The 115,343-nt window shown below is 54.4% G+C and carries 98 protein-coding genes, 5 tRNA genes and 1 pseudogene (2 of these 104 cut by a window edge); 47 read left to right on the top strand and 57 right to left on the bottom strand.

Annotated elements, in window-relative coordinates; all coding sequences use genetic code 11:
* Positions 1-360: the 3' end of a glucans biosynthesis protein MdoC gene (gene mdoC / locus AAGR22_RS08970; protein WP_067703068.1), read on the top strand. The gene continues 765 nt to the left of window position 1, outside the view; 360 of the gene's 1,125 nt are visible here — the last part of the coding sequence; the start codon falls outside the window, past its left edge; its stop codon occupies positions 358-360.
* Between the two features lie 23 nt (positions 361-383).
* On the opposite strand, the gene AAGR22_RS08965 is transcribed toward mdoC, so the two are convergent.
* Complete coding sequence (locus AAGR22_RS08965) at positions 384-1,856, bottom strand: phospholipase D family protein (protein WP_067703066.1); 1,473 nt, start codon at positions 1,854-1,856, stop codon at positions 384-386.
* A gap of 162 nt (positions 1,857-2,018) precedes the next feature.
* On the opposite strand from AAGR22_RS08965, the gene AAGR22_RS08960 reads away from it, so the two are divergent.
* Positions 2,019-3,182, top strand: coding sequence for a beta-glucosidase (locus tag AAGR22_RS08960; protein WP_345831315.1), 1,164 nt, complete (start codon positions 2,019-2,021; stop codon positions 3,180-3,182).
* Here the strand turns inward: AAGR22_RS08960 and AAGR22_RS08955 are convergent.
* Positions 3,170-3,337: a hypothetical protein gene (locus AAGR22_RS08955; RefSeq protein ID WP_197473293.1), complete on the bottom strand. Its 168-nt coding sequence runs from the start codon at positions 3,335-3,337 to the stop codon at positions 3,170-3,172. The two genes, AAGR22_RS08960 and AAGR22_RS08955, sit on opposite strands and share 13 nt — an antisense overlap.
* Before the next feature lie 345 nt (positions 3,338-3,682).
* On the opposite strand from AAGR22_RS08955, the gene AAGR22_RS08950 reads away from it, so the two are divergent.
* Positions 3,683-6,628 carry an RHS repeat-associated core domain-containing protein gene (locus AAGR22_RS08950; protein WP_345831314.1) on the top strand — a complete coding sequence of 982 codons (2,946 nt, stop codon included), beginning with the start codon at positions 3,683-3,685 and terminating at the stop codon, positions 6,626-6,628.
* A 263-nt stretch (positions 6,629-6,891) separates the two neighbouring features.
* On the opposite strand, the gene AAGR22_RS08945 is transcribed toward AAGR22_RS08950, so the two are convergent.
* From AAGR22_RS08945 to AAGR22_RS08930, 4 genes are read right to left on the bottom strand one after another with little or no spacing between them, the layout of a single operon-like run.
* Complete coding sequence (locus AAGR22_RS08945) at positions 6,892-8,271, bottom strand: efflux transporter outer membrane subunit (protein ID WP_156484951.1); 1,380 nt, start codon at positions 8,269-8,271, stop codon at positions 6,892-6,894.
* Entirely contained in the window at positions 8,271-9,365 is a 1,095-nt protein-coding gene (locus AAGR22_RS08940) for an HlyD family secretion protein (protein ID WP_345831313.1), read from the bottom strand. Before AAGR22_RS08940 ends, AAGR22_RS08945 begins: the two co-directional genes overlap by 1 nt.
* Positions 9,362-11,062 carry an MFS transporter gene (locus tag AAGR22_RS08935; RefSeq protein ID WP_067703056.1) on the bottom strand — a complete coding sequence of 567 codons (1,701 nt, stop codon included), beginning with the start codon at positions 11,060-11,062 and terminating at the stop codon, positions 9,362-9,364. Before AAGR22_RS08935 ends, AAGR22_RS08940 begins: the two co-directional genes overlap by 4 nt.
* A 1-nt stretch (position 11,063) precedes the next feature.
* Complete coding sequence (locus AAGR22_RS08930; RefSeq protein ID WP_067703054.1) at positions 11,064-11,498, bottom strand: MarR family transcriptional regulator; 435 nt, start codon at positions 11,496-11,498, stop codon at positions 11,064-11,066.
* 1,359 nt (positions 11,499-12,857) lie between these two features.
* On the opposite strand from AAGR22_RS08930, the gene AAGR22_RS08925 reads away from it, so the two are divergent.
* Positions 12,858-14,348, top strand: a complete 1,491-nt coding sequence (locus AAGR22_RS08925; protein WP_345831312.1) for a glycosyltransferase family 39 protein — start codon at positions 12,858-12,860, stop codon at positions 14,346-14,348.
* Positions 14,349-14,421: 73 nt separating this feature from the next.
* Here AAGR22_RS08925 and nhaA read toward each other — a convergent pair whose 3' ends face one another.
* On the bottom strand, positions 14,422-15,570 hold the full coding sequence (gene nhaA, locus AAGR22_RS08920; protein WP_345831567.1) for a Na+/H+ antiporter NhaA: 1,149 nt from the start codon (positions 15,568-15,570) through the stop codon (positions 14,422-14,424).
* A gap of 656 nt (positions 15,571-16,226) precedes the next feature.
* Here nhaA and arnT point away from each other — a divergent pair.
* On the top strand, positions 16,227-17,894 hold the full coding sequence (arnT, locus tag AAGR22_RS08915; RefSeq protein ID WP_345831311.1) for a lipid IV(A) 4-amino-4-deoxy-L-arabinosyltransferase: 1,668 nt from the start codon (positions 16,227-16,229) through the stop codon (positions 17,892-17,894).
* Between the two features lie 106 nt (positions 17,895-18,000).
* Here the strand turns inward: arnT and AAGR22_RS08910 are convergent, their stop codons facing one another.
* A complete protein-coding gene (locus tag AAGR22_RS08910; RefSeq protein ID WP_345831310.1) occupies positions 18,001-18,483 on the bottom strand; it encodes a hypothetical protein in 483 nt (160 codons plus the stop codon).
* A 511-nt stretch (positions 18,484-18,994) separates the two neighbouring features.
* Here AAGR22_RS08910 and AAGR22_RS08905 point away from each other — a divergent pair.
* Positions 18,995-19,609, top strand: a complete 615-nt coding sequence (locus AAGR22_RS08905) for a DsbA family protein (protein WP_345831309.1) — start codon at positions 18,995-18,997, stop codon at positions 19,607-19,609.
* Positions 19,610-19,960: 351 nt separating this feature from the next.
* Here the strand turns inward: AAGR22_RS08905 and AAGR22_RS08900 are convergent, their stop codons facing one another.
* On the bottom strand, positions 19,961-20,992 hold the full coding sequence (locus tag AAGR22_RS08900; protein WP_345831308.1) for an IS630 family transposase: 1,032 nt from the start codon (positions 20,990-20,992) through the stop codon (positions 19,961-19,963).
* Between the two features lie 283 nt (positions 20,993-21,275).
* A complete protein-coding gene (locus AAGR22_RS08895) occupies positions 21,276-21,620 on the bottom strand; it encodes a hypothetical protein (RefSeq protein WP_345831649.1) in 345 nt (114 codons plus the stop codon).
* Between the two features lie 17 nt (positions 21,621-21,637).
* Here AAGR22_RS08895 and AAGR22_RS08890 point away from each other — a divergent pair.
* Positions 21,638-22,237 (top strand): annotated as a pseudogene (locus AAGR22_RS08890) (tyrosine-type recombinase/integrase); the annotation flags it as partial.
* Between the two features lie 114 nt (positions 22,238-22,351).
* Here the strand turns inward: AAGR22_RS08890 and AAGR22_RS08885 are convergent.
* From AAGR22_RS08885 to uvrY, 6 genes are all read right to left on the bottom strand, one after another.
* Positions 22,352-22,437 (bottom strand) — tRNA-Leu (locus tag AAGR22_RS08885).
* 11 nt (positions 22,438-22,448) lie between these two features.
* Positions 22,449-22,522: transfer RNA gene (locus tag AAGR22_RS08880), tRNA-Cys, on the bottom strand.
* Between the two features lie 43 nt (positions 22,523-22,565).
* Positions 22,566-22,641: transfer RNA gene (locus AAGR22_RS08875), tRNA-Gly, on the bottom strand.
* A 158-nt stretch (positions 22,642-22,799) separates the two neighbouring features.
* Positions 22,800-23,348 (bottom strand): CDP-diacylglycerol--glycerol-3-phosphate 3-phosphatidyltransferase, encoded by a 549-nt coding sequence (gene pgsA / locus AAGR22_RS08870; protein ID WP_067703040.1) that lies wholly within the window; start codon positions 23,346-23,348, stop codon positions 22,800-22,802.
* A gap of 71 nt (positions 23,349-23,419) precedes the next feature.
* Entirely contained in the window at positions 23,420-25,252 is a 1,833-nt protein-coding gene (gene uvrC / locus AAGR22_RS08865; RefSeq protein ID WP_345831307.1) for an excinuclease ABC subunit UvrC, read from the bottom strand.
* A complete protein-coding gene (gene uvrY / locus AAGR22_RS08860) occupies positions 25,245-25,904 on the bottom strand; it encodes a UvrY/SirA/GacA family response regulator transcription factor (protein ID WP_345831306.1) in 660 nt (219 codons plus the stop codon). The genes uvrC and uvrY overlap by 8 nt, the downstream gene beginning before the upstream one ends.
* A 239-nt stretch (positions 25,905-26,143) precedes the next feature.
* Here uvrY and AAGR22_RS08855 point away from each other — a divergent pair, with 239 nt between their 5' ends.
* Together AAGR22_RS08855 and AAGR22_RS08850 are read left to right on the top strand one after the other, a co-directional pair.
* Positions 26,144-26,368: a DUF2594 family protein gene (locus AAGR22_RS08855; RefSeq protein WP_067703031.1), complete on the top strand. Its 225-nt coding sequence runs from the start codon at positions 26,144-26,146 to the stop codon at positions 26,366-26,368.
* Positions 26,369-26,450: 82 nt separating this feature from the next.
* Positions 26,451-26,789, top strand: a complete 339-nt coding sequence (locus tag AAGR22_RS08850) for a GlpM family protein (RefSeq protein ID WP_067703029.1) — start codon at positions 26,451-26,453, stop codon at positions 26,787-26,789.
* On the opposite strand, the gene AAGR22_RS08845 is transcribed toward AAGR22_RS08850, so the two are convergent.
* The gene (locus tag AAGR22_RS08845) at positions 26,786-27,406 is read right to left on the bottom strand and encodes an acyl-homoserine-lactone synthase (protein ID WP_067703025.1); all 621 of its coding nucleotides are present in this window, start codon (positions 27,404-27,406) and stop codon (positions 26,786-26,788) included. The genes AAGR22_RS08850 and AAGR22_RS08845 overlap by 4 nt on opposite strands.
* 129 nt (positions 27,407-27,535) lie before the next feature.
* Positions 27,536-28,258, bottom strand: coding sequence for a transcriptional regulator SdiA (gene sdiA / locus AAGR22_RS08840; RefSeq protein ID WP_067703022.1), 723 nt, complete (start codon positions 28,256-28,258; stop codon positions 27,536-27,538).
* 887 nt (positions 28,259-29,145) lie between these two features.
* Here sdiA and cycA point away from each other — a divergent pair.
* Complete coding sequence (gene cycA / locus AAGR22_RS08835) at positions 29,146-30,543, top strand: D-serine/D-alanine/glycine transporter (RefSeq protein WP_345831305.1); 1,398 nt, start codon at positions 29,146-29,148, stop codon at positions 30,541-30,543.
* Positions 30,544-30,573: 30 nt separating this feature from the next.
* On the opposite strand, the gene rutR is transcribed toward cycA, so the two are convergent.
* Positions 30,574-31,221 carry an HTH-type transcriptional regulator RutR gene (rutR, locus tag AAGR22_RS08830; RefSeq protein ID WP_345831304.1) on the bottom strand — a complete coding sequence of 216 codons (648 nt, stop codon included), beginning with the start codon at positions 31,219-31,221 and terminating at the stop codon, positions 30,574-30,576.
* A gap of 302 nt (positions 31,222-31,523) precedes the next feature.
* On the opposite strand from rutR, the gene rutA reads away from it, so the two are divergent.
* From rutA to rutG, 7 genes are read left to right on the top strand one after another with little or no spacing between them, the layout of a single operon-like run.
* Positions 31,524-32,615 (top strand): pyrimidine utilization protein A, encoded by a 1,092-nt coding sequence (rutA, locus tag AAGR22_RS08825; RefSeq protein ID WP_345831303.1) that lies wholly within the window; start codon positions 31,524-31,526, stop codon positions 32,613-32,615.
* Positions 32,615-33,361, top strand: coding sequence for a pyrimidine utilization protein B (gene rutB / locus AAGR22_RS08820; protein WP_345831302.1), 747 nt, complete (start codon positions 32,615-32,617; stop codon positions 33,359-33,361). Before rutA ends, rutB begins: the two co-directional genes overlap by 1 nt.
* Before the next feature lie 26 nt (positions 33,362-33,387).
* Positions 33,388-33,792, top strand: coding sequence for a pyrimidine utilization protein C (gene rutC, locus AAGR22_RS08815; protein WP_345831301.1), 405 nt, complete (start codon positions 33,388-33,390; stop codon positions 33,790-33,792).
* Positions 33,782-34,579: a pyrimidine utilization protein D gene (gene rutD / locus AAGR22_RS08810; RefSeq protein WP_345831300.1), complete on the top strand. Its 798-nt coding sequence runs from the start codon at positions 33,782-33,784 to the stop codon at positions 34,577-34,579. The genes rutC and rutD overlap by 11 nt, the downstream gene beginning before the upstream one ends.
* An 11-nt stretch (positions 34,580-34,590) precedes the next feature.
* Complete coding sequence (locus AAGR22_RS08805; RefSeq protein WP_345831299.1) at positions 34,591-35,181, top strand: malonic semialdehyde reductase; 591 nt, start codon at positions 34,591-34,593, stop codon at positions 35,179-35,181.
* Between the two features lie 45 nt (positions 35,182-35,226).
* The gene (gene rutF, locus AAGR22_RS08800; protein WP_345831298.1) at positions 35,227-35,751 is read left to right on the top strand and encodes an NADH-dependent FMN reductase RutF; all 525 of its coding nucleotides are present in this window, start codon (positions 35,227-35,229) and stop codon (positions 35,749-35,751) included.
* Positions 35,752-35,799: 48 nt separating this feature from the next.
* Positions 35,800-37,128, top strand: a complete 1,329-nt coding sequence (gene rutG / locus AAGR22_RS08795; protein WP_345831297.1) for a pyrimidine utilization transport protein G — start codon at positions 35,800-35,802, stop codon at positions 37,126-37,128.
* Positions 37,129-37,190: 62 nt separating this feature from the next.
* Here the strand turns inward: rutG and AAGR22_RS08790 are convergent, their stop codons facing one another.
* Positions 37,191-37,379 (bottom strand): general stress protein, encoded by a 189-nt coding sequence (locus AAGR22_RS08790; RefSeq protein WP_067703003.1) that lies wholly within the window; start codon positions 37,377-37,379, stop codon positions 37,191-37,193.
* Positions 37,380-37,821: 442 nt separating this feature from the next.
* On the opposite strand from AAGR22_RS08790, the gene wrbA reads away from it, so the two are divergent.
* The 3 genes from wrbA (at position 37,822) to AAGR22_RS08775 (ending at position 40,223) form a co-directional block, all read left to right on the top strand.
* Positions 37,822-38,421 (top strand): NAD(P)H:quinone oxidoreductase, encoded by a 600-nt coding sequence (gene wrbA / locus AAGR22_RS08785; RefSeq protein WP_067703001.1) that lies wholly within the window; start codon positions 37,822-37,824, stop codon positions 38,419-38,421.
* 22 nt (positions 38,422-38,443) lie between these two features.
* Positions 38,444-38,674, top strand: coding sequence for a YccJ family protein (locus tag AAGR22_RS08780; protein ID WP_067702997.1), 231 nt, complete (start codon positions 38,444-38,446; stop codon positions 38,672-38,674).
* Between the two features lie 172 nt (positions 38,675-38,846).
* Positions 38,847-40,223, top strand: a complete 1,377-nt coding sequence (locus tag AAGR22_RS08775) for an NAD-dependent succinate-semialdehyde dehydrogenase (RefSeq protein ID WP_067702994.1) — start codon at positions 38,847-38,849, stop codon at positions 40,221-40,223.
* Between the two features lie 176 nt (positions 40,224-40,399).
* Here the strand turns inward: AAGR22_RS08775 and agp are convergent, their stop codons facing one another.
* The 3 genes from agp to AAGR22_RS08760 all read right to left on the bottom strand — a co-directional run bounded on the left by agp (position 40,400) and on the right by AAGR22_RS08760 (position 42,973).
* Positions 40,400-42,184 carry a bifunctional glucose-1-phosphatase/inositol phosphatase gene (gene agp, locus AAGR22_RS08770; RefSeq protein WP_345831296.1) on the bottom strand — a complete coding sequence of 595 codons (1,785 nt, stop codon included), beginning with the start codon at positions 42,182-42,184 and terminating at the stop codon, positions 40,400-40,402.
* Between the two features lie 322 nt (positions 42,185-42,506).
* Positions 42,507-42,594 (bottom strand) — tRNA-Ser (locus tag AAGR22_RS08765).
* A gap of 291 nt (positions 42,595-42,885) precedes the next feature.
* Positions 42,886-42,973: transfer RNA gene (locus AAGR22_RS08760), tRNA-Ser, on the bottom strand.
* A 332-nt stretch (positions 42,974-43,305) separates the two neighbouring features.
* On the opposite strand from AAGR22_RS08760, the gene AAGR22_RS08755 reads away from it, so the two are divergent.
* Positions 43,306-43,632 (top strand): TusE/DsrC/DsvC family sulfur relay protein, encoded by a 327-nt coding sequence (locus AAGR22_RS08755; protein ID WP_345831295.1) that lies wholly within the window; start codon positions 43,306-43,308, stop codon positions 43,630-43,632.
* Positions 43,633-43,681: 49 nt separating this feature from the next.
* Here the strand turns inward: AAGR22_RS08755 and yccX are convergent, their stop codons facing one another.
* Positions 43,682-43,960, bottom strand: coding sequence for an acylphosphatase (gene yccX, locus AAGR22_RS08750; RefSeq protein ID WP_345831294.1), 279 nt, complete (start codon positions 43,958-43,960; stop codon positions 43,682-43,684).
* 86 nt (positions 43,961-44,046) lie between these two features.
* Here yccX and rlmI point away from each other — a divergent pair, with 86 nt between their 5' ends.
* Complete coding sequence (gene rlmI, locus AAGR22_RS08745; protein WP_345831293.1) at positions 44,047-45,237, top strand: 23S rRNA (cytosine(1962)-C(5))-methyltransferase RlmI; 1,191 nt, start codon at positions 44,047-44,049, stop codon at positions 45,235-45,237.
* 60 nt (positions 45,238-45,297) lie between these two features.
* Entirely contained in the window at positions 45,298-45,615 is a 318-nt protein-coding gene (gene hspQ, locus AAGR22_RS08740; RefSeq protein WP_067702981.1) for a heat shock protein HspQ, read from the top strand.
* 78 nt (positions 45,616-45,693) lie between these two features.
* On the opposite strand, the gene AAGR22_RS08735 is transcribed toward hspQ, so the two are convergent.
* Complete coding sequence (locus AAGR22_RS08735; RefSeq protein WP_067702979.1) at positions 45,694-46,110, bottom strand: CoA-binding protein; 417 nt, start codon at positions 46,108-46,110, stop codon at positions 45,694-45,696.
* Between the two features lie 188 nt (positions 46,111-46,298).
* Here AAGR22_RS08735 and AAGR22_RS08730 point away from each other — a divergent pair, with 188 nt between their 5' ends.
* Both AAGR22_RS08730 and AAGR22_RS08725 read left to right on the top strand, forming a co-directional pair.
* The gene (locus tag AAGR22_RS08730) at positions 46,299-46,943 is read left to right on the top strand and encodes a DUF2057 family protein (RefSeq protein WP_067702976.1); all 645 of its coding nucleotides are present in this window, start codon (positions 46,299-46,301) and stop codon (positions 46,941-46,943) included.
* A 79-nt stretch (positions 46,944-47,022) separates the two neighbouring features.
* Positions 47,023-47,481, top strand: coding sequence for a methylglyoxal synthase (locus AAGR22_RS08725; protein WP_067702973.1), 459 nt, complete (start codon positions 47,023-47,025; stop codon positions 47,479-47,481).
* A gap of 36 nt (positions 47,482-47,517) precedes the next feature.
* On the opposite strand, the gene helD is transcribed toward AAGR22_RS08725, so the two are convergent.
* Complete coding sequence (helD, locus tag AAGR22_RS08720) at positions 47,518-49,572, bottom strand: DNA helicase IV (RefSeq protein ID WP_345831292.1); 2,055 nt, start codon at positions 49,570-49,572, stop codon at positions 47,518-47,520.
* Between the two features lie 133 nt (positions 49,573-49,705).
* Between helD and AAGR22_RS08715 the strand changes: the two genes are divergently transcribed.
* Both AAGR22_RS08715 and yccS read left to right on the top strand, forming a co-directional pair.
* Positions 49,706-50,152 (top strand): YccF domain-containing protein, encoded by a 447-nt coding sequence (locus AAGR22_RS08715; RefSeq protein WP_345831291.1) that lies wholly within the window; start codon positions 49,706-49,708, stop codon positions 50,150-50,152.
* A 2-nt stretch (positions 50,153-50,154) separates the two neighbouring features.
* The gene (gene yccS, locus AAGR22_RS08710; RefSeq protein ID WP_345831290.1) at positions 50,155-52,299 is read left to right on the top strand and encodes a YccS family putative transporter; all 2,145 of its coding nucleotides are present in this window, start codon (positions 50,155-50,157) and stop codon (positions 52,297-52,299) included.
* 18 nt (positions 52,300-52,317) lie between these two features.
* On the opposite strand, the gene AAGR22_RS08705 is transcribed toward yccS, so the two are convergent.
* Complete coding sequence (locus AAGR22_RS08705) at positions 52,318-52,926, bottom strand: TfoX/Sxy family DNA transformation protein (protein ID WP_067702956.1); 609 nt, start codon at positions 52,924-52,926, stop codon at positions 52,318-52,320.
* A gap of 214 nt (positions 52,927-53,140) precedes the next feature.
* On the opposite strand from AAGR22_RS08705, the gene sulA reads away from it, so the two are divergent.
* Positions 53,141-53,656 carry an SOS-induced cell division inhibitor SulA gene (gene sulA / locus AAGR22_RS08700; RefSeq protein ID WP_067702953.1) on the top strand — a complete coding sequence of 172 codons (516 nt, stop codon included), beginning with the start codon at positions 53,141-53,143 and terminating at the stop codon, positions 53,654-53,656.
* A gap of 348 nt (positions 53,657-54,004) precedes the next feature.
* Positions 54,005-55,075, top strand: coding sequence for a porin OmpA (gene ompA / locus AAGR22_RS08695; protein ID WP_067702950.1), 1,071 nt, complete (start codon positions 54,005-54,007; stop codon positions 55,073-55,075).
* Between the two features lie 64 nt (positions 55,076-55,139).
* Here ompA and matP read toward each other — a convergent pair whose 3' ends face one another.
* On the bottom strand, positions 55,140-55,595 hold the full coding sequence (matP, locus tag AAGR22_RS08690) for a macrodomain Ter protein MatP (protein WP_345831289.1): 456 nt from the start codon (positions 55,593-55,595) through the stop codon (positions 55,140-55,142).
* Between the two features lie 184 nt (positions 55,596-55,779).
* On the opposite strand from matP, the gene AAGR22_RS08685 reads away from it, so the two are divergent.
* Both AAGR22_RS08685 and fabA read left to right on the top strand, forming a co-directional pair.
* Entirely contained in the window at positions 55,780-57,537 is a 1,758-nt protein-coding gene (locus tag AAGR22_RS08685; RefSeq protein ID WP_345831288.1) for a Lon protease family protein, read from the top strand.
* Between the two features lie 68 nt (positions 57,538-57,605).
* On the top strand, positions 57,606-58,124 hold the full coding sequence (gene fabA, locus AAGR22_RS08680; protein ID WP_067702941.1) for a bifunctional 3-hydroxydecanoyl-ACP dehydratase/trans-2-decenoyl-ACP isomerase: 519 nt from the start codon (positions 57,606-57,608) through the stop codon (positions 58,122-58,124).
* A gap of 58 nt (positions 58,125-58,182) precedes the next feature.
* Here the strand turns inward: fabA and rmf are convergent, their stop codons facing one another.
* The 6 genes from rmf to rlmKL form a co-directional block, all read right to left on the bottom strand.
* On the bottom strand, positions 58,183-58,350 hold the full coding sequence (gene rmf, locus AAGR22_RS08675) for a ribosome modulation factor (protein WP_073980969.1): 168 nt from the start codon (positions 58,348-58,350) through the stop codon (positions 58,183-58,185).
* Between the two features lie 282 nt (positions 58,351-58,632).
* Positions 58,633-59,199, bottom strand: coding sequence for a membrane integrity-associated transporter subunit PqiC (gene pqiC, locus AAGR22_RS08670; protein ID WP_067702938.1), 567 nt, complete (start codon positions 59,197-59,199; stop codon positions 58,633-58,635).
* On the bottom strand, positions 59,196-60,839 hold the full coding sequence (gene pqiB / locus AAGR22_RS08665) for an intermembrane transport protein PqiB (protein ID WP_345831287.1): 1,644 nt from the start codon (positions 60,837-60,839) through the stop codon (positions 59,196-59,198). Before pqiB ends, pqiC begins: the two co-directional genes overlap by 4 nt.
* Complete coding sequence (gene pqiA / locus AAGR22_RS08660; RefSeq protein WP_345831286.1) at positions 60,826-62,100, bottom strand: membrane integrity-associated transporter subunit PqiA; 1,275 nt, start codon at positions 62,098-62,100, stop codon at positions 60,826-60,828. Before pqiA ends, pqiB begins: the two co-directional genes overlap by 14 nt.
* Before the next feature lie 22 nt (positions 62,101-62,122).
* On the bottom strand, positions 62,123-64,033 hold the full coding sequence (locus AAGR22_RS08655) for an ABC transporter ATP-binding protein (RefSeq protein ID WP_345831285.1): 1,911 nt from the start codon (positions 64,031-64,033) through the stop codon (positions 62,123-62,125).
* Between the two features lie 5 nt (positions 64,034-64,038).
* Positions 64,039-66,156 carry a bifunctional 23S rRNA (guanine(2069)-N(7))-methyltransferase RlmK/23S rRNA (guanine(2445)-N(2))-methyltransferase RlmL gene (gene rlmKL / locus AAGR22_RS08650; protein ID WP_067703705.1) on the bottom strand — a complete coding sequence of 706 codons (2,118 nt, stop codon included), beginning with the start codon at positions 66,154-66,156 and terminating at the stop codon, positions 64,039-64,041.
* A 146-nt stretch (positions 66,157-66,302) separates the two neighbouring features.
* On the opposite strand from rlmKL, the gene AAGR22_RS08645 reads away from it, so the two are divergent.
* Entirely contained in the window at positions 66,303-67,421 is a 1,119-nt protein-coding gene (locus AAGR22_RS08645) for a YcbX family protein (RefSeq protein ID WP_345831284.1), read from the top strand.
* A gap of 19 nt (positions 67,422-67,440) precedes the next feature.
* On the opposite strand, the gene AAGR22_RS08640 is transcribed toward AAGR22_RS08645, so the two are convergent.
* A complete protein-coding gene (locus AAGR22_RS08640; RefSeq protein WP_067702921.1) occupies positions 67,441-67,983 on the bottom strand; it encodes a cell division protein ZapC in 543 nt (180 codons plus the stop codon).
* A gap of 308 nt (positions 67,984-68,291) precedes the next feature.
* Positions 68,292-69,302, bottom strand: a complete 1,011-nt coding sequence (gene pyrD, locus AAGR22_RS08635; protein WP_345831283.1) for a quinone-dependent dihydroorotate dehydrogenase — start codon at positions 69,300-69,302, stop codon at positions 68,292-68,294.
* 283 nt (positions 69,303-69,585) lie between these two features.
* On the opposite strand from pyrD, the gene ssuE reads away from it, so the two are divergent.
* The 5 genes from ssuE to ssuB are packed head-to-tail and all read left to right on the top strand — an operon-like array spanning position 69,586 to position 73,854.
* Positions 69,586-70,137, top strand: a complete 552-nt coding sequence (gene ssuE, locus AAGR22_RS08630) for an NADPH-dependent FMN reductase (RefSeq protein WP_067702916.1) — start codon at positions 69,586-69,588, stop codon at positions 70,135-70,137.
* Between the two features lie 15 nt (positions 70,138-70,152).
* Positions 70,153-71,109 carry a sulfonate ABC transporter substrate-binding protein gene (locus tag AAGR22_RS08625; protein WP_345831282.1) on the top strand — a complete coding sequence of 319 codons (957 nt, stop codon included), beginning with the start codon at positions 70,153-70,155 and terminating at the stop codon, positions 71,107-71,109.
* A gap of 15 nt (positions 71,110-71,124) precedes the next feature.
* The gene (gene ssuD, locus AAGR22_RS08620; protein ID WP_067702913.1) at positions 71,125-72,270 is read left to right on the top strand and encodes an FMNH2-dependent alkanesulfonate monooxygenase; all 1,146 of its coding nucleotides are present in this window, start codon (positions 71,125-71,127) and stop codon (positions 72,268-72,270) included.
* A gap of 7 nt (positions 72,271-72,277) precedes the next feature.
* On the top strand, positions 72,278-73,069 hold the full coding sequence (ssuC, locus tag AAGR22_RS08615) for an aliphatic sulfonate ABC transporter permease SsuC (RefSeq protein WP_067702910.1): 792 nt from the start codon (positions 72,278-72,280) through the stop codon (positions 73,067-73,069).
* Positions 73,066-73,854, top strand: coding sequence for an aliphatic sulfonates ABC transporter ATP-binding protein (ssuB, locus tag AAGR22_RS08610; RefSeq protein WP_067702906.1), 789 nt, complete (start codon positions 73,066-73,068; stop codon positions 73,852-73,854). The genes ssuC and ssuB overlap by 4 nt, the downstream gene beginning before the upstream one ends.
* A 201-nt stretch (positions 73,855-74,055) precedes the next feature.
* Here the strand turns inward: ssuB and pepN are convergent, their stop codons facing one another.
* The gene (gene pepN / locus AAGR22_RS08605; protein WP_067702903.1) at positions 74,056-76,671 is read right to left on the bottom strand and encodes an aminopeptidase N; all 2,616 of its coding nucleotides are present in this window, start codon (positions 76,669-76,671) and stop codon (positions 74,056-74,058) included.
* A gap of 247 nt (positions 76,672-76,918) precedes the next feature.
* On the opposite strand from pepN, the gene pncB reads away from it, so the two are divergent.
* From pncB to AAGR22_RS08585, 4 genes are all read left to right on the top strand, one after another.
* On the top strand, positions 76,919-78,139 hold the full coding sequence (gene pncB / locus AAGR22_RS08600; protein WP_067702900.1) for a nicotinate phosphoribosyltransferase: 1,221 nt from the start codon (positions 76,919-76,921) through the stop codon (positions 78,137-78,139).
* Between the two features lie 175 nt (positions 78,140-78,314).
* On the top strand, positions 78,315-79,715 hold the full coding sequence (asnS, locus tag AAGR22_RS08595; protein ID WP_067702890.1) for an asparagine--tRNA ligase: 1,401 nt from the start codon (positions 78,315-78,317) through the stop codon (positions 79,713-79,715).
* Between the two features lie 299 nt (positions 79,716-80,014).
* Entirely contained in the window at positions 80,015-81,187 is a 1,173-nt protein-coding gene (locus tag AAGR22_RS08590; protein ID WP_067702887.1) for a porin, read from the top strand.
* A 315-nt stretch (positions 81,188-81,502) separates the two neighbouring features.
* Positions 81,503-82,693: an amino acid aminotransferase gene (locus AAGR22_RS08585; protein ID WP_345831281.1), complete on the top strand. Its 1,191-nt coding sequence runs from the start codon at positions 81,503-81,505 to the stop codon at positions 82,691-82,693.
* A 780-nt stretch (positions 82,694-83,473) separates the two neighbouring features.
* Here AAGR22_RS08585 and AAGR22_RS08580 read toward each other — a convergent pair.
* Positions 83,474-83,704: a hypothetical protein gene (locus AAGR22_RS08580; RefSeq protein ID WP_345831280.1), complete on the bottom strand. Its 231-nt coding sequence runs from the start codon at positions 83,702-83,704 to the stop codon at positions 83,474-83,476.
* 409 nt (positions 83,705-84,113) lie between these two features.
* Between AAGR22_RS08580 and AAGR22_RS08575 the strand changes: the two genes are divergently transcribed.
* Both AAGR22_RS08575 and AAGR22_RS08570 read left to right on the top strand, forming a co-directional pair.
* Positions 84,114-84,281: a hypothetical protein gene (locus AAGR22_RS08575; RefSeq protein ID WP_345831279.1), complete on the top strand. Its 168-nt coding sequence runs from the start codon at positions 84,114-84,116 to the stop codon at positions 84,279-84,281.
* 514 nt (positions 84,282-84,795) lie between these two features.
* The gene (locus AAGR22_RS08570; protein WP_345831278.1) at positions 84,796-85,014 is read left to right on the top strand and encodes a hypothetical protein; all 219 of its coding nucleotides are present in this window, start codon (positions 84,796-84,798) and stop codon (positions 85,012-85,014) included.
* Positions 85,015-85,164: 150 nt separating this feature from the next.
* Here the strand turns inward: AAGR22_RS08570 and AAGR22_RS08565 are convergent, their stop codons facing one another.
* The 7 genes from AAGR22_RS08565 to cmoM all read right to left on the bottom strand — a co-directional run bounded on the left by AAGR22_RS08565 (position 85,165) and on the right by cmoM (position 95,830).
* A complete protein-coding gene (locus AAGR22_RS08565) occupies positions 85,165-85,794 on the bottom strand; it encodes an MBL fold metallo-hydrolase (RefSeq protein WP_345831277.1) in 630 nt (209 codons plus the stop codon).
* A 43-nt stretch (positions 85,795-85,837) separates the two neighbouring features.
* Complete coding sequence (locus AAGR22_RS08560; RefSeq protein ID WP_067703703.1) at positions 85,838-86,389, bottom strand: YcbK family protein; 552 nt, start codon at positions 86,387-86,389, stop codon at positions 85,838-85,840.
* Between the two features lie 188 nt (positions 86,390-86,577).
* Complete coding sequence (gene ldtD, locus AAGR22_RS08555) at positions 86,578-88,389, bottom strand: L,D-transpeptidase (protein WP_073980960.1); 1,812 nt, start codon at positions 88,387-88,389, stop codon at positions 86,578-86,580.
* 165 nt (positions 88,390-88,554) lie between these two features.
* Positions 88,555-93,018, bottom strand: coding sequence for a chromosome partition protein MukB (gene mukB, locus AAGR22_RS08550; RefSeq protein WP_345831276.1), 4,464 nt, complete (start codon positions 93,016-93,018; stop codon positions 88,555-88,557).
* The gene (mukE, locus tag AAGR22_RS08545) at positions 93,015-93,743 is read right to left on the bottom strand and encodes a chromosome partition protein MukE (protein WP_067702874.1); all 729 of its coding nucleotides are present in this window, start codon (positions 93,741-93,743) and stop codon (positions 93,015-93,017) included. Before mukE ends, mukB begins: the two co-directional genes overlap by 4 nt.
* Positions 93,724-95,046: a chromosome partition protein MukF gene (gene mukF, locus AAGR22_RS08540; protein ID WP_067702872.1), complete on the bottom strand. Its 1,323-nt coding sequence runs from the start codon at positions 95,044-95,046 to the stop codon at positions 93,724-93,726. Before mukF ends, mukE begins: the two co-directional genes overlap by 20 nt.
* A complete protein-coding gene (gene cmoM, locus AAGR22_RS08535) occupies positions 95,039-95,830 on the bottom strand; it encodes a tRNA uridine 5-oxyacetic acid(34) methyltransferase CmoM (RefSeq protein WP_067702869.1) in 792 nt (263 codons plus the stop codon). The genes mukF and cmoM overlap by 8 nt, the downstream gene beginning before the upstream one ends.
* A 127-nt stretch (positions 95,831-95,957) precedes the next feature.
* On the opposite strand from cmoM, the gene elyC reads away from it, so the two are divergent.
* Positions 95,958-96,749: an envelope biogenesis factor ElyC gene (gene elyC, locus AAGR22_RS08530; protein WP_345831275.1), complete on the top strand. Its 792-nt coding sequence runs from the start codon at positions 95,958-95,960 to the stop codon at positions 96,747-96,749.
* Here the strand turns inward: elyC and AAGR22_RS08525 are convergent.
* From AAGR22_RS08525 to serC, 12 genes are all read right to left on the bottom strand, one after another.
* A complete protein-coding gene (locus tag AAGR22_RS08525; protein WP_067702864.1) occupies positions 96,726-97,616 on the bottom strand; it encodes a YcbJ family phosphotransferase in 891 nt (296 codons plus the stop codon). The genes elyC and AAGR22_RS08525 overlap by 24 nt on opposite strands.
* A gap of 110 nt (positions 97,617-97,726) precedes the next feature.
* Positions 97,727-98,473 (bottom strand): 3-deoxy-manno-octulosonate cytidylyltransferase, encoded by a 747-nt coding sequence (gene kdsB / locus AAGR22_RS08520; protein ID WP_345831274.1) that lies wholly within the window; start codon positions 98,471-98,473, stop codon positions 97,727-97,729.
* Positions 98,470-98,652, bottom strand: coding sequence for a Trm112 family protein (locus tag AAGR22_RS08515; RefSeq protein ID WP_067702858.1), 183 nt, complete (start codon positions 98,650-98,652; stop codon positions 98,470-98,472). Before AAGR22_RS08515 ends, kdsB begins: the two co-directional genes overlap by 4 nt.
* Before the next feature lie 83 nt (positions 98,653-98,735).
* Positions 98,736-99,944, bottom strand: a complete 1,209-nt coding sequence (locus AAGR22_RS08510) for a winged helix-turn-helix domain-containing protein (RefSeq protein ID WP_345831273.1) — start codon at positions 99,942-99,944, stop codon at positions 98,736-98,738.
* Positions 99,945-100,119: 175 nt separating this feature from the next.
* The gene (lpxK, locus tag AAGR22_RS08505) at positions 100,120-101,100 is read right to left on the bottom strand and encodes a tetraacyldisaccharide 4'-kinase (protein ID WP_345831272.1); all 981 of its coding nucleotides are present in this window, start codon (positions 101,098-101,100) and stop codon (positions 100,120-100,122) included.
* The gene (gene msbA / locus AAGR22_RS08500) at positions 101,097-102,845 is read right to left on the bottom strand and encodes a lipid A ABC transporter ATP-binding protein/permease MsbA (RefSeq protein WP_345831271.1); all 1,749 of its coding nucleotides are present in this window, start codon (positions 102,843-102,845) and stop codon (positions 101,097-101,099) included. Before msbA ends, lpxK begins: the two co-directional genes overlap by 4 nt.
* 35 nt (positions 102,846-102,880) lie before the next feature.
* Complete coding sequence (locus tag AAGR22_RS08495; RefSeq protein WP_345831270.1) at positions 102,881-105,145, bottom strand: ComEC family protein; 2,265 nt, start codon at positions 105,143-105,145, stop codon at positions 102,881-102,883.
* Positions 105,146-105,427: 282 nt separating this feature from the next.
* A complete protein-coding gene (gene ihfB, locus AAGR22_RS08490; RefSeq protein ID WP_067702844.1) occupies positions 105,428-105,712 on the bottom strand; it encodes an integration host factor subunit beta in 285 nt (94 codons plus the stop codon).
* Between the two features lie 81 nt (positions 105,713-105,793).
* Positions 105,794-107,467: a 30S ribosomal protein S1 gene (gene rpsA / locus AAGR22_RS08485; protein ID WP_067702841.1), complete on the bottom strand. Its 1,674-nt coding sequence runs from the start codon at positions 107,465-107,467 to the stop codon at positions 105,794-105,796.
* 128 nt (positions 107,468-107,595) lie between these two features.
* Complete coding sequence (gene cmk / locus AAGR22_RS08480) at positions 107,596-108,282, bottom strand: (d)CMP kinase (protein ID WP_067703697.1); 687 nt, start codon at positions 108,280-108,282, stop codon at positions 107,596-107,598.
* A gap of 210 nt (positions 108,283-108,492) precedes the next feature.
* On the bottom strand, positions 108,493-109,776 hold the full coding sequence (gene aroA, locus AAGR22_RS08475) for a 3-phosphoshikimate 1-carboxyvinyltransferase (protein WP_345831269.1): 1,284 nt from the start codon (positions 109,774-109,776) through the stop codon (positions 108,493-108,495).
* A gap of 93 nt (positions 109,777-109,869) precedes the next feature.
* Entirely contained in the window at positions 109,870-110,955 is a 1,086-nt protein-coding gene (gene serC / locus AAGR22_RS08470) for a 3-phosphoserine/phosphohydroxythreonine transaminase (RefSeq protein ID WP_067702835.1), read from the bottom strand.
* A gap of 201 nt (positions 110,956-111,156) precedes the next feature.
* Here serC and ycaO point away from each other — a divergent pair, with 201 nt between their 5' ends.
* The 3 genes from ycaO to pflB form a co-directional block, all read left to right on the top strand.
* Positions 111,157-112,920: a 30S ribosomal protein S12 methylthiotransferase accessory factor YcaO gene (gene ycaO / locus AAGR22_RS08465; RefSeq protein ID WP_345831268.1), complete on the top strand. Its 1,764-nt coding sequence runs from the start codon at positions 111,157-111,159 to the stop codon at positions 112,918-112,920.
* Positions 112,921-113,277: 357 nt separating this feature from the next.
* On the top strand, positions 113,278-114,135 hold the full coding sequence (gene focA / locus AAGR22_RS08460) for a formate transporter FocA (protein ID WP_345831267.1): 858 nt from the start codon (positions 113,278-113,280) through the stop codon (positions 114,133-114,135).
* 76 nt (positions 114,136-114,211) lie between these two features.
* Positions 114,212-115,343 carry the 5' portion of a formate C-acetyltransferase gene (pflB, locus tag AAGR22_RS08455; RefSeq protein WP_067702826.1) on the top strand. It continues 1,151 nt past the right edge of the window, so only the first 1,132 of its 2,283 coding nucleotides appear in the window; the start codon lies at positions 114,212-114,214; its stop codon lies beyond the right edge, outside the window.

Raw genomic sequence — 115,343 nt, 5'->3', positions numbered from 1 at the left:
GCCTACGTGGCTAACCAGACCTACAGCAAGGGCGACGGCTGGCTGTATGAAATTGATGCGGTTGTATCCATGATGATGGGCCTGTGGATGGTTAACGTGGTGTTCTCTCTGGGACACCGCCTGTTAAATTCTCATTCGCCCCGGGTGACCTACCTGGTGAATGCTTCCCTGTTTATTTATCTGGTGCACCATCCGCTGACTATTCTGTACGGCATCTTCTTTGTGCCCGAGATCGGCAACAATACCCTCGGCTTTTTTGCCGGGCTGGTATTTGTATTTGGCATTGCCTTTATCCTGTATGAAATCCATTTACGTATTCCGGTTCTGCGCTTTCTCTTCTCCGGGAAGCCGCAGCGGTAGCGCCCCGCAGGGCGCCGCCTGGCTTACAGCAGCCACTCAATCGGCAGCCGCCAGACCAGGCGCACCAGCAGCCTTTGAATGAAGCGGGTACGGGGTTCGTGCTTATGTACCCGCTCTTTATCCCCTTCTCCGGGATACTCAACCCAGTTAACCCGCCCCCACTTATCCAGCCGCAGCGTCCAGGCGCGATCGCGCATGCTGCTGATAAACCGCTCATGAACACTGGTCGCCAGCGTTTCACTTTCAATAACCAACCCCATTTCGGTATTCAGCATCGCCGAACGCGGATCGAAGTTAAATGAGCCGATAAAGACCTTTTCATTGTCCACGCTGAAAGTTTTGGCATGCAGGCTGGCACCGGAATTACCGGTTAGCCCGCGATCGTGGCTCGGCTCGCGGGCGTCGCTATGGGGCTTGAGTTCATAGAGCGCAATACCGTGTCGCAGCAGCTTTTTACGCCATTTGGCGTAGCCCGCATGGACCACGGAGACGTCGTTTGCCGCCAGGGAGTTGGTGAGAATGGCAATTTTCACCCCCTGACGCACCAGCGACAGAAGTTGAGCGACACCCGCCCGGGTCGGTACAAAATAAGCCGAAATGATATCGAACTGCACCTGCGGTTTGCCAATCACCTCAAGCATGCGCTGGGGAAGCAGCGTGCTGGCTTTCGCACGTCCCAGCCCCTTGCGCGGGTCGTCGCTCAGCAGCCGCGTTTTGGCCCAGGTAAGAGGTAGCGTTCCACTCTCAAGCTGAGTCACAAACGTCGACGCGTTGACCTTATTCAGATAGCGCATCACCTTAGGATCGTTGCGCCACACATCCGGCAGCTGGACGTCTTCTCGCCCGTGCCCCTCTTTACGCTTAACCACGGCATTCAGAGGTTCAACGGCCCTGCTCTGCCAGTAGCGCTCGAAATCCTTCGTGACCTCCTTGACCACCGGCCCGATGGTCAGCACGTCAAGATCGGAGAAGAGCGGCTCATCACCCGTACCAAAGTACTCATCACCGATATTGCGACCGCCAACAATCGTCGCCTGGCGATCGACCGTGAAGCTTTTGTTGTGCATTCTGCGATTCAGACGGGCGAAATCGGTGAGGTAGCCCAGGGCCCTGAGCGTCCGAAAAGAGAAGGGATTAAACAGCCTGACCGCAATGTTAGGATGGCGAGCCAGCTCGCTCAGCGTGTCGTCCAGCCCCATGGTATTATTGTCATCCAGCAGCAGGCGCACTTTAACACCGCGATCCGCCGCGTCCAGTACCGCACTGAACAACAGCCTGCCTGACATATCGTTCTGCCAGATGTAGTACTGAATATCCAGACTGTATTCCGCCATCGTCGTTAACAAATAGCGCGCGGCGAACGCGTCCAGTCCCTCTTCCAGCGGATGAATACCGCTATGGTCAGGGTGCATCTCCACCCGTGGGGAGACGGCGCGAGTCAGTCGCGACGGTATACCCGGGGTTGCATCCTCATCCAGCGTAAAAGCTTCGGCCATGCGTTATCCTCAGATCATCAGCGTAAGCGCTCTATTCTAGCGGTTTTATTAATAGCGCAGCGGCCTAAATGTGATGCGACTGTTCTGATTAAATGCGGTGACCCCGGATAGGCTAGACTTAGCGCAGAGAGTTGCGTCAGGTTAATGGAGTGAGGAACGCGCATGAAAACCGGAATGCTTGATGTATCACGCCAGCCCCACAGCCCAACACTGTTTAAAAGTTTCTTTCAGGGAAGCTTTGCCTGCTCCACCGCCCGTCGTGCCGAAGGCAAACGCTTCGATCTGGTGATCAATAGCGGTCACGATACGCTGATGGAAAAAGACTATGCCCTGCTGGCGGCGGAAAAACTGCTTACCGCCCGCGACGGCGCACGCTGGTATCTGATTGAAGAGACGCCGGGTGAGTATGACTGGTCAACATTTCTGCCCATGCTGCACGCTGCCGAAAATCAGGGGCTGGAAATGATCTGGGAGCTGGCTCATTTCGGCTGGCCATCCCATCTGGATATCTGGCAGCCTGCCTTTGTTGACCGCTTTGCCGCGTTTGCCCGGGCAATGGCTCACGTCATGCAGCAGGAAGGTCATACCCACCCTTTTATTACGCCAATGAATCAGATCTCCTTCTGGTCCTGGGCCGGCGCTGACGCAGCCCTGTTTAACCCCGGCGTGACCGGGCGCGGGCGTGAACTCAAGCAGCAGCTGGTCAGAGCCTCCCTCGCCGCGATGCGGGCCATTCGTGACGTGCTGCCCGGCGCACGCTTCGTATTAACCGACCCGCTGGTGAACGTTGCGCCCGCAGAGGATACCGCAGCTTCCCGCCAGGCAGCCTTACGGCAACACGAAGCACAGTTTGAGGCATGGGATATGCTGAGCGGTCGGGTGCAGCCGGAATTAGGCGGGGAGGCGTCGCTGCTGGATATCGTGGGTTTGAACTATTATCCGGATAATCAGTGGCGGGTGGACGGTACTCCCATCGCGCCGCCGCACCCTGAATATCGCGATTTGTCCAGCCTGCTTCAGGAGGTCTGGCAGCGCTATCAGCGCCCGATGCTGATTGCCGAAACCGGTGCGGAGGGCGATAAATGCGCCCCCTGGTTTACCGGGGTGGTGGAACAGGTCGGGATAGCAATGGAACGCGGCGTACAGATAGAAGGTGTTTCTGTCTATCCGGTGGTGGCTTATCCCGCCTGGGCAGACAGCCGTCGTTCGCCTGACGGATTGTTTGGCCTGCCGGATGCGAACGGCACCCGGCCGATTTTTGAGCCCTATGCACTGGCAGTACGCAGTCAGCAGATCAAATTAAAAAGTGCGAATCAGCCGGAGTGAGGCGGCGTGGCGTAGCAAGACTGGGGCGAAATAGTATCGTCAGAGGGATGACGCACGTCCGACAGCAGGGTCAGGGTGAACAGAACCATAACCGCAATCAGGCAGGCCGACAGTAACCCCACCAGCGCCAGAAGTTTATCCTCTCTGGATCCCATATTATGCATACTCCATGCGGACCGTGGCCGGTTAATTATTACATCATTAGCAGGGTAAGGATCAGGACAAAGATTATAAGGGTAACGGAAGTGACTGCAAGTACCACTATGGCAAAATGAGCATCGTCCAGCCGGAAACGCGGTTCTTTTTCGGGTTCATATTCAGGATGTTCATTCATAAGCGGGTATTATCTGCTGCCCAGCCTGCGCTGTAAAGCGCAGACGCTACGCGATCGCCCTCCCCCGTCAGTGCGCCTTTATTTCTACCAGCACAACTCATGGCCATTTTTGCCTTATAGTTACTGATGCAACTCTGACCGTTTAATCCTCTGATGGAGAGCAAATATGAGTACAACGCTATTTAGTAAAACACCCTCGGTCGTGGTATTTGATAACCGTGCGCTTACCGTTCGCAACATCGTTTATCACCGCCATCCCGACGCACCGACCTTAACGGATGAGCGCATCTCCCGTTATCAGTATCATCCACGCGGCTTTATGACGCAGAGCGCAGACCCGCGCCTGTCTAATGCCAGCCTGGTAAATCTTACCTGTGTGACAGATCTGACCGGCAATGTCCTGCACACGCAGAGCGTTGATGCCGGGATCGCGGTTACCCTGCATGATACCGCCGGGCGCCCTTCCCGGGCAGTAACTAACATCAACGCTGATGAAGAGATCAGGGATGAAAGTCAGACCTTAATCCGCACCTGGCAGTATGAGCGTCCTACGCTGGCGGGACGCCTGCTCAGCACGACAGAACAGGTGGGCCAGGCCGTGCGCATTACGGATCGTTTTATCTGGTCTGGTCACTCAAAAGAAGAGAAAGCCTTTAATCTCACGGGTCAGTGCGTCAGCCATTACGACACCGCCGGCCTGATTCAGATAAACAGTATTGGCCTGAGCGGCGGGTCGCTCTCGGTGACCCGGCGGCTGCTTAAGGAGATGGATAACGAAGAGATCGTCGCCAACTGGGAGGGGGACGCTATTTCTGCCTGGGACGACCGGCTGGACGACAGGTCGTATAACACTCTGACCCGCGCGGATGCGACAGGCTCGACACTCATCGCCACAGACGCCAGCGGCAATCAGCAGCGTGTAGTCTACGACATAGCCGGCCTGCTTTCAGGCAGCTGGCTGACAATCAGGAACGAGCCGGAGCAGGTAATTGTTAAATCTCTGACCTGGTCTGCTGCCGGGCAGAAGCTGCGTGAAGAGCATGGCAATGGCGTTGTGACGCTCTACCGCTACGAGCCGGAAACACAGCGCCTGACAGGTATTAAAACTGAGCGTCCCGCCGGGCATCACTCAGGGCGCAAAGTGTTGCAGGACCTGCGTTATCAATACGATCCGGTGGGCAATGTGCTAAGTATCCGTAACGATGCAGAAGAAACCCGCTTCTGGCGCAATCAGAAAGTGGTGCCGGAGAATACCTGTCGCTATGACAGCCTGTACCAACTGGTCAGCGCCACCGGGCGCGAAATGGCTAATATGCAACAGAACACTGGCTCTTCCACTGCTATCATCCCCCTCCCCACCGACAGTTCAGCCTTTACGCCTTATACCCGGTCATATCACTACGATAATGCCGGAAACCTGACGCAAATACGGCACGCTGCGCCTGCTACCTCAAATACTTATACCACTGACGTTACCATCAGCAATCGTACCAACCGTGGCGTCTTAAGCGCACTGACGACGAACCCGACCGTAGTAGACTCCCTGTTTACGGCGGCTGGCCAGCAAAAACAGTTACAGCCGGGACAAAAACTGGACTGGACACTTCGGGGCGAGCTGCGAAAAGTGATGCCCGTAGTCCGTAACGCTGGGGCAAATGACAGTGAAATGTATCGCTATGACAGTACCAGCCAGCGTCTGCTCAAGGTGACCAGACAGCAAACGGGCAACAGCACGCAAAAACAGCAGGTTATTTACCTGCCTGGGCTGGAGCTGCGTACCCGCTCAACGGGCAGTTCGTTAACGGAAAATCTGCAGGTCATTACTCTGGATGGGTTGGGGCGCGCGCAGCTGCGCATACTGCACTGGGAGAGCGGCAAGCCAGACGGTATCGGCAATAATATGGCGCGATGGAGTTACGACAATCTTTCAGGGAGCAGTGGTCTGGAGGTGGACGATGACGGCAATGTTATTAGCCTTGAGGAGTACTATCCCTTTGGCGGTACAGCCTTATGGACAGCCCGTAGCCAGACAGAATCTCACTATAAAACCATCAGATTTGCGGGTAAAGAGCGCGATGCAACGGGGTTATATTACTATGGCTACCGTTACTATCAGCCCTGGGCGGCGCGCTGGCTGAGTTCGGATCCGGCAGGCACGGTGGATGGCCTCAACCTGTTTCGCATGGTCAGGAATAACCCACTTTCATACAGTGATTCCGACGGCAGAATGCCTTTTTTTTCCGGCAAAAAATCCTCATTGCGACAGAATATCAATAACGAAGTCCAGGCAGAGATTTCCGCGCATGAGTATGCTGACATTCCAAAATCCATTCATATGATCTGGATTGGCTCAAACAAAATATCGGATAAGAATGTCGCGCTTTCGCTTGATACTGCCAGTATGAACCCAGATTATCAAACACAACTTATTTATGACAGCAGCATTGAAAATTACAAACAAGCAAGCGATGATTTAGTTGAAAGATTTCGCGGGAGTAACGTTAATATTACCGACTTAAGAACATTACCTTCATTTTCAGAAATACAGTCTCACCCTGCTTTTAAGTATTATACTAATACCATTCGCGAAGGACGTTATGCACAGGCAAGCGATCTGTTACGCCTGTTAGTATTAAAACACGAAGGTGGGATATATAAGGATGTCGACGATACGCAGCGAGCGCCGTTTGGCGATTTGTCCCTCTATGGCGGGATAGGCTTTAAAAAAGAATATATCGCCAAAGAAGGAGAAAAAGAGCAGGCAGTGCCTAATACCCCTATTGGCGCGGCCCGGGAGAACAGGGTAATTAACCGGACACTGGATATTGCAGTGGAAAGATATCAGCGTGGTGAAACCAACGTATTTAAACTTGCCGGGCCTGATGTATTTACCGAGGCGCTTTACAGCACAATCAAGCTGTCAAATATTCAGGCGGTTATTGACGGGGATAAGAAAGCAGTTGCGACGTTAACAACCTTTATGGATAAAATTTTAAGGCGGAAAATTCAAGGCTTTAGCGATGAACAATACGGCCAGCTTGTCCAACCCAGAGATAATATGCTTAGTCTCGGAAGACAGGTTGATAATGGTTCGGATCACTCATGGAAATAATCATTTATATGACCGATAGTGTTTAAAGTCAGCCTGAATGACAGCACAGGGACGACCATTTCGTCGTCCCTGTGCATACCGAGATTTACCCTCTTTTTGATTTCAAACAGTGCCAGTGAACCACCGATGCGACCAAATCCAGCTTCAAGCCGATTTCATTCTGATTAGGGGGTTAAACCGAAGGATGGCGGCAGCATTAGCCCGGAGAGGGTCCTCACTCAAGGCAATTAATGGCTCGTGAGTGAGGAAAATGACGGTGGCGTTTACGCCTCCTTCCAGCCGCCCCCCAGCGCCCGGTAGAGATCAATCTGCGCCTGGAGGAGGTTATTTTTTACCTGTACAAGGTTAAGCTGGGTGCTGTAAAGCGTTCGCTGGGCATCCAGTTCATCCAGATAGGATGCATAGCCATTCTGATAGCGATTGCTGGCAATACGCAGCGCTTCACTCACCACCTGCGCCTGCTTTTGCAGCTCCACCAGCTGCTGCTGGTAGCGTTCAATCGCGTCGAGATCGTTGTTAACTTCACTGAAGGCATTACGCACGACTTTTTCGTAGCTGTACAACGCCTGATTGCGGCTGGCCATGGACACATCTACCTGCGCCGTTAGCGCCTCGCGGTTGAGTATCGGGGCCAGCACGCTGCCGCCAATGCTCCATAGCCTGAAGGGGTTATCCAGCAGCTGGTGGAGTGCAGAACTCTGCATCGTACCGGACGCGGTCAGGTTCAGCGAAGGCAGCAGCCGCGCGCGGGATGCCGCAAGGGAGCTATCCGCCGCCAGCAGCAGCCTCTCAGCCTGGACGATATCCGGGCGACGCTGTAACAGCTCGGATGGGAGCAACGAAGGCAGCGTCTGCGGGGCAACCTGCTCGAACTCACGTCGCCGGGCAATTTCGCGGGGGTTCATGCCCACCAGAATACTCAGCGCATTCTCCTGCTGGGCGATTTGATGCTGTAGCACCGGGATCTGTGCTTTCGCCGTCTGATACTCCGACGCGGACTGCACCCACTCCAGCTTTGAGGTATAGCCTGTCTCATATTGCCGCTGGGCGAGCTTAAGCGAGTTAGCGCGTGAAGCCAGCGTGGATTCTGTCACCCGGAGCTGCTCGTCCAGTGCGACCAGCGTCATATAGCCTGAGGCCACTGAACTGGCAACCGTCAGCTCGGCGGCCGAGGCGGCGGCCTGCTGAGCGGCAAGTGAGGCGGTGGCAGCATCAATACTGCTGCTGCGCGCGCCCCAAATATCAACATCATAGCTGGCCTGCAGCAGTCCCTGAAAAACGGCATACTCATAAGGCTGTCCGCTTACCGAGGAGAGCGCGCGAGCATGGGTGGCACTGACGCCAGCGTTGAGCGTGGGAAGATTATCGCCCTCTGCCCCGCGCAGCTGGGCACGATATTGCTCGACGCGGGATCGCGCCGTCAGGATATCCAGGTTGTTGCGCAGCGCCTGGCTAACCAGTCGGTTGAGATTGTCATCGTTAAAGTTGCGCCACCAGCCCGCTTCCACCGGCGAAGAGGGCCCCACCTGGTTACGCCACTGCTGAGGGATGGGGAGCGCGCCGGGCGCCTTTTCGACCTGCGTTGCGCATCCGGTCAGGGCTGTAACCACCAGCATCAGCGGCAGCGATATCTTCCAGCGCATCATTTCTTCTCCTGAGAGGACGACGACGCAGAGGTGTCAATGCTCACTTCGACGGACATGCCTGGACGTAAATGCCCGGCGTTATCACTGGTGATATTGATACGCACCGGAATGCGCTGGGCAATTTTGACAAAGTTCCCCGTGGCATTGTCGGGAGAAATGGCGCTAAATTCTGAGCCTGCCGCCGGGGAGATATATTCCACTTTACCCTGGAATTTCTCGCCATCGAGCGCATCAACGGTAAAGGTGACCGGCAGGCCGGGCTGGATACGGGCCATCTGGGTTTCCTTCATGTTCGCCACTATCCACATCTGCTCCGGAACCAGCGATGTCAGACGCGTGCCGGCGGTAACGTAGGCACCCTGACGGACGGCAATCTGGCCCAGTTGCCCGTCGCGGGGGGCAATAATGCGCGTGTTATCCAGATCGATCTGCGCCAGCTCCAGTGCAGCCTCCGCGCTGGCCACATCGGCCTCCAGTGACGCGCGATTAACAATGGCGGTTTGCAGGTCCTGACGGGAGACATCCAGCGTGGCCTGCGTCTGCTGCACGTCGGCCAGTGTCTGACTGTTGCTGGCGCGGGACGCATCCCGTTCACGGATCGACAGCGAACCGTCCGACACCAGATTCTCCACGCGCTTCAAGTCCAGCGCGCTTTTCACCGCCTGTGCCCTGGCGTTGGCCAGCATGGCTTTATTGCGCTCAATCACCGCTTCAGCGCTGCGACGCTGTTGGATATTGTTTGCCAGAGCGGCTTTTTTCATCGCCACCTGCGCCTGCGCCTGGTGAACCCGCTGTTTATAGATACGATCGTCAATGGTCATAATCACATCGCCCCGGTGCACCGGCTGATAGTCCAGCACATTCACGGCGGTAATATAGCCATTTACCTGAGGGCTGATAAACGTCACCTGTCCACGAACGTAGGCGTTTTCCGTCGACTGGATCTGACTGGTGAAGGGAGGAAGCTGCCACGCATAGAGGATAACCAGTACGCCAACAATCGCAATCCCAGCGCCGAAGGCGATGGATAATATACGCAGCTTATTATTTCTTTCTCGTTCCGAAAGCGGGTTCTGTTCCTGCTGACTCATTCTTTCCCCGGACTGATTGAAGTGGTAGGTGGTAGCATTGCCCTACGCTCAGCTTCCGCCTCACGTTTTGCCTGTTGCCAGTTAAGGTAACGCTGACGGGACAGTCGCCAAAGCACCCAAATCAGGGTGACGAAAGCCATACCAGCGGTAAGCAGATAAGTATCGTTATAGGCCAGGACGTTGGCCTGCACGGTGGCAACGCTCTGAAGCTGCGTGGTGCTCTGCGCGGCCAGCAGTGCGCTATCGCTAATCTGGCTGCTGAACAAGCCGGTATACTGGCTCAGCCGTTCAGTGACGTTCGGATCGAGCGTCGACAGCTGGTCACCCAGCAGGCTGGAGTGAAACTTCTCACGCCAGGTCTGAAACGTCCCAAGGATCGCAGAGCCCATCAATCCGCCGAGGTTCTGACTCATGCCGAAGAGGACCACCAGACTCACCAGGTTTTTAGGCTGCGTGACCACGCTGCCGATATTCATCAGTAGCGCAGGTGCAATGAAGAAGGTGCTGCTGAATCCCAGCAAAAACTGGCTGAAATACATATTGTTCGCGCGCGTCAGCGGGCTGGACTGCGCATCCATCAGCGATGCCACAATAATCAGCAACAGAGAGACGACAATAGGCCAGCTCAGGTGCTTAACATTAATCGTCAGTGCGCTGATTACGATGCCAGCGACTACACCAGCCAGAATCGCCAGCGCCAGTCCATGCATCTGATCGTTGAGCAGCCCCATCTGTTGCAGATAGCCAATCGCGCCCGTGTTCTGCTCCGCCAGCGTGACGCGCAGCATTATCATCACAATACCCAGTCGTATTATTGATCCGGTGCGCAGCCAGCGGGTATTGATCAACGGATTGCTGCGGTTATGTTCCAGCACAATGGCGGCTATGACCAGTACCAGCCCGAGAGCCAGACAGATCCCCAGCCAGGGCGTACTGGTCCACCACTCTACCCGGCCGAGTGACAGCACCGCGCAAAACAGCGCCATTCCCGGTGCCATCAGCAGGAAGGTCAGGAAATCCTTTTTCTCGAAAACCTTCATCCGTTCGCCGGGCGGCAGCTTAAGTATCAGTACCGCTCCCAGACAGATCATTGCCAGGCCGAGTTCAAACAGGTAAAGCCCCCGCCACTCCTCCAGCTGTAGCAGCTCGTCTGAAAAGAGCCTGGCAAGCGGAATGGCCAGCTGTGACGCGCCGATGCCGATGGTCATCGCCTTAAGCCGATGCTTAGCGGGCCAGGCCTGAATCTGATAATAGATACCCAGGGAACTGAGGGCGGCACCCACCATTCCATGCGCGGTGCGCACCACGATGGCGGAACTTAAATCGTTTACCAGCAAATGGAAAAAAGAGACCAGCACGTACAGCACCAGGAATGCCTCAGTAAAGGCACGCAGTCCAAACTGCTGGCGAAACTTTACCAACAGCAGGTTGATGGAGATATTTCCCATCACATATACCGCCGGAAGCCAGGCGATTTCATTACTGTACGCGCCGAACACGCCCTGCAGATTGGTTAAATTGGCGGTCACCAGCGCATTGCTCAGCGCGCCGGTGACCGAGATCAGCAGGCCGATAATCCCGAAGGCGATGCGCCTGTGAGTGGGATGCAGCGGCGTGGAGGGCGATCCCGGCAGGGTCGGTTTTTCGCCGGGTGCCCACTCCCGTGGGGCGAAGGGGTCATGGGAAGTGCCACGCATACTATTTGGCCTCGGTTGCGATTAGCAGGCGCTGTAGCACGCGCTCGGCAACCGCCAGATCCTGCGGATTGATATCCGTCAGCAGCTCACTGCGCAGATTATCCGCCTCAATCTTCAACTTTTCGTACAGCTTTCCGCCCTTAAACGTTAAGTGCAGCAGCCGCTTACGGCGATCCTCTTCAGGCTGGATGCGCTCAACCAGCTGCTGCCTGACCAGCCTGTCGATCAGCGGTACGACGCTGGCATCTTCCAGCCCCAGCCGATGCGCCAGCTCTTTCTGGCTCATCGGTGCCTCTTCAGCCGCGATTGCCACGACCGCCAGCCAGCTACTCATGCTGAGCCCACTGTCCTTCATACGGCGATCGATAGCCTGCCGCCACGCATGGGCAGTCATATGCAGCAACCGGGAGAAGTTAAGTTCTGAGACATTCGACATGTAGACGCCTGATGATTAGGGTTCTAACTATACAGTTGCGGTAATTATAATCATGGATGGCAGAAGATGGGAAGAGGATTGCAAACCTGCAGGCAAAGTTTGTGCCGCCATACAATCAGGACGATGGGTAACCCCGGTCGCATAAGGGAGACCAGCATTAGCCCACAGGCGGGTTAGCACTCTCTAATGGTACTGCTCAGTCGTACCTTTCACGTACTGATTTAACAAATGCAAAGTAGCAGTCGTCGCAAAGTTCATCATCGATTGCGAACAGGCGTGCTGTCAGGCGGCGTTTGATTCCGCAATCCGTGCAATATTTCATGGCTAAAATTTTCATCAGGTTATCACTACGCCCAGTTCCGGGAACCCGTTCACCCTATTTCCTGGCCCCTTCATAGTCCAATCACTTAAAACGATCGGTTTAGCGGTATTGATCGTCACCAACGATCAATGCCCTGGAGTCAGTGGGGTGTTAACCCTGTGCGTCCAGCTCAGGGCTGAATGCAGGTGTGAACTTTTTTCTGGCCATAAAACAGAAAACCCTGGAGTGCCACCGCGACAGCTGGAGAAAATGCTGCAGAAAGCGGCAATGCAGGCTGAATAGTTATATTTATCCACGCGGTTATTTTAAATGCATATGATAGACCTGCACTACTTTAATACTTTTTATTTTTCATCGTTGCTGAGAAACTTAATAGGTTATAAAAATGGAAAAAATAAAGTAACATAATGTGAGGATGGCATTTAGGTTAAGCCCAAAGAATAATTAAGATCATTGAATCATTAATGGCTATTAAACGGTGATAAAATCATCTTTTTCAGCCTCCGGGGTAACAATTATTTACTTTTATCGAGGGACAACAATAATCTAAAAAACATATCGCACTAATAGTAAACCGCGCAAAAAATTCATTTAAATCTTACACGGCAAGATTACCCATGATATTTTTCGCATATGGTTTGGAGAATGTTCATTTTATAGGTGGTGAATTTTTTTTATTCAGAAAACCGCAGTATGCGTAGACACCTCATATATACCCTTTCCCCACCTGAGTCCGGCGCTGTAAAAAGCCCGATGCTCATTTCATTTCGTCGTATCGGATACGACGGATCTGTGTATTTTCGACGTTCTAAGCCTAAACCCCACATTTTCCCGTTACCACAACCCCCTGTTAGCAGTCCGCGCCCCAGAACAATAATCTCACTGGCCCGGAGGGAGGGAACGGATATCCTTATGTGCTCCCCCTTCATCTTTAGCACGGTGACATTGATTGAATCACTTTCGGTTTAACTGAAAATTAGAATTGGTTTTATAAAATAAGGTTTTTCACTCTTTATATATTTTCTCCAAGGAAATTGATGAGTATCGTGATTTTAATGGTGTGGGTGGGCGTCTACGCTCTCTTGTGGAGTATGGCAACTATCTTTCTGGACCCCACGGTTCCTTACGATGCCGTTGAAGCACTGAATTGGGCGCAAAATACAGAATGGGGCTCACCGAAAAATCCATGGCTGGTTAGCATGGTATGGCGTCCGGCGCTGTGGTTTGCGGGTACCCCACTGAGCGTTTACTGGTATATCACGCATTTTTTTGCGGTTGCTGTCGGGATGGTCGGCTGCTGGTTTCTTGCGAAATACCTGAGCGGTAGCGAACGTATGGCCTGGCTTGCATTATTCACTCTCAACCTGTCAGGAATCATTAACTTCGACATTATTAGCTATAACGACAACTATCTACTGGTTATGCTGTGGCCGTGGATGCTGTTATTCTTTTTCCTGGCATTCGCACGCCATCCAGCGTGGTGGATGGCATTTGCAGTAACAGCCGGTCTGGGGTCGATGGCTAAGTATTCGACACTGGCATTTGTCGGCGCGGTGTTAATTGCCACGCTGGTCATGCCAAAGATTCGGGCATGTTATCGCCAGCCTATATTTTATCTGGCGCTACTTACTGGCCTTGCCATTATTGCTCCAAACCTGTTCTGGCTGTGGGAGCATAACTTCGCTGCCTTCAACTGGGTGGATTCGCAGATAAAGCGTCAGTTTAACCCTGGAGTATTCATAAAGTTACTCAGTATCAATTACCCGCTGCTGTTCTTATGGTGGATATTGCATCTAAGCAAAATTCGGCTCCGATGGCCTGCTGACATCAATAAATGCGTTGTCCTGTTAGTCGCCTTATTACCGCTGGCATTGATTTGTTTGTGGTTTCTGTTTCATCATGGAGGAAGACTGACGGAGTGGCTACAGCCATTTTTTATTCTGGCGCCAGCGCTGGTTGTCGCCTGCGTCGTCACTCCCAATGTGCAGCCAGTGAGAAGATCTACTCTCTTGCTAATGGGTTCAGCGGGTCTGGTTCTGCTTGGGTATGCTACCGTCATGATAACGAATGTAGGTAATGCGGGGCAAAAAATGAGCGGTATTATCCCGTTCAGCCAAAAAGCGGAACGGCTATGGCAAGAACGTTATGGAACGCCATTGCGTCTGGTAGGGGGAGAGCACCTGGCCGAATGGCTCACTTTTTATGCAGCGTCGGGTCCCAAAATTATTACCCCCTGGAATAACAGCACTAAACCTAATATCTATAACGCAGATATCAAACTTGCCGATATCCTGCACTCAGGGGCGTTACTGATTGGTCGGTCTGATAAAAACTGTACCCACGCTTCGTTTACCAGGGCGCTGACGCAATGGCCGCAGCTGCCGCTTGATGCTATCAGCCAGATAACTTTCCAGGAGGATAACGAGCATATCAGTAAGCCTGTATGTATCGGATTTGTAAAACCGAACGCTGGCACGCTCTTGTTGCATGAAGGCCCGTCGGAGAAATATACGAATAACGAGCTGTAAATCTGTGAAAATTGGGCTGCACCCTTTGGGAGGGCAGCCCACATATCACGAGGATTTTACAGACTCGAATGCGTTACCGGAAAGGATGCGAAGGAGACAAACGCAGTATCAGCATACCGGCCAGTGCCGCCAGTACGGAGCCGACCAGCACTCCCACCTTAACCTCGTCGATTAACAGAGGGCTTCCTGCAAAAGCCAGGTTGCCGATAAACAGGCTCATGGTAAACCCGATTCCGCACATGACCGACACGCCGTAAACCTGCAGCCAGGAGCTTTTTTCAGGCCGTTTTGCCAGGCCCAGTCTGACGGCCAACAGCGACAGGAAGAAAATGCCCACCTGCTTGCCAAAAAACAGGCCCAGCGCCACGCCGACCGACACCGACGATATGAGGTCATCCGCCGTCATGCCGGACAATGTGACCCCCGCATTGGCAAAGCCAAACAACGGCAGTATCAAAAACGTGACCCACGGATGAATGCCGTGCTCCAACTGATCCAGAGGGGGGGCTTTATCCGGGTCGGCTGGCCGCAGCGGGATAAAGAAGGCCAGCAGGATACCCGCGACAGTGGCGTGTACCCCAGACTGAAGCATGAAAAACCACAGCACGCCGCCCGCCAGGAGATAGGGAAGCAGCCGGGTTACCCCGGAACGATTCATGATAAACAGCAGGGCTACCGTGACCGCCGCGCCAGCCAGCATCAGAAACGAAATATTACTGGTATAGAAGAGCGCAATAATAGCCACTGCGCCCATGTCGTCCAGAATAGCCAGCGCCGACAGGAAAATTTTCAGCGAGGCAGGTACGCGACTCCCCAGCAGTGCCAGTACACCGAGCGCAAATGCAATGTCTGTGGCGGCAGGAATGGCCCAGCCCGCGAGGGTTTCATTGCTGCCCGCATTAAACCATACGTAAATTACGGCAGGCACGGCCATCCCACCCAGCGCGGCAAATCCCGGCAGCGCGCGCTGACTCCACGTGGAAAGCTGGCCGATGAGAAGCTCGCGTTTGATTTCCAGGCCGACCATCATGAAGAACACGGCCATCAGGCCGTCGTTTATCCAGTGCTCAACGGAGAGGCCGGCGGCGTTGTATTTCAAACATGCCTCATATCCCTCCCTGAGCGGAGAGTTGGCCACGATAATAGCGGCTGCTGAGGCAATGATGAGCACGATGCCACCGGCTGCCGGCGAGCTGAAAAATGCAGAAGGTACTTCTGACATGCTATTTGTATTACTGTCACGGGGCTCTGACACTCTCCCTCCCTTTATTTGTTAAAAACAGCTCTCTCCTGATGTACAGCCGCTGGTCATCAGAACGTAAACCGCCTAATACATGCAAGGGAGACGAAGAAGTATTATCACTAATTACAGATGAATTAATAAATTAGTGTGACTGTTATTTTACCATAACCTGTACCCCACTCCTCAGGCGGAAGAGGTAAAGACCTGTAAAGCTGCCGCAGCCAGGGTCATATTAGCCGTCGTCAGCCATGCGCTTAAAGCAGTCATGTGGGGTATGTCCACTGCTCAAACACCAGGATTACTGGCGTACCGTCGTTGCCATTAAGACCGTTTAGAATAGCGCACTCTTATCCTTTTACTATTAGTGAAAGTCAGACAGAAAAAATCAAACCGACGTTTACAGTAGGGGAAGCCTTAATAGGCCATTTTCTTTCTATTGGACTTCAACCCCTCTAAACCAACTGTCAACAAAGAAGATCCTGCGCCTAAAGGAATGGGCGCGTTGTGCTGGCGAATAGAAATTGGGCCTTACAATAAACTACTCAATGATAGATCTTAATATTTAGGTCGCCTGCTTTTAATTTGCTCGCTAAGCATTGTCGTTACTCTGATAACGCCTTGAAAAGGATGTACCAATGTTCGTATTTTTGAAGCGTAGTTATGTGGCCCTATTATCTGTGTTATTTGCACTTCTCTATTTAATCCCCCTTAATGGCCGCTTGCTATGGCAACCTGATGAAACACGTTATGCAGAAATCAGCCGGGAAATGCTTCAGCGCGGGGATTGGGTCGTTCCCCACCTGTTAGGACTGCGTTATTTCGAAAAACCGGTCGCAGGGTATTGGATAAATAATTTTAGCCAGTGGCTGTTCGGTGACAGTAACTTTGCCGTGCGCTTTGGCTCAGTATTCAGTACCGCATGCAGCGCCGCCCTCATTTTTTGGCTGGCGTTAATGCTGTGGCAAAGCCACAAAACAGCGCTACTGGCAGCTCTTATTTACCTTACATCAATACTGGTACTCAGCGTAGGTACCTACAGTGTACTCGACCCGATGATATCCTTGTGGCTAACGGCAGGCATGGTTGCCTCATATATGTCACTACAGGCCACCACATTTTGGAAAAAGTGTGGGTGGTATGCCTTACTCGGGGTGGCCTGCGGCGCAGGCTTTATGACTAAGGGTTTTTTGGCACTCGCAGTCCCTGTTATTGCTACGCTGCCAATAGTCTGGCAGCAACGCAAGCTCAAAGAGGTGCTCTGTTTTGGCCCTTTAGCCGTCGTCGTCGCCGTGTTAGTGAGTTTGCCCTGGGCTATCGCAATTGCCTTACGTGAGCCTGATTTTTGGAACTATTTTTTCTGGGTAGAACATATCCAACGCTTCGCATCTGAAAAAGCACAGCATAAATCCCCATTCTGGTTTTATTTACCCATCCTGTTGCTGGGGACATTACCCTGGATGGCATTACTCCCTTCATCTTTGCTTAAAGGATGGCGTGAAAGAACGACACGGCCTGACTTATTCTTTTTACTAAGCTGGGTCATTATGCCTCTGTTTTTCTTTAGCCTTGCCAAAGGAAAATTACTTACCTATATCCTGCCATGCATGGCACCCATTGCTCTTCTAATCGCCGCTTACGCTAAAGATTGTGTGACGAATAGGTCACTGCGAGTGTTCAGGGTGAATGGGATTATCAACCTGGTATTTGGGTTGATTTGTGCTCTGACTATTTTTGTTTTAGGACTGGGCCTGTTCCCACACTATGTTGTCTATGGACCACAGGAATATTCAAAAGTTGCCTTAGGTGTTTTTGCGTTTTTGATGTGGGCAGCGGTTGGATATATTACGTTACGAAATCATGCAAGTTTCTGGCCTTACGCCGCAGCATGTCCGTTGATGTTCGCGCTCTGCGCCGGTTATTTGATTCCTCAACAAATCGTCGATACCAACCAGCCGCAACATTTTATCGCTGACAATGTGAAAACGCTGACAGAGAGCGCTACTGTACTGACGAATAATGTTGGCATTGCTACAGGGCTGGCCTGGGAATTAAAACGTAGTGATATCATCATGTATGACGTACGGGGTGAGGTGCAATACGGCCTTTCCTACCCGGATGGGGGTGCGCAATATGTGAGTGAAGAAGATTTTCCTTCATGGCTCATGCAGAAAAGAAAATGGGGTAATACCTCGCTCATCCTACAACTGCCTGCCAATAATCAGCTTCAGGACAGGTTGCCGACGCCTGAAAAAACGGTGAAGATGGGGAGACTGGTACTGCTTTGGTATCAAAAAGCGCATTAGGCACAATCGAGATGCGACAGAACCTAAAAGGTTCTGTCTGCAATCTTTTTATTTCCGGGCGCGCAGCATTCATTTCTCATGGTGCTGTTTTAGGCGCATCAGGCCTTTATTGGTGGTGATCTGTCGTCTTCAGCAGTGATTTCGCAATACAGTTTGGTTTACTGAATGTGTGCACATCAAAAGAATAACCGAGCGTGTATTTAAAGCATAAATCAGAGGTCACCGGTAAGGGGATGATGTATCGCGACACACCGGCCGTTCTACTTGCGGAGGTCAGAAGCCTAAGCGCATCGGCCTCTGAAGCAGTTGGGGTACTGATGCGGCTTGTAATACGCGGGAAATCTTCGTCCCTGCCATTAATGTTTGCAATCAGACCGACATGCTGTTGCGCACAGGTGCCACCGGCGCAGGGGAGCATGCTGGTGTCTCTTTGCGGGTCAGAAACCATGTGACTCCAGTCAACCGTGACGCTGATTTTCCCCGGCATATACGGCATTACTGACACCAGTAAAGGGGCGGCCACAGAGGTTAAAGAAGCCGACAGTCCAGCCAGTAATAAGAGCACATAAGTTCTTAAAGTTTTTTTCACTTGAAATGACTCCATTCAGGGTTTTATTCAGGACGAAGATTCATATGCTCACAAATCGTACTGTGTTTGAGTAAAGTATTCAATGTATTGATCATGTTGTAAAGTGGGCGAGCCGGAAAATACGTCAATACCACCACTGTCGCTTTTTCATTTCATACGCATATCGCTGAACTTAGCGGTAATCGCTCAGTGTATCTGCTGATATCTGGCTTATTCACTCAGCTTACGCAATCTTGAAGAAAAATCCCACCTGAACTCCAAATAAAGATGAGAAAATAACCTGCACCGCTTTCAACAACCCCGAATTGACAGAGAAGCTCTGCGAAGAAAAAAAAGAGTTTGCGAAATTAACCGCCCATAAATGAACGGCATATAAAGTGCATGTCCGTTACCGATCCGGTTATTATTGTCAGTGCTGCGTATCAGATCCGTCGTCAGAAAGTGGATGTATATTATGATCTGTCATTCCCGAAAGCCAGGCACTCCCTTAATTCGGAAAAAAGGATAAAAAATGACAAAATTCTGTCTGTTTGCGGCGATTCTGGCCGCATCTGTATTATGCACCAGCGCATCAGCAAAGCCGTACAGTACGCTTTCACCTCCCGTGCCTGATGCACCCGACGTGGTGGAGTTTTTCTCTTTTTATTGTGGCCCCTGCTATTTATTTACTGACCAGTACCCCGTAGTCGCAGGAATTAACCGGATACTTCCGGCAGGAAACAGCGTGACCAGGTATCACGTCAGTGCTATGGGAAAACTCGGTCATGAACTGAGCGAGGCCTGGGCAGTCGCCACGGTTACGGGTGTGACAGACCTCGTGGAGCACCGGCTGTTTATAGCGGTTCAGCGCGACAGGTCAATAAATAAGCTGGACGATATCTATGCGATATTCAGTGAGGCGGGCATCAGTCCGGAAGCGTATAACAGCGCGCGGCACAGCATGATGACCAGAGCATTTATCGCCCGGCAGGAGGCTATGGTCAGCGCCTTCAGGGTTAGCGGCACCCCCTCTTTTTACGTAAAGGGCCGCTACCTTATTGACAATAGCGGCGTGAAAGCAAAGACTCCGGAGGGCTATGTTGCTGCGTATGCTGGTCTCGTTTCAGAGCTACTTAAAAATAAGTGATGCTGGCACGCCTGAGCGAATGGGTCAGGGATGCACAGACCTGCAACGGTACCGGCGAACGACAGGTCTGCTTTGCGTATTCCGGCGGTGATGAACAGTTGTGCCGGAGGAACGTGAACACGTTATTTCCTGACGAGTCCTCACTTCGTTTCATTGCGCTTAAGCCCGGTGAGCCAACGTTTTCTAAAAGCGTTCATCATTGCCATAAAACGCGGTACCGTTGCTGAGCAGGTCTTGGTCAACGCACTGGCGAAACCTATAGTGAGTGACAGGCTGGCCACAGGGTAAAACATCACGAGCATAAAGCGTTACAACGTCAACGAACGCCCTAAATAGCTGCGCCGAATACCGCTACACTTTTGCCAGGCCATGTTTCCCGCCGGGGAATGGACTGACGGTTTCCATAAAGCGATGAACCTTTCTCAGCAACTGCCACATTGAACGGCACTGGTGGTTGCGGGTTACCGTGTCGTGAAGCGCCTGCCATAATCGCTCAACATGGTTCACCCACGGTGAGTAAACCGGCTGATAAATCACGCTGAACTTCGGGTTCGCTTTCAGCCAGCGCTGGATTTCACGGCTTTTGTGGATGATGTAGTTATCGACAATCAGCCTGATCGTTTTTGCACGGCGGTAACCCGCCTTCAGGTGCTTAAGCAGGCTGATAAACAACACCGAACTTTTACTACTGCCGACAACGTAGCTGACTTTGCCCGTTCCGCTGTGCAGCGCGCCCGCCAGGTAATATTTTTCATTTTGACCCGGTGTTACCACGCGTCTTTGCTGCCCGCGCAGTTGCCAGTCTGCACCGATTTTGGGATTGAGATGGATATCCACTTCATCTTCATAAAATACCGGATGCTCTGCGCTGCATTTGTCCAGCGCCTGACAGATCACCGCCATCTTTTCATCTTTGTGCGGGTCACGGATCCGCAGCGTCGGTGCCGCCCTGCGCCAGACAAGCCCGGCTGACGGCAGCCAGCGACTAAGGGTTCCGGCGTGTAACCGGTGCCCGGTTATCTCTCTGATTTTTATAGCCAGCAGCTCCGTACTCCAGCGTGAACGTTGATAACCAAAATCAGCGGGCGAGTGCTTTATCAGTTCACGTAACAATGTACAGATATGCTCAAATGGCCATCGGCGGGAGCGCCCTGCGGGTAACGATTTGAGTCCTTCAACACCGAACAACGTAAACCAGTTTATCCAACGCCCGACGGATGAACGGGCGCAGCAGAGCGCTTTGGCGACGTGGGAGACACGGTCACCCCGATGCAGCATCAGCATGGCCGTCAGTCTGCGGGCATGGTTTTTGTCACGCGTTTTATGGATAGCTTTTCGCATCAGGCGTCGTTCTTCAGGGGAAATGGGTGCTATGATCGGCATTGCTCAGTCCGGTTGGTGATTTGTATTAGTTTGGCGATTGATCAGATCGCACAATCCGGGCTGAGTTCCCTCAAAGTGATCTACTATTCCGCGCAGCTATTTAGATGAATGCTGACCCGGTGCCGTACCTGGTATCTTCTTCTCGTAGACGAAATAGCCCGCGCAAATTTGCTTTGTGAAGAATTGCGGTATCTCCGCTTTTTCCAGTAAACTGTTCATGTGCTTGTGTCTCCGCTAAAAGTGACTTGAGCGCCTATGCTCGGGGGCCGCAATCCCCTGGGCATCAACCCCTTCTCCCTGCCATTAAATCCACTGCATCAGCCTGCATACCATGCAGCGCCGCCCAGTATAGAAAACTCTGCTTTGTGTGCCTGACCGACTTCAGAACGTTTCTGGCAACAGTTTTAAGCTCGTGCTGTTCAAGGATCCCGTCCTCTTCTGCAGCCAGTTTTGCCTGAGCAATCATTCCCTTTGCCGCGTCTACCCTCATTTGGATTGTGAAAAGTTCGACGTTATCAATTCGTTCAGGCCTGGGATTCTCGACCACCAGCATGCCGAACTGTGCTGCAAAGTCATCTGCAAGAAACGGATGCCCTACTACGTGCTGCAGGATCTCCAGCTGGTCCATATCGAATAAGCGGGTGTGAATGAGGCATGGTGAAGGGCAATCCAACTAAAGGGGTTAAGAAGTTCAAGGAAGAGTCACGTGACCGTTACGTTACGGATGCTGAGTATCAAGCTGTGTATTCGTGTGCGCCGGATATTGTGAAAATAGCTATGGAGCTGGCTTACCTGTGCTGCGCCCGACAAGCTGATGTGCTTTCCATGAAAAAAAGTCAGATAATGGAGGAAGGCATTTTAATTAAGCAAAGCAAAACTGGTGTTGCCCAAATAAAGGGCTGGTCCCCTCGCTTTATGTCAGCAATCAACTTGGCGGGGCAGTTACCGCTAAAGCCGGGGATGAGTAGTATCTTCATTATCCACCAGCCAAACGGCTCGGGATATACACGTGACGGGTTTAATAGTCGCTGGAGTGCGGCACGGGAAGAGGCCAGGAAAAAATTCCCTGAGTTGCTATTCGATTTCACCTTCCATGACCTGAAGGCAAAAGGCGTATCTGATCTTGAAGGTGACCTCTATGAAAAGAGAGCCATCACTGGGCATAAGAACATCGAGCAAACTGCTACCTACGACCGTAAAATCGTGGTTGTTCCGGTGGTTGGTGGTCAGAAAAAGAACGCATGATATTAGGAAGTGATATTAGGAAATAAATGGCAGACACAAAAAAACCGCCCTTGGGCGGTTACGACATCACTGCTTATTGCTTTGATTTTATTCGTTTAATCGGTAGTAAAAGTATGGTGCCCGGGGCGGGACTTGAACCCGCACAGCCATAAGCCGAGGGATTTTAAATCCCTTGTGTCTACCGATTTCACCACCCGGGCAGGGTGTAAAGTGGAGGCGCGTCCCGGAGTCGAACCGAGGTTCACGGATTTGCAATCCGCTGCATGGCCACTCTGCCAACGCGCCTTAATCTTGCTTAGCCACCAGGCTCTACCTGACAGGCTGAATTTGGAGCGGGAAACGAGACTCGAACTCGCGACCCCGACCTTGGCAAGGTCGTGCTCTACCAACTGAGCTATTCCCGCCTTCATCATTTCTGCCAGCTTCACAGAACATGCTGATTTATTTTATCTTCTGGCAGCCTGACTGCCTTTCGATGCGTTGCATTCTACTGACCTGGAGAAATGAGTCAATAAAATTATCCTCATATTTTATCCGTTTGCTGCTTTTTAAATCGTATCGATCACCGTTCGAACAAATCACCGCGCGCAGCGTTGAGATACTGGAACATCGACCAAAAAGTCAGCACCGCAGCGATATACAGCGCGACCACGCCAATGCCAATAACGGTGCTGTCATAGCGCCAGAGCAGCGCAAAGAGAGAGAGCATCTGGGCGGTGGTTTTGACTTTACCGATCCATGAAACGGCCACGCTACTGCGCTTGCCTATTTCTGCCATCCATTCGCGCAGGGCAGAGATGATAATTTCACGTGCGATCATCGTTGCTGCGGGCAGCGTAACCCACCAGGCGTGGAAGTGTTCGGCCACCAGCACCAGGGCAATTGCCACCATCACTTTATCCGCCACGGGATCGAGGAACGCGCCAAAGCGGGTGGTCTGTTTCAGGCGTCGGGCAAGGTAGCCATCGAACCAGTCAGTGATGGCCGCCACGATAAAAATAAGCGCGCAAGCCAGCGGAGCCCATTGAAATGGCAGGTAGAATGCCAACACAAAGAACGGAATCAAAACGACACGAAACAGAGTAAGTAAGGTCGGAATGTTAAAATGCATAGGTACGCTAACTGTCTGGGCAGGGTAGAATTTGTCCCTATGTTCCTACATTGCCCGGACCGTTGCAATGCTTAGTGTTTCAGCGAATAAAAGATTTTCTCCGCCAGTAACTGCGAAATCCCCGGCACCCTGGCGATTTCGTCCACCGACGCATTCATCAGGGGCTGGAGGCCGCCCATGTATTTCAGCAACTGCTGGCGGCGTTTCGGACCAATGCCCTCAATCGTTTCCAGTGCGCTGGTATTTTTGACCTTAGCACGCTTGTTACGATGCCCGGTGATGGCATGATTGTGAGAATCGTCACGGATATGCTGAAGCACGTGCAGCGCCGGAGAGTCAGGGGGCAGAGAGAACCCCTCGCCTTCTGGCTCGAAGAACAGCGTTTCCAGCCCGGCCTTACGATCGGTTCCCTTGGCAATCCCCAGCAGAATTGGCTTTCTCTTGTCCCACTCCACATCCAGCTCCGCAAAAACCGTTTTGGCCTGTCCTAACTGACCCTTGCCGCCGTCGATAAGAATCACGTCCGGAATTTTATTCTCTTCAATGGCTTTACCGTATCGCCGACGCAGCACCTGATTCATTGCCGCGTAATCATCGCCCGGTGTGATGCCCGTAATATTGTAACGGCGGTACTCCGCACGCAGCGGACCATTACTGTCAAAAACCACGCAGGAGGCAATGGTCTGTTCGCCCATGGTATGGCTGATATCAAAGCACTCCATGCGGTTAATTTCCGGCAGCTTAAGCACCGTCGCCAGCGCGTGAAGCCGCTGGTGAATCGTCGACTGCTGCGAGAGACGGCTGACCAATGCGGTGCTGGCGTTAGTGCGCGCCAGCTTAAGGTAGCGGGCACGATCGCCTCGCGGACGGCTTTGGATGGTCACCCGCCGTCCGGCAAGGGTGGTCAGCGACTCGGCCAGCAGATCCTTTTCAGGCAGGGTGAAGTCCAGCAGAATATCGGAAGGAAGCGTGCGGGCCTGGCTACCCTGCAAATAAAACTGTCCAACAAATGTCTGCACCACTTCGGCCATCTCGGTGCCGCCGGGTATTTTCGGGAAATAGCTGCGGCTGCCCAGAACCTTTCCCTGGCGGATAAAGAGGACGTGCAGGCAGGCCATACCCGAGTCAAAAGCCACGCCGATAACATCCAGATCGTCGCCATTATTGGAGACGAACTGCTTTTCAGTGACGCGTCGCACCGCCTGGATCTGGTCGCGTAGCCGCCCCGCTTCCTCAAATTTGAGATCGCGGCTGGCCTGCTCCATCCGTGCGACCAGCTGATTAAGGACCTGATCGTCCTTACCGGATAAAAAGAGCCGCACCCAGGAAATTTGCTGCGCGTATTCCTCTTCCGACACCAGGCCTGCCACGCACGGTCCCAGGCAGCGTCCGATTTGATATTGCAGGCAGGGACGGGAGCGATTGCGGTAGACGTTATTTTCACACTGCCTGACCGGGAATATTTTCTGTAGCAGCGAGAGGGTTTCACGCACCGCGTAACCATTTGGGAAAGGGCCGAAGTATTCACCTTTCGCATGTTTTGCACCGCGATGACTGGCCAGGCGTGGATGGGCATCCGCACTAAGGAAAATATAGGGGTAAGACTTATCATCCCGCAGCAGCACGTTGTAGCGAGGCTGATACAGCTTGATGTAGTTATGTTCGAGGAGTAACGCTTCGGTTTCTGTGTGCGTTACCGTGACATCAATCTGACGAATGCTGTCAACCAGCGCTTCCGTTTTACGGCTCCCGAGGTTGCCGCGAAAGTAGCTTGAGAGACGCTTTTTAAGATCTTTGGCTTTTCCGACATAGATAACCGTTTCGCCTGCATCATACATACGGTAGACGCCGGGCTGGCTGGTCACAGACTTCAGGAAGGTTTTAGCATCAAATACATCATTCACTACTGATCAACGACTCCGGATTAAACAGGCCATGGCGAATGGCCAGATGCGTTAACTCTACGTCACCGCTGATGTTGAGCTTACTGAACATCCGGTAGCGGTAGCTGTTAACTGTTTTGGGGCTCAGGCTCAGCTGCTCTGAAATATCTGCCACTTTTTGACCCCGTGTGATCATCAGCATAATCTGTAATTCACGTTCCGACAAACTATCGAAGGGGGAATCCGTTTTCTGAGGTTCAATCTGGCTTAACGCCATCTGCTGGGCGATATCAGAGGCGATATAGCGCTGCCCGGCATTGACGGAACGAATAGCATTGACCACTTCCTGAGGGGCCGCACCTTTACTCAGATAGCCCGCTGCCCCGGCCTGCATGACTCGCGCAGGCAGAGGGTTTTCGGTATGTATAGTGAGCATGATAATTTTGATATCGGGATTGTAGCGCACGATTTTACGTGTAGCTTCAAGACCGCCGATGCCAGGCATATTCATGTCCATTAGCACGATATCTGCGCTGTTTACACGGCACCATTTCACCGCATCTTCGCCACAGTTGGATTCACCCACCACCTGAAAACCTTTGATGTCTTCCAGTATGCGGCGGATGCCCGCGCGGACAAGTTCATGGTCATCTACAAGCAGAACGCTTATCAAGGGTTCTCTCCAAAAGGGGATATCAGCTACGGTATTTAGGGATTTTCCGATGGACGATCTTACCTCTTTTAACCCCCGATAGAACAGAAAAAATTGACATATCCCGCGGATGAAATTTACGGCGGTCCGCTCCCCGAGGCGATCGCGGGCGTTTCTTATGTGGTATACTTGTTACCAGTTTACAGTACCAGCGGCAGCTGTCGGGCCGGTGAAGTTGAGATGACTTATAAGGAAAAATCATGAGCAATACAGACTTTTCAACCAGCGAAGAAACTGAAACTCTGGCCAAAGAAGTGGCATGTATGAAAGCACTGGTGACATTTATGTTAAAGGGTATGGGCCAGGCTGATGCCGGTAAAGTCATTATCAATATGGAAAGGTACATTAATCAGTTAACCGATGAAGAGCAGGCTGAAGTGTTCAGCGGCACCATCAAGCAGATCAAGCAGGCTTATCGCCAGTAACGGATAATCCTATTCTCAGCCCATTGATTTTCGCCCACGAATGTTAGATTGTGGGTTTTTTTCATAGAGAATACAGGAAACAATGGGCTTACTCTTTAAGGCGTTATTGGGCGCGCTGGTTGTGGTGCTGATCGGCATCCTGTCTAAAACGCGCAGCTATTATATTGCAGGGCTCCTGCCTCTTTTCCCTACCTTTGCGCTGATTGCACATTATATCGTGGGCAGTGAACGTGGTGTTCAGGCATTGCGCACTACCCTGATATTTGGCATGTGGGCGATTATTCCCTACTTTATCTATCTGCTTTCCCTTTGGTACTTTACGGGATTCATGCGGCTGCCTGTGGCGTTAGGCAGCGGCGTGTTGTGCTGGTGCGTAGCTGCCGGCGTGCTGATTTCGCTGTGGGCAAAATTCCAGGGCTAGCGCCCCCTGGAACCCCAGCTAACGGAAACGCCCAGCGTGGGCAGTACTTCCTCCGGGCTGAAGCGCCGCGCGCCGCGAAACTTCTCCGCAAGGTGGGGCTGCTGAACGGGAATGCGTACGGCGAAAAGGTTGTCTTCAGACTGGATGACGCCCGCCGTCAGTGGCTCATAGACCACCTGATTTTTCTCGAACATATGCTCCAGCATAGGCGTTGCCGCACTATAGAGAAAGCGGATCCCTGACTGTTCTGCCAGCTGGACGCAGTGCCACAAAATACTCAGCGGTAGCTCCGAATCGATTTCAAGTCGGGCTGAAAACCGCGACATTTCCCAGGCCGGCAGCGGGTTTTTACTGCTTCTACTCTCCGAGGCCAGGCTGGCCTCTGGCTCATGCCACTCCATCAGTCGGGCGCAGCCACAGATGCCATGCTGAGCCGTCCAGGCAATCAGCCATGTCACGTCTGAGCGGTCAAAGCGATCGTACTCCTGACCAGGCGTGCTGAGTCGTGATGGAATTGACCACCCTTCCCCCCTGGCAAAAACGCTGTAGCGGTAGCTTCCCAATTCGACCAGTAAGGAGGAAGGCATGTCCTTAAGTTTTGTTTGTATAATTTTCATCATTATTCCCCTGACGCATTCCCTCGTGGATGCCGCTCCTGACGGCCCGCTCAGGGTTGTTACCCTGAGCGCAGGGTAGACAACCTATTAGCAATTCGAAACTACCAAATTTAGTAGTTGTATTACCCCTCAGATTAATCCCATCGCAGCCGCGTAGGAGGCCACCTGGGTTCGGTTAGGCGCATTAAACCTTTTTTGCATATTTTTTTGATGGAAGTTAACGGTATTTTCCGAAATACAGAGTATGAGGGATATTTCCGCTGAAGTTTTACCCTCTGCCGTCCATTTTAGAATCTCCAACTCGCGCTGGCTTAATTCCATGTTCATAACCGACATCGAAATATCTTTTACACGCTGTAACGCTTCAAGCACCAGGACCACTAAATGCTGGAGCTTTAGCTGATCTTCCTGCACTAATCTTATTTTTTCAACAGGTTCGTGCGATGCCATAGATAATATCCCTGTGGCTCGGTTGAGGGCCATGGTGGAACAGGAAAAACCTGAGCAAATCCCGTACTCCTGTGCGGTCATCAGTACCCTGCTATCTCCGCAGCTAACGGGGTCACTCCATAAAAATATTTTCCCCGGCACCTTGCAGTAATTGATAACGGGGTCTATGGCCGCAAAGTCCTCATTCTGATAAAGCCTGACCCATTTTCTGGGATAATTACTATAAACAAAGGTCTTTGGCCGCGTAAAAGGAATCGGATGTCGGATATATAACGCGTAAAACTTAAGTCCCAGCTTAATCGTCTGCTGCTCAATGACGCACATTATTTCGGCGGCATCGCTCACATCATCCAAAGCAGCCCGCATTTCGTTACGCCAGCTGAAATAGTTACTGCCAATCATTAATGCCTCATCGGAGGGTTGTCGCTGTCCCCTCCTGTTCCGGTTATTTACAGTAATATGGGGTAAAAAAATGAATAAAAAAGAGCAAGACCGCATTGCAATCCCATAAAAACTACAACTGTGATAATAACCCCGAAATGAACATTTTTATGCGGCGCCCTTTGCTGGATTATTGACCGGCAAAGACCTTGCAGCATTTCACTCTACCCAGGCTGTTCAGCTGACCAACCTGTTCTCAAAAACCGGCCATCCCGCCTAGAATAGGATTTTTCCTATAAACATTCAATAATTCTGACCCTGTCAGAATCCAAAAATTAATATAAATTTTTATAATTTTACTCATGTTTAACGCGGGTGAAAGCATAATAACAGGAAAAAACGTGTTTTTAATTGACTGATATATGTAGATAAAATACCAGAAAAAGGCTAATTTGGCTTTTATTTCAATGGTAATATAATATTAATTTTACTTAATTATAGCTATACATTTACCGCTCTCACATGCGCGTCACCCTGCCTTAATGATATCGAAGGTTAATTTATAGTGAAATTTTGTCACCTTCCTTCCAGCCTGTCATGCACAGAAGCAGCTGCACAGTAAGCTGCGACATGGGATTAGCGATGTCGTCTCGTTTTTGCGCAGTTGGGAGGGGCTTTACTGAACTTTCCCTGTATCCGGGTCGCTTTTACGTTAAGCTTTGCGCCCCAAAACGCAGGTCAGGCCGGAATTCTGCTTCCCTGAATCCAGTACGTGGTTGACCGCGATGAAAAAATATTAGCGACCTGAAGCTGAGTTACCTTAAGGTAGTGCTGAATTCGCTTTTTTAAACGACCCACTAAGAGCCCACAGAGCTCAGACAACATCACTAAAGGACAATAACTTCGTTATGGTTGACCAATCTAAAGACGCGCCCCAGGCATCAGAGGCGCCGGGCGAGCTCCGGCGTAACCTCAACAACAGACATATCCAGCTCATTGCCATCGGCGGTGCCATCGGCACAGGCCTGTTTATGGGCTCCGGTAAAACCATCAGTTTGGCGGGTCCGTCGATCATTTTCGTGTATATGATCATCGGCTTTATGCTGTTTTTCGTGATGCGCGCCATGGGCGAACTGCTGCTCTCTAATTTAGAGTACAAATCCTTTAGCGACTTCGCAGCAGATCTGCTCGGGCCCTGGGCGGGCTTTTTTACCGGATGGACGTACTGGTTCTGCTGGGTGGTAACCGGAATTGCGGATGTGGTTGCGATCAGCGCCTATTTTCAGCTCTGGTTCCCGGACTTTTCAATCTGGATGAGCGCCCTGCTCTGTATCTTCGTTTTCCTGTCGCTCAATATCGCGACGGTCAAACTGTTTGGTGAAATGGAGTTCTGGTTCGCGATTATCAAAATCGTCGCCATTGTTGCATTGATCGTTACCGGCATCGTACTCATTGCCATGCACTACCCTTCCCCCGGCGGCGGAACGGCCTCGTTGACACACCTCTGGGATCGCGGCGGGATGTTTCCTAAAGGCCTGAGCGGCTTTTTTGCTGGCTTTCAGATAGCGATTTTCGCCTTTGTCGGCATTGAACTGGTGGGTACCGCAGCGGCAGAAACGCAGGACCCTGAACGGGTGCTGCCAAGGGCCATCAACGCCATTCCACTGCGCATTATTATGTTTTATGTGCTTTCGCTGGTGGTCATTATGGCGGTCACGCCGTGGGATAAGGTCGTCGCCGATCGCAGTCCGTTTGTGGAAATGTTCATGCTTATCGGTCTGCCCGCGGCGGCCAGTATCGTTAATTTCGTTGTGCTGACCTCGGCGGCCTCCTCGGCTAACAGCGGTATTTTCTCCACCAGCCGTATGCTTTACGGCCTGGCACAACAGGGAGCCGCGCATCGCAGTTTCGGCAGACTGTCACGCCGTGCGGTGCCTACTGCCGGTCTGTTCTTTTCATGCTTCTGTCTGCTGGGCGGCGTGGCGCTGATTTACCTGATCCCCAACGTGATGAAAGTCTTTACGCTGGTCACCACCGTGTCGGCCATTCTGTTTATGTTTGTCTGGAGCATTATTCTCTGCTCGTACCTGGTTTACCGCAAAAATCGACCGCAGCTGCACGCAGAGTCCATCTATAAGATGCCCCTTGGCAAGGTAATGTGCTGGGTTTGCCTGGCCTTTTTTGCGTTTGTTCTCGTCCTGCTTACGCTTCAGGAGGATACACGGCAAGCGCTTATGGTGACCCCGGTGTGGTTTATTTTGCTGGCTATTGGCTGGTGGCTTCGCCAGCGCCGCAGGCCCAGCTGATGTTAGCGGCGGGCCAACCAGGCCCGCCGCTTAGCGTACCCGAATGCCTTCAATCACCATCCGCTGCACGTTTTCCAGCGTCTGCCTGAAAAAACTCTCATCATTTAAGGTCCTGCCGGTGACGGCCTCTACCTGAGTGGCGAAATCCGCGTAGTGCTGCGTGACCGCCCATAGCATAAAGATCAGGTGATCCGGCTGAACGGGTACCAGTCTGCCCTGTCTGATCCACTCATCAATCACCGATGACTTCTCCTCCACCAGCGCCCGGAGTGAGCTTTCAAGCTCGCCTTTTAACAATGGCGCCCCCTGCAGCATCTCCATACAGAACAGCCTCGATGCCTGGGGATGATCGCGGGAAACCTCGAGCTTGAGACGAATATAATCGCGAATCGCTTCCAGTGGTTGCTGTTCATTGTTGAGGGCACGAAGGGGTGCCAGCCAGACGTCGAGAATATCCTTCAGCACGGCAATATAAAGCGCCTCTTTTGAGGGGTAATAGTAAAGCAGATTAGTTTTCGACACGTCCGCCCCCTCCGCCACTTTATCCAGCGTTGTTCCGTGTAGCCCAAACTGAGAAAAGAGCGCCAGTGCCGCATTTACAATCGCCGTGCGCTTCGCGGCTACCGCTTTGGAACGACGCGTCGCCGTTTTAAGCGGTAATTTATCTGTTGAATTCACCGTGACTCCATCATCTGTTTCGCAGGCCAGCCTGGACCGCCCTCATCGGAAAAAAACAGGTGACCTGCACCGACATGGAACAGACCTGCCTGTTTTCTGTGCACATTCTTTTTACCAAATGGTCCATTTCGGACCAAGCGCTCTACTTTACTTTAACAAAATTTCTCAACCTGCTGAATATATAGCGTATTGCTAACCTGGCACAGCCTTTGCTACTTCATCAGTATGCGCCGCCGAAACGGGAACTGCAGGATGCACCGCAGCGCGAACAACATCCTTTATGCAAAATACGAGGTATCTTTATGAAAGTTGGCGTATTTATCCCTATCGGCAATAACGGCTGGCTGATTTCCACCCATGCCCCCCAGTACAAACCCACCTTTGAGCTGAACAAAGAGATTGTGCTTAAGGCGGAGCATTATCATTTTGACTTCGCGCTGTCGATGATTAAGCTGCGCGGCTTTGGCGGTAAAACCGAGTTTTGGGACCATAACCTTGAGTCATTTACCCTGATGGCTGGCCTGGCGGCCGTGACCTCGCGCATCGAAATTTACGCTACTGCGGCCACGCTAACCCTGCCGCCCGCTATCGTGGCACGCATGGCTTCAACAATCGACTCCATTTCCAATGGCCGCTTTGGCGTCAATCTGGTAACCGGCTGGCAAAAACCGGAATACGATCAGATGGGACTCTGGCCCGGCGATGAATACTTCTCAAAACGCTATGACTATCTGACCGAGTATGTGTCGGTACTGCGCGATCTCTGGGGGAACGGTAAATCCGACCTTAAGGGGGAGTTTTTCACCATGAACGATTGTCGACTCAGCCCACAGCCGCAAAAACCCATGAAGGTGATCTGCGCCGGTCAGAGCGATGCCGGAATGGCTTTTTCGGCAAAGCATGCAGATTATAATTTCTGCTTTGGTAAAGGCGTCAATACGCCCGCAGCCTTTGCCCCCACCGCAGCACGCATGAAATCTGCTGCGGATAAAGAAGGCCGGGATGTCGGTTCTTATGTCCTGTTTATGATCATTGCCGATGAAACCGACGAGGCCGCGCGCGCGAAATGGGAGCACTATAAAGCCGGTGCCGATGAGGACGCGCTCGCCTGGTTAACGACGCAAAGTCAGCAGGACAAACGTTCCGGCAGCGATACCAACGTACGCCAAATGGCCGACCCCACCTCGGCAGTCAACATCAATATGGGCACGCTGGTCGGTTCTTATGCCCATGTGGCCCGTATGCTGGATGAAGTGGCGGCGGTTGAAGGCACACAGGGCGTGCTGCTGACCTTTGATGACTTCCTTCAGGGAATTGAAAACTTTGGTCAGCGTATCCAGCCGCTCATGGCCTGTCGTCACGCCCTGCTTAACGCTACGCAGGAGGTGGCATAATGAACAGTTCAGAAACGGTCGTCTGCGCGACCGCCTCAAACCTCGATAACATCACCCTTAAGGCACGCCCGGAGTCCATCGCCTTCCCTCCCAGCCAGACTGCGCTGATTGTGGTGGATATGCAAAATGCCTATGCCACCGAAGGTGGCTATCTGGACCTCGCTGGCTTTGACGTCTCCGGCACGCGCCCGGTAATAGAAAACATCAATATCGCCGTGAAAGCCGCCCGTGACGCAGGTATCCAGATTATCTGGTTCCAAAACGGCTGGGATGACCGCTACGTGGAGGCCGGTGGCCCCGGCTCGCCAAACTGGCACAAGTCTAACGCGCTTAAAACGATGCGTTCGCGTCCCGAACTGGAAGGTAAGCTGCTCGCCAAAGGCGGCTGGGATTATGCACTGGTCGATCAGCTCCAGCCCCAGCCGGATGACATTGTGCTGCCTAAGTCCCGCTACAGCGGCTTTTTCAATACGTCGCTCGACAGCATGTTACGCAGCCGCGGTATCCGCCATCTGGTCTTTACCGGGATAGCGACCAATGTCTGCGTTGAAGCCACGCTGCGCGACGGCTTCTTTCTGGAGTATTTCGGCATTGTGCTGGCGGACGCCACTCACCAGGCCGGGCCTGCCTTTGCCCAGCAGGCAGCGCTCTTCAATATAGAAACTTTTTTTGGCTGGGTATCAGATGTCAACGCTTTCTGCTCCGCGCTTCAGCCTGAAACGCTTTCATTAGAACCGTCGGCGTAAATTCACCCGATAAAGGAGCACCTTACATGCCAAAAACCATTATCACCCTGCCGGGTAGCGGCAATCCGATCGCCCCTTTTGTGCCAGGTACGCTGGCCGACGGCATAGTCTATGTCTCCGGCACATTGCCGTTTGATAAAGATAACAACGTGGTGCACGTCGGCGATGCCGCTGCCCAGACGCGTCACGTTCTGGAGAGCATAAAAAGCGTGATTGAAACCGCCGGAGGGACGCTGGATGACGTCACCTTCAACTCCATCTTTATTACCGACTGGAGCAACTATGCGGCAGTCAATCAGGTTTATGCCGACTACTTTCCCGGCGAGAAACCGGCACGGTTCTGCATCCAGTGTGGGCTGGTGAAGCCTGATGCGCTGATTGAAATTTCCAGCGTAGCGCATATCGGAGGCGGAGACAGGCATGCATATTGAGCTGACCGGGCCGGCGCATGCCGGGGTCAGGACGCTGGTTCTCTCTGCCGGACTCGGCGGATTAGGGAGCTTCTGGCGCCCGCAAATGGCTGCGTTATCCCGTGACTATCAGGTTGCTGTGTATGACCAGCGTGGCACGGGACGCAGTGCCGATACGCTACCAGAAGGCTACAGCATAAAGGATATGGCGGCAGAACTTGCGCAGGCCCTGGCTGAAAAAGGCGTTGAACGCTATGAGGTTATCGGCCATGCGCTTGGCGGCGCAATCGGTATGCAGATGGCGCTCGACTTTCCCGATCGGGTGCAGGGACTGGTCATTGTTAACGGCTGGCTTCGGCTGGATGCCCATACCCGCCGCTGCTTTGACGTCCGTCAGACTCTGCTGCTCAGGGCGGGTGTGGAGAGCTTTGTCCAGGCCCAGCCGCTGTTCCTCTATCCTGCCGACTGGCTGTCGGAGAACCAGACGCGCATTGAGGCGGAGGATGCGCTGCACGTGGCGCATTTTCAGGGCCGCGATAATCTTCTGCGCCGCCTGCACGCCCTGATGGCCTGTGATTTCACGATGCAGGCGCAGTCTGTTACCCCACCCGTGCTGCTTATCTGTTCACAGGACGATCTGCTGGTGCCCTGGACCTGTTCGCAAAAGCTGGAGCAGGCGCTCCCCCACGCAAGCGTCGTCAAAATGCCCTGGGGAGGTCATGCCATGAGCGTTACCGCCAGCGATGAATTCAACCTGCTGCTGCTGAACTGGCTGCAGGAAAGACCGATTCACGATGTAAACGCATAACCGGAGCCACGATGGCAGAGAAACTGAATACGACCGCATTAGAAACGCTGTTCACCGCCGCCCGCACCTGTAACGGCTGGCAGGATCGCCCCGTCAGCGATGAGCAGATCCGGGTGATTTACGACCTGGTTAAGATGGGGCCAACCTCGGCTAACTGTGGCCCAGCGAGATTTTCTTTTATTCGCAGCGAGGCCGGTAAAGCACGCCTTAAACCTGCGCTGTCCAGCGGCAACCTCGAAAAAACCATGACCGCACCGGTCACGGCCATTGTTGCCTGGGATCCGCTTTTCTATAACCGGCTGCCGGAACTCTTTCCTTATGCGGATGCGCGCGCCTGGTTTACCAGCAGCCCTGAACTTGCCATGGAGACCGCCTTTCGCAACAGCTCAATGCAGGCAGCCTATTTGATCGCGGCATGCAGAGCGAGCGGCCTGGATACCGGTCCGATGTCCGGCTTTGACCGCGAGGCGGTGGATGCGGCCTTCTTCGCGGAGAGCGGCTGGAAAAGTAACCTGCTGATCAACATCGGCTACGGCGACCCGGGCAGTGTTTATCCCCGTCTGCCGCGGCTGGATTTCGCTACCGCCTGTATCCTGGAGTGATGGCAGAACATCACCATCGCTCTCCCTGTGAATAAAGGAAACAATATGACTCTGGCTACGCCCGTAACAGCCGCTATCAGCGGGGTTGAAAAACAGGATTTCCGCAATGCCATGTCCCGCCTTGGGGCTGCGGTGAATATTATCACCACCGATGGTCCGGCTGGCCGGGCGGGCTTTACCGCCTCGGCGGTCTGCAGCGTGACCGATACGCCTCCAACGCTGTTGGTCTGCCTGAACCGTTCCGCCTCGGTCTATGAGATTTTTAGAAAAAATCAGCAGCTCTGCATCAATACGCTGGCCTCCGATCATGAAGATCTCTCTACCCTGTTTGGTGGCAAAACGCCGATGGAGGAGCGCTTTATCGCCGCCGACTGGACCACGTTGATAACGGGTTCGCCGATCCTCACCGGTGCCGTCGCCTCTTTCGACTGTCGCGTCTCTCAGGTAATGAATGTCAGCACCCATGACATTTTGATCTGCGAGGTTCAGGCGCTGATTTCAAATGACGATACGCACGGTCTGATCTACTTCGATCGGCGTTATCACCCTTTACGGCGACAGCTCGTCTGATCCCTGCACCCGGCGGTCACGGCACTATTTACTCTACTGGAGAAAACGATGGCAGCTTCCTGGTTTCCAAAATGGCAGAAACATTCCGCGTCGGCGCAGGGGGTTGTAGCCCCGGATGAAACGCTCCCGCTGGGTCAGACGATAATCATGGGACTTCAACACGCGGTCGCCATGTTTGGTGCGACGGTACTGATGCCGCTATTAATGGGGCTTGACCCCAATCTCTGCGTGCTGATGTCGGGCGTGGGGACGCTACTGTTCTTCCTGGTCACCGGAGGCCGCGTTCCCAGCTACCTGGGTTCCAGCGCGGCTTTTGTCGGGGTGGTCATTACCGTCACCGGGTTTACGGGACAGGGGATTAACCCCCACCTTAGCGTGGCGCTGGGGGGCGTTATGGCCTGCGGCCTGATTTATACCGTGATTGGCCTGGTGGTGATGAAAACGGGTACGCGCTGGATCGAGAAGATGATGCCGCCGGTGGTCACCGGCGCGGTAGTGATGGCCATCGGGTTGAATCTGGCGCCCATTGCGATTCGCAGCGTGTCTGCCTCCCAGTTTGATAGCTGGATGGCGGTGATCACGCTGGTTTGTATTGGCGCTGTCGCCGTTTTCACCCGGGGTATGGTGCAGCGGCTGCTGATTCTGGTCGGTCTGATTGCTGCCTTTGCGATTTATATGCTGTTAACCAACGGACTCGGGCTTGGGCAACCGGTGAACTTCTCCCTGATCGATAATGCCCCCTGGTTTGGTTTGCCTACCACAACCGCCCCCTCCTTCGACAGCCATGCCATATTTTTGATAGCACCGGTGGCGGTGATTCTGGTGGCTGAAAATCTTGGGCATATTAAAGCGGTGGCGGGGATGACGGGTAAAAACATGGATCCCTGGATGGGGCGAGCCTTTGTGGGTGACGGTCTGGCAACCCTGATTTCAGGGGCATCCGGCGGCAGCGGAGTCACGACTTATGCCGAGAATATCGGCGTGATGGCTGTTACCCGGGTCTATTCGACGCTGGTCTTTGTTGCTGCCGCAGTGATTGCCATTTTGCTCGGGTTTTCACCCAAGTTTGGCGCACTCATCCACACTATCCCAGGCCCGGTGATTGGAGGAGCGTCAATCGTGGTCTTCGGACTTATTGCGGTCGCAGGCGCAAGAATTTGGGTACAAAATGGCGTCGATCTCGGTCAGAACGGTAACCTGATTATGGCTGCCGTCACGCTGGTGGCCGGTGCGGGGGACTTCTCACTGCGGATTGGAAGCTTTACCCTCGGCGGTATCGGTACCGCGACCTTTGGCGCTATTTTACTTAATGCCATATTAAATCATCAACGTAAGGCGGCACTGCCTGACAGCCCGGCGGTTGAACCGGAGCACTAAAGGTTATCGCCGCCGGGTAAACCCGGCGGCCTGACGGGGTCTGCTCGCTGGATCATTGCCGATTACGACGCGTCATCAGCTTTTGCCCGATTACCGTGACTGTTGCGGCCTCCCTTCTCGCCCGCTTCAGAGGCACGTTTAGGGTCATTCTTAAAGTTACCCCCGCTGGCTTTCCCCCCTTTCCGGCCTGCTTCTGATGCGCGTTTACGGTCTTCAGCGAAATTTCCCGATCCACCACGATGCTCTGCCATCTCTTACCTCCGCTATAGTTAAGCCATCATACTGCGTTGATTATTTCACCCGGCTGAAAGCTGCCCAGGGACGACGACGTTTATTTGCTGCCGCCACGTTATTAAGCATAGATTACCGGGTAAAGTTGGCGAATATTTATACTCAGCGGTGAGATTTAAGACAAATTGATTACGACGTAATCATTAATCAGCGCCAGCAAATAGTATAAAACAATCTAATGTATTAGTTCCGCGTCATGACACAAACCTCTTCGCCGGGTGCCTGAAACAGGCAAATCCCAGCAAAACTGTGATCCTCTTCTATACTTATTCCCTGACAATTCACTGAAGATAAGAAAGGAAGTTTGTTGTGAGTACGCTGACAAGCTTTCCGGTCCTTTAACAGGCTGGCCCGGCTTAAGCCGCCCGGCAAATGCCTTTAATTTTATCAAGGAGGGAGTCAATGGCCAAAATACTGGTGCTTTACTACTCGATGTATGGACACATTGAGACCATGGCAAATGCGGTTGCCGAAGGGGCAAAACGCGTCAGCGGTGCCGAAGTAACGATACGTCGCGTACCTGAAACGATGGATGACGAACACTTTGCTCAGGCTGGCGGCAAAACGCAGCAGTCTGCTGCTATTGCCACCCCCGATGAGCTTGTAAATTACGATGCCATTCTTTTCGGTACGCCGACGCGCTTCGGTAACATGACGGGACAGATGCGCACCTTTCTTGACAGAACGGGTGGCCTTTGGGCGTCGGGTGCTCTGCACGGCAAATTAGGCAGCGTCTTTGCGTCCACAGGTACCGGTGGTGGACAGGAACACACTATTTCCTCAACCTGGACCACCCTCGCTCATCACGGCATGGTTATCGTGCCAATTGGGTATGCGGCGAAGGAACTCTTTGATATTTCCCAGGTGCGTGGTGGTACCCCCTACGGCGCAACCACCCTTGCGGGCGGAGACGGCTCCCGCCAGCCCAGCGAGACCGAGCTGAATATAGCGCGTTTTCAGGGCGAATATGTCGCCGGACTGGCCGTTAAGCTGAACGGATAACACACTTCACAGGAGAGTAAACATGGCAACGCAACAATCTAAAGAACATCACGTTGGAGAATGGGCAAGCCTGCGCGCAACCTCTCCGGAGATTGCTGAAGCCATATTCGAAGTGGCTAACTACGACGAAAAGCTGGCCGAGGAGATTTGGGAGCAACAGGGAAGCGATGATGTTTTACTTCGCGCCTTTGAAAAAACCGATAAAGACGTCCTCACCTGGGACAACAAAACCGTCGAAAGAAAAAACGTATAACGTCATTAAATCATCCCGGGGCGGGCTTTTCCGCCCTTTTTGCTGCATTAAAGCGGAATATTCCGACTTTTTTTGTCAACTGATAACGTTGTGAAATTAGTGTTCTTTCGACTACGCTTAATCCACATTTCAGGCCTGAGAGCCAGGCAGCTTATTCGTAAAGGAGCGCAATATGTCGTCTTATCAGACAATTAATCCCACCAGTAACGAACTTATTAAAACCTGGCCCGCCCACAGTGCCGATCAGGTCGAGCAGGCATTATCTACCGCCGACGATCTCTACCATTCCAGCTGGTCGAAAGGCCCGATCCAGCCGCGTCTTCAGGTGCTGAAGAAGCTTGCAGAGCTGATTGAAGGCCGCGTCGAAGAGCTGGCCAAAGCGGCAAGCGTTGAGATGGGCAAACTCATTGGTCAGAGCCGCAGCGAAGTGCAGCTGTGCGCACAGATTGCCCGCTATTACGCTGAAAATGCTGAACGCTTTCTTGCGCCGGTGCGTTATCCCAGTGAATTGGGCGAAGCCTGGGTTGAAAATCACCCGATTGGCGTGCTGGTGGCCGTTGAACCGTGGAACTTCCCGTTTTATCAGCTGATGCGCGTGCTGGCCCCTAACCTGGCCGCAGGTAACCCCGTACTGCTTAAGCATGCTTCAAATGTGCCTCACTGTGCTTCTCTGTTTGAACAGCTGGTTAACGAAGCCGGCGCGCCTAAAGGCGTCTGGACAAATCTGTTTATCAGCAGCGATCAGGTTGCAGAGCTGATTGCCGATGACCGCGTGCAGGGTGCTGCGCTAACCGGTTCAGAACGTGCGGGCAGTGCCGTTGCCGAACAGGCAGGTAAATACCTGAAGAAAACCACCCTTGAGCTGGGCGGTAATGATGTCTTTGTGGTGCTTGATGACTGCGATCTTGATAAAGCAATTAAGGCGGGTGTCGGTGCGCGTCTGAATAACTGTGGTCAGGTATGTACTGCTGCGAAACGCTTTATCGTTCAGGAGAAGGTGGCTGACGCTTTCTTTGAAAAATTCACTCAGGCATTCCGTGACGTTAAAATCGGCGATCCGCTGGACGAAAGCACCACGCTTGGCCCTCTGTCTTCTTCTTCTGCGCGCGACACCCTGGTGAAACAGGTGAATGAAGCGGTAGCAAAAGGGGCCAAACTGCACGTGGGCGGTAAGGCAGTAGATGGCAAAGGCTGTTTCTTCGAGCCAACTATTCTCTCTGGCATTACGCGTGACAATCCTGCCTGGTTCGAAGAGTTCTTTGGCCCGGTGGCGCAGGTTTATGTCGTAAAAAATGATGAGGAAGTGGTGAAGCTGGCGAACGACTCACACTATGGCCTGGGCGGTGCAGTATTTACCCGTGATATCGAACGCGGTAAGAAACTGGCCTCGCAGATTGAAACCGGCATGGTGTATATCAACTCCGCTACTGATACCTCTGCTGAGCTTCCCTTTGGCGGCGTGAAGCGTTCTGGCTTTGGGCGTGAACTGTCCGATCTGGGCATCAAAGAGTTTGTGAATCAGAAGCTGGTTGTCGTCAGCGCTGACTGACCGTTAATGTCAGCGAGTCGAACAGGCATCCCGCCCCGCTGACAGACGACGGACAGACAGACAGACAGACAGACAGACAGACAGACAGACAGACAGACAGACAGACAGACAGACAGACAGACAGACAGAGAAAAGGCCGACATCGTCGGCCTTTTTTTTACGCCATTACCTGTGAATCAGGACGCTTTATCAGTCTGTGGCACTGGCTGCGCTGGCGTAACGGCATCTGATGGTGCCGCGTTATTTTTATCATCCGCCTTAGCTTTGTCATCAGTTTTGGCTTTCTGATCGGCACTGGCTTTATCATCAGCCTTGGCTTTCTGATCGGCACTGGCTTTGTCGTCAGCCTTGGCTTTCTGATCGGCACTGGCTTTCTCGTCAGCCTTGGCTTTCTGATCGGCACTGGCTTTCTCGTCAGCCTTGGCTTTCTGATCGGCACTGGCTTTGTCGTCAGCCTTAACCTTCTGATCGGCTTTTGCTTTCTCGTTGGCCTTCGCCTTATCAATCTTATCTACGGCGCGCTTATCCTCAGCCGCTTTATCGGCGGCGGCGCGGTCAGACGTCACGTTGTCCTTACCAGCCTTGTCACCTGCTGCACCCTCTTTAGCTGCTTTTTCGCCAGCCGCTTTATCTGCTGCGGCCTTATCCGCTTCTGCTTTGTCTGCTGGGGTGGCGGGAGTGGCGGCCGACTGGGCGGCGCTGGCTGCCATTGGCGTTCCCTGAATGGCTTTATTCAGGACCTGAGTAAACTGATCCCATGGACAGAAGCCGTTAGCATCCGTCGTACAGCCGTTCATCTGCAACGTCACGCGCTGGGGTGGCGTATCCAGCGAGAGCGGGGTTGCATTACGCAACTGATCGCTGGTCTGGTAAACGTATTCCACCTTCACCAGTTCCTGATTGTTTTTCTTATCATGCCAGCGCTGGAACTGAATCATCCCACCAATCGGCGTGCGCTCATTTTGACCGGGCAGCGTATAGGGTTTGAAATCCAGGGCGGTCAGCAAAGACGCGATGTTGGAGTCATGTCCCACCAGCAGCGTGACCTTAGGCGCACTCGCCTTATCTTCATCCACCAGCATGCTGCGAATATAGTCCACCAGCGGAGCGGCTACGTCACGAGCGACTTCAGGTGATGTAAAGAGCGTATCCTGATAGGCATTCTTGATGGCTGACAGCTCTTTCCACTGCTCAGGCGTTTTGATCTGACCCCAGGCAATTTGATCCAGCGGCAGACCTTCGTAATATTGCAGGGTGAAAGCGTCGACCAGCGAGTTTCCGACTTTCAGCGGCCCGGAGACGCCCGGCTCTTTACCATTTTCTGCGGTAAATTTGTTCTGGTTGTCGCTTGCGAGGTCACACTGCTTTTTATCACGACAGGCTGGCGAATTTTTATAATCAATGATCTTTTCCAGACGCTGGAAGGCGGGCTTAAGCGCCAGCTTATCGCCTGCGCTATTCATCGCGGTCAGCGCCTGCTTATTAAAGGTATCACTGCCGTCGGTAATGATCGGGTTGAATACCGGATCCATTTCACCCATCGCATCCTGGTGAGTGACAGGAATATCGCAGCCAGGGAAGGCGCCAATAGTGAAAAATTGTGCCGTCGCGACGGTACGCTGAAGGCTGTTGGCATAGGCGTAGATATCATCATTTGCCGGGCATTCGCCATCCTTCACCAGGCCCTGCTGCGCCAGCCATTCACGGGTGTAGCGCCCCATATACACTTCCAGCACGCCGCCCTTGGTGGTGAGCTGACCACCAGCAACGTCCCACTTTGGCCAGGCTTTTTTGGTTGCCTGTGCCAGTACGCTGCCGTTATCTGCCAGCGGCGCGCGAAGATTATGGCGGCTCATCATCAGGACTTGTTCAAGCTGGTAGTCACCGTCAGCTGCAAAGGCTGACACCCCGGTAAGTGCCGAGCAAACTGCTAACGCGCAGAGACTAAATTTTTTAATCATGTTTTTTCCATCAATTCAAGGGTGTTTAGCCCAGCCGTTTAAGGCGATGCGGTTGAAAACGCCAACAGCGCAGACGCCACTCGCAGTGGCACCCACCAGAACACAGGCAGGCATGGGCATTCGTTAACCGTGTTGAGTTTATAGCAGACTATCGCTTTTACGCTTAAGACGCATCAGGAGATTGAAAAGATACAAGATGTTTTAGGAATGCTCTAATCATTTCGGGAGGATAATGTACTGCAGAACGAAATGTGGGCTTCACCGGATGGCGCAGGGAGATAAAAGCAAAACGGGCCAGCTTACGCTGACCCGTCGAATTTGATGGCGGAGGAGGAGAGATTCGAACTCTCGAACGGTTTCCCGTCGCCGGTTTTCAAGACCGGTGCCTTCAGCCACTCGGCCACCCCTCCGCACTTTATCCTTTACTCATTCGGTTTTAGAAAACGTCCTGAGCAACTGATGGGGCGCAGTATAGGGATTGTTACCGAGCTTGCCAAGCTTTTTTTTCGTATTTTGTTGAAATTATGCGCTTTTATGCAATTAATTTTAAAGTGAGGGGGAAAAGGGGTGCTGGAGTCTGGAGTCTGGAGTCTGGAATCTGGAGTCTGGAGTCTGGAGTCTGGAGTCTGGAGTCTGGCATGAATAAGGTATGCGGTTATAAATGCAAAACGGGCCAGCTTTCGCTGACCCGTTAAATTTGATGGCGGAGGAGGAGAGATTCGAACTCTCGAACGGTTTCCCGTCGCCGGTTTTCAAGACCGGTGCCTTCAGCCACTCGGCCACCCCTCCGCAATGAGGCGCACTATAAACATCCGCCCTGTCGATGTAAAGCAGGTTTTAATTCAGTTGCTTTAAAAACAGTCATTCGCTTTTCATTTGCCGCTAAAATCGCCAGGAAGCGCACTAAATCAGCAATTAATCGTGCCGGCGGCTCGCTTGCGCCCCTGTGACCCCTTCCTTATATCTGACGGCCAGAGTGCAGATCTCTTTCCAGACATCATGTGGCGGGCAGCGGGCAGCGGTCAGCGAAGCTAAACACCTTTACATCGCGCCCCGGGCTTTATTTTTTACCCGGAAAATTTGCTACACTGGCCGCCGATCAACCAGAGAGAGGTTACAGGGTGTTTTTTGAAGGTAAAGAAATTGAGCGCGATGCGCAGGGGTATCTGAAATCGACGAGTGACTGGCATGAAGCGTTAGCGCCCCTGCTTGCCGCTGAAGAGGCGATTGTACTCACTGAGGCCCACTGGGAGGTTATTCGGCTGGTGCGCAGCTTCTATCTGGAGTTCAACACCTCCCCTGCCGTCCGTATGTTGGTGAAAGCGATGGCGAAAGAGTACGGTGAAGAAAAGGGCAACAGCCGTTATCTCTTCCGCCTTTTCCCTCAGGGTCCGGCAAAACAGGCCACTAAAATAGCGGGCCTGCCAAAACCCGCCAGATGCCTCTGATATCTACAGGCGTGAAATATTCACACCCTCGTCCGCAGGCGCGTAATGACTAATTTGTCGTAAAGCCGCCCGGTTCGTCGCCCGGCGGGCAGGGTTCAGCGAGCACCTTATCCACGCGTGCGCTGCGAGGGCCCCCTGCTCTTAACCAGGTCAACAACGCCTCAACCCGTTCCTCTTCTCCCCACGCAACCACCTCAACGCTGCCGTCATCCAGATTCTTTGCATATCCTTTCAGGCCAAGCGCCTTCGCTTCACGCTGGGTGCTGTATCGGAACCCTACCCCCTGTACCAGGCCATGAACCCAGGCTCGTGTACACACTATCGCCATATTCCCTCCCGTAAAGACGCAGATTGCATTTTCCCGGCTGGCACCGGACAATAAACGCTGTTTTTCTGACTGTAAGCATAGCAAATATGAGTGTTCGTTTAATTCTTGCCAAAGGGCGTGAAAAGTCACTGCTCCGTCGTCACCCCTGGGTTTTTTCCGGCGCGATAGCCAAAATGGAAGGAAAAGCCCAGTCGGGCGAAACCATCGATGTCTGTGACAGCCAGGGGAAATGGCTGGCCCGCGCGGCCTGGTCACCCTCGTCACAAATCCGCGCCCGCGTATGGACCTGGCAGCAGGACGAAGTCATTGATGTCGACTTTTTTGTCCGTCGCCTTAACGCCGCTCAGCAGCTGCGTGACTGGCTTGCTGCACGCGATAATCTGGACAGCTACCGTCTGATTGCGGGCGAGTCCGATGGTTTACCGGGTGTCACCATCGATCGTTTTGGCCACTTCCTGGTGCTTCAGCTGCTTTCAGCCGGGGCTGAATACCAGCGTGCTGCCCTGATTTCCGCGTTACAAATCTGCTACCCCAGCTGTGCTATCTACGATCGCTCCGACGTTAGCGTGCGTAAAAAAGAGGGCCTGCCTCTGACGCAGGGTACGGTGCTGGGCGACACGCCTCCCGACCTGCTGCCGATCACTGAACACGGTATGAAGCTGCTGGTTGATATCCAGACCGGCCATAAAACGGGCTACTACCTCGATCAGCGCGACAGCCGCCTCGCAACGCGTAGCTACGCAAAGGATCGCCGCGTGCTCAACTGCTTCTCCTACACCGGAGGTTTCGCGGTTTCAGCGCTGCTGGGAGGCTGTAAGCAGGTCATTAGCGTTGATACCTCACAGGGTGCGCTGGACGTGGCCCGTCAGAATATCGAACTCAACGGCCTTGACGTGTCAAAAGCCGAATTCCTGCGTGATGACGTTTTCAAGCTGCTCAGGCGCTATCGCGACGAGGGAGAGAAATTTGATCTTATCGTAATGGATCCCCCGAAATTTGTTGAAAACAAAAATCAGCTTGCGGGCGCCTGTCGGGGGTATAAGGATATCAATATGCTGGCCATGCAGCTGTTGAACCCCGGCGGCATGTTGCTCACCTTCTCCTGCTCGGGACTGATGCCGACTGATTTATTTCAGAAAATTATCGCCGATGCCGCGCTTGATGCGCAGCGTGACGTTCAGTTTATCGAACAGTTCCGTCAGGCCGCCGACCATCCGGTGATCGCCAGCTACCCGGAAGGAATGTATCTTAAGGGTTTTGCCTGCCACGTGCTGTGACTTGAAAACATCGCCCCTGCCCCCATGTTATTGACAGGGCATGTTTCTCAGGAGATTACGATGATTGCCAGCAAATTTGGACTCGGTCAGCAGGTGCGGCATCAGCTGCATGGATTCTTAGGCGTGGTAGTTGATGTCGACCCCGAATACTCTCTGGAGGATCAGGAGGTCGATGATACCACCACCAGCGGCTCGCTTCGGCATGCGCCCTGGTACCATGTCGTCATGGAAAATGAAGAGGGGGAAACGGTACACACCTATCTCGCTGAGGCGCAGCTCTCATGGGCGCTGCCCGGCGATCACCCCGAACAGCCCTCCATGGACGAGCTGGCCGCCTCTATACGCCAGCAGCTCCAGGCACCGCGCCTGAGAAATTAACTGTCGTGCAGGGAGAGTCACTCCCCTCAAAAGCCCGCGCTGCGGGCTTTTATTTTTTCCAGCCGGACGCGGCTCCTGTTACGCTTTTTCCAGGCCGAGGCGCGGTATTTCAATTTTGGGGCAGCGATCCATCACCACCTTCAGGCCAGCACTCTCTGCCAGCACCGCAGCCTGCTCGTTGATCACCCCGAGCTGGAGCCAGAGCGATTTCGCCCCAATGGCAATCGCCTCCTGGGCCACACCGTAAGCGGCTTCCGAATTGCGAAAAACATCTACCATGTCTACCGGTTCGGGAATATCTTCAAGCGATGCATAAGCCTTTTGGCCCAGCAGAACCTTCCCCTCAAGCTTCGGACTGACCGGGGTCACTTTATAGCCCTGAGATAACAGATAGGACATGACTCCATAGCTGGCTCGCGCGGGTTTATCACTCGCACCCACCAGCGCAATATGCTGCGTACCGCCTAAAATCTCCGCAATCATTTTATCCTGCATAGCATCCTCCTCATTATTCAATCCTCTTATTTTATGCCCTTCTGAGTACTTCGTTAATGACTGGGCCGGTTTATTGCGTACTGGCTGGACTAAACCGCACTAAGAGTATGTAAAAATGTTAATGCTGTGCCATAATGAAAGACTTTGATACATTCACTGTACTCGCATTCCCGCCGGCTGGAGAAAGAATGAAGCTGCGTCTGTCCCTGACAGGGCTACTGGCGATGCTGGTTGCGATAAGCACGCAGGCCACCACCCTGAAGCTTTCGCCTGATATCGATCTGTTGGTTCTTGATGGTCATAAAATATCGGGTTCGTTATTAAAAGGTGCCGAGGGCCTTGAACTGGAACGCGGTCAGCACCAGTTTTTGTTTCGAGTCGAAAAAAATCTGCAAAAAGGGCCACAGCAAAATGAGATGTGGCTCTCGGCCCCGATGATCGTCACCTTCAACACGGTGCATGCCCGTTCGGTCACTATCAAACTCCCCCTTCTGACCAGCCATCCTTTAAGGAAGGCTTTTGACAAAAATGCAGATTTTCAGCTGGTCGATGAAAAGGGGGTACTGATTGAGAGTCAGCGCGACCGCTTGAACACGGCGGGCAGTATGGATTTTGAACAGGCGATGGTTATCTACAATTTGAAAGGGAACGTCGCGTCGGTCGCGCGTTTTGCCCGTCAGCCAAAGCCGGGCGCAGCGGCCAGCGAAAGTCCGGACGATCTCGCCAGCAGTCAACATCCCGGTGGACGGCTGCTCTATCTCTGGTATCAGCAGGTTGACTCTGCTACGCGTCAGCGATTTATGGTCCTCATGCAGGCACTGCGTACCAGTTGATGTATGCTGCCCTGCCGCTTAAAATCGGCAGGTACAGGGTTATCTCCCTCACCTATTGTTGTGAAACCAGGAAACCGGCATGGAACAAACCACTCGCACTATTCAGGAAAAAAAACATATTGCGCTGGTCGCGCATGACCACTGTAAAACGTCGCTGATGGAGTGGGTCGGTATCCATAAAGAGATACTCAGCGCACACACGCTGTACGCTACCGGCACTACGGGTAACCTGGTGCAGCGCGCGACCGGACTTCCGGTAACGGCGATGCTTAGCGGGCCAATGGGCGGCGATCAACAGGTTGGCGCACTGATTGCAGAACTTAAAATCGACGTGCTTTTTTTCTTCTGGGATCCGTTAAACGCCGTCCCCCACGATCCGGATGTAAAAGCACTACTGCGCCTGGCGACCGTATGGAATATTCCGGTAGCGACGAATCGCGCGACGGCTGATTTCATTATCCATTCGCCACTTTTTACCCGGCCGGTCGAGATTATCATCCCTGACTACCAGCGCTATCTGCAGGAACGCCTGAACTGATTGTGTTGCAGCGGCCCACAGTGGCCGCTGCAACCGTTATGGCTTACGCAATACCGGCACGCCCAGCTCTCTGAACTCCTCCACAAAGACCGACGGATTTTCTTTTTCATACAGCAGCCAGACCTGCTGCCTCGCGCGGGTAAGGGCAACATAGGCCAGTCGCCGCTCTTCGGCATCCGGAAATGCCTCTGGCTGCGGTAGCAGCGCCTGTTCAATCACCGATTCTCTTGCCTCGGCGGGAAAGCCCTCTTTATCCGCCCGCAGGCCCAGCAAAATTACATAGTCTGCCTGCTGGCCTTTACTGGCATGGATGCTGGTGAAATCTATCTTCAGCTTCGGCCAGCGGGTTTTCGCCTTATCCAGCAGCTGTGGACGCAGGTAGTGATAGCGGGCAAGGATCAAAATCCGCTCATCCGGCGCTGCATAGCCGCTCATTTTGTCCAGCAACGCCTCCAGCTGTCCTTCTGGCAGCAGTGAAACGGCGCGTTTGCCCCCCTTGCTCAGGCTGTTCAACGGTTTTTTAAGCTGATGGGGATTATGCTGAATAAAGCGGTTTGCAACATCACCGATGCGATCGTTAAAGCGGTAGGTGGTATCAAGGAAGCAGCGATCGCCTTCACCAAAATGGTGATGGAACGCGGTGGTCAGCGTCATTTCTGCCCCACTGAACCGATATATCGCCTGCCAGTCATCGCCAACGGCAAAGAGCGAGGTTTGTTTGTTTTGCCTTCTCAGTGCGGCCAGCAGCGCAGCACGCTGCGGCGAGATATCCTGAAACTCATCAACCAGAATATGCTTCCAGGGGCTGATAAAACGGCCTTTATCCAGAATATTCACTGCCAGATGGATCAGGCCAGAGAAGTCTATTGCGCCCTCCTCTTTCAGCGCGCTTTTCCAGGCCTTAACCAGGGGGGCCATCAGTTTTACACGCTTAGAGAAAACGTCACGTATCGCCTCCGGTGCGGATGCAATCATCTCCGCCTGCGCCCCGCCGTGCATACGTATTAACCCCAGCCAACGTTCCAGCCGGCCCGCCAGCTTTTTAGCCAGGCGGTCATCCTGCCAGAATTCCCCTTCGCCAGGCGACCACGCCAGTTCATCCTGTAGCCACTGTCTCCAGCCGTTCGCGTGCGCTTTTTTCTCGCTGCACTGCTGACGCCAAACCGCAATCAGCAGCTTATGCCGCTCGGCACTGTCGGTCTCAAGCCTGCTTATCGTCGGAGATTTGTTACTTCCCTGGCTGATGATATTCAGTGCCAGGGAGTGAAAGGTACGGGCTTCTATGCCTTCCGCATCCAACCGTTTTCGGATGCGATCGTTCATCTCACCAGCGGCCTGATGACCAAAGGCCAGTAGCAGGATTTGCTCTGGCGCGGCCTGTCGCCGCATTAACAGCCATCCTGCTCGCGCAACCAATACCGAGGTTTTGCCGCTGCCTGCTCCCGCCAGTACCAGCAGTGAATCCTCACCGTTGACCACCGCCCTCGCCTGAGAAGCATTAAGCGGAGAGGTTTCAACCCTGTTAAAAAAGTCAGCATACTGCTCCAGCATTTTTTCTGTCCAGCTGGCATTGCGCTGCTGGCGCTGTGCATCGCCGCTTTCCAGCCAGCGCAAACAAAACAGGGCCGCATCCCGACAGTTATCAAACTCTTCTAATCGCGCAACGGGTAGCGGTAAAGAGGAAAAGGCTTCTGTAATCACGCTGCGCCAGTCTGCCACATCACTGCGCTTCAGCCATTTTTCCTGCTGTTCAAAGGTGTGAAGTTTTTCGACCAGGCTCTCCAGTACGTCAGCAGCGACCAGGCTCATCTCGTCGCTCCAGAGCTGCCATGCGTGGCTGAGATGATGGTAAAAGCGCTGGGTTTCCTGCCATTCGGTGCCATGCAGCCGCACCACTTTGTCATCCGGCAGCGAGAACTCAAGCTCACCCCAGACCAGACCTCGCTTGCATTTGATGGCTAACAGTTGATTAAACGGAATAAGGTATTCATGCTTTTCGCCACTGACCTCGACGCCGGCGCGTAGCAGCCGCACCCGATTGTAGGGATGTTGCGCCAGATGTTTACCCAGCGACGTTGCTTTCAGTTCCATGACGAGACCCTGGCTACTGTTGAATTCTCCAGGCGGTAGTTTACCCGGCGGGAGTGTACCGCTCCAGAGTTAAAAAACGGTATAATCAGTCCATTAAGCTATGCGACTCGTATTTACCCTAAGGATTGTCCCCATGCGTACTGTTTTAAACATTATTAACTTTGTTTTAGGTGGCTTTCTCACCACGCTCAGCTGGCTGCTGGCCACGGTATTGAGCGTGGTTTTTATCGTCACTCTGCCGTTAACCCGCTCCTGCTGGGAAATCACCCGACTTTCCCTTGTGCCTTTTGGCAATGAAGCGGTGCACGTTGACGAGCTGTATCCTGACCGGAAGAGCGCGGTGCTGAACTCGGGCGGAACACTGCTAAATGTGCTGTGGTTTATTCTTTTCGGCTGGTGGCTATGCGTGATGCATGTTCTGACCGGCATTGCTCAGTGCATCACCCTGATTGGCATTCCTCTGGGCATAGCCAACTTTAAGATTGCTGCTATCGCGCTCTGGCCAGTGGGCCGCCGTGTGGTTCCGGTTGAAGTGGCTCAGGCTGCCCGTGAAGCCAATGCCCGCCGCCGATTTAACTGACTATGCAAATCACGCTTACGCGCGGCCTTCGGCGCTATGCCTACAATAGCGCCCTGCTTTACAACCTGCGGATATTTATCGCCCTCGCGGGGACCACCGGCTTACCCTGGTGGTTAAATCAAATAACCTGGACCATTCCGCTAACCCTTGGCGTGGTTGCCGCTGCGCTGGCCGATCTGGACGATCGCCTGAGCGGCAGATTGCGAAACCTGCTTATCACCCTGGTCTGTTTTTGCGTAGCGTCGGTTTCCGTCGAACTCCTTTCCCCCCAGCCCTGGCTGTTTACCGCTGGCCTGGCGGTGTCAACCTGGGGATTTATTTTGCTGGGAGCGCTTGGCCAGCGCTACGCCACCATTGCGTTTGGTGCCTTGCTCATTGCTATCTATACCCTGTTAGGGATAGGTCTGTTCCCCCAGTGGTATCTCCAGCCCGTGCTTTTGCTGGTGGGCGCGGCCTGGTACAACCTGTTAACGCTTACCGGCCACGTCATTTTCCCTATTCGTCCACTCCAGGAGAATATGGCCCGATGCTATGAGGGGCTGGCACTTTATCTTGATGCCAAGGCAGGCCTGTTCGATCCTGATGCCGAAGAGGGCGACAGCGACACCCTGATAGAGGTTGCAATGGCAAACAGTCAGCTGGTTGCCACGCTGAATCAGTCAAAAATATCAATCCAGTCCCGCCTGCGGGGAGACCGGGGGCAGCGTGGTACGCGTCGGACGCTGCACTACTATTTTGTGGCTCAGGATATCCATGAACGCGCCAGTTCCTCGCACGTCCAGTATCACGCGCTGCGTCAGGAGTATCGCTACAGCGATATTCTTTTCCGCTTTCAGCGCCTGCTATCCATGCAGGCCGGTGCCTGCCGTCAGTTGGCCAACTGTATTTTGATGCGGGAAACTTACCAGCACGATGGCCGGTTTGAGCGGGTGTTTGTTCATCTTCAGGCCGCGCTGGACAGGCTAAAGAACACACAGCCCGCCAGTGGTGAAGTAAAAGCCATGCACTATTTGCTGAACAATTTGCGGGCCGTCGACGCACAGCTGGCCACAATCGAATCCGAACAGCTTCAGGCTGCTGGCACGCAAAGCCACGACAGCACGCTTTCCAGTGAAGGACTCACGGGCTGGGCCGATATCAGGCTGCGGCTGAGTCGACACCTTTCCCCTGAATCGCCTTTATTCAGACACGCCGTTCGCATGTCACTTCTGCTCTGCGCAGGTTATACCTTTATTCAGGTAACCGGACTTCAACATGGCTACTGGATACTGCTAACCAGTCTGTTTGTTTGCCAGCCTAATTACAATGCCACCAAAAGACGGCTGGCTCTGCGTATCGCGGGCACAGTTATCGGTATCATCATCGGCCTGCCGCTGCTGTGGCTGGTGCCTTCGGTTGAGGGGCAACTGATCCTTATCGTGGTGACCGGCGTACTGTTTTTCGCCTTCCGCCAGTCTCAGTATGCCCATGCAACCATGTTTATTACCTTACTGGTACTGTTTTGCTTCAATCTACTGGGCGAGGGATTTGAAGTCGCTCTGCCGAGAATTATTGATACGCTGCTCGGATGCGCGCTCGCCTGGCTGGCCGTTGCCTTTATCTGGCCCGACTGGCGCTTCAGGCGGCTCTCCGCCGTCGCTGAGCAGGCGGTAAGCGCCAACTGTCGCTATCTTGATGCCATCCTGGTGCAATACCATCAGGGTAAAGATAATCGCCTTGCTTATCGCATTGCGCGCCGTGATGCGCATAACAGCGACGCTGAGCTGGCATCCGTCGTGTCGGCGATTTCTGCCGAGAAAAATGCGGATGCCCCCCTGCGGGAAGCGGCCTTTCGCCTGATGTGTCTGAATCACTCCTTTCTCAGCTATATCTCGGCGCTGGGCGCTCACCGGGAAAAAATTCAGCATGAACTGATGCTGAAAGTACTGGAGGATGCTGTCTGCTATGTTGACGACGTGCTACAGGTTAAAAGCGTTGATGAGGTAAAAGCCACAGACGCACTGGCATGCCTTTCTGAGCGAATTGAAACCATGGAAGCCGACCCGGAGACGAAAGAGCCTCTCATTCTGCAACAGGTCGGCTTACTTATTGCGCTCCTACCCGAACTAGCGCAGCTGAGAAAGCAGGTCCTCATTAATAAGATTTAGGGGTATCCGTACCTTCATTCATTGCGGGCACCGGAGCGTCATCCGGTGCCACTCCCGAAGTTCTTCTTTAATATCATCAGGCAGCGCCTGATGATGACGCCCCAGTATCGCCCCCTGAAGCGCAAACAGGACGCTGATACTGAGGTTCTTATTACAGGCCCGGAGCTTCAGCCAGCTCTCCTTCGCCCCCTGTTCCCTCAGCATTTGTACGCTGCTGATCCCTACCCTTCTCAGTTCGAGTTCAAGACGTAAGCTCAGGTTGGGCAGATCCTTCAGTCTCCGGTTCTGTAAAACCCCTTCACGATGCTTACGCGCCCCCTGCAGGCAAAGTTTGGACAAAGCGATCAGTTGCTCCTGCTGGGACCAGAGCGCCGGATCAACACGATAATAATCCAGCGTCACCGGTATTCCTCTTTTGTTGAAACAGAGAGGTTCCATCTGGCGCTCAACCAGATAGGGCTTAGCCTGTTCACAGGCACGCAGATAAAGTTCCCCCTCCGCGATGAGCGCAAAAACCACTTTCCCCACTGACAGGCTGTAACCGCCAAACTGGCTGCGACTGTCGATATCGCCCAATGCGGCAAGGTCACGCTTAGCCTGCTCAATTTTTACTTTTGAATCATGCATTTCTCTCTCCTTGTGCCAAAGCCGTCCTTACGTAAAACTTTTTCTTTGCTGCGCTGTAGAAAGTATGCAATCGACGTTAAGGGTTCAATGAATAATTGCCTGGAAGGACATTTACGTTTCTTTTTTGCGAGGCATTTTCAAAAAAATAAGGTTGATCTTTATCCACCTGGCCTATACTGTATATTCATACAGTAACCCTGGGGGCGAAGCCATTATGTATACTCATTCTCTGAAGCCACGTGTTCGCACCGCTGCTTTTAATTCAACTCCAGCCTGTGCCGGTGACACATCTCAGACTGAGGGCGCAACGGGCCTGATCAGCGAAATGATCTACAGTGAAAACCAGCCAGGCATGACGCAAATGCTGTTACTGCCTCTGCTTCAGCAGCTTGGTACGCAATCGCGCTGGCAGCTATGGCTAACGCCTCAGCAAAAATTGAGCCGCAGCTGGCTAATGCAATCGGGTTTACCGTTGGATAAAGTCATGCAGGTGAGTCAGTCAGGCGCTATCACTACCGTTGAAGCGATGATTAAAGCGCTGCAAACCGGCAATTACAGTGTGGTTTTAGGCTGGTTGCCCGGTGAAATTACGCTGGAAGATCGCCTCAGACTTCAGCATGCGGCCTCCGCAGGAAATGCTCTGGGATTGATCATGCGGCCCGATCGGGCAAAAATCGTTACCTCCAGACCGTGCAACGGGATAAAAATTCACTCTACTTTGTATCATTAAGTAAAAATAAGAATTTTCTCATGATTATTTTCCACCAGGCCCGCGAATATCGGCTGATAATGGGCTGGCGCGGCACAACAATGGTTTAGCAGCTCTCAAAATCTCTTCTTTTAGGATGAAACCTGTCCACAAATGTGAAAATTTGTGTGTGGAAGGAACTTTTTTTGCTGTTGTCGCTCACATCATACTTGTAACTTTGCTGGTACGTTGTAGACTTTACGTCGCCAGGGTGCTCAATAACCACCATTTTTTGGATGAGTCACAATCGAGCTTCATAACCCGGCGAAGGATTTAATCAAAGAGCTAATGAAAGCTCATTGCCTATTTGGATGATAACGAGGCGCAAAAATGAAAAAGACAGCTATCGCAATTGCAGTGGCACTGGCTGGCTTCGCTACCGTAGCGCAGGCCGCCCCGAAAGATAACACCTGGTACACCGGTGCTAAACTGGGCTGGTCTCAGTACCACGACACTGGTTACTACGGTAACGGTTATTCCAACAATGATGGCCCAACTCACGAGAGCCAGCTTGGCGCTGGTGCATTCGGTGGTTATCAGGCTAATCAGTACCTGGGCTTCGAACTGGGTTATGACTGGCTGGGTCGTATGCCTCACAAAGGCAACAACGTAAACGGCGCATTCAAAGCACAGGGCATTCAGCTGGCTGCTAAACTGAGCTACCCAATTGCTGACGATCTGGACGTTTATACACGTCTGGGTGGTATGGTATGGCGTGCAGACTCTACTCAGCAGAACACCCTGACTGGCAACCGTATCAGCGACCACGACACCGGCGTTTCTCCGCTGGCAGCTGTTGGTGTTGAATACGCACTGACCAAAAACTGGGCAACCCGTCTGGACTACCAGTGGGTTAACAACATCGGTGATGCAGGTACCGTTGGTACGCGTCCTGATAACGCCATGCTGAGCGTTGGTGTTTCTTACCGTTTCGGTCAGGATGATGCTGCTCCAGCTCCGGCTCCAGCACCTGCTCCGGCTCCAGTTGTTGAAACCAAGCGTTTCACCATGAAGTCTGACGTTCTGTTCACCTTCAACAAGGCTACTCTGAAGCCAGAAGGTCAGCAGGCTCTGGATCAGCTGTACACCCAGCTGAGCTCACTGGATCCTAAAGACGGTTCAGTCGTCGTTCTGGGCTTCACAGACCGCATCGGTTCTGAGCAGTACAACCAGAAGCTGTCTGAGAAACGTGCTCAGTCCGTCGTTGACTACCTCGTTTCTAAAGGCATCCCATCTAACAAGATCTCTGCACGCGGTATGGGCGAATCTAACCCAGTTACCGGCAACACCTGTGACAGCGTGAAAGGCCGTAAGGCTCTGATCGACTGCCTGTCTCCGGACCGTCGCGTAGAAATCGAAGTTAAAGGTATCAAAGACGTTGTAACTCAGCCACAGAGCTAAGTTCTTTCTTTGATAAAAAAACCCCGCTCCGGCGGGGTTTTCTTTTTATAACTCTTGCTGGAATTTAGTCTGGCTTACCTAATATGGCCTTAAGATCCTGCCTGAGAGATGACATCTGGTTCGCGTACTGCTCTTTTCTTTCCGCATCCTCAATCAACTGCACGATGGTTTCTGAAAGCGTGCTGCTTCTCCGCTGGGCCAGCCCCGCCAGTCGCTGCCAGACCAGATATTCCAGATCGATCGACTTTTTACGGGTGTGCTGGTGCTCAGCGTTGAAATGCCGTTTGCGACGAGCGCGAATGGTCTGCTTCATTCTGTTTTCAAGCGCAGGATTAATATGCTTACTTATCCAGATAAGCACATCAACCGGTCGGTTTTCCATAGCCAGAAGTTCGTCGACAGCAACCTGTGCCGCGCTGTTTTCCAGATAGCGCGTAATCGCCTCACCCTCCCGGTGTTTTTTTACCAGGTATTTCCATTTCCAACCGCTTTCAAGATTTTCCAGTTGCTGATATTTCATCGGAATCTCATGCTGACTTCATAACGGGTTAAGAATAACAGTTTTTAACGCGCAGCCGCACACAAAACAAGGATGTTATCTCTATTGCGATCTGAACATGATGTGAAACACATGTCCCCGGTGCTTAACAGGCTGAAATCTTGTATAATGCCGCTTTTACTCATTTTAGAAAAATACGATAACTTTGACCAATAACAGATTAGAATGGCGTGCTTTACAGCCCGATATCGAAAGCGTCCAGCCCCTTTTTTCGCAGGCTTTTGAAGCCGACGGCAGCTGTTTTGCTCTGGTGCAAGCGCGCCTGTTTAACGGTCTGAGCCTGCTTCTGCAAACGCCAGCGGCATTTCCGCTGATGTTAATCAAGACGCCAGAAAATATTGAATATCAAAAACTTCTGCAGGACGAGCTCACCCGCCTCGCTGAGGAGGATGACGATTCGCTCTATGGCGGTCACTATCAGGTAGAGGGGATGTCAGTTAGCTGGCAGCCTGCCGTCACTCCTGAAGATAATTTCGCCAGCACGGGCGGTATTCATCGTGCAGACTGGATTGAAGCTGAAGAGCTATTTGGCTGCATTCGTCTGCAGCAGACAACTCTTATTCCCGAACCCGGCCTGGTTCACAAGGCTAACGGCGGCACGCTGATTCTCTCGCTGCGCGCACTACTGGCTCAGCCCCTGCTCTGGCTCCGACTGAAAAAGATCATGGCCACCGGTCAGTTCGACTGGCATTCTCCTGATGAAACCCGCCCGTTACCCGCGGCTATACCTTCAATGCCGATGCAGTTCCGTCTGGTCCTCACCGGCGATCGCGATGTACTGGCGGATTTCCAGGAAATGGAGCCCGAACTCGCCGCTCTCTCACTTTATGGCGAATTCGAAGATAATATTCAAATCGTCGATGCCGAAGAGTTCACCCTCTGGCTGAGATGGTTTAGTGACATCGCCGTTAGTCATGATTATGGGCCGATCAAAGAAGATTTTTGGCCGGTAATGATCCGTGAAGCCGTGCGTTACACCGGCGATCAGGACACGTTACCGCTCTGTCCCGCCTGGATCTCACGCCAGCTCCATGAAGCAGCGATGTACAGCGCGGATAGCAGCCTGAGCGGGGAAAATATTCTTAATGCCCTGGAAATGCGCGAGTGGCGCGAGGGTTTTCTGGCCGAGCGCGTGCGGGATGAAATTCTTCTCGATCAGATAGTCGTAGAGACGGAAGGCGAAATGATTGGGCAGATCAATGCCCTGTCAGTGATTGAGTTCCCAGGCCATCCCCGCGCCTTCGGCGAACCGTCGCGCATCAGCTGCGTGGTTCACGTTGGCGACGGCGAGTTTACCGACGTGGAGCGCAAAGCCGAACTGGGTGGCAATATCCATGCGAAGGGCATGATGATCATGCAGGCGTGGTTGATTGCGGAGTTAGAACTGGAACAGCAGCTGCCCTTCTCGGCATCAGTGGTATTTGAACAGTCCTACTCGGAAGTTGACGGCGATAGCGCCTCCCTGGCTGAACTCTGCGCGTTAATCAGCGCACTCTCCAGCCAGCCGCTGACTCAACAAATTGCCGTTACCGGTTCGGTCGATCAGTTTGGTCGCGTGCAGGCGGTCGGCGGACTGAATGAAAAGATTGAAGGCTTCTTCCATATCTGTAATCAGCGTGACCTTAACGGTAAGCAGGGGGTTATTATCCCCGCCGCTAACGTGCGTCATCTCTCCCTACAGCAGGACGTAGTGGATGCAGTACGGGAAGAAAAATTTCATATCTGGGCAGTGGACAGCGTGGATGAAGCCCTGCCTTTACTGACCGGCGCAGAATGGGACAAAGAAGAAGGCCCCTGCCTGTTACGGACCATACAGGAGCGCATTGCGCAAATTAATCAGCAGGAGCTGCGCCATCATCGCCCGTGGCCCCTGCGCTGGCTGAACTGGTTTAACCAGAGCTGATTGGGCTTGTTCAGCGTACACCTGTTCGCTAAACTTCGTGCTTCACTAAAATAAGGCTTATTGACAACATGGTAGATAAACGCGAATCCTATACAAAAGAAGACCTCATTGCCTCTGGTCGCGGAGAATTATTTGGGGCTGAAGGCCCACCGTTACCCGCGGGCAACATGTTGATGATGGACCGCGTGGTCAAAATGACCGAAGACGGCGGCAACTACGGTAAAGGCTTTGTTGAAGCCGAACTGGATATCAGCCCTGACCTCTGGTTCTTCGGCTGTCACTTTATCAACGATCCGGTTATGCCTGGCTGTCTGGGCCTGGATGCCATGTGGCAGCTGGTAGGATTTTATTTGGGCTGGCTGGGTGCCGAAGGTAAAGGCCGTGCGCTGGGCGTTGGCGAAGTGAAATTCTCTGGTCAGATACTGCCCACGGCTAAGAAAGTTTCCTACCGTATCCATTTCAAGCGGGTGATTAATCGCAAGCTGGTCATGGGCGTAGCGGATGGTGAAGTGCTGGTAGACGGCCACGTTATCTATACCGCCAGCGATCTGAAAGTGGGGCTGTTTAAGGACACCAACGCTTTCTAAGATGCAGAAACGGAAACCTCCGCCCGGGCGGAGGTTATTCGTGGGTCAAACAGGATGATTATACCGAAACCGTCCTGTCCTCCATGGCTTGTCGCCACCCTCCCAACCAGTGAGACCTCGGTTCTATCGTTTGATAGGGACATATCTCTTTGGACCGTCCGGTAATACCGGCCTGATAACCGCGTGAATGTGCCCGTTCGAGTCGATCTCGTTTCTGTCTCTTCATCATGCCTGTTGTCCCCTCTTCAGGTCAGGTGGATTCTGGTGGAAAGAAATCAGCGGTTACTTACTGCGCAACCACCCTTAAGTTCTATCGCCATCAGAGACAAAAATCAATGCGCAATTTTCACGCCAGCGTCATCAAAATGACACGTCAGTCGGGAATGAGAACACCTTAAAATTGGCACTTTAAGGCTTTAAACCGCTGTTTAAACATTAAAAAAGCCTTCGACCCTGGCAAACATCCGCTTGCAAAGATCAAAGGCTTAAGGGCAAAGATTAAATTATTTTAATTATTGCTGATAATCGAATTAGCAATAACCCGTGCTTCCTGCTGCCATCCTGCCGCCAGGGTTTTCACCAGCGCATCATAGCCATCTTTGTTTTGCGGCAGCGTCAGAGAAAAACTGCGCTTGATGATTTGCCCCTGATGCTCAAGGATCCAGTCCCCGCTAATCACCGCATGACCGTCATAGCGACCGTGGAAGCCGGTAACGTTGACGTTAAGCTTGTCCTGCGACTGTCCCAGCGGTGAAGCAGATACCAGCCAGCCGGGCAGTGCTTCACCCAGATTGGCTACCAGCGTCTGCTGGAGCTGCTGGTCCAGCGGGCTGGCCCAGAGGTTATTACTGGCGATAACATACTGCACATCGCTGCGCTGAAACACCACGCCGTTGCCCGCAAGGTAGTCCGGCACGGCGACGTGCTCAACCCAAACCGCCGGGCGGCTGGCATCTTCACGGCTGCTCACCACGGTAGTTTTATCGGCCGACGGCAGCTGGTAGTAGTTCGTTTCCGGCGTACTGCTGCATCCGGCCAGCGTCAGCGCCAGCGCAATGGGGATCCATTTCATCATTGTTTCGCCCTCTTCGGCTGTGGGTCCTGCCCTGGTTTAGCCTGAAATACCAGCGCGTTACTTTTCGAGTTCAGCGTCTTCAGGACCGGCTGAAGTTCGCGCATCACCTGATCGAGCCTCTGCATATCGCCAACCATTTTGGTGTAGGCCGGTGAGCCAGGCTGGAAGCCCTTCATGCTGCGGTTGAGCTCGCGAAGGGTTTTCTGCATATCGGCTGGCAGATCCTTCATCGACTGACTGCTGGTGATTTGATTAACGTTATCCAGCGTTTTTTGCAGTTCACGCATCGTCCGCTGGCTCTCCTTCAGCGTGCCGGTTGCCTGATTAATCATCGGATTCAGCGGCAGATTATTGATCTTATCCAGTGCATCCATGAGCTTTTGCTGGATTTGCGCCAGGCCGCCGCTGGTGGTTGGAATGAGTTCATAACCCGCAAAGGTGTCCGGACCGGTGAAAGGTTTGGCGTTACTGTAAAAATCAAGGTCGATATAGAGCGAGCCGGTGATCAGGTTCGCCGATTTGAGCGATGCGCGCAGGCCGCTTTTGATGCCGTCTTTAAGATGACGCTCAATATCAAAGTCTTTGCCCAGCATGCTCTGGAAGCGGTCCGGTTCGATACGGATCAGCACCGGAATGCGATAGTCATTATTCAGTCGCTGAGCGATCTCCTTCGACTGGAACGGCACCTGAGCCACGGTTCCAAGACGTATGCCGCGGAATTCAACCGGGGCGCCCGCCTGCAGGCCGCGAATCGAATCGCTGAAGAACATCACGAAATCTTTGTGCACCGTATAAAGCGAATCCTGGATACTCCGCTGATCGTCAAACAGGGTAAATTCGCTTTTGTTCTCGGCGACCTTGCCCAGCTCCCACCCGTCTGGCACATCAAAGCTTACGCCACCGCTAAACAGCGTAGTCAGCGACCCCATTTCCACGCGCATCCCCGACGCTGACATATCAACCGCAATGCCGCTGTCTTTCCAGAAGCGCACGTTAGTGGTAATCAGACGATCGTAAGGCGCTGCGACAAAAAGCTGGTAGGTCATCATGCGCTTATCGGCATCAAAGTGGCTGGTTTCAACCGAACCTACGCGATAGCCCCGGAACAGTACCGGATCGCCCGGATTAAGCTGGCCCGCTTTCATGCTATCAAGCGTAATATGGATCCCTTTCGCATCGGGTGGCGCCAGCGGGGGGGCATCAAGCAGCTGATACTCCTCCTTCTTTTCACCTTTATTACCGGGCTGTAATTCGATATAGGCCCCGGAAAGTAGCGTACCCAGGCCAGTCACGCCTTCACGACCGATGGTCGGCTTGACCACCCAGAAGGCGCTGTCGTCTTTAAGCAGTTTTTCCATTCCGGAATTGAGGCGGGCGGTGATCTCAACGTGGTGCAGATCGTCCGTCAGTACCGCGCTCTGCACAACACCGACGTCAACGCTGCGGCTCTTGATGGTGGTTTTCCCCCCTTCAATCCCCTCAGCATTGGTGGTTATCAGCGTCACCAGCGGTCCCTGATGACTGAAGTGATAAAATAGGATCCACGCACCAATCAGTACGGTGACGATGGGGATTATCCAGACGGGTGACCAGCGCTTGATTTGATCAACCGTCGCCACGTCGTGATTATTTTCCTTCAATTGCAGGCTCCTCAAGACTCTTTTCTCGTACACGATCCCAGGTCAAACGGGGGTCAAAGGTCATGGCGGCAAACATCGTCAGGATAACCACCATGGCAAACAGCAGCGCACCGGGCGCGGGATAGATGTTCATTAATCTCCCCATACGGACCAGCGCGGAAAGGACGGCAATAACGAAGACGTCGATCATTGACCAGCGACCCACGAACTCCACCACCTCATAAATCTTGTGCATTTTTTCACTGTCGTGACGTCCCGGCCCCTGCCGGTGAGCGTCCCAGCAGAGCCAGCAAATCGCCATCATCTTCAGCGAGGGAACCATAATACTGGCAATGAAGATCACCATCGCGACCGGATAGGACCCTTCGCCCCACAGCAGGGCAACGCCCGCCATAATGGTTGAGGTGATCTTACTGCCCAGCGCTTCGGTGATCATAATCGGCATCAGGTTGGCAGGGATATAAAGCAGCACCGAGGTGACCAGTAACGCCATGGTCCACTGCAGGCTGTGCCGCCGCCTTGCATGCCCCACCGTGCCGCAGCGCGGACAGACCGAACGATCGGCGGCCAGCACGGCCGTGCAGCAGGGGCAGGAGCGCATGCCCTGACGCAGCCCGCTGATACCGGCCTCCGGCGCGGCAGGTAGCGCAGGAACCGGCGCAATTTCCCCCCACAGCCAGCGGCGATCGACGCACTGAAACGCCCGCAGCTGCATAATGCAAAACAGGCACCAGGGGATAAAGCTGGTGCCCACGCCAATACTGCCGTAGGCCATCAGCTTCACAAAACTGACTAACACCCCGGCAAGGAAAATTTCAGCCATTCCCCAGCTTTTCATCTGGAACAGCATGCGTGCCATATTTCGCCTGAGCGTTTCCGGCAGGCGAACAGAGTTGACCAGCAGCAGAATGATGATCATGCACAGGGCGGGCACCGCCTGCACAAACAGAATAAACAGCGTCGCCAGACTGCTGTAATCTTCGGACACCATCACCTCGGGAATGCGCAGCAGGCTTATTTCACTGCTAAGACCCGAGACATTCATATTGATGAAGGGAAAAAGGTTGGCCAGTACCAGCATAAACAGGGCAGCCAGCGCATAGCCAGTGGGCCGCTTTCGCGGCTCCACCCAGCGCGAGACCAGCGTGGTCTCGCAGCGTGGGCAGCTGGCCTTGCTGCCTGGCTTAAGTTCCGGTAACTGCGTCATCAGATCACACTGCGGGCAAAGCATCCATCGTTCAGCGTGGTGATTCGAACACATTGTTGACCTCTGAGTGACTTAATTAATCATTTTTCAACGATTCAAGATATTCCCAGCGCTCGAAGGCCACTTCCAGCGCCTGCTCCGCCTGCGACAGCGCATCCAGAACTGGCTGCGTCACCTCATGGGGCTGGCTGAAAAAGCTGGAATCGGCCACCTGAGCCTGCAGGGATTCAAGCTGCTGCTCCAGATCTTCCATCTTTTGCGGTAGCTGTTCCAGTTCTCGCTGGACGTTATAGCTTAGCTTACTGGCTCCGCGCTTTGCCGGCTCGCTTTTTACACTTTCCTGACGCTGAGTCGTTGCCACGGCCTTCGCCGCCGCGCGATTCTGCTTCCAGGCCGCGCGCTGACGCTGCGCATCGTGATATCCGCCCACGAAGGTACCAATGTCCCCCTGCCCGTCGAAAATCCAGCATTCGGTTACGGTGTTGTCCACAAACTGACGATCGTGGCTGACCAGCAGTACCGTTCCCTGATAGCCGTCAATCAGCTCTTCAAGCAGTTCCAGCGTTTCAACATCCAGGTCGTTGGTCGGTTCATCGAGGATCAGCAGGTTGCTGGGCTTAAGGAACAGGCGCGCCAGCAGCAGACGGTTACGTTCACCGCCCGAAAGTGCGCGAACCGGCGTCATGGCGCGTTTGGGGTGGAACAGGAACTCCTGCAGGTAGCCCAGTACGTGGCGCGGCTTACCGTTAACCATCACCTCCTGCTTACCTTCGGCCAGGTTATCCATTACCGTCCGATCGGGATCGAGTTCGGCACGATGCTGATCGAAGTAGGCCACTTCCAGCTTGGTGCCGATATGCACGCGTCCGCTGTCGGCTTTAAGCTGTTCCAGCATCAGCTTCAGCAGCGTGGTTTTCCCGCAGCCGTTAGGGCCAATCAGGGCAATCTTATCGCCGCGCTGAACCTGGACGCTGAAGTCGCGCACCAGCTGTTTCTCACCCATGCGGTAGCTGACGTTCTCCAGCTCAAAGACGATTTTACCGGAGCGGCTCGCCTCTTCGACCTGCATGTTGGCTTTGCCCATCACTTCACGGCGCTCGGAGCGCTCGTTGCGCAGCGCCTTAAGCGCGCGTACGCGGCCCTCGTTGCGCGTACGGCGGGCCTTGATGCCCTGACGGATCCACACCTCTTCCTGGGCCAGCTTGCGGTCGAATTCGGCATTCTGCATCTCTTCAACGCGCAGCGCTTCCTCTTTACCCAGCAGGTACTCATCATAATTTCCCGGCCATGAGACCAGCTTACCGCGATCGAGATCGACAATGCGCGTCGCCATATTGCGGATAAATGAGCGGTCATGGGAAATAAATATAATGCTGCCCTGGAAGGTTTTCAGGAAGGTTTCCAGCCAGTCAATGGTTTCAATATCCAGGTGGTTAGTTGGCTCGTCCAGCATCAGTACGCGAGGGTTACTGACCAGCGCGCGTCCCAGTGCCGCTTTGCGCAGCCAGCCGCCTGAGAGCGATGAAAGTGGCGCATCGGCGTCAAGTCCAATCTGCTTAAGCACATCGTGAATACGGGTTTCCAGCTGCCACAGATTCTGATGATCCAGAATGCTTTGCAGGCGCCCCATTTCATTCAGGTTTTTATCGCTCGGATCGGTCATCACCAGATGTGAGATGGCATGATAAGCCTTCAGGTACTCGGCCTGCTCATTAACGCCTTCCGCCACAAAGTCATACACCGACCCCTTTACGTTACGCGGCGGATCCTGCTGCAGGCGGGCCACAACCAGATCCTGCTCATAGATGATGCGGCCATCGTCGAGCGGCTGCTCGCGGTTGATGATCTTCATCAGCGTGGATTTGCCCGCGCCGTTACGGCCGACCAGACAGACCCGCTCGTTTTCTTCAATGTGAAGCTCGGTGTTGTCCAACAGCGGTGCATCGCTGAATGACAGGTAGGCACCATGGATACTGATCAGAGACATAAAACTTATTCCTTACCGGCGTGGGTTATCAGCCAGCAGTTGTGAATTTGACGGTTACGGGCAAAGTCCTGAGACTGCGTTTTGCCGGTGATTTCCTGCGCGGTCAGGTTCAACCCTGCCAGCCCATCGTGGTCCATTTTGAACCCACGCTTATTATTAGAAAACATAATGGTACCGCCCTTCCGCAGCAGCCGTTTCAAATCGGTCATTAGCGACAAATGGTCGCGCTGCACGTCAAAACTCTCTTCCATTCGCTTGGAGTTGGAGAAGGTTGGCGGATCGATAAAGATCAGATCGAACTGTTCATCTGACGTTTGCAGCCAGTTCAGACAGTCGGCCTGCATCAGCCGGTGCTGTCTGCCGGTTAGCCCGTTCAGACGCAGGTTACGCTCTGCCCACTCCAGATAGGTACGTGACATATCCACCGTGGTGGTGCTTCGTGCACCGCCCAGGCCCGCATGGACGCTGGCGCTGCCGGTATAGGCAAACAGGTTGAGAAAGTCCTTGCCCTTGCTCATCTGACCGAGCATTTTTCGTGCCACGCGATGGTCGAGGAACAGTCCGGTATCCAGATAGTCGGTCAGGTTCACCCACAGCCTGGCGTTATATTCGGTAACCTCAAAAAAGTCGCCCTTCTCGCCCAGCTTCTGATACTGGCTTTTACCCTTCTGCCGCTCGCGCGTTTTCATAACCAGCCGGTTAGGCGGCAGATCTAATACGCTGAGGGTGGCAGAAATAACGTCAAACAGACGCTGACGCGCCTTCGCCGGTTCAATGGTTTTTGGCGGCGCGTACTCCTGCACGACCACCCAGTCGCCGTAGCGATCGACCGCGACGTTGTAGTCTGGCAGATCCGCGTCGTAAATGCGGTAGCATTCAATGCCTTCCTGGCGCGCCCACTTCTCCAGTTTCTTAAGGTTCTTACGCAGGCGGTTAGCGTAATCCTCGGCAATCTGCCCCACCGCGTTTGGCGAGGTGTTGACCGCCAGCGCGTAGTTTTTTTGCACGCAGTCCAGCGGGCCGTTTTTCGCCTTAAACTGGCGATCGGCACGCAGTTGCAGGCAGCTCAGCAGCTCGGGTGAGGCACTGAACAGGGAGAGATTCCAGCCGCCAAACTGGTTTTTCATAATGCGGCCCAGCTGGCTGTGCAGCGCAATCAGGGCCGGTTCGCTTTCCAGGCGCTCGCCGTAGGGCGGGTTGCTCAGCACGGTGCCGGTTGGGCCATCCGGCAGAGGATTCTGCAGCTTAAGCGCATCCTGCACGGTATAGCTGATGATATCGGCCAGTCCGGCGCGGCGGGTATTCGCCCGCGCCCGTTCGATAACGCGGGAATCGTTGTCGTAGCCGTAAAAGCGGGAGGACGTCTCCTGCAGGCCGCGCCGCGCGCGGACCTGGGCTTCGCTACTGACTTCACGCCAGAGCGCTTCATCAAATTTAGCCCAGCCGGTGAATCCCCAGTGGGTACGGTGCAGACCCGGCGCACGATCGGTGGCGATCATCGCTGCTTCAATCAGCAGCGTCCCTGAACCACACAGCGGATCGACCAGCGGTGTGCCCGCCTGCCAGCCGGAACGCATAACAATGGCGGCCGCCAGATTTTCCTTAAGGGGAGCCTGTCCGGTTTGCTGACGGTAGCCACGCTGATGCAGCCCTTCACCGCTCAGGTCGAGCGCAATGCTGGCGGTATCCTTATTGAGCCAGACATTGACACGAATGTCCGGCTGTTCGCGGTCCACATCCGGCCGCGCAAGGTTTTTACGGGTGAAGCTGTCAACGATGGCGTCTTTCACCTTAAGCGCGCCGTACTGACTGTTGCGGATAACCTCATTCAGGCCGCTAAAGTGAACGGCAAAGGTCTTATCGCTGCCGAACATCGCAGGCCAGTCGATAGCCTGCACGCCCAGATACAGGTCCAGATCGCTGTAGACACCACATTCGGTAAGCGGCAGCAGGATGCGCGATGCCAGGCGGCTCCACATCAGGCTCTGGTACATCAGACGATCGTCACCCTGGAAATGTACGCCGCCCTGGACAATCTGGCAGCCTTCGGCCCCCAGGGTTTCCAGTTCACTTTTTAATAGCTCTTCGAGCCCACGCGCCGTACTGGCAAACAGAGAATTCATAGTGTCACTTGTCGTCTTCATAAAATTGCTGCGCATTATAGCTAATCACAGGCCCATGTCATAAAGTTAGCTTCTTTTCGTTTACGCCAGGTGAATTGCCCGGCTATCTGACGCCTTTATTTAACCGTTTATGCCTGGAGTACATTATGTTGAGCCTGTCCCGCCTGTTTATCCATCCGGTAAAATCAATGCGTGGAACGCAGGTTTCCCTGGCCCAGGCGCGGGACAGCGGTCTGGTATTTGATCGTAGCTTTATGATAACCGAACCGGACGGAACCTTTATCACCGCACGTCAGTATCCGGAAATGGTGCTGTTCACACCTGCACTGACGCCGGATGGGCTATTTCTTTCTGCGCCGGACGGCAGCAGCGCCAGTATCCGCCTGGCGGATTTTCAGCCGACGCCGGCAACGACGATGGTTTGGGGCAATACCTTCACCTCGCAGATTGCCCCCGAGGCTATTAACCAGTGGCTGAGCGGCTTTTTCCCCCGCCCGGTACAGCTGCGCTGGGTAGGGCCTGAGATGAGCCGGCGGGTAAAAAACTTTGCGCAGGTGCCGCTGAGCTTTGCCGATGGCTTTCCCTTTTTACTGATTAATGAGGCTTCGCTACAGGATTTGCGTCAGCGCTGCCCCGCAGGTGTCAGGCTTGAGCAGTTTCGCCCTAACCTGGTGGTGACCGGTGCCGCCGCCTGGGCGGAAGACAGCTGGTCAACGCTGCGCATTGGCGAAATCATTTTTGAGGTGCCAAAGCCCTGTAGCCGCTGCGTACTCACGACCGTTAGCCCGGAGCGAGGTCGTAAACACCCGAGCGGAGAGCCTCTGGCCACGCTGCAAACGTTCCGCAGCGCCACCGACGGCAGCGGCGATATTGATTTTGGTCTTAATTTACTGGCCAGAAATAGCGGCATCCTTCGCGTCGGAGACGAGCTGGAAGTGCTGTCGAGCAAACCTGCCCGCCGCTATGGGCCCGGCGAAGTGATTGAGACGCTTGATGTCGCCGCGGTTGCGGAAGGTAGCCTGTCGATAAGCTGGGAGGATGAGCCTTTTACCGGCAATAACCAGCAGGTTTTGCTGGAACAGCTGGAGATGAAGGGCTATCGGATACCCTACTCCTGCAGAGCGGGCATTTGCGGCAGCTGCAAAGTCAGGCTGGTCGCCGGAGAGGTCACGCCGCTGAAAAAAGGCGCGGTGCGCAACGATGGCACGATACTCAGCTGCAGCTGCATTCCCGCAGGCGACCTGGTACTGGGATCGGCCGGATGATAGCGCCTAATCTCAGGCGTTAGACGGCTCTGGCGAAGCTGTGGGCGGACTCTTTCGCCAGCGGAATAAGGCGATCGTGCATCACTTTAATTGCATCACCCAGCGCCATGCTGCGACCGGCCACCGTTAGCTCAGGCTGCGCAAGCAGGCAAAGTGCAGCCTTTTCGCCCGCTTCCGCCACCAGCAGCGTCGCCCACTCGCCGGTTTCACAGAGTTTCACACTCACCAGCTCGCCCTCTGCCGGATGGCAGTGGCCTGGATGCGTTTCGAAATGCCAGCTTTTGGGCATCAGGGGCTTAAGGAAGCGGCAGGCCACCAGCGCGTTCAGCACCAGCTGCGTGCGTTGTTCGCTATCCAGGTTGCAGCGCCGACAGCTCTCTTCAAAGCTGAAAAACATTGCGGCATCGTCAACGCAGAAGCCTGCGGCGCTAAAGGCATCCGGCGTCAATACCTTGCGCGTAAAGCGCGATCGGAACATCGAGCCGTCCGCAAAATCCAGCATCATGCAATCCTGCTCTGCATCGAAATACCAGCGCCAGCTGTCGTCAGGTTTATTTCTCATGATGTATTCCATTGTAATACTTATTTACATTACGGACGCAAAATTAGCATAAGAACGTCGGACGAAACCGCAATAAATAGCGTCCATCGCGTCCAGAGAGTAAGCATTGCGGTTAAACAGGATAAAATATAAACGAGCCAGCGGGGAAAATAAAGCCCCAGGCAGATAACCTGGGACCCGGAGCAATATTTTCGAGATAATTCCGGCAGGATATCGCACACAAAAGCGGCAGTGCGACGGGTGAAATGTTGGAGAGGGTAGGATTTACCCTCTCCAATAAAATAGCGCTGTCGGGACGGCATTCACCCTCAGAGGTGGTTCACAATTTCTTTTATCAGCGGCGGGCCTTTATAAATAAACCCGGAATACACCTGAATGAGCGAAGCGCCAGCCGCTAATTTTTCCCGCGCTGAGACCAGTGAATCAATGCCCCCCACGCCGATAATCGGCAGCCGTCCCTGGAGTTCCTGGGACAGGCGACGAATTATTTCCGTACTGCGTGACTGAACGGGACGACCGCTTAGCCCTCCCGCTTCGTCGGCATGTTTTAATCCGGCGACCAGAGAACGATCGAGCGTCGTATTGGTAGCAATAACACCCTCAATATTATGGCGCACCAGACTGTCGGCAATTTGGCTTAGCTCCTCTTCGGAAAGATCCGGAGCGATCTTTACCGCCAGAGGAACATATTTATGATGGCGCGCGGCAAGATCTTTCTGCTTCTCTTTAATCGCTTTTAGCAAATCATCCAGCGCTTCGCCATATTGCAGCGTACGCAGGCCAGGGGTATTGGGAGAAGATATATTGATGGCGATGTAGCCTGCATAAGGATAAATTTTCTCCATGCAGATTAAATAGTCTTCCTTACCCTGCTCAACCGGCGTGTCTTTATTTTTACCGATATTGATCCCCAGCACGCCGTCAAAATGCGACTTTTTAACGTTTTCCACCAGCTGGTCGACACCGAGATTATTGAATCCCATACGATTAATGATGCCTTCAGCCTCCAGCACGCGGAACATTCTTGGCTTATCGTTTCCCGCCTGCGGACGCGGGGTCACCGTACCCACTTCTATAAAGCCAAAGCCCAGTGCGCCCAGTGCATCTATACATTCACCATTTTTATCCAGTCCTGCGGCCAGACCCAGCGGATTTTTGAACGTCAGCCCCATGCAGTTAACGGGCTTGAAAGGCAGCGACTGGCGGATCAAAGGCAGCAGGGGCGTCCCGGTAATGCGGTGCAATTGCCGGAGCGTCAACTCATGCGCGCGCTCAGCATCAAGCTGGAAAAGCGCCTTACGGACCAGAGGGTAATACATAAAGGCTCCTGAATGACCCCAGCAGTGGGGCTGATTAAAAAGGTATACGCCGAACTGCATGCCAGTGGCGTGACGCTGTGCGCGGGGCAAAATGGTAAAGTCCTTTTGACTCAATGTAAAACGATTGCGCGCATCCCGCCCTAAATCTACGGGCGACTCTTATTCGGAAAGTAACTTATAAATGCCGGATAAATCATTTAAGCCTGTTTCCTCACTCTGTCAGGATAAGCCTGTTCGTTATCTAATATGTTTAATCAATAACTTTTAGTTATAAGGAGAGGCGATGCGCGTTATTACTCTGGCGGGAAGTCCTCGCTATCCCTCACGCTCCACGGCGTTATTGACCCTTTGTCAGCATGCGCTTGAGGAACGCGGCGTGGACGTTATTCCGTGGAATCTGCACAATTTCCCTCCGGAAGATCTGCTTAATGCCCGCTTTGATTCCCCTGCGCTGCTGGCCTTTAAGGAAGACCTTGCGGGTGCCGATGGCGTGATCGTTGCCACCCCGGTCTATAAAGCCTCTTTTTCCGGTGCCCTGAAAACCGTTCTCGATCTTCTACCCGAGCGGGCGCTTGAGCATAAAGTGGTTCTGCCGCTGGCAACGGGCGGCACTGTGGCACATATGCTCGCGGTGGATTACGCCCTTAAGCCCGTACTGAGCGCGCTTAAGGCGCAGGAAGTCCTGCACGGCGTGTTCGCCGATGATACGCAGGTGACCCATTACGATCGCCAGCCGGAGCTGTCTCCGGTGCTAGAGGCGCGTATTGCCGAGTCCATTGAAACTTTCTGGCAGGCGCTGTCTCGTCGCCATCAGCCGCTGGCCGTCGCCGTCTGATTAAGGAACCCGATCGTGAAGCTGTTTGCAAAAGTAACGGGTACCTTGATGCTCGTCGGCATAATGTTGCATAGCGCGCTGGCGGCCGACTCCCCTGCCCCTGAAACCTTCCGGATTGGTTATCAGAAAGGGTCGGTCAGTATGGTGCTGACAAAATCGCACCAGCTGCTGGAAAAGCGCTTCCCTGGCACGCACTTCAAATGGGTCGAATTCCCTGCGGGGCCACAAATGCTGGAAGCGCTTAACGTTAACAGTATCGATCTCGGCAGTACCGGCGATATTCCCCCTATTTTTGCCCAGGCTGCCGGGGCCGACCTGCTCTACGTCGGTCAGGAACCCCCTAAGCCCAGGGCTGAAGTGATTCTGGTGGCGAAAAACAGCCCTTATAAAACTGTTGCCGATCTGAAAGGCCATAAAGTGGCGCTACAGAAAGGCTCCAGCTCGCACAATCTGCTGCTCAGGGCGCTGGGGAAAGCCGGCCTGAAATTCAGCGACATTAAACCCGTCTGGCTAACGCCCGCCGATGCACGCGCGGCTTTCCAGCAGGGCGATGTCGATGCATGGGCCATCTGGGATCCCTACTACTCCGCCGCGCTGTTGCAGGGCGGCGTGCGTGTGCTTACCGACGGCAGCCAGCTTAATCAAACCGGTTCGTTCTATCTGGCTACGCGTTCATTTACCGAGGCCCACGGCGCGTTTATCAGCCAGGTGCTGGAGACGTTCAGCCAGGCAGATGCGTTGACCCAAAGCGACCGCGATAACAGTATCGCCCTGCTGTCCAGCACCATGGGCCTGCCGAAAGCGGTCATCGCCAGCTATCTGGATCACCGTCCGCCAACGACGATTACCCCCGTCAGCGACAAAACGGAAAAAACGCAGCAGCAGACCGCCGATTTATTCTATGCCAACCATTTAATGCCGGTGAAGGTGGATATTTCCAGCCGCATCTGGCACGCCCCCACCGTGAACTGATTAAGGAGTTACGCGATGAGTCTTTCCGTTTTCTGGTTTCTTCCTACCCACGGTGATGGTCACTATCTGGGCACCGCCGAAGGGGCACGCCCGGTCGATCACGGCTATCTGCAACAGGTAGCGCAGGCTGCGGACAGGCTGGGTTTTGGTGGGGTATTGATCCCTACCGGACGCTCCTGTGAAGATGCCTGGCTGGTCGCGGCATCACTGATCCCGGTCACCCAGCGGCTGCGCTTTCTGGTGGCGCTGCGCCCCGGCGTGATTTCACCCACCCAGGCCGCCCGTCAGGCCGCCACGCTTGACCGTTTATCGAATGGTCGCGCGCTGTTCAACCTGGTCACCGGCGGCGATGCCGACGAGCTGGCCGGTGACGGCGTGTTCCTCGATCATCGTGAGCGCTATGAAGAATCGGCGGAATTTACCCGCATCTGGCGTCGCGTGCTGGAGGGCGAGACGGTGGACTATGAAGGTAAACACGTCAGGGTGCGCGGTGCGCGCCTGATGTTTAAGCCAGTACAGCAGCCGCGTCCTCCACTCTGGTTTGGCGGTTCCTCAGAGCCAGCCCAGGATCTGGCCGCCGAACAGGTCGATGTCTATCTGACCTGGGGCGAGCCCCCCGCGCAGGTCAAAGAGAAGATTGAGCAGGTCCGCGCCAAAGCGGCGGCGCAGGGCCGTAGCGTTAAATTTGGCATTCGCCTGCATGTGATCGTTCGCGAGACGAATGAAGAAGCCTGGCGCGCCGCCGACCGCCTGATCTCCCATCTGGATGATGCCACCATCGCCAGAGCGCAGGCCGCGCTGGCGCGAACGGACTCCGTCGGCCAGCAGCGTATGGCGGCCCTGCACGGAGGGCGCAGGGACAAGCTGGAAATCAGTCCCAACCTCTGGGCCGGCGTTGGACTGGTGCGCGGCGGTGCCGGAACGGCACTGGTGGGGGATGGCGAAACGGTAGCCGCCCGGATGCAGGAGTATGCCGACCTGGGCATTGAAACCTTCATTCTCTCCGGCTATCCGCACCTTGAGGAAGCTTACCGCGTGGGTGAACTGCTGTTCCCCCACCTGGATCTTGAGGTGCCAGAAATTCCCCAGCCCCGGGCAGTCGTCGCTCACGGCGAAGCGGTAGCCCATGATTTTGCCCCACAAAAAGTCTCCCAGAGCTGAGGTAACCATGAACAAGCAGCTTAAGCGTATCAACAATCAGCTTATTCCCTGGGCGCTGCCGATCGCGCTGGTGGTGGTGTGGCAGATTGCCTCACAAACCGGTTGGCTCTCTAACCGAATTTTGCCTTCGCCGGAGGCGATCGTGGTGACCTTCTGGCACCTGACGGTCAGCGGTGAGCTGTGGCAGCACCTGGCCATCAGCAGCTGGCGAGCGGCCGTTGGTTTCGGCATCGGCGGGTCCATCGGGCTGATTCTTGGCCTGATAACCGGCATGTCCCGCCTTGGGGAGCGTCTGCTGGACACCTCAATTCAGATGCTGCGTAACGTTCCGCATCTGGCGCTGATCCCGCTGGTTATCCTCTGGTTCGGCATCGACGAATCGGCCAAAATTTTCCTGGTGGCCCTCGGCACCATGTTCCCCATTTATCTCAACACCTATCACGGCATCCGCAATATTGACCGGGGGCTGGTGGAGATGGCACGCAGCTATGGGCTTTCTGGCTGGAGTCTGTTTATTCAGGTGGTGCTGCCGGGCGCGCTGCCGTCAATTATGGTTGGCGTACGCTTCGCGCTGGGTTTGATGTGGCTGACGCTAATCGTGGCTGAAACCATCTCAGCGAACTCCGGGATTGGCTATCTGGCCATGAACGCCCGTGAGTTTTTACAAACCGATGTGGTGGTGGTCGCCATTATTTTATACGCCCTGCTGGGCAAGCTGGCCGACGTCAGCGCGCTGCTGCTTGAACGCTGGTGGCTGCGCTGGCATCCCGCTTATCAACTGAAGGAGGATTTCGCATGAGTGACGTTAACACCTCTCCCGCGCGTCTTAATGCCGGAACGCCTCTGGCGATTAACGGCGTAAGCAAGCAGTACAATGGTCGTACGGTGCTGAATGACATTAATCTGCATATCCCCTCCGGCCAGTTTGTGGCGGTAGTCGGACGCAGCGGCTGCGGTAAAAGCACCCTGCTGCGCCTGCTGGCCGGACTGGAAAAGACCTCGACCGGCGCACTTTTAGCCGGCAGTGCGCCGCTTAGCCAGGCGAAAGACGACACCCGGCTGATGTTTCAGGATGCGCGCCTGCTGCCGTGGAAAAGCGTAATTGATAACGTCGGGCTGGGCCTTAAAGGGCGCGCCTGGAAAGAGGCGGCGCGGCAGGCGCTGGAGGCTGTGGGCCTCGCAGAGCGCGCAGCAGAGTGGCCTGCGGCACTGTCGGGCGGCCAGAAGCAGCGTGTGGCGCTGGCGCGTGCGCTGATCCACCGTCCCGGTCTGCTACTGCTGGATGAGCCGCTGGGGGCGCTGGATGCCCTGACGCGCATTGAAATGCAGGACCTGATCGAATCCCTGTGGCAGAAGCACCATTTTACCGTGCTGCTGGTCACCCACGACGTCAGCGAAGCGGTGGCAATGGCAGACCGTGTGCTGCTGATCGAAGAGGGAGAGATTGGGCTGGATTTAACCATCGATCTGCCCCGCCCTCGCCGTAAAGGTTCCGTCAGGCTGGCAGAGCTGGAAGCGAAGGTGCTGGACCGGGTGATGAAGCGCTCGCCTGCCGAAGCAGAAAAGCATTACGCACAGCGATAAAGCGTGCGCATCTTTGATGCCACGCCCGGGCAGCAGGACGACAGTCGTGAGGATTAGGATCTTATCCGGTCGCGGGCGGGTCTCACACGGCACCAATCCCTCCTTAAATAAAAAAACCGCCGCTTACCCGGTCAGTCATGCTGACAGGGAAGCGGCGGTTTGGCGCTTTTAGTGAATTCCGCCGTCGGCTAGCGCCGACCTTTAGGCATTGAGCGCTTTGGTTATCTTCTCGAAAAGATCGCCTGAGAGCTTCTCCAGCCCCTGTAGCTGTTCCAGCGCCTGGCGCATCAGCGTTTGACGCGACGCATCGTAGCGTTTAAGACGGATCAGCGGCTCAATCATTCTGGAGGCCACCTGCGGATTACGGGTGTTCAGATCGGTTAAAATCTCAACCAGGAACTGATAGCCGCTGCCGTCGGCCGCATGGAACGCCGCCGGATTGCCGGAAGCAAATGCGCCGATCAGCGATCGAATACGGTTTGGATTACTCAGGGTAAAGGATCGATGTCCGAGCAGCGCCTTAACCTGACTTAAGACGTCCGGCGCGGGGCTGGTCGCCTGCAGGGCAAACCACTTATCCATCACCAGGCCATCTTTATGCCAGCGGTTGTCAAAGGCTTCCAGTAGCGCATCCCGGCAGGGCAGCCCGGCTGCCACCGCCGCCGACATAGCAGCCAGCGAGTCAGTCATATTATTCGCCTGCTCAAACTGCGCGGTAACCACTTTTTCCGCCAGCGCCTCGTCGCCAAAGGCCAGATAGCCCAGACAGACGTTTTTCAGCGCGCGCTTCGCCATGTCAGCATGTTCAACCCGATACGTCAGAGTATGGTGCGCGTTATAAATCGCCAGCCATTCGTCAGCCAGTTCGGTTGCCAGCAGGCGCACCAGCGCGGCGCGCACGTCAGAAATTGCCTGTGGATCGATTATCTCGAACAGCTCGGCAATTTCATTCTCGCCCGGCAGCGAGAGGATCAGCGCCATCAGCGCCGGATCGCTGTTCTCTTCCAGCAGCACGGCGCGGAAAGCATCGGCAACGTGGAGCGGCAAAGAGAGCGGCTGGCCCTGCTGATAGCGTGCAACGTTGAGACGAATATAGATTGCCAGCAGGCTCTGTGCCGCATCCCAGCGGGCAAAGTCATTACGTGCGTGACGCATCAGGAAGGTGAGCTGCGCATCGCTCCAGTTATACTCCAGCTTCACCGGCGCAGAGAATTCGCGCAGCAGAGAGGGTACCGGCTGGAAGTAGACTTTATCGAAAACGAACGACTGGAACTCTTCCGTCACGTTCAGTACGTGATGCACCGGATGCCCATTGTGCTGAAGCGGGATCACCCTGCCCTCGGCATCGTACAGTTCGATATCGAGCGGAATATGCAGCGGCAGCTTCTCTTTCTGATCGGCCGTCGGCGGCGTCACCTGGGTGACGTGCAGCGTATACTGCTCCAGTTCAGGGTTGTAGTCATCGCGCACGGTCAGCACCGGCGTGCCGGACTGGCTGTACCAGCGACGGAACTGGGAGAGATCGACGTTGGACGCGTCCTCCAGCGCCTGCACAAATTCATCGCAGGTGGCTGCGCTGCCGTCGTGGCGCTCGAAGTAGAGCTGAATGCCCTTCTGGAAGTTCTCTTCACCCAACAGGGTGTGCAGCATGCGGATCACTTCTGAACCTTTCTCATACACCGTCAGGGTGTAGAAGTTGTTCATTTCGATCACCTGCTCAGGACGGATCGGATGCGCCATCGGACTGGCATCTTCAGCAAACTGGGCGCCACGCATAATGCGCACGTTGTCGATGCGGTTGACCGCACGCGACCCCAGATCGGAACTGAACTCCTGATCGCGGAACACCGTCAGCCCCTCTTTCAGGCTGAGCTGGAACCAGTCGCGGCAGGTGACGCGGTTGCCGGTCCAGTTATGGAAATATTCGTGACCGATCACCGCTTCAATGCCGAGATAGTCTTTATCGGTTGCCGTTTCCGCCTTCGCCAGCACGTATTTGGAGTTAAAGACGTTGAGGCCCTTATTTTCCATCGCACCCATATTAAAGAAATCGACGGCGACGATCATAAAGATATCCAGGTCGTACTCCAGACCGAAACGCTCCTCGTCCCATTTCATGCTGTTTTTGAGCGAGGTCATCGCCCAGTCGGCGCGATCGAGATTACCGCGATCGACAAAGATCTCCAGCGCGACGTCGCGGCCAGAGCGCGTTCTGAAGCTGTCGCGCAGCACATCGAAATCGCCCGCAACCAGCGCAAACAGATAGCAGGGTTTAGGGAAAGGATCTTCCCACTTCATCCAGTGACGCCCGTCTTCCATCTGGCCGCCATCTACGCGGTTACCGTTAGAGAGCAGGAAGGGATAGCGTGTTTGTTCAGCAATGATGGTGGTGGTAAAACGCGCCAGCACGTCCGGCCGGTCAAGGTACCAGGTGATATTGCGAAAGCCTTCGGCCTCGCACTGGGTGCAGAGCGCATCGCCGGATTTGTACAGGCCATCCAGCGCGGTATTTTGATCCGGATGAATGTCGTTGACGATTTTCAGAGTGAACGCGTCGGGAAGCTGGCTGATATACAGCGCATCCGGCTCCTGGCGATAGTGCGGCCAGGGGGTGTCGTCGATCGTCAGCGAAATGAGCGTCAGATTCTCGCCATCAAGACGTAATTCACCTGCCGCCGGATTCAGCCGTTTGATCTGGCTGATGGCGGTGACCTGCGTTGTGCTGGCATCCAGGATAAACGTCAGGTCAATATCGGTGATGGTATAATCGGGTGCACGGTAATCATGGCGATTTTTGGCTTGCGGCAGTTGCGTCATAGGGCGTTCTCACGTCGACAATTAGTTAATCATTTCAAGTCTATTCCTGTTAGCGACATGTTGCCACGTACAATCCTGTCCCGACAGAAATAAAGCGCCCTAAATACACATTTCATTAACAAGCGCACAGATTGCCCTCGACCTGAACCGATGATTTATGCTGTGATTGAGTTCAATAAATGAGGATTCACGTTATACTCCTGCGTCTTTACTATTTTGAACCAGGGATAACGCTCTTCGCCAGAGGATGCTGAAACGCACCATGACACGACATGATTCCCCGATATTGACGACGTTGCTTGATACGGATGCCTACAAGCTGCACATGCAACAGGCAGTGTTCCATCGTTACCAGAACGTCCCCGTAGTGGCGGAATTCCGCTGCCGGGGTGACGATTTGCTGGGTATTTATGCCGATGAAATTAGAGAACAAATCGACATGATGCGCACGCTGGCGTTGACCGGCGACGAAGCAAACTATCTGGCAGAGCTGCCTTTTTTCAAAATGGATTATCTCACCTGGCTAAAGCAGTTTCGTTACGATCCCAGCCAGGTACGCGTTCGCAACCATCACGGCAAGCTGGATATCCGCATCAGCGGAAGCTGGCTTGAGGTCATCATGTGGGAAGTCCCCCTGCTGGCGCTGATAAGCGAAGTGGTCCATCGCCACCGATCCCCAGGGGTGCAGACCGCCATGGCGGTTGACCGTCTGAACAGCAAGCTGGCTGATTTCAGCAGGCTGACCGATTCGATGGATATGTCGCGCTTTAAGCTGATGGATTTTGGCACGCGCCGCCGCTTCTCGGGCGACGTGCAGCGCGCGATTGTCAGCACGCTTAAGCAGCACGTCCCCTGGCTGGTCGGCTCCAGCAACTATGATGTTGCGCGCAGTCTGGCGCTACCGCCGGTGGGAACCCAGGCGCATGAATGGTTTCAGGCCCATCAGCAGATTAGCCCGGTGCTGGCAAACAGCCAGCGCGCGGCTCTCCAGGCGTGGCTTGATGAGTACCCTGATAATCTGGGTATCGCACTGACCGACTGCATTACTATGGATGCCTTTTTGCGCGACTTTGGCCAGACGTTTGCTAACCGTTATCAGGGTCTGCGCCATGACTCCGGCGACCCGGTGGAATGGGGTGAAAAAGCGATCGCCCATTATGAAACGCTGGGCATCGATCCGAAAACCAAAACGCTGGTGTTCTCGGATAACCTCGATCTGGCAAAAGCGGTCGATCTCTATGCGCATTTTGGGCAACGGGCAGACGTCATCTTTGGCATCGGCACCCGCCTGACCTGCGACATCCCTCAGGTTAAGCCGCTGAATATTGTTATTAAGCTGGTGGAGTGCAACGGCAAACCGGTCGCTAAGCTCTCCGACAGCCCGGGCAAAACAATTTGTCAGGATAAAGCCTTCGTTCGCGCCCTGCGCAAGGCGTTTGATCTGCCGCTGGTCAAGAAAGCCAGTTAACCCTTGCGTCATTAAGAGAAGAGGTCTCCCCTCTTCTCTTATCCTTCTCTCTTTCGTTAAGAAATCTCCCACCCGATAACGAATTCTTCTTGTGTCTCGCCAGTCGGCAAGTAACATAGCATCACCCCAATTTAGGGTAATAACTTCCCCTTCTGAATAATAGTGAGAGACTTTTATGAGCGTTGTGCCTGTAGCGGATGTACTGCATGGCCGGGTCGCGGTTGACAGTGAAGTCACCGTACGCGGCTGGGTGCGTACAAGAAGAGATTCAAAAGCCGGTATTTCCTTCATTGCCGTGTATGACGGCTCCTGCTTTAATCCCGTCCAGGCTGTCGTCAATAATGCGTTGAATAATTATCAGGATGAAGTCCTGCGCCTGACTACCGGCTGTTCGGTGGCGATCACCGGAAAAGTTGTTGAGTCACCGGGTGAAGGTCAAAGCTTTGAAATCCAGGCCACTGCCGTTGAGGTCGTCGGATGGGTTGACGATCCTGATACCTATCCCATGGCGGCAAAACGTCACAGTATTGAGTATCTGCGCGAAGTCGCCCACCTGCGCCCACGCACCAACCTGATTGGTGCCGTAGCCCGCGTTCGCCATACCCTGGCCCAGGCGCTGCATCGCTTCTTTGATGAGCAGGGCTTTTTCTGGGTTTCCACCCCGTTGATTACCGCGTCTGACACCGAAGGTGCCGGTGAAATGTTCCGCGTATCGACGCTGGACTTTGAAAACCTGCCGCGTACGCCAGAAGGTAAAGTCAATTTCGACGAAGACTTTTTCGGCAAAGAAGCCTTTCTGACCGTCTCCGGTCAGCTTAATGGCGAAACCTACGCCAGTGCGATTTCCAAAATCTATACCTTTGGCCCAACTTTCCGCGCGGAGAACTCCAACACCAGCCGCCACCTGGCCGAGTTTTGGATGCTGGAGCCGGAAGTGGCGTTTGCCGATCTGGAAGATAACGCAGCGCTGGCTGAGGCGATGCTGAAATACGTGTTTAAAGCGGTCCTGAACGAGCGTGCCGATGATATGGCTTTCTTCGCAGAGCGCGTAGACAAAGAAGCCATTTCTCGCCTGGAACAATTTGTAACGACGGATTTTGCTCAGGTCGATTACACCGACGCCATAGAGATTCTGATTGCCTGTGGCGAGAAGTTTGAGAATGCCGTTTCATGGGGCATTGACCTCTCCTCCGAACATGAACGCTACCTGGCTGAGAAACACTTCAAAGCCCCGGTAGTCGTCAAAAACTATCCTAAAGACATTAAGGCCTTCTACATGCGCCTGAATGATGATGGACGGACCGTTGCGGCTATGGACGTTCTTGCTCCGGGCATTGGTGAAATCATCGGGGGTTCACAGCGTGAAGAGCGGCTGGACGTTCTGGATGCGCGCCTGGCCGAAATGGGACTCAATAAAGAAGATTATTCCTGGTATCGCGATCTGCGTCGCTACGGCACCGTACCGCATTCAGGTTTCGGATTAGGTTTCGAACGTTTAATCGCTTATGTCACTGGCGTACAAAATGTAAGAGATGTTATCGCGTTCCCACGTACGCCGCGCAACGCCAGCTTCTGATTTCAGCATTAAATATAAGAAATTCATATATATAAATAAGGTCAGCCTCGCTGGCCTTTTTTTATTTTTGTAAATCATGAGATGCTTCACAAAGTTCAGTGATTTTTACATCTTGTAATACATATTTTCTAATTGTAACCAGAATACGAGATTAGTAGCATTTTCGGGCTAGATTAACCGCGCTGCGAATGGAAAGATGCGTGCAGACACAGGAAGACACCAAACTCTCTTCGGGGTTCTGTAAAGAATTGTTGACGGCAGTGGCAGGTGTCCAAATAACTCCAATGAGGGTAATAAAAATGATGAAGCGCAACATTCTGGCACTGGTTATCCCGGCACTTTTAGCAGCAGGCGCAGCCAATGCAGCAGAAATTTATAATAAAGACGGCAACAAGCTGGACCTGTACGGTAAAGCGGTTGGTCTGCACTATTTTTCTGATAACGACAGCAATGATGGCGATCAGTCATACGTTCGTTTTGGTTTTAAAGGCGAAACGCAGATCAACGATATGTTGACCGGTTACGGCCAGTGGGAATACAACTTTAACGCCAACAATTCTGAAGGTTCTGATGCGCAGAGCGGTAACAAGACGCGTCTGGGCTTCGCCGGTCTGAAATTCGCTCAGTACGGCTCAATCGATTATGGCCGTAACTACAGCCTGCTGTACGATCCAATGGGCTGGACGGATATGCTGCCAGAATTCGGCGGTGACTCAGCTTATACCGACGAAGGTATCCTGGGTGGCCGTACCACTGGTGTCCTGACCTATCGTAATACTAACTTCTTTGGCCTGGTTGATGGATGGGACTTCGCTCTCCAGTATCAGGGTAAAAACGACCGTGACGATACCCGTCGTTCAAACGGTGATGGCTACGCCATCTCTACCAGCTACACCTCACCAGTGGGTCTGGGCGTGTCCGGTGCCTATGGTTCCTATGACCGTACCAACGCTCAGGCCTCTGGCGTTCGTACTCTGAATGACAGCAGCGGCAATGCGGTACTTGACGCAAATGGCAACGACGTCACCATTAACAATGGTGCAGGCAAGCGCGCTGAAGCATGGGCAACGGCCATCAAGTATGACGCTAACAGCGTTTACCTGGCTGCAATGTACGGTGAAACGCGTAACGCTACGCCGTTTACCAGCTCTCAGGTAACGTTCAGCAACAATCAGACCGGCAGCATCAGTTCTTTTGCTAACAAAGCACAGAACATTGAGCTGGTTGCACAGTACCAGTTCGATTTCGGCCTGCGTCCTTCACTGGGCTACGTTCAGTCTAAAGGCAAAGACATCGGCAACGGTATTGGCGATGCTGACCTGATCAAATACGCTGACGTTGGTGCGACTTACTACTTCAACAAAAACATGTCTACCTACGTTGACTACCAGATCAACCTGCTGAAAGACAACAACCCTCTGGGTCTGAACACCGATGACACCGTAGCAGTAGGCCTGGTTTACCAGTTCTAATTGCTCTGTGGGATGGCCTGCTCATCTCCACGCTGTCATTAAATGGGGCTTCGGCCCCATTTTTATTTGTTCCGCAAGACAGAAGAATTGACGCTCGCGCTCCACATCATTCCGCTTCAATTAAATACAACACGTCCCGCCCATTGCCCGATATCTGTCAGCCTAACGTGAAAAGCGAGCAATTTATTATCCACTGGTGCTGACATGAATAAATTTACTTCCCCTGTTTTCCCCCGCAAACGGTTGGCATTTTGTGCCCTCAGGCGGTAATCTGGATGCACACTTCGTTTCAGATGACGCTAACGGAATTTGACTATGTTTGAACGCATTGCAGCAGCACCCGCCGACCCCATCCTTGGTTTAGCCGATCTTTTTCGCGCCGACGATCGTCCAAATAAGATCAATCTCGGCATTGGCGTCTATAAAGACGAAACCGGTAATACACCCGTGCTGACCAGCGTAAAAAAAGCTGAGCAGCACCTGCTGGAAAACGAAAAGACTAAAAACTATCTGAGCATTGATGGACTGGCCGATTTTGCCCGCTGCACCCAGGCGCTACTCTTCGGCGAAGAAAGTACGGTTATCAGCAGCCAGCGCGCGCGTACCGCGCAGACACCCGGTGGCACCGGTGCGCTTCGCGTAGCAGCCGATTTTATTTCGACCCAGACTGGCGCAAAGCGTATCTGGATCAGCAATCCAAGCTGGCCGAATCATAAAAATGTTTTCGAGGCTGCTGGTCTGGAGGTCTGCGAATATCAGTATTACGATGCGGCCACACATTCGCTCGATTTCGACGGTATGCTAAGCACTCTGCGTGGCGCAAAAGCGGGTGATATCGTACTTTTCCACGGCTGCTGTCATAACCCTACCGGCGTTGATCCTTCCGCCGAACAGTGGGCAACACTGGCTGAAGTTTCCCAGGCCAGCGGCTGGCTGCCCCTGTTTGACTTCGCCTATCAGGGCTTTGCCCGTGGTCTTGAGGAAGATGCTGAAGGCCTGCGTATTTTCGCTGCCAGCCATCAGGAGCTGTTGGTCGCCAGCTCATACTCGAAGAATTTTGGCCTGTATAATGAGCGCGTCGGGGCGCTGACCCTTGTCGCCAGCGACGCCGCCGTTGCCACTACCGCTTTTAGCCAGGTTAAATACACTATCCGGGCTAACTACTCTAACCCGCCAGCACACGGCGCAGCGGTGGTAGCCACCATTCTGAGCAATAAGGCGCTGCGTGCCATCTGGGAGCAGGAGCTGACCGATATGCGCCAGCGTATCCACCGTATGCGCCAGCTGTTTGTGAATACGCTGCAGGAGAAAGGCGCGAAAGGCGATTTCCGCTTTATCATCAGCCAGAACGGTATGTTTTCATTCAGCGGCCTGAGTAAAGATCAGGTGATTCGCCTGCGCGAGGAGTTTGGCGTTTATGCGGTTAATTCCGGCCGCGTTAACGTTGCGGGGATGACGCCGGATAATATGTCACCGCTTTGCGAAGCCATCGTGGCGGTTCTTTAAGGGCATTACGGTACGCGGCAAAGGCTGGGGGTGTCGCCTGCGGGGGGGCCCGGTGCGGCAAAGGCTGGGGTGTCGCCAACGGGTGGGGGTGTCGCCAACGGGTGGGGATGTCGCCAACGGGTGGGGATGTCGCCAACGGGTGGGGATGTCGCCAACGGGTGGGGATGTCGCCAACGGGTGGGGCCCGGTGCCTGGCGGTCCTCACGCCGCGCGTGGCGCGGTTCCTTCGTTCCGCTCGTCGACCTTTCGGACCGGGCATGACGGGACATCCCTGTCCCGGCATGCCCTTGTGCCAGCATCCCTGCTGGCCCATCCGGGTCTTACTCTCTTCACTCAGCGCTGCGGATTGCCTGTCACCGGGCCCCACCCGCCTGCTCCTTTTGCCTAAACTGGCTGCGGGTAACGGCAGTTTCAGGTGTTACAGGAGATCATTCGCCTGTGGTTCAAACAAACATAACTATACAAGTAAGACAACTTCCGTGCTAAAGGCTTAGAGCCGTCGCCTGCGGACGGTGTCCGGTGCGACAAAGATTGGGGCACCACTCACCTGCTCCTTCGCATTGTACTGGTTGAGAGCAACAGCGGTTTAGGGTGTTACAGGGAACCCTTCAGCAGGTTAGAAAAAGAATAGGACCAGGCAAACAAGAAAGCCGGTTTGCTTAAAATCGGCTCAAAAGCCTACGCGTTAGTACGGCCTAACTGGAAGTGGTTAAGATATCTGTAGACATTTGAACGTGTACACCAAAAGCGACTCAGTAGCCTGCGGAAAGTCATACGGTTTCAAACAAAGCGGCTCAGAAGCCTGAGAGGTGGATAATCCCTGCGGGTGACGGGCAATCCGCAGCGCTGCGGCGAAGACGGAGGGCCAGGCGAGGGCAGCAGGGATGCTGCACTCAGGAAGCGGCGGGCAGGACGCCCGCTCGCGACCGGGCCGTCCGGCCTGGCGTCGGAGCCAAAGGCACCACGCAACGCGTGGCGTGAGGACGCCCGGCAAACGCTGGGATTATCCACCGGAACCGCAGATATCACAGCCTGCAAAACTAACCCACAAACCATGGAATTATCCACCGGAACAGCAGGTATCACCGCCTGCAAAACTAACCCACAAACCATAGGATTATCATCCGGCACAGCAGATATCGTAGCCTGTATAACCAACCGACAACCACCAGGATTGTCCTCCGGCACAGCAGGTATCGCAGCCGATACAACTGATCAGCGGGCGCTGGGATTGCCCGCGAAATAACGGATATTGCGGCTCGCCAGCCTCATTACAGTGCGCTAACGGGTGGCACAAAAAACCGACGTTGTTAACTTAAAGCGGCTCAAAAGCCTGCGCACGAACAGCGCTTAACTGGAAATCGATCAGATAGCTGGCCAGATAAACGGGTTTACTCAAAGCGGCTCAGAAGCCTGAGAGGTGGATAATCCCAGCGGGTTACGGGCATTCCGCAGCGCTGCGGCGAAGACGGAGGGCCAGGCGAGGGCAGCAGGGATGCTGCACTCAAAGAGCGGCAGCACGCCCGCTCGCGACCGGGCCGTCCGGCCTGGCGTCGGAGCCAAAGGCACCACGCAACGCGTGGCGTGAGGACGCCCGTCACACGCTGGGATTATCCACCGGAACAGCAGATATCACAGCCTACAAAGCTAACCCACAAACCATGGAATTATCCACCGGAGCAGCAGGTATCACCGCCTGCAAAACTAACCCACAAACCATAGGATTATCATCCGGCACAGCAGATATCGTAGCCTGTATAACCAACCGACAACCACCAGGATTGTCCTCCGGCACAGCAGGTATCGCAGCCGATACAACTGATCAGCGGGCGCTGGGATTGCGCGCGAAATAACGGATATTGCGGCTCGCCAGCCTCATTACAGTGCGCTAACGGGTGGCACAAAAAACCGACGTTGTTAACTTAAAGCGGCTCAAAAGCCTGCGCACGAACAGCGCTTAACTGGAAATCGATCAGATAGCTGGCCAGATAAACGGGTTTACTCAAAGCGGCTCGGAAGCCTGAGAGGTGGATAATCCCAGCGGGTGACGGGCATTCCGCAGCGCTGCGGCGAAGACGGAAGGCCAGGCGAGGGCAGCAGGGATGCTGCACTCAGGGAGCGGCGGGCAGGGATGCCCGCTCGCGACCGGGCCGTCCGGCCTGGCGTCGGAGCCAAAGGCACCACGCAACGCGTGGCGTGAGGACGCCCGTCACCCGCAGGGATTATCCACCGGAACAGCAGATATCACCGCCTGCAAAACTAACCCACAAACCATGGAATTATCCACCGGAAAAGCAGGTATCACCTGCCTGCAAAACTAACCCACAAACCATGGGATTATCATCCGGCATAGCAGATATCGCAGCCTGTATAACCAAACGCCAATCACCAGGATTGCCCTCCGGAACAGCAAATATCACCGCCTAAACATCTGGCCGACAACCGCTGGAATTGACCACCCGCCGGAAATACTACTGAAGAAAAGGGTTTGAAATACGCTCGCGTCCCAAAGTGGACTTAGGTCCGTGCCCGGGTAGAAAGGTTACGTCATCACCTAACGGCAAAAGCTTAGTTTTAATGGCTTTGATTAAATCGCTGTGGCTGCCCTGCGGGAAATCGGTACGTCCCACGCCACCATTGAAAATCACATCGCCCGAAATCAACAGGCGTGAAGTGCGATCGAAAAAGACAATATGGCCGGGGGTATGGCCAGGACAAAGCAGGATCTCAAGTAACAGATTGCCCACCTGCACGGTCTCGCCCTCTTCCAGCCAGCGGTCAGGCGTCAGCGGAGCGCAGTGGGGAAAACCAAACATCTGAGACTGTGTGGGCAACCCCTCAAGCCAGAAGGCATCCGCCTTATGCGGGCCAACTACCGGTACGCCGTATACCTTAGCCAGCTCTGCAGCGGCTCCCACGTGATCGAGATGACCGTGCGTCAGCAGGATCTGGCTGACGGTAACGCCCTGCTCCGCCACCTGCGCCTCTATTTTCCCGGCATCACCACCAGGATCGACAATCGCCGCCGTATGAGTCTCGGGGCACCAGATTAATGAACAGTTCTGCTCAAACGACGTCACCGGAATAGTTTGATAATTCATAACGCTCCATTACCGGCTCATCGGAGGACTTACCGGGATTTCATTACGACCAGCTCCGTACCGGGCCGGTATCAATATGCACAAAATTACTTCTCGGATAGTATCCTACACCACCCGCGCGCATGGAAAGCGCTGCCTTGCGAACATTGCTTAATGAAATACCTTCAATGTGGAAATCCATTGCCTGTCCGAGCGTGTGAAAACTGTGCTTCGCCACCCCTTTACTGTGAGTGCGCATGGCATTGTTAGTCGCCAGGGAACGATAACCCGAGATGAGCTGTACAGGTTTGCGGGTATCGAGCATCGCCTGGAGACGATAAAGGTGATCGAAGAGGCGGGGATCGATACTCTTAATTTGATTTGCCCGGTAGTCGCGGAAAAAATGATTTAGCCGCGTAAGCTCATCTTTATCATAGCTTTTGCCATTGAAAAACTCAGTCTTGAGCGTTTCACCCGTGTTGAGATTATTGAGTGTCAAAATGCGAGGACGGGAGGTGGAAAGCGAGGCGAAAGCCTGTCCGGGAAGCAGTGCACAACCGAGGGCTGCACCGCCCAGCGTCAGCCATCTGCGGCGTTGAGAGTCGAATTTATCCATCATTCAGTATTACCCAGCATAAATGGTTAGATAGAGTGCGAAATAGTTAATGTTCGCAACCATAACCGCGGCCATGAGGGGAGTCAACCCGAGGAATGTGAGCGACGCAGCAAGAGTGAAAACTCCTGCTGCGTAAAGGGGCGTATCGCTTCACTGCGAAAAAACCTTTACTCCTGTTTAATCAGTCATTAGAGCAATAACTGACCAGCGGCCGCCAGTGCCTGCGCACCGGAACGGACGGTATTATCATAATTGTAAATATCTGTACGATACTGCGGCTCACCGTCGTCAGCTATCCACGCGGTCAGATAATAGAGGTTGACCGGAATACGATGCCTGATAGGAACATAGCGGGTATCGCCCTCCTTCAGGGTGCTGGAGATGCGCACATTATTCCAGCCAGCATCCTGCAGCAGCAGATTAGCGAGATCGGAAGCCTTGTTCACCCTGACGCAGCCAGAGCTGAGCGCGCGAATATCCTTCTGGAACAGATTATGGTTCGGCGTATCGTGCAGATAAATAGCATCCGAGCTGGGCATATTGAATTTGTAACGGCCAAGTGAGTTGGTTGCGCCCGGAGCCTGACGGATGCGATAAGGGAAAGAGGCCGCGGAAATCATATTCCAGTCAATAGTCGTGGGATCGATAACCTGCGCTTCGCTATCCCATCCCGAAAGCAGCTGGTAGTTATGCTTATAAAGATAGGAGGGATCAACTTTGACTTTAGGCACGATATCCTTGCGCACCAGGGTGGTCGGCACATTCCACGGCGGATTCAGCACCACGTTATTCAGGGCGCTGCGCATCAGCGGAGTTTTGCGATCCGGGCGTCCAACTATCACCCTTGAAGCCAGAATCTGATTCCCGTTGAGATAGTAGATCAGCGAATAGTTGGGAATATTGACCATAATGCCATTGTGCATGTCATCAGGCAGCAACCGCAGGCGCTGAATGTTTAGCGCCAGCAGCGCCGCACGCCGCTGCGGCGAAACATTCAGCCACTCGCGGGTACGCAGACCGATGGCGCCGTCGGCTTCCAGCCCCTGCCAGCGCTGGAAGCGTTTCACCGCGGCAACTAAATCCTCGCTATAGACCAGAGTCGGGTTAGCGGGCGGCGTCGCGCCCTGAAGATCGCCGACCGCATTGGGCGTATCGGCTTTCACACTCTCAGGCTGCGGCGTTGCGGACGGGCTTACCGCCACGTTGACGTCGCTGACGCTGACTGGCACGTTCGAGGTTGGCACGGCATCCTCATCTGGCCTCGGTGCCTGCGTATCGGCAGAAAGCATACCGGTGCGCTGCAAAATTTCACGCAGCGCTGGGACGCTATCACTCATCTGGCCCGGACGCAGGGTTTCCCGACCCGCCAGCTGAGGCCAGGGGTGGGTATCAGCCAGCAGCGTTTTAAGCGCCTGATGCATACGCGGATACTGAGGGTGCTGCGGCGCCAGCGAGACGATAAAGGCCTCATCGCGACTTGCCGCTACGGCTCTTTGCCACTGGTTAATCACCGACTGGCCAGGTGCCTCCATCTTGTAAGGCACATTGCTGTAGAGCCAGGTCTCACCTTTAAGCGGTACATTCGAGACGAATTGCAGATAGCCCAGCATGGCATCCGACAGAACAACATCCCGCGCCTGACCGGTAACGGCGGGCTCGGTCAGCAGTTTTATCCATTGTGTAAACTGCGGCTGAACACCCGAAATGGCGACTTCGGCCAGCTGCTGTTGAAACTGCCGGACGGCCTGACGATCCTGCCACATCGGGCGCATACCATGACTGGCATAGAGCGACGCCAGCTGGCTCAGATAAAAAGGGCGATAGCCCGCTGGTAGGTGGGCCAATATCTGTGACTGTGCCTGAGAGTGACTCACTGATACGTTAACCGGCGCGGAAACAGGAGGAATACCTGCCACGGCGGAGTGACTCCCCCCCAGGGAGAGCGCCAGACAACAACCCAACAGGGATAACCTTGCAGTAAACGATTTTGCCAGCAACATCCCTTGCCTCCTGAGCAATGTCTGAACGGACGGGCCATCACTTCGTGGTGATTATTATAAGTGTAGAAAAGAAAACGGCATCAGCGTGAACCGCTAATGCCGTAGGTAGAGTAATCTGCCGCCAGCTTTTTATCTATATCTGACGGCGGAAAATTTCACCTGTTATCAGGACGAGGCCTGGTGCTCAGGCGTCTCGTCTGGCGTGTTCGCGGCAGTCGGTTCCGCAGCAAAACCGCGCAGCCCCACTACGTGAACGTGTTCAACATTATTAACCACTTTACGCACCAGTTTATAGGTGGTCCCCTTCTCCGGACTGATGTTTTCCGGCGCAGCGATGATCAGCTGCATTCCCAGGCGGTCGCACAGTTCAAACAGCGTTGCGATGGATTTCGCATCAAGGCGCGCGGCTTCATCAAGGAACAGCAGTCGACAAGGAGAAATATCCTTGCCGCGCAGGCGTCGTGACTCCTCTTCCCAGCTCTGCACAACCATGACCAGAATAGACATCCCGGTACCGATCGCCTCACCGGTTGACAGCGCCCCACTCTCCGCACGTAGCCAGCCATCAGAACCGCGGTTAACCTCAACTTCCATTTCAAGGTAGTTACGGTAATCCAGCAGCTCTTCACCAATGGTTTGCGGCGTGCGCTGTCCCATATCAATCTGCGGATTCAGGCGCTGGTAGAGTTTAGCCAGCGCCTCTGAGAAGGTCAGGCGATTGCTGTTAAACAGATCCTGATGCTGCTCATGCTCTTCCGACAGCACGTCCAGCAGCGTCGCATGAGTTTCCCGCACGTTAACGTTGAGCCGGACGCTTTTCACCTGGCCAAAGCTGACGCTTTGCAGCCCCTGGTTGAGCTGGCGAATACGGTTCTGCTCGCGCTGAATGGTTTTGCGGATAATGTTCGCCGCGCTGCGCGAGCTGATTGCCAGCATCTTCTCGCGCGCCGTCAGCTCTTCGGTCAGACGGCCCAGCTCAATTTCCATCTGCTCAATCGCTTCGACCGGATCGTCGGTGCGGATAATATCCTGCCGGATACGCTCACGCAGGTGCTGATAAACGGCGATAAAGAACTGAATTTTGCGCTCGGGACGTTTAGGATCCTCCGACAGGCGCAGGATGTCCCGCAGGTGTTCATTGTCTGCCACCGCCAGACGCAGCGCACCCAGCGCCTTATCCGACATGGATCGCAACTCATCTCCGCCCAGATAGGCCAGCTCGCGGCGATGCAGCCTGCGCTCAACGCCGTTATCTTTCACCAGGCGCAATACTGCCACCCAGCCAGACTTGGCGCTCACCACCTGCTCACGGCTCTGGTGGTAGTCACGTTCGACGCGACGCAGTTTTTTCTGAAGCGCATCCATTTCTGCTTCACAGAAGGTGAGCTGTTTTTCCAGCTGATTGCGCCGTACGCGGTTGTTGCTCAGGGCCGTATAGAGTTCATCCCGGCGCAGGCGCGCGCGCTCCTCGGCACTGGCATCGGCCTGAACGCCGATATCCTGCATCTCCTGCTGAAGCTCTTTCAACATATCGCGCTTGGCGTCGTAAGAACTTTTTAGCGACGCCAGCACCTGAGAATACTGGGTAAACTGCGCCTGATGACCACGCAGCTTTTCACGCGCCCGCGCCCGCTCAGCCTCGGCGTGTTCAAGACGCTGACGCAGCTTCTCATTCAGATCGCTATTGCCATCCAGCATACCCGCCGAATCCACATAGCCAAAATGCGCCCGACGCTGGACGACTTCGGTCAGGGCAAACGCCTGCTGACGTGCATCGCGCTGCACCTGACTGGCCTGGGCATAGTCAAGCTTGAGCTGCTCGTGCTGCTCGGGGTCGCTTTGCAGCACCGAAAGCAGCGGCTCAAGCTTCGCCAGGGCGCTTCCCTGCTGTTGCAGGAAGCGCGCCGCTTCCTGCGCTTCGTCCAGCCGCTCCAGCAGCTCATCGTAGCGATCCTGGAGCGTTTCATCCATCAGCAGGCTGACGCGAGGCATCAGACGGTTCAGCTGAGAAATGCCCTCCTTCGCCTGTTCAAACTGCTGACGCTGCTGCTGATTTTCCTCTTCATGCGCACTTATTGCGCGCTCCAGCTCCGCGCGACGCGCATTGTGCTGGCGCAGAGCGGCTTCCGGATCCGGGTCAAAGGCCACGCCGAGATGGGTGCCGATAAAGCGGCTGAACGACTGATGCAGTCGCTGCGTTTTCTGCACGTCAAAGGAGAGCGTGGCATAGCGTTCGGCCAGCGTCTCACGCTCCGCATGCAGGAGTTCAAGCTGATTTTCACGGGCTGCGCGGCCAAACAGCGGCACTTTTGGAAAGCGGGAGTAGCGCCACTGGCGCTCACCCGACTTCACCACCACCGCTTTATTCAGCTCCTCGACGTTAAATACGCTGTCGTCAAACGACTGCGGATCCCCTTCGATGAGATAGAGATCTTCGGGACACTCTTCCAGCCCGTCCAGCTGTTCACGGATCCGTGACAGATCGGGAACGACGATGGCGTGGCGGGCAGGACCGTAAAGCGCAGAGAAGTACGGGGCATCGTCGATCGTTACATCGTCGTAAATCTCGGACAGCAGCACGCCGCCAAAGCGCTCGGCCAGCGTATTCAGGCGGGCGTCTTCGGCCCCTCCCGGCTGGCTGAGACGTTCGATCTTGTTCTCCACCCTGCGTTTGCGGCTGGAAACCTCGTCACGCTCAACGGTCAGTTCACGCTCGCGCTCCAGCAGCATCTGCATAAACTCAGTCACCTGCTGGCTGTTTTCCAGCGCCTGCCCGGACTGTTCGCTCAGCTGGCTGAGAATATCCTGCGCGGCCAGCCACTGCGGTGCCTGACGCGTCAGGCGGGCGATGCGTTCACGCACCTGTTCCAGCTCCTGACGCATCTCCATACGGCGTTCACCGGCATCCGCAACGCTTTCGCCCAGCGCCTCGATTTGCGCCTCCAGGCCGTGCTGCAGTCCTTCAAGCTCCTGCGGATCGACCTGCTGACCCTGGCGCTTGCAGAAATCATTCAGCAGCCGCTCCGCATCCTGCTGTTCGCGCAGCCGCTGTTCCATTTCGGCCAGGCGCCCGCGAAGGGACTGAAGCTGGTCGGCGTGGTAGCGCTGATTACTGGCGTCGCGCAGCAGCTCGCGCCCGGTCTGATACGCTTCGCTTCGGCTGACGGGCCCGGCAATGCGGGTCACCAGTTCAAATGCCTGTTCAAACTGGCTGTGCGCCGCCCCGGCCACGCTCATTTTTTGTTCCAGCATCAGCAGGCGTTCGGTCGCCTCCTGCTCTTTTGCCTGGAACGTCTCCTGCCACTCCTCAGCGTTGTCCACGCTCAGAGCGGGGATCTGGCAGAGTTGCTGCGCGCGTTGCAGCGCCTGTAGCGCCTGCTGATACTGAATCGCGCGCGTTTGCTGCACATCCAGCGCCTGCTGATAGTCAGCAAGCTGGCTTTTCAGTTCATCAACCTCCAGCTCCGCTGCCTCTGCGCGCGCCTCGTTGTCCTCATGGACTTCACGCGCTTCGGCCACTACCTCGCTCTGCTCCTCCAGCCGGAAGGTCAGCTCGTCGATATCACCTTCATAGCGTTCGATTTTCTCCTGCTGACGCATCGCGGTCTGCACCAGGCTGAGATGATCGCTGGCGCTCTGGTAGTCAGTTTCAAGATCGCTTTCCGCTGCGCTGTGCTCAGCCAGTTCGCGCGACATATCAACGTGTCGGTACTGCTCGGCGGCAAGCTGTTTGCGGCTGCTCAGCAGTTCGCTACGCTGCAATAGCGCGCCATCAAGGTGGATACGACGCTCGTTGGCGTGGCGCATATAGTCCGCGGCAACGTAGCTGGTCGCCTCAGAAATCAGATGCTTAAACAGATCGCGGTCAGACTGCGTAACGCGGATAGCCTCAAGCGTCATGCGGTTTTCGCGCAGGGCGGCTTCCATATCCTGAAATGCCTTACGCACACCGCTGTTTTCCGGCAGCAGGTAATCGCGCAGCGAGCGGGTAATGGCGCTGGAAATACCGCCGTATAGCGAGGCTTCAATCAGGCGATAGTATTTGCTGCGATCCGCCGCTGAGCGCAGGCGTCGGGCCACGATCCCCATATCAAACATCATGGAGTGGTAGTCGGTGATGGAGTTGTACTGCTTAAACTGGACGCTCTCCATCGCTTCGAACTTCTCTTTCAGCTCACTGAGCGGCAGCACGCGCGCCTGACGCGCATTAACGGTTTCGGTAAGGATTTCCGTCGGGTTAATGGAGGTCGGCAGTCCGTGAATGCTAAAAGGTTTGATATCGACCTTACGATCGCGTCCGGCAACCTGTTGCAGGCGTACGCCAACGATCACCCGCTGGTGCACCGAGTTGACCACATCCAGTGCTGCATAGCAGACGCCGGGACGCAGCTTACCGTGCAGACCCTTGTCGCGGGACCCGGAGGTTGCCCCCGCCTCGGTGGTATTACGGAAGTGCAGCAGCGTCAGATCGGGGATCAGCGCGGTGATAAAGGCGGCCATGGTAGTGGACTTACCGGCGCCGTTGCCGCCGGAAAGCGTGGTGACCAGCTCATCGAGGTCGAAGGTTCGGGCAAAAAAACCGTTCCAGTTGACCAGCGTCAGCGAGCGAAATTTTCCGCGTTCAATCATTCCTGTTCATCCTCTGCGTTGTCGGATGGGCGACTCTGCGCCTCTCCTTCCCCATCGCTTTCATCATTCAGCATCAGGCCGCCATCAATCGCCATCGCCTCACCGTCCCTGATCATTCTCAGCTGGGCTGCGCGCGCATCGTCTCCGCTGCGCACGTCGGCACCAAAGCGAAATACCGATTCAATAATGCGAAACTTGCTGCTGTCATTGGCCATAAACCACACCATGCCGAGGCGGCGCAGGCGATTGAGCGACGCGCGCATTTTTTCCTGTAGCTTCTGGCGGTCGAGATCGGAACCGGTCGAGCGCTGGTTAACCAGCTTCAGCAGCTTGCTTTCATCTGCCAGCGTTACCAGCTCGTCATACAGCTCCTGCTGGGTGAAAATTCCCTCATTGGCTAATCGCTCCGGGCTGAGATAGAGGTAGCAGAGGATCTTGCCTACCATCATATCCAGTTCGGAGAGCACCGAGCGCGGGATCAGCGTGGTTGAACGCGGACGCAGATAGAAAAAACCTTCGGGGGCGCGGATAAGCTCAACGTGATAGCGCGCGTAGAACTCTTCCAGATACTCCTGGTAATCCATCAGAAAAGCGTGGTTGTCCAGCTCCTCAATCCCGACGTGTCGACCTGCTCGCAGCTGGCTGTCCAGCGCCGGGAAAAGTGGGTTAGCCAGCGCCTGCGCCAGCTTAACCGGCATTACTTGTTCAATATTTATCGATGACATGCGCCTGCACCCTGGCTCCGTAATCATTAATGACCTGCCACTCAGCGGGCAGGCCGGAGAAATCTGCTTCAGCCACGCCTAAGCGCACGGCCTGATCGACAACGATTCGCGCCACGTCAAAATGGCGCGCGCGCGGATACTGCTCCAGATAATCACGCATTACCGCACCGAGATTAAGCGGTTTTTGCTGCGCCTTGTAGATGGCCAGCGCCTCGGCAATCATGGCGGCCAGCTGCTCGCGGATCTCGCTGAACTCTTCGTATTCCAGCTCGGAAGGCAGCTCGCCGGTTACCTCTTCATTGCGCAGCGTCAGCTCTTCGTCACGCACGTCGTACAGACGATCGGCATTGGCGTAGGTTAATGCCCACGGCTGGTCGAAATAGTTCTGTACCGACTGGCGTAATCGTTGCGCAAATACGCGGTTTTTATCCATATCAATGGCGGTACGAATAAATTTATGGACGTGTCGGTCGTAGCCGATCCACAGGTCAATGGCCTGCTGGCCCCAGCTGATAATGCGGTCAAGTTTGTTTTGCAGGTCAAACACCAGCTTGTCGACGAAGCCCAGATCGGGGCTGTTCATCGTCGCATCCTGAATGCGCAGCAGATTAGCCTGTAGTTTGTCGCCTGCGGCTTCCAGCGTGTCCTGTAGCTCACGCAGCGTACCCGAGGTTTCATTAAGCAGCAGCTCGCAGCTGGAGATGGCCGCGCGCCAGTCCTTATTCAGCAGCTGCGCGATATCGTCTTTCACCGCCTGCTGTTGCTCATCCATGATGCGCTGGGTGATGTCGATACTGTCAAAAATCTCCGCCACGGAGTATTTCAACGGGGCGAAGACGTTACGATGCCAGTGAAATTCATCGCCGTTTTCCGCCGCCGCGTCCGCCGCGCGCTTGAGTTCGCCGGCGACGATAGAGAGCTGCATTGACAGCCTGAGCGTGGAAAACTCACGCTGGCGAATGTAGTAGTCGGTAATACCGATGGCCAGCGGGGTCAGCCGGTAGATAGCGTTGCCTTCGGAGAACTCACTGGTAAAGCGGTTAAGCAGGCGCTGACGTACCATGTCGTTGATAGCGTTATTAGCACGACTGGTCAGCGTTTCGCTGGTTTGTTCAAATCCTTCACTGACGTGACGGAAAGCATCAATCAGTTCACCTTCGCTCATTTCACCATCCATACGCTCCCCGTTGAGGGTGGCAATGGCCAGCAAAAACGCCAGCCTTTCGGTAGGCAGTGAGACGGAAAAGTCATTTTTTCGCGCCCAGGCGACCAGCTCCGGTACGGTCTGGGAAAGTTCACTCATGGTTCGTCCTGTTTGTGGGTTTCCGCGCGGTAACGTGGATGTAACGGCCCAAACTTAAAAAGGGTTCCTGACGGCAAAAACGTTTCTCCAGCGCCAGAACCTCGTCAAATCGCTCAGTCTGCTTATTTTTATCGCGCATATAGTCATGAAACACGCGTACGCCAGCTTTGTTTTCTATGCTGAACCCGGCATTCTCCAGCCAGCCATAAACCTGCTGTGGGTCGCGGGGAAAATCGGGAGAGAGCGTTTTTCGCTTACGCTTGCGCAAATCCGCCTGCATATAACCAAAATTCCCCAGCACCAGGGTTTGCATCGTCAGGCCGTTGAGATTGTAAAACATCAGCGACAGTACGCCGCCTGGGGCCAGCGTGTCATAGAGTGCCGCAAGAACGGCTTCGGGATCCGCCACCCATTCCAGCACCGCGTGAAACAATACCAGATCGGCTGGCTTATCCAAATGTTGAGCGACCTGTTGTGCGCTAATTTGTTTAAATTGCATGTTGTCGCTCACACCTTTCTCTTCGGCATGACAGCGCGCGCGCGTTAACATCTCGCCGGAGAGATCGCAAAGCAGCACGTTATGGCCTCTGGCAGCCAGGCCGCAGGCGGTTTGCCCTTCGCCGCCGCCCGCGTCAAGAACCTGTAGCGGTCCCGGCGGCAGCGACGCAAGAATATCCTCCAGCTCCTGCCAGACGATGGCCTGCCGGATGCGGCCTTTAGTGGTACCGTAAATATTCTTAGAAAATTTTTCAGCGATATCATCAAAGTTGCGATCCTGCTGCATGTTCTGGCTCCGGCGGCTCAGTAGGTGATTCAGGGCGCTATTTTGACATACACTGGCGGAGAATGAACCTTTCAGTCGCCGCTTCGCTTTTGGGTGGCGTTTTTTCGGACAAATGGAGCTTTTTTCCATGCTTTTTGCGTTAAAAAAAGCGACTGGCGGGCTGTTGCTGCCCCTGCCCGTGCTGCTGATTCTCATGGCAATAGGAATTTTATTACTCTGGTTCAGCCGCTGGCAGAAAACGGGCAAAATTACCCTCTCCGTTGCCTGGCTGCTGCTGTTAGCGCTGAGCCTGCAGCCGGTGGCGGATTCACTGCTGGCACCGATTGAAAACCAGTATCCCACCTGGAGGAACCAGCAGAAGGTTGACTACGTCGTGGTCCTGGGCGGCGGCTACACCTGGAATGCCGCGTGGGCGCCCAGCGCTAATATGCTGAATAACAGTTTGCCCCGGCTGGCTGAGGGGATCCGGCTGTGGCGGGAGAATCCGGGTTCGAAGATGATCTTTACCGGCGCGGCTGCACAGACCAATCCGGTCAGCTCCGCTGAGGTCACCGCCCGCGTTGCACAGTCGCTGGGGGTGCCGGACGCGGATATCATTCGGCTGGATAAGCCGCGGGATACCCGCCAGGAGGCTCGGGAAGTGGCAAAAGTGGTCGGCGACCGCCCTTTCCTGCTGGTGACCTCAGCGTCACACCTGCCGAGGGCAATGATTTTCTTTCATCAGCAGGGGCTGCATCCTCTGCCTGCGCCAGCGAACCAGCTGGCTATCCACTCTCCGCTGAATATCTGGGAGAAAGTGCTGCCCTCTCCGCAGTGGCTGGGGCACAGCGATCGGGCGCTGTACGAAACGATGGGTCGACTCTGGCAGCGGATCACGGCGGGCAGTGATCCGGACTCAGCTAAGCCAGGGGAGGAGTGAACGCGCGGCGCGGTCAAATGTCGCCCGATCGAACTGGCCAAAATGCATCAGGCTGTCAATCTGATCCCACATCAGATAGAGCCAGCGCCGGGCGATAAAGCCTTCGTCTACGGGCGCCCGCTGAAGATAGTGATATAACAGCGATTCTGCCGGCCCTTCCTCACACAGGCGGGTCAGATCGTACTCACGTGGGGCCCAGAGCAGCCGGCCGGGATCGCAGATCGACAGCAGTCGATCGTCCCGGCCCTTAATCAGGCTGCGCAGCCTGAGATTGCCGTGCACCAGCACGCAGGGATCCCTGAAGTCGGCCATCAGGCCGGCAAGGCCTTTACGACTGCGATTCAGCACGGCGTAGTCCTGCTGCGACAGCATCTTCGGCTGCATAAATCCCAGCGTGGACCACAGCACCGAGACGCGCTGCGCATACCACGTGGGCCAGGTGTTCTCCTGCGTGCTGTCGACGCTGCCCACCAGACCATTGCTCTCTACCCGGTGCCAGGTCAGCAGCGCATCGACGATCTGATCCTGTAGCTGATGCCAGCGTACCGGGGAGCGCGCGGGGGCCTCCACCGATACGCCCTCCATCCTTTCGATAAGCAGGACCTCATGCTGCGGCGGCCGCTGACTTGTCACCAGCCCCCAGACCCGCGGCACATGTACGCTACTCTCCTGCGCCAGCACCGAGAGCTTACCGGCTTCCTGCGCGGCCATCCCTTTGACGGTGAAATATTTCGCCACCAGCGGCATGGAGTGGCCCTCCCGGTCGTACAGGAAGTAGAGGCTGGCGTAAGGCTGTTCGCTAATGCGCTCCAGGCGACTGAGATGCTCGCCCAGTACCAGCGACAGTTCTGAAAGAAGCTGTTCCATTACTCCTCCTTAGCAGTGTAAACGGGGCTATTGAGTAAGCAGGCCATGGCGGCGACAAGGCAGAGTTGTGAGCGGAAAAAATCTGCGGGGCCTGGGCTGGCCCCGAAAAATTACTGCATGGCCGCCCGGACGCGCGCCAAATCTTCTGGTGTATCCACGCCCACGCTGGGAATGGCTCTGGCAACGTCAACGTGGATCTTTTCGCCGTACCACAGCACTCTCAGCTGCTCCAGCAGCTCAATCTGCTCCAGCGGACTCGGCTCCCAGCTCACGTAGCGGCGGATAAACCCTGCACGATAGCCGTAAATGCCAATATGGCGAAGAAACCCGTCGCCGATGGTATCGCGTGAGGCCGTGAAGCGCTCACGATCCCACGGGATCGGCGCGCGGGAGAAGTATAGCGCGTAGCCTTTCGCATCACGCACCACCTTCACCGCGTTGGGATTGAACGCTTCCTCCGCGGATTCGATCGGTACCGCCAGCGTAGCCATATCTGCTTCGCTGTTAGCCAGATTCTCCGCCACCTGACGGATGATAACCGGCGGGATCAGCGGCTCATCGCCCTGTACATTGACAATGATTGTCTCGTCAGGAAACTGATAGCGTTCAATCACTTCCGCCAGACGTTCGGTGCCGGACTGATGATCGGCACAGGTCATGCACACCTCTCCCCCTGCGGCTTCGACCGCGCGCGCGACCTCTTCGTTGTCGGTCGCCACAATCACCCGCTCTGCGCCCGACTCCAGCGCACGGGCCATAACGTGAACCACCATCGGTTTGCCGTGGATATCGACCAGCGGTTTACCCGGCAGGCGCGTGGAGGCGAAGCGCGCAGGAATGATTGCCACAAAACTCATGGATGAATCTCTTCCAGCGTCAGCACGCGCGATTCGGTTTCCAGTAATACCGGAATGCCGTCGCGCACCGGGAAAGCCAGACCATCAGGCTTGCAGATAAGTTCCTGATTAGCTTTGCTGTAATAGAGTTTGCCGTGGCAAACAGGACAGGCAACAATTTCAAGTAAACGGTGATCCATGGTATCTCCCTGGTGGACCCGATCGGACAGGATGGTCAGAATATCATAGCACGGCGCAGAGCAGTTACCCCCTGACGTCAAACTTACAGCATCCAGCCATTGCCCCACTCTCCGGCCAGCGCGGCAGGAAGATTTTCCAGCAATACCGACTCTGCCCCCTGCCAGCGTGCAAAGCGGGAGATGGCCTGTCGGAAATCGTGCAGCATTCCCTGAGTCATACTCACCCCTGGCTCCAGCCAGAGCTGCCTGACGACCAGGACTTTCTCTTTACGCAGCATTTTGGCATCCATTCTTGCCTTTAGCGCGCCGCGATGGAGGATCGGTAGCACAAAGTAGCCAAACTGGCGCTTTGCGGCTGGCGTATAGCACTCAAGCCGGTAATCGAAATTAAATAGCTCCCGCGCCCGTTTGCGATCCCACACGACCGGATCAAAAGGAGAAAGAATCGCGGTAAGAGTGGGCTGTGGAATGGCTTCCAGCAGGGGAAACAGCGATTGATGGAGATAGCAGCGCCCCAGGGTCTCAACCTCTGCGGCCACTACCTCACCGTTCTCCAGCCAGCTGGCCAGGGCTTCACTGACCGGCGCACGTTTAAGGCGATAATAATCCGCCAGCCAGGCGGGCTTAAACAGGCCAAGGCTGGCGGCGGTATTGCGCAGCATCTGCCCCACCGCGTCCTCCTCACTCAGTGCATGCTGTGCATCGTCCCAGTCTGGCAATACGCGCTGGCGAAGGTCGTAGACCCGCTGGAAATTACGCCGCTCGGTCACCATCAGCTCGCCTGCGCTGAACAGATTTTCAAGGTGTTTTTTATGCGGCTTCCATGACCACCAGCCTGGTTTTTGTCCGGCAGGCGCGGTGAAATCAGCCGATCTGACCGGGCCGTTTTTCTCAATATGCTGTAAAAGCTGGCTGATTTCCTGCTGCCACGTCTGCATCCACTCCCTGTTGTATTTCCAGCCGAGACGGTGCGGACTAAGCATCCGGTGGCGCAGCAGCGGGTAATCTTCTGCCGGAATAAAGCAGGCTTCATGCGCCCAGTATTCGAACAGTTTTCCGCTGGAGAGTGCCTCGCCCAGCCAGGCCTGCGGGTAGTCACCCAGGCGACTGAACAGGACCAGGTAAGGACTGCGGGCAACCACATTAATCGTATCTATCTGCAACAGAGACATCTGACGCAGGGTGCTAAGCAGGTCGCAAAACTGCGCTTTGCGCTTCGGGGGGCGCAGTAAACCCTGCGCCGCAAGATGGAGCTGGCGAGCCTGTTTGAGAGAGAGTTGGAGGGTGGACATAAGGCATCCCCTGGCAAAAGATGCACTGAGTTTAGCGTAATTCGCATGAGTGTTACGAGCGAGTGAATGATGCGCCTTATGGCCCAGGACGCACCGCGTTTCACGTCGTTAGCGGGAGAGATACGAGCAGGTAAAGAGGCATCCTGTCGCTAAGGGTGCACTAAGTTCCGCGTGGTTAGCGGGAGAGGTGCGCGATGATACTATTCAGCAGTGTGGCTGCCTGTGATGCCTGGAGCTGGGCCTCCACCGGCAGATACCACCAGTTATCGGCGGCAAAGGCGCGTGCTTTCACCGCGTCTTTTTCCGTCATCAGCAGCAGCTGGTCGGGTTCCGTAAGCGCCGTTAACTGTGCAGCGGTGTAGTTTTGATGGTCGGCAAAGGGGACTTCTCTGACCGGGCAAACACCCTGCTGGCGCAGCGTGGCAAAAAAGCGCGGCGGATGGCCAATCCCGGCCATGGCCACCACGTTGTTAAGCGCAGAGAGCGGCTGTACCTCATGAGTTTTCACATTCACCGCCTGGCCGGGTAGCAGCGTCATCGCGATTTCACCCGCCTGCGCCTCACCGCCGTTGGTAATGACGGCATCAACGCCACGCAGGCGGGAAACGCGTTCGCGCATCGGCCCGGCAGGCAGCCACCAGCCGTTGCCGAATCGACGCTGTCCATCCACCACCACAATCTCAACATCACGGGCCAGCGCATAGTGTTGCAGGCCATCGTCGCTGATAATCACGTCAACCTCGCCCTTCGCCAGCAGCGCCTGCACCGCGTCGCGCCGGACTGGCGACACCGCCACGGCAGCGCCGGTGCGCTGATAGATCAGCACCGGCTCATCGCCCGCCTGCTGGGTGGAGGTAAAAGAGTCAAGCACCAGCGGGTAATGCGCTGCGCGTCCGCCGTAACCGCGCGATACCACGCCGGGGCGGAAGCCACGCTTTTGCAGCGCCTCCACCAGCCAGATAACTACCGGCGTTTTTCCATTTCCCCCGGCGGTGAGATTCCCCACCACCACAACGGGAACCGGTGCCCGCCAGGCACGCCGCCAGCCCCAAACGTAGCTGAGCCGGATCAGGTTGCTGACCAGCCCGTACAGCAGGCTCAGGGGCAGGAGCAGCAGGTAAAGCGGCGACCTGCCGCTCCAGAGACGTTCAATCATTGACCAAACTGCATTTTGTGCAGCTGAGCATAGACGCCCTTATGCAGCAGCAGATCGCTGTGGCTGCCACGTTCAACGATGTAACCATCTTCCACCACCACAATTTCATCCGCTTTTTCAATGGTAGAGAGGCGGTGGGCAATAACCAGTGAGGTGCGGTTTTTCTGCAATTCGTCCAGCGCGGACTGGATCGCGCGTTCTGATTCCGTATCCAGCGCCGAGGTCGCTTCATCCAGGATCAGAATCGGCGAATCGCGCAGCAGCGCACGGGCGATAGCAATACGCTGACGCTGACCACCGGAAAGCAGAACGCCATTTTCGCCAATGATGGTGTCCAGGCCCTTATCCATTTTGTTAATAAAGTCCATCGCGTGGGCCATCGTAGCGGCTTTCTCAATGTCAGCACGGCTGTATTTCTCACTGCGCGCATAGGCAATGTTATTGGCGACGGTGTCATTGAACAGATGCACATTCTGCGACACCAGCGCCACCTGATCGCGCAGGGAGCTAAGGGTATATTCACGCAGATCGTGACCGTCCAGTAAAATCTCACCCTGCTGAATATCGTAGAAGCGCGTCATCAGGCTGGCGATAGTGGACTTACCCGAGCCTGAGCGTCCGACCAGGGCGACCGTTTTGCCCTGCGGAATCGCAAGATTGATACGGTGCAAAGCGGGAGTTTCACGGCCAGGATAGGTGAAGGTGACCTCGCGGAACTCAACGTCGCCTTTCGCACGCTCCAGGGTACGGGTGCCGGTATCCACTTCCTGTTCGCTGTCCAGAATAGAGAACAGCGTCTGGCAGGCGGCCATACCGCGCTGGAACTGGGCGTTAACGTTGGTAAGGGATTTAAGCGGACGCATCAGCGCGATCATCGATGAGAATACCACGGTGATAGTACCGGCCGTCAGCGTTGCCATCACGCCGGGGAAACTGGCGGCGTAAAGCACGAAAGCCAGCGCCAGGGAGGCAATAAGCTGAATAATCGGATCGGAGATAGAAGAGGCTGAAACCAGCTTCATGCCCTGCTGGCGCATGCGGTTACTCACCCGACCAAAGCGCTCACTTTCCACCTCCTGACCGCCAAAGATCAGCACTTCTTTATGCCCTTTCAGCATCTGTTCAGCGCTGGCCGTTACATGGCCCATGGTGTTCTGCATGTTTTTGCTGATATTGCGAAAGCGTTTTGAAACGGTGCGAATGGCTAACGAGACAATAGGCGCAAGGACGATCAAAATCAGCGACAGCTGCCAGCTGTAATAAAACATCATGATAAACAGGCCAATAATCGAAGCGCCTTCGCGTACCACGGTCACCAGCGCGCTTGATGACGACGAGGCGACCTGCTCGGAATCATAGGTGATGCGGGAAAGCAGCGTCCCGGTAGACTGCTGATCGAAAAAGGCCACCGGCATGCCCATCATATGGCTGAAAAGCCGACGACGCATGCCCATCACCACGTTACCTGACACCCATGAAATACAGTAGCTGGAGATGTAGCTGGTAACGCCGCGGATCAGCATCAGACCGATAACGGCCAGCGGCATCCAAATCAGTACGGAAGAGTTCGCCTTGCCAAAACCGTCGTCCAGCAGCGGTTTCAGCAGTGACAGCATTAAGGTATCGCCCGCTGCGTTGAGTACCAGCGCAATCGCTGCCACAATCAAACCCGTTTTGTACGGCACGATCATCGGCCAGAGGCGACGGAATGTCTGCCAGGTGGAGAGATCTTTATCCTGATGCATTATTTAACCAGCTTTAAATGAAATAGCCGCTTATTCTACCTGGAATAACGTGGTACGCCAAACCACTGATGGTACCAACGGGGCATTATTTGCGCTCTTAACCCTTTGACAAACCAATTTTCAGCAAAAAAATGAATACTTACCTGCCCCTCAACTGCCGTGTCATACCACTGATAGCGATTCTGCTTATAGCGCATCATCACGCGGCTGGCGGGGAGTCGCCAGGCGCTGTAGCGCGCCACCGAGGCGAGTGCCACCCGCGCGGAAACGGCTCTGAGAAAAGGCGGCGAAGATGACGTGCCGCTGCCGTGATGCGCCACCTGCAATACGTCCGCGGGCAGCTCGGCGGGATAAAACCTCACCAGGTGATGCTCAGTTTTTGACTCAATGTCGCCAGTTAACAGCACACGCCATTTCCCGTCGCTCACAGCAACCACGCAGGAGTGATCGTTACCGGCTCGCTTCTCCCCCTCCTCAGGCCACAGTACCCGAAAGTTCAGCCCCTGCCATTGCCAGACTATGCCCCGGTGACAGGGCAAGTGCCCCTCCGCGCCGGGATTGCTGCGAACGCGGGCGGCCGGAAACGCGCGCTGGATACTGGCCAGCCCTCCCATATGGTCAAGGTGCTGGTGGCTGATAATCACCTGCTCCAGCGTCAGGCCCTGCCACTTTAGCCAGGGCAGGATCTGGCTGAGTGCCGCATCGCCGCTTTCCCAGCGATTCCCGGTATCATAAAGCGTGGCCTGACTCCCTCGGGATATCACCACTGCCAGCCCATGCCCCACGTCCAGCATATCGACCCGCCAGTCCGCTCGGGTCGTATTAAGACGAAAGCAGAGCAGCGATAACGTAAAGGCCACCAGCGTCAGGGGTGAGGTTCGCCAGCCGCCGAAGCGTATAGCGAGAATGAGCAGCCATGCCAGCCCGCTCAACCATAGCGCCAGGGTATTAACGTCCAGCCAGGCCGTTGGCAGCGCCCTCAGGGGCAGAAATGTCCCTGCCAGCGTTCTGTCCGCACCCCACCACAGCAGCTGGCTTAAGGACGTAAGGGGGGTAACAATGATGGCACACAGCAAAAGAGGGACGGTCAGCAGTGTAATAATCGGGATGGCCCAGAGATTCGCCAGCAGCGCACTGAGGCTAAAGCCATGAAAAATGACGACCTGAATCGGTAGCAGCAGGAGGAACATGCCAAACTGCACATGCAAAAGCCGCAGCAGCAGCCAGCGTTTTTTCCGCATAAACCTGGCCGGGAGTGGAAACCAGTGAAACCAAATCAACAGGCCCGCTACCGCCACGGCCGAGAGCCAGAGGCTGTCAGACAGTATGCTTAGCGGCTCAAAGAAGAGTATCAAACCAATGCACATACTCCATACCTGCCAGTTGCTGCAACAGATCCCACCCAGCCGGAGCAGACTCCAGGCGCTGAGTGCCAGCATCGCACGAATTGCAGGAGGATTGCCGCCGGAAAGCCAGGTGTATATCAGCGCTGCCAGCAGGCTCAAGATCAACGGAAAGCGGTAGCCAATCCATCGCGGGGCAAACCCCAGCTGCATCAGTCGGGCAATCGCCCAGCCCAGACTGGCCGCAAGGCCAATATGCATTCCTGATATCGCCATCAGATGCGCCGTGCCGGTTTCCCGCAGCAGCTGGCTGGTTTCACGGTTGATATCGCCCCGCTCGCCGAAGGCCAGCGCCGAGATTACAGACTGCCAGGGTAGATGCCCGTAATTTTCCCTGCTTGCGGTTATGACGCGATGCCGCCAGCTGCACGCCGGTGTTACGAGAGCCGCTGCGAGAATTCTTCCCGTCAGCGGCGTCTGGTTAGCCAGAGCGAAACGCTGTGCATCAAAGCTGCCCTCATTCAGCCGCGCGTGAACGGGTCGTAGCCTGAGCCTCATCTGCCAGCGCTGACCGGCACAGTAAGGGACAGGTTCACCCTGTGCTTTTACCAGTGCATAAATGGGCGCAAAGATCGGCCTGCCCGCTACCTGTAGAATGCGTAACTTCACCCGCTCAGACTGGGGCAGAAGCTGTTCGATACGCACCACCGCGTCAACCGGGCCAGTGCTTAAGCCCGTTATCTGCTGCCCGATGCTACGGCCTGCGCTGACCGACCAGACCACGATCAGCATAATTATCGCCAGATCGGTTGCCCCCCTCCTTCGCAGAACCAGCAGCAGGCCCGCCGTAATCATCAGCAGTGCGTCAAATCTGCTTCCCGGCAGCGATGGCAGGATTGTCAGCGGCAACGTGGCAATAATGACCCACACAGACAATCGGGTAAGAGAATAAGGCATGTCGGCACTCCTTTATTCCGGGAATACTAGTGTCCATGCATCAGGGAAGGAAATCAGCGGCGGAATCAGTGGGCTGGGGCAGGTACCGCAAACTATTTGGGCGTGTTACAGCTAATGGGGGAAAATTGCGCGACCGCTTCCATTACTGCCCGGTGAACAGGATACAACTATGAAAGATGGACACTGGTATTTTCGGAATAGAGGATGCGTCTGGCAGACGTTTATTGCAGGCAAAAAAAAACGACACCGAAGTGTCGTTTTATCGCTGTAATGCTGTAAGCCTTAACCGTAGATATTTGCGCGATCCCGCAGCTCTTTTCCCGGTTTAAAGTGTGGAACGTACTTCCCTTCCAACTCTACTTTGTCACCCGTTTTAGGGTTACGGCCGGTACGCGGAGCGCGATAGTGCAAAGAGAAACTGCCGAAACCCCGGATTTCAATGCGTTCGCCATCGGCTAAGGTAGTAGCCATATGCTCAAGCATCTCTTTTACCGCATCCTCAACGACTTTCGCCGGAATATGAGAGTGCTGGCCAGCAAGTCGTTCTATAAGTTCTGACTTGGTCATAAAACCTCCGGTTAATCCTTGGAAAAGCTCTGACAGTAACGGTTATCAGGGCGACCTGCGCCGCCCTGATGGCAAAAGCTATTACTCGCCTTTAGCAGCTTTGAATGCTTCAGCCATAGCGCTGGAGAAGTTACCTTCTTCCTGTTTGGTGTTAACAGTATTGATGGCTTCTTTCTCGTCAGCCTGGTCTTTCGCACGAACAGACAGGCTAACAACGCGGTTTTTACGGTCAACGCCAGTAAATTTCGCTTCAACATCGTCGCCGACGTTCAGAACCAGAGTCGCATCTTCAACGCGGTCCAGTGAAGCTTCAGAAGCGCGCAGGTAACCTTCCACGCCGTCTGCTAATTCAACTGTAGCACCTTTAGCATCAACAGCAGTCACTTTACCGTTAACAATCGCGCCTTTCTTGTTCAGAGAGACGTAGTTGTTGAACGGATCTTCTGCCAGCTGCTTAACGCCCAGGGAGATACGCTCGCGCTCTGCGTCAACCTGCAGAACCACAGCAGCGATTTCGTCGCCTTTCTTGTATTCACGAACCGCTTCTTCTCCGGTAGCGTTCCAGGAGATGTCAGACAGGTGAACCAGGCCGTCGATACCGCCGTCCAGGCCGATGAAGATACCGAAGTCAGTGATTGACTTGATTTTACCTTCAACGCGGTCGCCCTTGTTGTGGGTCTCTGCAAACTGCTGCCATGGGTTGTTTTTACACTGCTTCAGACCCAGGGAGATACGACGACGTTCTTCGTCGATATCCAGAACCATAACTTCAACAACATCGCCAACGTTAACAACTTTAGACGGATGAATGTTTTTGTTGGTCCAGTCCATTTCTGAAACGTGTACCAGGCCTTCAACGCCTTCTTCGATTTCAACGAAGCAGCCGTAGTCGGTCAGGTTGGTTACGCGGCCAGTCAGACGAGTGGTTTCCGGGTAACGCTTAGCGATAGCAACCCATGGATCTTCGCCCAGCTGCTTCAGACCCAGAGAAACACGGGTACGCTCGCGGTCGAACTTCAGCACTTTAACGTTGATTTCGTCACCAACGTTCACGATTTCGCTTGGATGCTTAACGCGTTTCCATGCCATATCAGTGATGTGCAGCAGGCCGTCAACGCCGCCCAGATCAACGAATGCACCGTAGTCAGTCAGGTTCTTAACGATACCTTTAACTTCCATGCCTTCCTGCAGGTTTTCCAGCAGCTGATCGCGCTCTGCGCTGTTTTCGGATTCGATAACGGCACGACGTGAAACCACCACGTTGTTACGCTTCTGATCCAGCTTGATTACTTTGAACTCAAGCTCTTTGCCTTCCAGGTGCAGCGTGTCGCGTACCGGACGAACGTCAACCAGTGAACCTGGCAGGAACGCACGAATACCGTTCAGCTCAACAGTGAAGCCACCTTTAACCTTGCCGTTGATAACACCGGTAACAGTTTCAGCGTCTTCGTAAGCTTTTTCCAGCGTGATCCATGCTTCGTGACGCTTAGCTTTCTCACGGGACAGCAGGGTTTCACCGAAGCCGTCTTCCACTGCATCCAGAGCAACGTCAACTTCGTCGCCAACCTGGATTTCCAGTTCGCCGGCTGCGTTTTTGAACTGCTCTGCAGGAATTGCAGATTCAGATTTCAGGCCCGCATCAACCAGAACGACGTCTTTGTCGATTGAGACAACAACGCCACGAACGATGGAACCCGGACGGGTTTCGATTGTTTTTAGGGATTCTTCAAATAGTTGAGCAAAAGATTCAGTCATATTGATAATCTTATGGATTCTTCAATTTAACGTCCACCTGACATCCTGACGGGTGGGGTTGTTTCACATGCCCCATGACGTCCATATCACAGGGTTAGATAAACTTTCGGGCCCCCTGGGCCCGGGTGTCACTGCGGCAAAGCGAGTTTCTCACGCGCATAATTAAGCGAAATTTCAATAACCTGCTCAATCGTCATGCTGGTTGAATCCAGCACCAGCGCGTCCTCTGCCGGTATCAGTGGCGCAATGGCGCGATTACGGTCGCGTTCATCACGTTCTTTTATCTCGGATAAAAGGCGCTCAAAGTTAACACTAAAGCCCTTCTCCTGCAACTGTAGCATACGCCGCTGAGCGCGCTCTTCTGAACTGGCATCAAGGAAGATTTTTACCGGGGCATCCGGAAAAACCACGGTTCCCATATCGCGGCCGTCGGCAATCAGGCCAGGCGCCTCGCGAAACGCCCGCTGACGGCGCAGAAGCGCCTCGCGCACCCGTGGAAAGACGGCGACTTTTGATGCCGTATTACTCACGTCCTGGGTACGGATTTCAGCCGAAACGTTTTCACCTTCCAGGATAACGTCCAGTTCACCTTCGGTAGAGACAAAGCGAACGTCAAGATGAGCGGCAATCGGTACAAGGGCCTCTTCAGACGTAATGTCCACCTGATGATGAAGCGCTGCCAGCGCCAGCACTCGGTATATTGCGCCAGAATCCAGCAGATGCCACTGCAACGCCTCTGCCATCGCTTTACACAAGGTCCCTTTACCGGCACCGCCTGGACCATCAATCGTGATCACCGGAGCTATAGCCGTCATGTCGTTCTCCTGTAGCTGGAATGCCTGAGAAAAACGCCTCAGGCAAATATCGCCGCGCATTATACGCACCTTACGCCAGGATCGTTACCCCTTAAGCATAGTCGCTTCCAAAAAACTGCACGATATGCGCTAAATGTCGTCAGAGAATATCAGGCGCTCGCTGGCAGGAGGCTGAATATCCGCTGCACTTTCAGCAGCGGATTTACAGATTTATGCCAGCGTGCTGATACGGGAAAGCTGCTCGAAATAATCAGGAAACGTTTTGGCGGTACAACCCGGATCGAGAAGGGTAACCGGCGACGGGGAGAGCGCGACCAGGGAGAAGCACATCGCCATACGATGATCGTTATAGGTGCCAATCTGCGCATACTGAATAGCGGTGGGCGGCGTCACACGAATGTAATCGTTCCCCTCCTCCACTTCCGCACCTACCTTGCGCAGCTCGATGGCCATCGCGGCCAGACGGTCAGTCTCCTTGACGCGCCAGTTGTAGATATTGCGCAACACCGTGGTGCCTTTGGCAAACAGTGCAGCGGTAGCAATGGTCATTGCAGCATCGGGAATATGATTCATATCCAGATCGATTGCGTTCAGTTCGCCGCGCGTGCAGGCAATGTAGTCGTCGCCCCATTCGATAACGGCACCCATTTTTTCCAGTACGTCAGCAAACCGGATATCACCCTGAACGCTGTTGCGCCCAATGCCGGTTACCTTAACGGTTCCCCCTTTAACGGCGGCGGCAGCCAGAAAATAGGAGGCGGATGAGGCATCTCCCTCGACCAGATAATCGCCCGGTGAGACGTAGCGTTGATTGCCGGTGATATGAAACACGCCGTAATGATCGTGTTTTACGGTCACGCCGAAGGTCGCCATCAGGTTAAGGGTGATATCAATATAGGGTTTGGACACTAAATCGCCTTTAATAACGATCCTGGTGTCCCTTTTCGCCAGCGGCGCGGTCATCAGCAGCGCCGTCAGAAACTGGCTTGAGACGGAGCCATCCACTGACACCTCGCCACCGTTAAAACCGCCTCTGAGGCGCAGCGGTGGATAGTTGTCCTGCTCAAGATAGTCGATCTCCGCCCCGCCCTGGCGCAGCGCGTCAACCAGATGGCCAATCGGACGCTCCTTCATGCGCGGCTCGCCGGTCAGCACGATATCATTACGCCCCAGGCAAAGTGCGGCGGCCAGCGGTCGCATCGCCGTTCCGGCATTACCCAGAAATAACTCAAGCGATCCCTGGGTCTGTAGCGGGCCAGCCTGACCGGTAACCTCACAGACGGTACGATCGGCAGAAAGCTGATAGTTTACGCCAAGCGCCTGTAAGGCATTCAGCATATGGCGGACATCATCGCTGTCCAGCAGGTTAGTCAGACGCGTCGTGCCCGACGCCAGAGCGGCCAGCAGCAGGGCGCGATTGGACACGCTTTTAGAACCCGGCAGATTGACAGTACCCTCTACCAGGGCAATGGGTTGTAAAGTCAGGGAATCCATTTAAGAGCTTTTCTCCAGAATAAATACGGTGAAACCCCGCAGCTTCGCGAGGTTTCAGTGAGGATGACTCACGCCGTTGCTGCGCAGGGCGGTTCAGCCGTGGCGGCGTTCAAAGTCTTGCATAAAGTCGGTCAGCGCCTGGACGCCTTCCAGCGGCATAGCGTTATAGATTGATGCGCGCATGCCCCCTACCGCGCGATGCCCCTTCAGCGCATGCAGACCCGCCGCCAGTGACTCCTCAATAAAGAGGTCGTCCAGCGACGCGTCGGCCAGCAGGAAAGGCACATTCATCCGCGAGCGGTTGCCAGTGGCGACGTCATTACGATAAAACGCGCTGCTATCGATGGTACCGTAGAGCAGATCGGCTTTCGCCTGGTTGCGCTTATCCATCTCAGAGACGCCGCCCTGCTCTTTCAGCCACTTAAACACCAGTCCGGAAAGATACCAGGCAAAGGTCGGCGGCGTGTTGAACATGGAGTCGTTGTCGCTGAGCACCTGGTAATCAAGCACCGAGGGCAGCACTTTGCTGGCCTTACCCAGCAGATCCTCACGCACCACCACCAGCGTCAGGCCAGCTGGGCCAATATTTTTTTGCGCCCCCGCATAGATAACGCCGTAGCGGGACACATCAATCGGATGTGAAAGAATGGTTGAAGAGAGATCGGCGACCACCACTTTGTCACCAAAGTCCGGCTCTTCATGAATCGCGAGGCCGTCGATGGTTTCGTTCGGGCAGTAATGAACGTAAGCTGCATCATCGGAAAGCGCCCAGCTGCTCATCGGCGTATTCGCGCGCAGGCCATCAACGGTGGTTTTGGCATCAATCACGTTCGGGGTGCAGTATTTATAGGCTTCTTTGATCGCGCTGTGCGCCCAATATCCGCCGTCTATATAATCTGCCGTGGCGTGCTCACCCAGCAGGTTAAGTGGAACCGCCGCAAACTGCGCGCGCGCGCCGCCGTGACAGAACAACACTTTGTAATTGGCTGGAATTTTTAGCAAATCGCGAAAATCTTTTTCGGCATCCTGCGCGACCTGAGTGAATTCTTTACTGCGGTGGCTTATCTCCATAACGGACGTCCCTAAACCCTGCCAGTTACGAAGTTCCTGTTCGGCACGACGAAGCACTTCCACCGGCAGCATTGCTGGGCCGGAGCTAAAATTGAATACCTGACTCATTTCCCCTCACCACTTTCAGTTCAAACGATTCTCTTCTGCTATCGGTTTTATCATTGCCTCCCCGCTGCTGCAATGTTTTATCCTGACAGCCGACCCGTTCCCGCCGCGTTATCATTACCCCCGGCGGAGAGCGATATAGCGATTCATTAAGAAACCCCGTATCATTACGCGCTTTCTGCACAACCCAAAAAGAGTGGGACTATGACGCAAACATTTATTCCAGGCAAAGACGCCGCGCTGGAAGATTCCATCGCGCGCTTTCAGCTAAAACTGCAGGACCTGGGCTTCAATATCGAAGAAGCTTCATGGCTGAATCCGGTGCCGAACGTCTGGTCCGTCCATATTCGCGACCGCGACTGCCCGCTATGCTTTACCAACGGTAAAGGTGCCACGAAGAAAGCGGCGCTGGCCTCTGCGCTGGGAGAGTATTTCGAGCGTTTGTCGACCAACTACTTTTTTGCCGATTTCTGGCTGGGTAATAAAATTGCTCAGGGCGATTTTGTGCACTATCCCAATGAAAAATGGTTTCCTCTGACCGACGATGATGCGCTGCCGGAAGGCATTCTCGACCCGCGGCTGAAAGCGTTCTACGATCCGGAAAATGACGTAGCCGCCAGCGATCTGATCGATCTGCAATCCGGGAATGCCGAACGCGGTATCTGTGCCCTGCCCTTTACCCGTCAGTCAGACCAGAAAACGGTCTACATTCCGATGAATATTATCGGCAACCTGTACGTCTCTAACGGGATGTCGGCAGGGAATACGCCTGATGAAGCTCGCGTGCAGGGTCTCTCGGAGGTTTTTGAACGCTATGTAAAAAACCGCATTATCGCCGAGTCAATCAGCCTGCCTGCCATTCCCGAAGACGTGCTCAGCCGCTATCCGGGCGTTGTGGCATCCATTGAAAAACTGGAGGCGGAAGGGTTCCCTATTTTCTCTTATGACGCCTCTCTTGGCGGCAACTATCCGGTTATCTGCGTGGTGCTGTTTAATCCACAAAACGGCACCTGCTTTGCCTCGTTTGGCGCGCACCCTGACTTTGGCGTGGCGCTGGAGCGTACGGTTACCGAACTGCTACAGGGTCGCAGCCTGAAGGATCTTGATGTCTTTACGCCACCAACCTTTGATGACGAAGAAGTGGCTGAACACACCAATCTGGAAACACATTTTATCGATTCCAGCGGGCTAATTTCATGGGATCTGTTTAAAGACGATGCGGATTATCCCTTTGTCGACTGGCATTTTGAGGGTTCCACTCAGGAAGAGTTCGCCACGCTGATGGCAATCTTCAAAGCGGAAGATAAAGAAGTTTATATCGCCGATTATCAGCATCTTGATGTTTACGCCTGCCGCATCATTGTGCCGGGCATGTCTGATATTTATCCCGCCGAAGATCTGCTGCTGGCAAATAACAGCATGGGCGCTCCGCTGCGCGACACGCTGCTTTCCCTGCCGGCAAGCCAGTGGGAAAAAGAGGACTATCTGGCCCTGATCGAGCGTCTGGACGAGGATGGTCACGATGACTTCACCCGCGTACGCGAACTGCTGGGTCTGGCAACCGGGAAGGACAACGGCTGGTATACCCTGCGTATTGGTGAACTGAAAGCGATGCTGGCGCTTGCCGGTGGCGATCTCGATCAGGCGCTGATCTGGACCGAGTGGACCACCGATTTTAATGGTTCGACCTTCTCTCCTGCCCGCGCGAACTATTACCGCTGCCTGCAAACGCTGCTGTTGCTCAGTCAGGAAGATGAACGCGATCCGCTACAGTATCATACGGCATTTGTTCGCATGTATGGTCAGGACGCCGTAGAGGCCGCCTCCGCCGCCATGAGCGGAGAAGCCCCTTTCTATGGCCTTCAGAGCGTTGATGAGGATCTGCTGGCCTTCCCGGCCCACCAGTCCCTGCTCGCCGCATATGAAAAGCTACAGCGTGCTAAGCGCACCTGGTGGCAGCAGAACTAACGCCTGACGTTTCGGCGATAATTCTGACGTAGCCACAGGGCAGCAGCAAATGGCGTAGCTGCTGCCCGATTAATTCCGATTTTACCGTGCCTCTCCTCTCAGCCTTATCCTCCTCTCGTTACATAAACATCCTTGTGAATAGCCCGCAGTAAAAGAGACAAAACGTGCTACTTTCAACTTTATTTTAGCCAATTAAAAAAGTTTTATTTCATATAATTCAGTAGTTTAATGCGAATAACATCATTAAAAACAGGGCTTTAAGCCCGATCGCACAGGTTGCGGCATGATCCAGGTCAATTTCTTACTGCCTGGGCTTTGTTACTATTTCATCGCTGACTAATTTTGGGAGACGTTAGTGTGAAAGCTGGCAACCCGTTCGATCTACTTCTACCGTCTGAAATGGCAAAAGTTGCCGAGGAAGCCGGTGTCTATAAAGCATCCAAACACCCCTTCACCACTTTTTTTCTGGCGATTACCGCTGGCGTATTTATTTCAATCGCCTTTGTTTTTTACATTACGGCTACGACCGGTGCCGAGGCCCTTCCGTGGGGCATGACGAAGCTGGTAGGCGGTATCTGCTTTTCACTGGGACTGATGCTGGTTGTTGTCTGCGGTGCCGATCTCTTCACCTCTACGGTGCTGACCATGGTGGCTAAGGCCAGCGGCCGGATCACCTGGGGGCAGCTGGCGCGTAACTGGATTAATGTTTATATCGGTAACTTTTTTGGTGCCGCTTTCTTTGTCGGGCTGATCTGGTTCGCGGGCCAGCATATGGCGGCCAACGGGGCGTGGGGCCTGAATGTTCTGCAAACGGCCGACCACAAAATGCACCATACGTTTATCGAGGCCGTCTGTCTTGGCACCCTGGCGAATCTGATGGTCTGCATGGCGGTATGGATGAGCTACTCGGGCCGTACGCTGACCGATAAAATGCTGGCGATGGTGCTGCCCGTCGCGATGTTTGTTGCCAGCGGTTTTGAACACAGCATCGCGAATATGTTCCTGATCCCAATGGCTATCGTTATCAGGGATTTCGCCTCTCCTGAATTTTGGCATGCAACGGGCGCAACGGCGGCCCAGTTTTCGCACCTCACCGTTAAAGACTTTATTACTGATAACCTGATCCCGGTCACTCTCGGCAACATTATCGGCGGCGGTTTGCTGGTAGGCCTGACATACTGGGTCATCTATCTGCGAGATGGCGACCATCACTGATCGCCGACATTCATTTAGCTCCCGCGGCCAGGGCTGGCGGGACGGAAGAACTCAACGTAATTAAGGTAGGTATCAAATGAGCACACACAATGAAAAACAGGCCGCAGCCTGGGCGAGCTTTGCAGAAGGTGAATGGCAGAACAGCGTTAACGTTCGTGACTTCATCCAGAAAAACTACACGCCTTATGAGGGTGACGAATCTTTTCTGAGCGGTGCATCTGAAGCCACTACTGCCCTGTGGGACAAGGTCATGGAAGGCATTAAGCTGGAAAACCGTACCCATGCGCCGGTAGATTTTGATACCGACCTGGCCTCTACCATTACCTCACATGACGCGGGCTACATTAATAAAAAGCTCGAGAAAATTGTTGGTTTACAAACTGAAGCTCCGCTGAAACGCGCACTTATTCCGTTCGGCGGCATCAAAATGGTTGAGGGTTCCTGTAAAGTTTACGGCCGTGAACTGGATCCGGGCCTGAAAAAAGTCTTTACCGAGTACCGTAAAACCCACAACCAGGGCGTATTTGATGTTTATACCCCTGACATTCTGCGCTGCCGTAAATCTGGCGTACTGACGGGTCTGCCCGATGCCTACGGACGTGGCCGCATCATTGGTGACTACCGCCGCGTGGCGCTGTACGGCATTGATATGCTGATGAAGGACAAGTTTGCTCAGTTTACCTCGCTGCAAAGCGATATGGAAAACGGCGTCAATCTTGAAGCCACTATCCGTCTGCGTGAAGAGATTGCTGACCAGCATCAGGCGCTGCAGCATATTAAAGAGATGGCGGCAAAATACGGCTGCGATATCTCCGGACCTGCAACCAACGCGCAGGAAGCCGTACAGTGGACCTACTTCGGCTACCTGGCGGCAGTGAAGTCGCAAAATGGCGCAGCGATGTCCTTTGGTCGCGTATCCACCTTCCTGGATATTTACATCGAACGCGATCTGCAGGCCGGTAAAATCACCGAGCAGGATGCACAGGAGCTAATCGACCACCTGGTCATGAAGCTGCGTATGGTGCGCTTCCTGCGTACCCCAGAATACGATGAGCTGTTCTCAGGTGACCCCATTTGGGCAACGGAATCGCTGGCCGGAATGGGCGTGGATGGTCGCACCCTGGTGACCAAAAACAGCTTCCGCTTCCTGAATACGCTCTACACCATGGGGCCATCTCCAGAACCGAACATGACCATTCTGTGGTCTG

It is taken from the genome of Erwinia sp. HDF1-3R (genome assembly GCF_039621855.1).
GTDB lineage: Bacteria > Pseudomonadota > Gammaproteobacteria > Enterobacterales > Enterobacteriaceae > Erwinia.
The sequence above is the reverse complement of the archived record's forward strand: the minus strand, read 5'-3'. Positions and strand labels throughout refer to the sequence as shown.

What these genes read in the sequence shown, in the direction of transcription:
- AAGR22_RS08895 (WP_345831649.1), bottom strand. Translation starts at nt 21,620, where the DNA reads ATGGACCAGCTGGAGATCCTGCAGCACGTAGTAGGGCATCCGTTTCTT.
- sulA (WP_067702953.1), top strand. Translation starts at nt 53,141, where the DNA reads ATGTATACTCATTCTCTGAAGCCACGTGTTCGCACCGCTGCTTTTAAT.
- AAGR22_RS08725 (WP_067702973.1), top strand. Translation starts at nt 47,023, where the DNA reads ATGGAACAAACCACTCGCACTATTCAGGAAAAAAAACATATTGCGCTG.
- AAGR22_RS08585 (WP_345831281.1), top strand. Translation starts at nt 81,503, where the DNA reads ATGTTTGAACGCATTGCAGCAGCACCCGCCGACCCCATCCTTGGTTTA.
- AAGR22_RS08590 (WP_067702887.1), top strand. Translation starts at nt 80,015, where the DNA reads ATGATGAAGCGCAACATTCTGGCACTGGTTATCCCGGCACTTTTAGCA.
- msbA (WP_345831271.1), bottom strand. Translation starts at nt 102,845, where the DNA reads ATGCATCAGGATAAAGATCTCTCCACCTGGCAGACATTCCGTCGCCTC.
- hspQ (WP_067702981.1), top strand. Translation starts at nt 45,298, where the DNA reads ATGATTGCCAGCAAATTTGGACTCGGTCAGCAGGTGCGGCATCAGCTG.
- AAGR22_RS08735 (WP_067702979.1), bottom strand. Translation starts at nt 46,110, where the DNA reads ATGCAGGATAAAATGATTGCGGAGATTTTAGGCGGTACGCAGCATATT.
- cmk (WP_067703697.1), bottom strand. Translation starts at nt 108,282, where the DNA reads ATGACGGCTATAGCTCCGGTGATCACGATTGATGGTCCAGGCGGTGCC.
- AAGR22_RS08640 (WP_067702921.1), bottom strand. Translation starts at nt 67,983, where the DNA reads ATGAGAAATAAACCTGACGACAGCTGGCGCTGGTATTTCGATGCAGAG.
- rlmI (WP_345831293.1), top strand. Translation starts at nt 44,047, where the DNA reads ATGAGTGTTCGTTTAATTCTTGCCAAAGGGCGTGAAAAGTCACTGCTC.
- ssuE (WP_067702916.1), top strand. Translation starts at nt 69,586, where the DNA reads ATGCGCGTTATTACTCTGGCGGGAAGTCCTCGCTATCCCTCACGCTCC.
- arnT (WP_345831311.1), top strand. Translation starts at nt 16,227, where the DNA reads ATGTTCGTATTTTTGAAGCGTAGTTATGTGGCCCTATTATCTGTGTTA.
- rutC (WP_345831301.1), top strand. Translation starts at nt 33,388, where the DNA reads ATGCCAAAAACCATTATCACCCTGCCGGGTAGCGGCAATCCGATCGCC.
- wrbA (WP_067703001.1), top strand. Translation starts at nt 37,822, where the DNA reads ATGGCCAAAATACTGGTGCTTTACTACTCGATGTATGGACACATTGAG.
- AAGR22_RS08930 (WP_067703054.1), bottom strand. Translation starts at nt 11,498, where the DNA reads ATGTCGAATGTCTCAGAACTTAACTTCTCCCGGTTGCTGCATATGACT.
- AAGR22_RS08945 (WP_156484951.1), bottom strand. Translation starts at nt 8,271, where the DNA reads ATGCGCTGGAAGATATCGCTGCCGCTGATGCTGGTGGTTACAGCCCTG.
- AAGR22_RS08950 (WP_345831314.1), top strand. Translation starts at nt 3,683, where the DNA reads ATGAGTACAACGCTATTTAGTAAAACACCCTCGGTCGTGGTATTTGAT.
- AAGR22_RS08780 (WP_067702997.1), top strand. Translation starts at nt 38,444, where the DNA reads ATGGCAACGCAACAATCTAAAGAACATCACGTTGGAGAATGGGCAAGC.
- AAGR22_RS08960 (WP_345831315.1), top strand. Translation starts at nt 2,019, where the DNA reads ATGAAAACCGGAATGCTTGATGTATCACGCCAGCCCCACAGCCCAACA.
- AAGR22_RS08495 (WP_345831270.1), bottom strand. Translation starts at nt 105,145, where the DNA reads ATGCCTTATTCTCTTACCCGATTGTCTGTGTGGGTCATTATTGCCACG.
- AAGR22_RS08570 (WP_345831278.1), top strand. Translation starts at nt 84,796, where the DNA reads ATGCTGCACTCAGGGAGCGGCGGGCAGGGATGCCCGCTCGCGACCGGG.
- AAGR22_RS08900 (WP_345831308.1), bottom strand. Translation starts at nt 20,992, where the DNA reads ATGCCGATCATAGCACCCATTTCCCCTGAAGAACGACGCCTGATGCGA.
- AAGR22_RS08845 (WP_067703025.1), bottom strand. Translation starts at nt 27,406, where the DNA reads ATGAAAATTATACAAACAAAACTTAAGGACATGCCTTCCTCCTTACTG.
- AAGR22_RS08905 (WP_345831309.1), top strand. Translation starts at nt 18,995, where the DNA reads ATGACAAAATTCTGTCTGTTTGCGGCGATTCTGGCCGCATCTGTATTA.
- AAGR22_RS08935 (WP_067703056.1), bottom strand. Translation starts at nt 11,062, where the DNA reads ATGCGTGGCACTTCCCATGACCCCTTCGCCCCACGGGAGTGGGCACCC.
- AAGR22_RS08560 (WP_067703703.1), bottom strand. Translation starts at nt 86,389, where the DNA reads ATGGATAAATTCGACTCTCAACGCCGCAGATGGCTGACGCTGGGCGGT.
- rutD (WP_345831300.1), top strand. Translation starts at nt 33,782, where the DNA reads ATGCATATTGAGCTGACCGGGCCGGCGCATGCCGGGGTCAGGACGCTG.
- AAGR22_RS08790 (WP_067703003.1), bottom strand. Translation starts at nt 37,379, where the DNA reads ATGGCAGAGCATCGTGGTGGATCGGGAAATTTCGCTGAAGACCGTAAA.
- AAGR22_RS08715 (WP_345831291.1), top strand. Translation starts at nt 49,706, where the DNA reads ATGCGTACTGTTTTAAACATTATTAACTTTGTTTTAGGTGGCTTTCTC.
- mukB (WP_345831276.1), bottom strand. Translation starts at nt 93,018, where the DNA reads ATGATTGAACGCGGAAAATTTCGCTCGCTGACGCTGGTCAACTGGAAC.
- pepN (WP_067702903.1), bottom strand. Translation starts at nt 76,671, where the DNA reads ATGACGCAACTGCCGCAAGCCAAAAATCGCCATGATTACCGTGCACCC.
- helD (WP_345831292.1), bottom strand. Translation starts at nt 49,572, where the DNA reads ATGGAACTGAAAGCAACGTCGCTGGGTAAACATCTGGCGCAACATCCC.
- AAGR22_RS08855 (WP_067703031.1), top strand. Translation starts at nt 26,144, where the DNA reads ATGAGCAATACAGACTTTTCAACCAGCGAAGAAACTGAAACTCTGGCC.
- ycaO (WP_345831268.1), top strand. Translation starts at nt 111,157, where the DNA reads ATGACGCAAACATTTATTCCAGGCAAAGACGCCGCGCTGGAAGATTCC.
- rlmKL (WP_067703705.1), bottom strand. Translation starts at nt 66,156, where the DNA reads ATGAATTCTCTGTTTGCCAGTACGGCGCGTGGGCTCGAAGAGCTATTA.
- pqiA (WP_345831286.1), bottom strand. Translation starts at nt 62,100, where the DNA reads ATGTGTTCGAATCACCACGCTGAACGATGGATGCTTTGCCCGCAGTGT.
- ssuC (WP_067702910.1), top strand. Translation starts at nt 72,278, where the DNA reads ATGAACAAGCAGCTTAAGCGTATCAACAATCAGCTTATTCCCTGGGCG.
- AAGR22_RS08655 (WP_345831285.1), bottom strand. Translation starts at nt 64,033, where the DNA reads ATGTCTCTGATCAGTATCCATGGTGCCTACCTGTCATTCAGCGATGCA.
- mukE (WP_067702874.1), bottom strand. Translation starts at nt 93,743, where the DNA reads ATGTCATCGATAAATATTGAACAAGTAATGCCGGTTAAGCTGGCGCAG.
- ompA (WP_067702950.1), top strand. Translation starts at nt 54,005, where the DNA reads ATGAAAAAGACAGCTATCGCAATTGCAGTGGCACTGGCTGGCTTCGCT.
- ssuB (WP_067702906.1), top strand. Translation starts at nt 73,066, where the DNA reads ATGAGTGACGTTAACACCTCTCCCGCGCGTCTTAATGCCGGAACGCCT.
- AAGR22_RS08805 (WP_345831299.1), top strand. Translation starts at nt 34,591, where the DNA reads ATGGCAGAGAAACTGAATACGACCGCATTAGAAACGCTGTTCACCGCC.
- AAGR22_RS08515 (WP_067702858.1), bottom strand. Translation starts at nt 98,652, where the DNA reads ATGGATCACCGTTTACTTGAAATTGTTGCCTGTCCTGTTTGCCACGGC.
- matP (WP_345831289.1), bottom strand. Translation starts at nt 55,595, where the DNA reads ATGAAATATCAGCAACTGGAAAATCTTGAAAGCGGTTGGAAATGGAAA.
- nhaA (WP_345831567.1), bottom strand. Translation starts at nt 15,570, where the DNA reads ATGTCAGAAGTACCTTCTGCATTTTTCAGCTCGCCGGCAGCCGGTGGC.
- AAGR22_RS08940 (WP_345831313.1), bottom strand. Translation starts at nt 9,365, where the DNA reads ATGAGTCAGCAGGAACAGAACCCGCTTTCGGAACGAGAAAGAAATAAT.
- AAGR22_RS08645 (WP_345831284.1), top strand. Translation starts at nt 66,303, where the DNA reads ATGTTGAGCCTGTCCCGCCTGTTTATCCATCCGGTAAAATCAATGCGT.
- AAGR22_RS08955 (WP_197473293.1), bottom strand. Translation starts at nt 3,337, where the DNA reads ATGGGATCCAGAGAGGATAAACTTCTGGCGCTGGTGGGGTTACTGTCG.
- lpxK (WP_345831272.1), bottom strand. Translation starts at nt 101,100, where the DNA reads ATGATTGAACGTCTCTGGAGCGGCAGGTCGCCGCTTTACCTGCTGCTC.
- rutB (WP_345831302.1), top strand. Translation starts at nt 32,615, where the DNA reads ATGAACAGTTCAGAAACGGTCGTCTGCGCGACCGCCTCAAACCTCGAT.
- AAGR22_RS08775 (WP_067702994.1), top strand. Translation starts at nt 38,847, where the DNA reads ATGTCGTCTTATCAGACAATTAATCCCACCAGTAACGAACTTATTAAA.
- ldtD (WP_073980960.1), bottom strand. Translation starts at nt 88,389, where the DNA reads ATGTTGCTGGCAAAATCGTTTACTGCAAGGTTATCCCTGTTGGGTTGT.
- rpsA (WP_067702841.1), bottom strand. Translation starts at nt 107,467, where the DNA reads ATGACTGAATCTTTTGCTCAACTATTTGAAGAATCCCTAAAAACAATC.
- ihfB (WP_067702844.1), bottom strand. Translation starts at nt 105,712, where the DNA reads ATGACCAAGTCAGAACTTATAGAACGACTTGCTGGCCAGCACTCTCAT.
- AAGR22_RS08850 (WP_067703029.1), top strand. Translation starts at nt 26,451, where the DNA reads ATGGGCTTACTCTTTAAGGCGTTATTGGGCGCGCTGGTTGTGGTGCTG.
- rutG (WP_345831297.1), top strand. Translation starts at nt 35,800, where the DNA reads ATGGCAGCTTCCTGGTTTCCAAAATGGCAGAAACATTCCGCGTCGGCG.
- ssuD (WP_067702913.1), top strand. Translation starts at nt 71,125, where the DNA reads ATGAGTCTTTCCGTTTTCTGGTTTCTTCCTACCCACGGTGATGGTCAC.
- serC (WP_067702835.1), bottom strand. Translation starts at nt 110,955, where the DNA reads ATGAGTCAGGTATTCAATTTTAGCTCCGGCCCAGCAATGCTGCCGGTG.
- rutF (WP_345831298.1), top strand. Translation starts at nt 35,227, where the DNA reads ATGACTCTGGCTACGCCCGTAACAGCCGCTATCAGCGGGGTTGAAAAA.
- AAGR22_RS08730 (WP_067702976.1), top strand. Translation starts at nt 46,299, where the DNA reads ATGAAGCTGCGTCTGTCCCTGACAGGGCTACTGGCGATGCTGGTTGCG.
- pqiC (WP_067702938.1), bottom strand. Translation starts at nt 59,199, where the DNA reads ATGATGAAATGGATCCCCATTGCGCTGGCGCTGACGCTGGCCGGATGC.
- rmf (WP_073980969.1), bottom strand. Translation starts at nt 58,350, where the DNA reads ATGAAGAGACAGAAACGAGATCGACTCGAACGGGCACATTCACGCGGT.
- yccX (WP_345831294.1), bottom strand. Translation starts at nt 43,960, where the DNA reads ATGGCGATAGTGTGTACACGAGCCTGGGTTCATGGCCTGGTACAGGGG.
- cmoM (WP_067702869.1), bottom strand. Translation starts at nt 95,830, where the DNA reads ATGCAGCAGGATCGCAACTTTGATGATATCGCTGAAAAATTTTCTAAG.
- AAGR22_RS08525 (WP_067702864.1), bottom strand. Translation starts at nt 97,616, where the DNA reads ATGGAACAGCTTCTTTCAGAACTGTCGCTGGTACTGGGCGAGCATCTC.
- pgsA (WP_067703040.1), bottom strand. Translation starts at nt 23,348, where the DNA reads ATGCATTTTAACATTCCGACCTTACTTACTCTGTTTCGTGTCGTTTTG.
- kdsB (WP_345831274.1), bottom strand. Translation starts at nt 98,473, where the DNA reads ATGAGTTTTGTGGCAATCATTCCTGCGCGCTTCGCCTCCACGCGCCTG.
- AAGR22_RS08965 (WP_067703066.1), bottom strand. Translation starts at nt 1,856, where the DNA reads ATGGCCGAAGCTTTTACGCTGGATGAGGATGCAACCCCGGGTATACCG.
- AAGR22_RS08510 (WP_345831273.1), bottom strand. Translation starts at nt 99,944, where the DNA reads ATGTCCACCCTCCAACTCTCTCTCAAACAGGCTCGCCAGCTCCATCTT.
- fabA (WP_067702941.1), top strand. Translation starts at nt 57,606, where the DNA reads ATGGTAGATAAACGCGAATCCTATACAAAAGAAGACCTCATTGCCTCT.
- cycA (WP_345831305.1), top strand. Translation starts at nt 29,146, where the DNA reads ATGGTTGACCAATCTAAAGACGCGCCCCAGGCATCAGAGGCGCCGGGC.
- AAGR22_RS08705 (WP_067702956.1), bottom strand. Translation starts at nt 52,926, where the DNA reads ATGCATGATTCAAAAGTAAAAATTGAGCAGGCTAAGCGTGACCTTGCC.
- AAGR22_RS08925 (WP_345831312.1), top strand. Translation starts at nt 12,858, where the DNA reads ATGAGTATCGTGATTTTAATGGTGTGGGTGGGCGTCTACGCTCTCTTG.
- AAGR22_RS08565 (WP_345831277.1), bottom strand. Translation starts at nt 85,794, where the DNA reads ATGAATTATCAAACTATTCCGGTGACGTCGTTTGAGCAGAACTGTTCA.
- aroA (WP_345831269.1), bottom strand. Translation starts at nt 109,776, where the DNA reads ATGGATTCCCTGACTTTACAACCCATTGCCCTGGTAGAGGGTACTGTC.
- elyC (WP_345831275.1), top strand. Translation starts at nt 95,958, where the DNA reads ATGCTTTTTGCGTTAAAAAAAGCGACTGGCGGGCTGTTGCTGCCCCTG.
- rutA (WP_345831303.1), top strand. Translation starts at nt 31,524, where the DNA reads ATGAAAGTTGGCGTATTTATCCCTATCGGCAATAACGGCTGGCTGATT.
- pncB (WP_067702900.1), top strand. Translation starts at nt 76,919, where the DNA reads ATGCTGAAACGCACCATGACACGACATGATTCCCCGATATTGACGACG.
- asnS (WP_067702890.1), top strand. Translation starts at nt 78,315, where the DNA reads ATGAGCGTTGTGCCTGTAGCGGATGTACTGCATGGCCGGGTCGCGGTT.
- yccS (WP_345831290.1), top strand. Translation starts at nt 50,155, where the DNA reads ATGCAAATCACGCTTACGCGCGGCCTTCGGCGCTATGCCTACAATAGC.
- agp (WP_345831296.1), bottom strand. Translation starts at nt 42,184, where the DNA reads ATGATTAAAAAATTTAGTCTCTGCGCGTTAGCAGTTTGCTCGGCACTT.
- sdiA (WP_067703022.1), bottom strand. Translation starts at nt 28,258, where the DNA reads ATGATTGGCAGTAACTATTTCAGCTGGCGTAACGAAATGCGGGCTGCT.
- mukF (WP_067702872.1), bottom strand. Translation starts at nt 95,046, where the DNA reads ATGAGTGAACTTTCCCAGACCGTACCGGAGCTGGTCGCCTGGGCGCGA.
- pyrD (WP_345831283.1), bottom strand. Translation starts at nt 69,302, where the DNA reads ATGTATTACCCTCTGGTCCGTAAGGCGCTTTTCCAGCTTGATGCTGAG.